Annotated in this window: 103 protein-coding genes, 5 tRNA genes, 1 other RNA gene, 2 pseudogenes and 2 riboswitches (1 of these 113 only partly in view); of the genes and pseudogenes, 42 read left to right on the top strand and 69 right to left on the bottom strand. The window is 60.1% G+C overall.

Features of this window, described 5'->3' with window-relative positions; all coding sequences use genetic code 11:
• The first annotated feature begins 45 nt into the window (after positions 1–45).
• The 3 genes from OU997_RS14955 to OU997_RS14945 all read left to right on the top strand — a co-directional run bounded on the left by OU997_RS14955 (position 46) and on the right by OU997_RS14945 (position 2,649).
• Positions 46–1,149, top strand: coding sequence for an enoyl-CoA hydratase/isomerase family protein (locus tag OU997_RS14955; RefSeq protein WP_108488468.1), 1,104 nt, complete (start codon positions 46–48; stop codon positions 1,147–1,149).
• 172 nt (positions 1,150–1,321) lie between these two features.
• Positions 1,322–2,206: a 3-hydroxyisobutyrate dehydrogenase gene (gene mmsB, locus OU997_RS14950; protein ID WP_267807311.1), complete on the top strand. Its 885-nt coding sequence runs from the start codon at positions 1,322–1,324 to the stop codon at positions 2,204–2,206.
• A gap of 104 nt (positions 2,207–2,310) precedes the next feature.
• Positions 2,311–2,649 carry a tryptophan synthase subunit beta gene (locus tag OU997_RS14945; protein ID WP_108488466.1) on the top strand — a complete coding sequence of 113 codons (339 nt, stop codon included), beginning with the start codon at positions 2,311–2,313 and terminating at the stop codon, positions 2,647–2,649.
• Between the two features lie 70 nt (positions 2,650–2,719).
• On the opposite strand, the gene OU997_RS14940 is transcribed toward OU997_RS14945, so the two are convergent.
• The 13 genes from OU997_RS14940 to OU997_RS14880 all read right to left on the bottom strand — a co-directional run bounded on the left by OU997_RS14940 (position 2,720) and on the right by OU997_RS14880 (position 22,854).
• Positions 2,720–3,880: an alginate O-acetyltransferase AlgX-related protein gene (locus OU997_RS14940; protein WP_267807309.1), complete on the bottom strand. Its 1,161-nt coding sequence runs from the start codon at positions 3,878–3,880 to the stop codon at positions 2,720–2,722.
• 11 nt (positions 3,881–3,891) lie between these two features.
• Positions 3,892–5,307: an MBOAT family O-acyltransferase gene (locus OU997_RS14935; RefSeq protein WP_267807308.1), complete on the bottom strand. Its 1,416-nt coding sequence runs from the start codon at positions 5,305–5,307 to the stop codon at positions 3,892–3,894.
• A 19-nt stretch (positions 5,308–5,326) separates the two neighbouring features.
• Positions 5,327–5,983: an alginate O-acetyltransferase AlgF gene (locus tag OU997_RS14930; protein ID WP_108488463.1), complete on the bottom strand. Its 657-nt coding sequence runs from the start codon at positions 5,981–5,983 to the stop codon at positions 5,327–5,329.
• Positions 5,983–6,642 carry an SGNH/GDSL hydrolase family protein gene (locus OU997_RS14925; protein WP_108488462.1) on the bottom strand — a complete coding sequence of 220 codons (660 nt, stop codon included), beginning with the start codon at positions 6,640–6,642 and terminating at the stop codon, positions 5,983–5,985. The genes OU997_RS14930 and OU997_RS14925 overlap by 1 nt, the downstream gene beginning before the upstream one ends.
• 49 nt (positions 6,643–6,691) lie before the next feature.
• Positions 6,692–7,348, bottom strand: a complete 657-nt coding sequence (locus OU997_RS14920) for an SGNH/GDSL hydrolase family protein (RefSeq protein ID WP_108488461.1) — start codon at positions 7,346–7,348, stop codon at positions 6,692–6,694.
• A gap of 10 nt (positions 7,349–7,358) precedes the next feature.
• Complete coding sequence (locus tag OU997_RS14915) at positions 7,359–11,330, bottom strand: cellulose biosynthesis protein BcsC (RefSeq protein ID WP_267807306.1); 3,972 nt, start codon at positions 11,328–11,330, stop codon at positions 7,359–7,361.
• Positions 11,309–12,481, bottom strand: a complete 1,173-nt coding sequence (gene bcsZ, locus OU997_RS14910) for a cellulose synthase complex periplasmic endoglucanase BcsZ (protein ID WP_267807304.1) — start codon at positions 12,479–12,481, stop codon at positions 11,309–11,311. Before bcsZ ends, OU997_RS14915 begins: the two co-directional genes overlap by 22 nt.
• 8 nt (positions 12,482–12,489) lie before the next feature.
• The gene (gene bcsB, locus OU997_RS14905) at positions 12,490–14,781 is read right to left on the bottom strand and encodes a cellulose biosynthesis cyclic di-GMP-binding regulatory protein BcsB (protein ID WP_267807303.1); all 2,292 of its coding nucleotides are present in this window, start codon (positions 14,779–14,781) and stop codon (positions 12,490–12,492) included.
• Entirely contained in the window at positions 14,778–16,898 is a 2,121-nt protein-coding gene (gene bcsA, locus OU997_RS14900) for a UDP-forming cellulose synthase catalytic subunit (RefSeq protein ID WP_256583066.1), read from the bottom strand. Before bcsA ends, bcsB begins: the two co-directional genes overlap by 4 nt.
• A gap of 59 nt (positions 16,899–16,957) precedes the next feature.
• Positions 16,958–18,157 (bottom strand): cellulose biosynthesis protein BcsQ, encoded by a 1,200-nt coding sequence (gene bcsQ / locus OU997_RS14895; protein WP_218276631.1) that lies wholly within the window; start codon positions 18,155–18,157, stop codon positions 16,958–16,960.
• Between the two features lie 616 nt (positions 18,158–18,773).
• Positions 18,774–19,025: a DUF1145 domain-containing protein gene (locus tag OU997_RS14890; protein ID WP_108488458.1), complete on the bottom strand. Its 252-nt coding sequence runs from the start codon at positions 19,023–19,025 to the stop codon at positions 18,774–18,776.
• A 97-nt stretch (positions 19,026–19,122) separates the two neighbouring features.
• Positions 19,123–20,910, bottom strand: a complete 1,788-nt coding sequence (locus tag OU997_RS14885) for an alkyl/aryl-sulfatase (RefSeq protein ID WP_108488457.1) — start codon at positions 20,908–20,910, stop codon at positions 19,123–19,125.
• A gap of 237 nt (positions 20,911–21,147) precedes the next feature.
• Positions 21,148–22,854, bottom strand: coding sequence for a sulfatase-like hydrolase/transferase (locus OU997_RS14880; RefSeq protein WP_108488456.1), 1,707 nt, complete (start codon positions 22,852–22,854; stop codon positions 21,148–21,150).
• A 189-nt stretch (positions 22,855–23,043) separates the two neighbouring features.
• Between OU997_RS14880 and OU997_RS14875 the strand changes: the two genes are divergently transcribed.
• The 8 genes from OU997_RS14875 to uca all read left to right on the top strand — a co-directional run bounded on the left by OU997_RS14875 (position 23,044) and on the right by uca (position 33,832).
• Positions 23,044–23,949: a LysR family transcriptional regulator gene (locus OU997_RS14875; RefSeq protein WP_267807299.1), complete on the top strand. Its 906-nt coding sequence runs from the start codon at positions 23,044–23,046 to the stop codon at positions 23,947–23,949.
• A 116-nt stretch (positions 23,950–24,065) separates the two neighbouring features.
• Positions 24,066–24,190, top strand: a riboswitch (guanidine-I (ykkC/yxkD leader).
• 54 nt (positions 24,191–24,244) lie between these two features.
• A complete protein-coding gene (locus tag OU997_RS14870) occupies positions 24,245–25,321 on the top strand; it encodes a putative urea ABC transporter substrate-binding protein (protein WP_267807297.1) in 1,077 nt (358 codons plus the stop codon).
• A gap of 179 nt (positions 25,322–25,500) precedes the next feature.
• Positions 25,501–25,609: riboswitch (guanidine-I (ykkC/yxkD leader) on the top strand.
• A 63-nt stretch (positions 25,610–25,672) separates the two neighbouring features.
• A complete protein-coding gene (locus OU997_RS14865; RefSeq protein ID WP_267807295.1) occupies positions 25,673–26,740 on the top strand; it encodes a putative urea ABC transporter substrate-binding protein in 1,068 nt (355 codons plus the stop codon).
• 103 nt (positions 26,741–26,843) lie between these two features.
• Positions 26,844–27,659 carry an ABC transporter permease gene (locus tag OU997_RS14860; protein WP_267807294.1) on the top strand — a complete coding sequence of 272 codons (816 nt, stop codon included), beginning with the start codon at positions 26,844–26,846 and terminating at the stop codon, positions 27,657–27,659.
• Positions 27,656–28,579, top strand: coding sequence for an ABC transporter ATP-binding protein (locus tag OU997_RS14855; protein ID WP_108490565.1), 924 nt, complete (start codon positions 27,656–27,658; stop codon positions 28,577–28,579). Before OU997_RS14860 ends, OU997_RS14855 begins: the two co-directional genes overlap by 4 nt.
• Before the next feature lie 9 nt (positions 28,580–28,588).
• Positions 28,589–29,317, top strand: a complete 729-nt coding sequence (locus tag OU997_RS14850; RefSeq protein WP_108490564.1) for an urea amidolyase associated protein UAAP1 — start codon at positions 28,589–28,591, stop codon at positions 29,315–29,317.
• A gap of 11 nt (positions 29,318–29,328) precedes the next feature.
• A complete protein-coding gene (locus tag OU997_RS14845; RefSeq protein WP_267807292.1) occupies positions 29,329–29,964 on the top strand; it encodes an urea amidolyase associated protein UAAP2 in 636 nt (211 codons plus the stop codon).
• A gap of 208 nt (positions 29,965–30,172) precedes the next feature.
• A complete protein-coding gene (gene uca / locus OU997_RS14840; protein WP_267807290.1) occupies positions 30,173–33,832 on the top strand; it encodes an urea carboxylase in 3,660 nt (1,219 codons plus the stop codon).
• 92 nt (positions 33,833–33,924) lie between these two features.
• Here the strand turns inward: uca and OU997_RS14835 are convergent, their stop codons facing one another.
• A complete protein-coding gene (locus OU997_RS14835; protein ID WP_108538082.1) occupies positions 33,925–34,587 on the bottom strand; it encodes a class I SAM-dependent methyltransferase in 663 nt (220 codons plus the stop codon).
• Between the two features lie 227 nt (positions 34,588–34,814).
• Here OU997_RS14835 and OU997_RS14830 point away from each other — a divergent pair, with 227 nt between their 5' ends.
• From OU997_RS14830 to OU997_RS14800, 6 genes are all read left to right on the top strand, one after another.
• Complete coding sequence (locus OU997_RS14830) at positions 34,815–36,287, top strand: sensor domain-containing diguanylate cyclase (protein ID WP_267807289.1); 1,473 nt, start codon at positions 34,815–34,817, stop codon at positions 36,285–36,287.
• A complete protein-coding gene (locus OU997_RS14825; RefSeq protein WP_108487791.1) occupies positions 36,284–36,490 on the top strand; it encodes a cysteine-rich CWC family protein in 207 nt (68 codons plus the stop codon). Before OU997_RS14830 ends, OU997_RS14825 begins: the two co-directional genes overlap by 4 nt.
• A 2-nt stretch (positions 36,491–36,492) precedes the next feature.
• Positions 36,493–37,185: a pseudouridine synthase gene (locus tag OU997_RS14820; RefSeq protein ID WP_108487790.1), complete on the top strand. Its 693-nt coding sequence runs from the start codon at positions 36,493–36,495 to the stop codon at positions 37,183–37,185.
• Between the two features lie 400 nt (positions 37,186–37,585).
• Positions 37,586–38,470, top strand: coding sequence for an alpha/beta fold hydrolase (locus OU997_RS14815; protein ID WP_267807287.1), 885 nt, complete (start codon positions 37,586–37,588; stop codon positions 38,468–38,470).
• A gap of 95 nt (positions 38,471–38,565) precedes the next feature.
• A tRNA-Gly gene (locus tag OU997_RS14810) sits at positions 38,566–38,639 on the top strand.
• A gap of 585 nt (positions 38,640–39,224) precedes the next feature.
• Positions 39,225–39,428, top strand: a complete 204-nt coding sequence (locus OU997_RS14800) for a hypothetical protein (RefSeq protein ID WP_267807285.1) — start codon at positions 39,225–39,227, stop codon at positions 39,426–39,428.
• Between the two features lie 19 nt (positions 39,429–39,447).
• Here OU997_RS14800 and OU997_RS20885 read toward each other — a convergent pair.
• Positions 39,448–39,849 (bottom strand): annotated as a pseudogene (locus tag OU997_RS20885) (tyrosine-type recombinase/integrase); the annotation flags it as partial.
• On the opposite strand from OU997_RS20885, the gene OU997_RS14795 reads away from it, so the two are divergent.
• Complete coding sequence (locus OU997_RS14795; RefSeq protein WP_256583050.1) at positions 39,769–39,990, top strand: DNA-binding protein; 222 nt, start codon at positions 39,769–39,771, stop codon at positions 39,988–39,990. The pseudogene OU997_RS20885 and the gene OU997_RS14795 sit on opposite strands and share 81 nt — an antisense overlap.
• A 96-nt stretch (positions 39,991–40,086) precedes the next feature.
• On the opposite strand, the gene OU997_RS14790 is transcribed toward OU997_RS14795, so the two are convergent.
• The 5 genes from OU997_RS14790 to OU997_RS14770 form a co-directional block, all read right to left on the bottom strand.
• A complete protein-coding gene (locus OU997_RS14790; RefSeq protein ID WP_146189410.1) occupies positions 40,087–40,389 on the bottom strand; it encodes a hypothetical protein in 303 nt (100 codons plus the stop codon).
• Between the two features lie 99 nt (positions 40,390–40,488).
• Positions 40,489–40,905, bottom strand: a complete 417-nt coding sequence (locus tag OU997_RS14785; RefSeq protein WP_146180702.1) for a hypothetical protein — start codon at positions 40,903–40,905, stop codon at positions 40,489–40,491.
• Positions 40,906–41,156: 251 nt separating this feature from the next.
• The gene (locus OU997_RS14780; protein ID WP_267807282.1) at positions 41,157–41,582 is read right to left on the bottom strand and encodes a hypothetical protein; all 426 of its coding nucleotides are present in this window, start codon (positions 41,580–41,582) and stop codon (positions 41,157–41,159) included.
• Positions 41,583–42,651: 1,069 nt separating this feature from the next.
• Positions 42,652–43,113, bottom strand: a complete 462-nt coding sequence (locus OU997_RS14775; protein ID WP_267807281.1) for a DUF4304 domain-containing protein — start codon at positions 43,111–43,113, stop codon at positions 42,652–42,654.
• A gap of 953 nt (positions 43,114–44,066) precedes the next feature.
• Positions 44,067–44,141 (bottom strand) — tRNA-Arg (locus OU997_RS14770).
• A gap of 117 nt (positions 44,142–44,258) precedes the next feature.
• On the opposite strand from OU997_RS14770, the gene OU997_RS14765 reads away from it, so the two are divergent.
• The gene (locus tag OU997_RS14765; protein WP_108487784.1) at positions 44,259–44,738 is read left to right on the top strand and encodes a GNAT family N-acetyltransferase; all 480 of its coding nucleotides are present in this window, start codon (positions 44,259–44,261) and stop codon (positions 44,736–44,738) included.
• A 40-nt stretch (positions 44,739–44,778) separates the two neighbouring features.
• Here the strand turns inward: OU997_RS14765 and OU997_RS14760 are convergent, their stop codons facing one another.
• Positions 44,779–48,246 carry an indolepyruvate ferredoxin oxidoreductase family protein gene (locus OU997_RS14760; RefSeq protein ID WP_267807274.1) on the bottom strand — a complete coding sequence of 1,156 codons (3,468 nt, stop codon included), beginning with the start codon at positions 48,244–48,246 and terminating at the stop codon, positions 44,779–44,781.
• Between the two features lie 200 nt (positions 48,247–48,446).
• Here OU997_RS14760 and OU997_RS14755 point away from each other — a divergent pair, with 200 nt between their 5' ends.
• A complete protein-coding gene (locus OU997_RS14755; protein ID WP_108488093.1) occupies positions 48,447–48,914 on the top strand; it encodes an Lrp/AsnC family transcriptional regulator in 468 nt (155 codons plus the stop codon).
• A 246-nt stretch (positions 48,915–49,160) separates the two neighbouring features.
• Here the strand turns inward: OU997_RS14755 and phnP are convergent, their stop codons facing one another.
• From phnP to OU997_RS14725, 6 genes are all read right to left on the bottom strand, one after another.
• Entirely contained in the window at positions 49,161–49,910 is a 750-nt protein-coding gene (gene phnP / locus OU997_RS14750) for a phosphonate metabolism protein PhnP (protein WP_267807272.1), read from the bottom strand.
• The gene (gene phnN / locus OU997_RS14745) at positions 49,901–50,464 is read right to left on the bottom strand and encodes a phosphonate metabolism protein/1,5-bisphosphokinase (PRPP-forming) PhnN (protein ID WP_267807270.1); all 564 of its coding nucleotides are present in this window, start codon (positions 50,462–50,464) and stop codon (positions 49,901–49,903) included. Before phnN ends, phnP begins: the two co-directional genes overlap by 10 nt.
• Positions 50,464–51,609, bottom strand: coding sequence for an alpha-D-ribose 1-methylphosphonate 5-triphosphate diphosphatase (locus OU997_RS14740; protein WP_267807269.1), 1,146 nt, complete (start codon positions 51,607–51,609; stop codon positions 50,464–50,466). The genes phnN and OU997_RS14740 overlap by 1 nt, the downstream gene beginning before the upstream one ends.
• Positions 51,599–52,312: a phosphonate C-P lyase system protein PhnL gene (gene phnL / locus OU997_RS14735; protein WP_108488097.1), complete on the bottom strand. Its 714-nt coding sequence runs from the start codon at positions 52,310–52,312 to the stop codon at positions 51,599–51,601. The genes OU997_RS14740 and phnL overlap by 11 nt, the downstream gene beginning before the upstream one ends.
• An 83-nt stretch (positions 52,313–52,395) precedes the next feature.
• Positions 52,396–53,205, bottom strand: a complete 810-nt coding sequence (phnK, locus tag OU997_RS14730) for a phosphonate C-P lyase system protein PhnK (protein WP_267807268.1) — start codon at positions 53,203–53,205, stop codon at positions 52,396–52,398.
• Positions 53,202–54,044 carry an alpha-D-ribose 1-methylphosphonate 5-phosphate C-P-lyase PhnJ gene (locus OU997_RS14725; protein ID WP_108488128.1) on the bottom strand — a complete coding sequence of 281 codons (843 nt, stop codon included), beginning with the start codon at positions 54,042–54,044 and terminating at the stop codon, positions 53,202–53,204. The genes phnK and OU997_RS14725 overlap by 4 nt, the downstream gene beginning before the upstream one ends.
• A 54-nt stretch (positions 54,045–54,098) precedes the next feature.
• On the opposite strand from OU997_RS14725, the gene OU997_RS14720 reads away from it, so the two are divergent.
• Positions 54,099–54,180, top strand: a non-coding RNA gene (locus tag OU997_RS14720) — sX9 sRNA.
• 4 nt (positions 54,181–54,184) lie between these two features.
• Here OU997_RS14720 and OU997_RS14715 read toward each other — a convergent pair.
• The 7 genes from OU997_RS14715 to phnC form a co-directional block, all read right to left on the bottom strand.
• Positions 54,185–55,276 (bottom strand): carbon-phosphorus lyase complex subunit PhnI, encoded by a 1,092-nt coding sequence (locus tag OU997_RS14715; protein WP_267807263.1) that lies wholly within the window; start codon positions 55,274–55,276, stop codon positions 54,185–54,187.
• A complete protein-coding gene (gene phnH, locus OU997_RS14710; protein WP_267807262.1) occupies positions 55,276–55,887 on the bottom strand; it encodes a phosphonate C-P lyase system protein PhnH in 612 nt (203 codons plus the stop codon). The genes OU997_RS14715 and phnH overlap by 1 nt, the downstream gene beginning before the upstream one ends.
• Positions 55,887–56,333, bottom strand: coding sequence for a phosphonate C-P lyase system protein PhnG (gene phnG, locus OU997_RS14705; RefSeq protein ID WP_256583064.1), 447 nt, complete (start codon positions 56,331–56,333; stop codon positions 55,887–55,889). Before phnG ends, phnH begins: the two co-directional genes overlap by 1 nt.
• Positions 56,334–56,361: 28 nt before the next feature.
• On the bottom strand, positions 56,362–57,066 hold the full coding sequence (gene phnF, locus OU997_RS14700) for a phosphonate metabolism transcriptional regulator PhnF (RefSeq protein WP_108488102.1): 705 nt from the start codon (positions 57,064–57,066) through the stop codon (positions 56,362–56,364).
• 36 nt (positions 57,067–57,102) lie between these two features.
• Positions 57,103–57,897: a phosphonate ABC transporter, permease protein PhnE gene (gene phnE, locus OU997_RS14695; RefSeq protein WP_108488103.1), complete on the bottom strand. Its 795-nt coding sequence runs from the start codon at positions 57,895–57,897 to the stop codon at positions 57,103–57,105.
• A 66-nt stretch (positions 57,898–57,963) separates the two neighbouring features.
• Positions 57,964–58,968: a phosphonate ABC transporter substrate-binding protein gene (phnD, locus tag OU997_RS14690; protein WP_108488104.1), complete on the bottom strand. Its 1,005-nt coding sequence runs from the start codon at positions 58,966–58,968 to the stop codon at positions 57,964–57,966.
• A 54-nt stretch (positions 58,969–59,022) separates the two neighbouring features.
• Positions 59,023–59,859: a phosphonate ABC transporter ATP-binding protein gene (gene phnC, locus OU997_RS14685; protein ID WP_267807261.1), complete on the bottom strand. Its 837-nt coding sequence runs from the start codon at positions 59,857–59,859 to the stop codon at positions 59,023–59,025.
• A gap of 394 nt (positions 59,860–60,253) precedes the next feature.
• Here phnC and OU997_RS14680 point away from each other — a divergent pair, with 394 nt between their 5' ends.
• Positions 60,254–60,574 (top strand): Arc family DNA-binding protein, encoded by a 321-nt coding sequence (locus OU997_RS14680; protein WP_108488106.1) that lies wholly within the window; start codon positions 60,254–60,256, stop codon positions 60,572–60,574.
• A gap of 214 nt (positions 60,575–60,788) precedes the next feature.
• Here OU997_RS14680 and OU997_RS14675 read toward each other — a convergent pair.
• The 3 genes and pseudogenes from OU997_RS14675 to mgtE form a co-directional block, all read right to left on the bottom strand.
• Positions 60,789–61,076, bottom strand: a pseudogene (locus OU997_RS14675) (oxaloacetate decarboxylase); the annotation flags it as partial.
• Positions 61,077–61,080: 4 nt separating this feature from the next.
• On the bottom strand, positions 61,081–61,293 hold the full coding sequence (locus OU997_RS21055; protein WP_420713278.1) for an OadG family transporter subunit: 213 nt from the start codon (positions 61,291–61,293) through the stop codon (positions 61,081–61,083).
• 177 nt (positions 61,294–61,470) lie between these two features.
• Positions 61,471–62,913: a magnesium transporter gene (gene mgtE, locus OU997_RS14665; protein ID WP_108488108.1), complete on the bottom strand. Its 1,443-nt coding sequence runs from the start codon at positions 62,911–62,913 to the stop codon at positions 61,471–61,473.
• Positions 62,914–63,237: 324 nt separating this feature from the next.
• On the opposite strand from mgtE, the gene OU997_RS14660 reads away from it, so the two are divergent.
• Positions 63,238–63,735, top strand: coding sequence for a DUF4124 domain-containing protein (locus tag OU997_RS14660; protein ID WP_267807260.1), 498 nt, complete (start codon positions 63,238–63,240; stop codon positions 63,733–63,735).
• 119 nt (positions 63,736–63,854) lie between these two features.
• Here OU997_RS14660 and OU997_RS14655 read toward each other — a convergent pair.
• The 16 genes from OU997_RS14655 to OU997_RS14580 form a co-directional block, all read right to left on the bottom strand.
• Positions 63,855–63,931 (bottom strand) — tRNA-Arg (locus OU997_RS14655).
• Between the two features lie 68 nt (positions 63,932–63,999).
• Positions 64,000–64,076, bottom strand: a tRNA-Arg gene (locus OU997_RS14650).
• Positions 64,077–64,181: 105 nt separating this feature from the next.
• Positions 64,182–64,272: transfer RNA gene (locus tag OU997_RS14645), tRNA-Ser, on the bottom strand.
• A gap of 61 nt (positions 64,273–64,333) precedes the next feature.
• Positions 64,334–64,519, bottom strand: coding sequence for a carbon storage regulator CsrA (csrA, locus tag OU997_RS14640; RefSeq protein ID WP_025165378.1), 186 nt, complete (start codon positions 64,517–64,519; stop codon positions 64,334–64,336).
• Positions 64,520–64,707: 188 nt separating this feature from the next.
• Positions 64,708–65,946 (bottom strand): aspartate kinase, encoded by a 1,239-nt coding sequence (locus OU997_RS14635; protein ID WP_108488110.1) that lies wholly within the window; start codon positions 65,944–65,946, stop codon positions 64,708–64,710.
• Between the two features lie 114 nt (positions 65,947–66,060).
• Positions 66,061–68,685: an alanine--tRNA ligase gene (alaS, locus tag OU997_RS14630; protein WP_267807256.1), complete on the bottom strand. Its 2,625-nt coding sequence runs from the start codon at positions 68,683–68,685 to the stop codon at positions 66,061–66,063.
• Positions 68,686–68,806: 121 nt separating this feature from the next.
• Positions 68,807–69,811: a low-specificity L-threonine aldolase gene (gene ltaE / locus OU997_RS14625; protein ID WP_267807254.1), complete on the bottom strand. Its 1,005-nt coding sequence runs from the start codon at positions 69,809–69,811 to the stop codon at positions 68,807–68,809.
• 114 nt (positions 69,812–69,925) lie between these two features.
• Positions 69,926–70,936 (bottom strand): succinylglutamate desuccinylase, encoded by a 1,011-nt coding sequence (astE, locus tag OU997_RS14620; protein ID WP_108488113.1) that lies wholly within the window; start codon positions 70,934–70,936, stop codon positions 69,926–69,928.
• Between the two features lie 153 nt (positions 70,937–71,089).
• Positions 71,090–71,374 carry a topoisomerase II gene (locus OU997_RS14615; RefSeq protein WP_108488114.1) on the bottom strand — a complete coding sequence of 95 codons (285 nt, stop codon included), beginning with the start codon at positions 71,372–71,374 and terminating at the stop codon, positions 71,090–71,092.
• An 80-nt stretch (positions 71,375–71,454) separates the two neighbouring features.
• Positions 71,455–72,804, bottom strand: a complete 1,350-nt coding sequence (gene astB / locus OU997_RS14610; protein WP_267807252.1) for an N-succinylarginine dihydrolase — start codon at positions 72,802–72,804, stop codon at positions 71,455–71,457.
• Positions 72,801–74,264 (bottom strand): succinylglutamate-semialdehyde dehydrogenase, encoded by a 1,464-nt coding sequence (gene astD / locus OU997_RS14605; protein ID WP_267807250.1) that lies wholly within the window; start codon positions 74,262–74,264, stop codon positions 72,801–72,803. Before astD ends, astB begins: the two co-directional genes overlap by 4 nt.
• Before the next feature lie 75 nt (positions 74,265–74,339).
• Positions 74,340–75,356, bottom strand: a complete 1,017-nt coding sequence (gene astA, locus OU997_RS14600) for an arginine N-succinyltransferase (RefSeq protein ID WP_108488117.1) — start codon at positions 75,354–75,356, stop codon at positions 74,340–74,342.
• 11 nt (positions 75,357–75,367) lie between these two features.
• Positions 75,368–76,396: an arginine/ornithine succinyltransferase subunit alpha gene (aruF, locus tag OU997_RS14595; protein WP_108488118.1), complete on the bottom strand. Its 1,029-nt coding sequence runs from the start codon at positions 76,394–76,396 to the stop codon at positions 75,368–75,370.
• 173 nt (positions 76,397–76,569) lie between these two features.
• The gene (locus OU997_RS14590; RefSeq protein WP_267807249.1) at positions 76,570–77,805 is read right to left on the bottom strand and encodes an aspartate aminotransferase family protein; all 1,236 of its coding nucleotides are present in this window, start codon (positions 77,803–77,805) and stop codon (positions 76,570–76,572) included.
• 438 nt (positions 77,806–78,243) lie between these two features.
• Positions 78,244–79,449 carry a patatin-like phospholipase family protein gene (locus tag OU997_RS14585; RefSeq protein WP_108488120.1) on the bottom strand — a complete coding sequence of 402 codons (1,206 nt, stop codon included), beginning with the start codon at positions 79,447–79,449 and terminating at the stop codon, positions 78,244–78,246.
• 351 nt (positions 79,450–79,800) lie between these two features.
• A complete protein-coding gene (locus tag OU997_RS14580) occupies positions 79,801–80,727 on the bottom strand; it encodes a lipid A biosynthesis lauroyl acyltransferase (RefSeq protein ID WP_108488121.1) in 927 nt (308 codons plus the stop codon).
• Positions 80,728–80,885: 158 nt separating this feature from the next.
• Between OU997_RS14580 and minC the strand changes: the two genes are divergently transcribed.
• From minC to OU997_RS14560, 4 genes are all read left to right on the top strand, one after another.
• Positions 80,886–81,611, top strand: coding sequence for a septum site-determining protein MinC (minC, locus tag OU997_RS14575; protein WP_108488122.1), 726 nt, complete (start codon positions 80,886–80,888; stop codon positions 81,609–81,611).
• 91 nt (positions 81,612–81,702) lie between these two features.
• A complete protein-coding gene (gene minD, locus OU997_RS14570; protein WP_090251774.1) occupies positions 81,703–82,518 on the top strand; it encodes a septum site-determining protein MinD in 816 nt (271 codons plus the stop codon).
• Entirely contained in the window at positions 82,515–82,769 is a 255-nt protein-coding gene (minE, locus tag OU997_RS14565; RefSeq protein WP_025165363.1) for a cell division topological specificity factor MinE, read from the top strand. The genes minD and minE overlap by 4 nt, the downstream gene beginning before the upstream one ends.
• Positions 82,770–82,947: 178 nt before the next feature.
• On the top strand, positions 82,948–83,583 hold the full coding sequence (locus OU997_RS14560) for an RluA family pseudouridine synthase (protein ID WP_267807242.1): 636 nt from the start codon (positions 82,948–82,950) through the stop codon (positions 83,581–83,583).
• 192 nt (positions 83,584–83,775) lie between these two features.
• Here the strand turns inward: OU997_RS14560 and OU997_RS14555 are convergent, their stop codons facing one another.
• Together OU997_RS14555 and OU997_RS14550 are read right to left on the bottom strand one after the other, a co-directional pair.
• A complete protein-coding gene (locus tag OU997_RS14555) occupies positions 83,776–85,377 on the bottom strand; it encodes an ATP-binding protein (RefSeq protein WP_267807240.1) in 1,602 nt (533 codons plus the stop codon).
• Positions 85,378–85,396: 19 nt separating this feature from the next.
• Positions 85,397–86,119, bottom strand: a complete 723-nt coding sequence (locus tag OU997_RS14550; protein ID WP_267807239.1) for a winged helix-turn-helix domain-containing protein — start codon at positions 86,117–86,119, stop codon at positions 85,397–85,399.
• A gap of 717 nt (positions 86,120–86,836) precedes the next feature.
• On the opposite strand from OU997_RS14550, the gene OU997_RS14545 reads away from it, so the two are divergent.
• The 6 genes from OU997_RS14545 (at position 86,837) to OU997_RS14520 (ending at position 95,658) form a co-directional block, all read left to right on the top strand.
• On the top strand, positions 86,837–89,743 hold the full coding sequence (locus tag OU997_RS14545; RefSeq protein ID WP_267807237.1) for a ribonucleoside-diphosphate reductase subunit alpha: 2,907 nt from the start codon (positions 86,837–86,839) through the stop codon (positions 89,741–89,743).
• 475 nt (positions 89,744–90,218) lie between these two features.
• Entirely contained in the window at positions 90,219–91,469 is a 1,251-nt protein-coding gene (locus tag OU997_RS14540; protein ID WP_108488127.1) for a ribonucleotide-diphosphate reductase subunit beta, read from the top strand.
• Between the two features lie 131 nt (positions 91,470–91,600).
• Positions 91,601–93,154, top strand: coding sequence for an SIR2 family protein (locus OU997_RS14535; RefSeq protein ID WP_267807235.1), 1,554 nt, complete (start codon positions 91,601–91,603; stop codon positions 93,152–93,154).
• A gap of 434 nt (positions 93,155–93,588) precedes the next feature.
• Positions 93,589–94,116, top strand: coding sequence for a hypothetical protein (locus OU997_RS14530; RefSeq protein ID WP_267807233.1), 528 nt, complete (start codon positions 93,589–93,591; stop codon positions 94,114–94,116).
• Between the two features lie 759 nt (positions 94,117–94,875).
• Positions 94,876–95,247, top strand: a complete 372-nt coding sequence (locus tag OU997_RS14525) for a hypothetical protein (RefSeq protein ID WP_267807232.1) — start codon at positions 94,876–94,878, stop codon at positions 95,245–95,247.
• 39 nt (positions 95,248–95,286) lie between these two features.
• On the top strand, positions 95,287–95,658 hold the full coding sequence (locus OU997_RS14520; protein ID WP_108489915.1) for a hypothetical protein: 372 nt from the start codon (positions 95,287–95,289) through the stop codon (positions 95,656–95,658).
• A 389-nt stretch (positions 95,659–96,047) separates the two neighbouring features.
• Here the strand turns inward: OU997_RS14520 and OU997_RS14515 are convergent, their stop codons facing one another.
• On the bottom strand, positions 96,048–96,794 hold the full coding sequence (locus tag OU997_RS14515; protein ID WP_108489735.1) for a class I SAM-dependent DNA methyltransferase: 747 nt from the start codon (positions 96,792–96,794) through the stop codon (positions 96,048–96,050).
• Positions 96,795–96,981: 187 nt separating this feature from the next.
• Here OU997_RS14515 and OU997_RS14510 point away from each other — a divergent pair, with 187 nt between their 5' ends.
• From OU997_RS14510 to OU997_RS14495, 4 genes are all read left to right on the top strand, one after another.
• Positions 96,982–97,668 carry a GNAT family N-acetyltransferase gene (locus tag OU997_RS14510; protein WP_108489689.1) on the top strand — a complete coding sequence of 229 codons (687 nt, stop codon included), beginning with the start codon at positions 96,982–96,984 and terminating at the stop codon, positions 97,666–97,668.
• A gap of 156 nt (positions 97,669–97,824) precedes the next feature.
• Positions 97,825–98,301, top strand: a complete 477-nt coding sequence (gene eco / locus OU997_RS14505; RefSeq protein WP_267807229.1) for a serine protease inhibitor ecotin — start codon at positions 97,825–97,827, stop codon at positions 98,299–98,301.
• Positions 98,302–98,450: 149 nt separating this feature from the next.
• Positions 98,451–98,894 (top strand): DUF2846 domain-containing protein, encoded by a 444-nt coding sequence (locus OU997_RS14500; protein WP_108489691.1) that lies wholly within the window; start codon positions 98,451–98,453, stop codon positions 98,892–98,894.
• 185 nt (positions 98,895–99,079) lie between these two features.
• Complete coding sequence (locus OU997_RS14495) at positions 99,080–99,661, top strand: NAD(P)H-dependent oxidoreductase (RefSeq protein WP_267807228.1); 582 nt, start codon at positions 99,080–99,082, stop codon at positions 99,659–99,661.
• Between the two features lie 80 nt (positions 99,662–99,741).
• Here the strand turns inward: OU997_RS14495 and OU997_RS14490 are convergent, their stop codons facing one another.
• The 5 genes from OU997_RS14490 to OU997_RS14470 form a co-directional block, all read right to left on the bottom strand.
• The gene (locus tag OU997_RS14490) at positions 99,742–100,590 is read right to left on the bottom strand and encodes a CAP domain-containing protein (RefSeq protein WP_420713198.1); all 849 of its coding nucleotides are present in this window, start codon (positions 100,588–100,590) and stop codon (positions 99,742–99,744) included.
• 107 nt (positions 100,591–100,697) lie between these two features.
• Positions 100,698–101,174: a hypothetical protein gene (locus OU997_RS14485; RefSeq protein WP_108489694.1), complete on the bottom strand. Its 477-nt coding sequence runs from the start codon at positions 101,172–101,174 to the stop codon at positions 100,698–100,700.
• A gap of 237 nt (positions 101,175–101,411) precedes the next feature.
• Positions 101,412–101,822, bottom strand: coding sequence for an HPF/RaiA family ribosome-associated protein (locus OU997_RS14480; RefSeq protein ID WP_267807227.1), 411 nt, complete (start codon positions 101,820–101,822; stop codon positions 101,412–101,414).
• A 219-nt stretch (positions 101,823–102,041) separates the two neighbouring features.
• Entirely contained in the window at positions 102,042–102,803 is a 762-nt protein-coding gene (locus OU997_RS14475) for an ABC transporter permease (RefSeq protein ID WP_108489696.1), read from the bottom strand.
• Positions 102,800–103,729 carry an ABC transporter ATP-binding protein gene (locus tag OU997_RS14470; protein ID WP_267807226.1) on the bottom strand — a complete coding sequence of 310 codons (930 nt, stop codon included), beginning with the start codon at positions 103,727–103,729 and terminating at the stop codon, positions 102,800–102,802. Before OU997_RS14470 ends, OU997_RS14475 begins: the two co-directional genes overlap by 4 nt.
• Before the next feature lie 161 nt (positions 103,730–103,890).
• Here OU997_RS14470 and OU997_RS14465 point away from each other — a divergent pair, with 161 nt between their 5' ends.
• Positions 103,891–104,190, top strand: coding sequence for an I78 family peptidase inhibitor (locus tag OU997_RS14465; RefSeq protein ID WP_108489698.1), 300 nt, complete (start codon positions 103,891–103,893; stop codon positions 104,188–104,190).
• Positions 104,191–104,232: 42 nt separating this feature from the next.
• On the opposite strand, the gene OU997_RS14460 is transcribed toward OU997_RS14465, so the two are convergent.
• The gene (locus OU997_RS14460; RefSeq protein ID WP_267807224.1) at positions 104,233–106,059 is read right to left on the bottom strand and encodes a long-chain-acyl-CoA synthetase; all 1,827 of its coding nucleotides are present in this window, start codon (positions 106,057–106,059) and stop codon (positions 104,233–104,235) included.
• Between the two features lie 158 nt (positions 106,060–106,217).
• Between OU997_RS14460 and OU997_RS14455 the strand changes: the two genes are divergently transcribed.
• Both OU997_RS14455 and OU997_RS14450 read left to right on the top strand, forming a co-directional pair.
• Positions 106,218–107,285, top strand: a complete 1,068-nt coding sequence (locus tag OU997_RS14455) for an AraC family transcriptional regulator (RefSeq protein WP_108489700.1) — start codon at positions 106,218–106,220, stop codon at positions 107,283–107,285.
• A 21-nt stretch (positions 107,286–107,306) separates the two neighbouring features.
• Positions 107,307–108,845: a sigma-54-dependent transcriptional regulator gene (locus OU997_RS14450; protein WP_108489701.1), complete on the top strand. Its 1,539-nt coding sequence runs from the start codon at positions 107,307–107,309 to the stop codon at positions 108,843–108,845.
• Between the two features lie 9 nt (positions 108,846–108,854).
• Here the strand turns inward: OU997_RS14450 and OU997_RS14445 are convergent, their stop codons facing one another.
• From OU997_RS14445 to OU997_RS14415, 7 genes are all read right to left on the bottom strand, one after another.
• On the bottom strand, positions 108,855–109,622 hold the full coding sequence (locus OU997_RS14445) for a crotonase/enoyl-CoA hydratase family protein (protein ID WP_267807222.1): 768 nt from the start codon (positions 109,620–109,622) through the stop codon (positions 108,855–108,857).
• A 108-nt stretch (positions 109,623–109,730) separates the two neighbouring features.
• A complete protein-coding gene (locus tag OU997_RS14440) occupies positions 109,731–110,642 on the bottom strand; it encodes an SDR family oxidoreductase (RefSeq protein WP_267807220.1) in 912 nt (303 codons plus the stop codon).
• 279 nt (positions 110,643–110,921) lie between these two features.
• Positions 110,922–111,458, bottom strand: a complete 537-nt coding sequence (locus tag OU997_RS14435; RefSeq protein ID WP_267807218.1) for a DUF1569 domain-containing protein — start codon at positions 111,456–111,458, stop codon at positions 110,922–110,924.
• Entirely contained in the window at positions 111,437–112,348 is a 912-nt protein-coding gene (locus tag OU997_RS14430) for an alpha/beta fold hydrolase (RefSeq protein WP_267807216.1), read from the bottom strand. Before OU997_RS14430 ends, OU997_RS14435 begins: the two co-directional genes overlap by 22 nt.
• On the bottom strand, positions 112,345–113,127 hold the full coding sequence (locus OU997_RS14425) for a class II aldolase/adducin family protein (protein ID WP_108489704.1): 783 nt from the start codon (positions 113,125–113,127) through the stop codon (positions 112,345–112,347). Before OU997_RS14425 ends, OU997_RS14430 begins: the two co-directional genes overlap by 4 nt.
• 99 nt (positions 113,128–113,226) lie before the next feature.
• Complete coding sequence (locus tag OU997_RS14420) at positions 113,227–113,694, bottom strand: cupin domain-containing protein (RefSeq protein ID WP_108489705.1); 468 nt, start codon at positions 113,692–113,694, stop codon at positions 113,227–113,229.
• Positions 113,694–114,146, bottom strand: a complete 453-nt coding sequence (locus OU997_RS14415; RefSeq protein ID WP_108489706.1) for a flavodoxin — start codon at positions 114,144–114,146, stop codon at positions 113,694–113,696. The genes OU997_RS14420 and OU997_RS14415 overlap by 1 nt, the downstream gene beginning before the upstream one ends.
• 112 nt (positions 114,147–114,258) lie before the next feature.
• On the opposite strand from OU997_RS14415, the gene OU997_RS14410 reads away from it, so the two are divergent.
• The gene (locus tag OU997_RS14410) at positions 114,259–114,720 is read left to right on the top strand and encodes a PAS domain-containing protein (protein WP_108489707.1); all 462 of its coding nucleotides are present in this window, start codon (positions 114,259–114,261) and stop codon (positions 114,718–114,720) included.
• Between the two features lie 51 nt (positions 114,721–114,771).
• Positions 114,772–115,343 carry the 5' portion of a hypothetical protein gene (locus tag OU997_RS14405; RefSeq protein WP_108489708.1) on the top strand. 40 nt of this gene lie beyond the right edge of the window, so the window shows 572 of its 612 coding nt (coding positions 1–572); its start codon is at positions 114,772–114,774; the stop codon falls past the right edge of the window.

Raw genomic sequence — 115,343 nt, 5'->3', positions numbered from 1 at the left:
AAACGCCGGCTACGCGCCCCGATCCACCCTACTCTGGAACTGCCCATGAACGTGCAATTTGAAGAACGCCCCGCCCTACATGGCTATCGCATCGGCATCGCCAGCCTGGACGCGGAGAAAAGCCTCAACGCCCTGTCGCTGCCGATGATCGAAGCGCTGGATGCCCAGCTCAAGGCCTGGGCGGACGACCCGAACATCGCCTGCGTGCTACTGCGCGGCAACGGCCCCAAGGCGTTCTGCGCCGGCGGCGACGTGGTGCAACTGGTGCAGCAGTGCCGCGAACACCCTGGCGAAATCCCGCCTCTGGCGCGACGCTTTTTTGCTGACGAATACCGCCTCGACTACCGCATCCACACCTACCCGAAACCCTTTATCTGCTGGGCCCACGGCCATGTGCTGGGCGGCGGCATGGGCCTGATGCAGGGCGCTGGCATCCGTATCGTCACCCCAGGGAGCCGCCTGGGCATGCCGGAAGTGAATATCGGCCTGTACCCGGATGTCGGCGGCAGCTGGTTCCTCGCGCGTCTGCCGGGCAAACTCGGTCTGTTTCTCGGCCTGACCGCCAGCAGCATCAACGCAAGGGATGCGCTGGATCTGGACCTGGCCGACCGCGTACTGCTCGACAGCCAGCAGGACGATTTACTTAACGGCCTGACCCAGCTCAACTGGCAGAAGCAAAGCGTGCAACAACTGCACAGCCTGCTCAAAGCCCTGGAAAACCAGGCGCTGCCTGAACTACCAGAAGCCCAATGGTTGCCGCGCCGCACGCGCATCAACGAATTGCTCGACAGTGCCGACCTGCCCCACGCCTGGCAGGCGATCAGCGCGTTGCACGCGGACAGTGATGCGCTGCTGGCCCGCGCCGCCAAGACCCTGGCCGGCGGCTGCCCGCTGACCGGGCACCTGGTGTGGGAACAGATCAAGCGGGCCCAGAAGCGTTCCCTAGCCGATGTCTTCCGCATGGAATACGCCATGAGCCTGAACTGCTGCCGTTACCCGGAATTTCCCGAGGGGGTCCGCGCACGGCTAATCGACAAAGACCATGCGCCACGCTGGCATTGGCCGGATGTGGCGAGTATTCCGCAGCAGGTAATCGACGCGCACTTCGCCCCCGCCTGGGACGGAGAACACCCACTGACGAATCTGTAGGGTGGATGACGTCTTTTCCATCCACCGATAAAACCGGAGCCGGTGGATGGGTGAAGCATCATCCACCCTACACCGCGACACACACCTCCCGGATGCAATCCGGCAGGGGTTGATTTGACAGCCTGCCCGGACCGCATCCGGGCCACACCTTTAGCGCCAAGGAAGCCTAACAATGACAACAATCGCTTTTATCGGCCTCGGCCACATGGGCCTGCCCATGGCCCGCAACCTGCTCAGGGCCGGTTTCAACCTGAGAGCCTTCGACCTGCTGCAAGCGGCCGTAGAAGGCCTGGCCAAAGACGGCGCCCAGGCTGCCAGCAGCGCTCTGGACGCGGTACAGGGCGCCGATGTGGTGGTCAGCATGCTGCCGGCCAGCCGGCATGTAGAAGGCCTGTACCTGGGTGAAAACGGCCTGCTGGCCGCGCTCAAGCCGGGCAGCCTGGTGCTGGAATGCTCAACCATCGCCCCGGAAATCGCCCGCAAGGTGCATCAGGCGGCCACCGCGCGCGGTCTTGAACTGCTGGATGCACCGGTGTCCGGCGGTACAGCGGGCGCAGCCGCGGGCACCCTGACCTTTATGATCGGCGGCGCCGCGGCCACGCTGGAAAAAGCCCGGACAATCTTCGAGGCCATGGGCAAAAACATCTTCCACGCCGGCCCCGATGGCGCTGGCCAGGTGGCCAAAGTGTGCAACAACCAGGTGCTGGCCGTGCAGATGATTGCCACCGCCGAAGCCATGGCCATGGGCGTGGCCAATGGCCTGGAACCTGCAGTACTGGCCGAAATCATGCGCCAGAGTTCGGGCGGCAACTGGACGCTGGAGAAGTACAACCCCTGGCCCGGCGTGATGGAAAACGCCCCGGCCTCCAAAGGCTACAGCGGCGGATTTATGGCCGAACTGATGGCCAAGGACCTCGGCCTGGCCCAGGAAGCCGCCCAGGCCAGCGGCAGCAGCACGCCCATGGGCGCGCTGGCGTTGCAGCTGTATCGCCTGTTGCTCAAGCAAGGCAAGGGTAAGCAGGACTTCTCGGTGGTGCAGCAGCTGTTTGTCGAGTAGGCCAGCCCAGCGCACCCCATTACCCGCGGCTGGCCCGGCACAGGGTTCAAGCTAAGCTGAGTAACGGTATCTGCCGCAGGCAGCTCATGCAGAAGGATAGGCCGATGTTCTATGTTCAGCGGGATGCACACAGCCAGCTACGACGAGTCGAAGTGGTGCCATTTGAAGGCATGTCAGACACATTGACTGCGGACTCTGAGGAAATTCGCGCCTGGTTTGCCAATCAGAACGTCGAATCGAGCCTGCTGCAGCTCAAGCAGAGCGACCTGGACATGATTCGCGTGGTAGACGACTTGGTGCACTTGCTGATCAGTAAAGGCCTCATCCGCATCACCGATCTACCGCCGGCCGCTCAGACCAAGCTGCTGACCCGCTCTCAGGCGAGGGAATCACTCAGCGGCTTGCATCGCCTGATCAATGACGAGGAGCGCGGTATCATCTGAGGCGCCTCTCACACCCGCAAAATAAAAAGGCCATGCTGCAGCATGGCCTTTTTGTTTGCTACCTAGGTCATCAACCGGACGGGCCATTGAGTAGGATGTCGTCGCGATAAGGCGGCTGCAAATCACGCTCGGGAATTTCCCAGATCAACACTTGAGGCGGCGTCTGCTTGAACGCCGGGCTGCTGAAATAGTCTTTGGCCGCGCCAGAGAACTCCCCCCCATCCTTGGCAAAGTTACCCACACGCGCACTTACTGCGCGCTCCAGGAAAGGGATGAAGTTGGAGTTACGTGAAAAGGACGTGCCAATCACGGCAAGGTTCGGTAATTGGCTGTCGCCGAACAGATCATCCTCGCCCAATGCGGCGTCATCAGCGCCACCCTGTACTTCCTCGATCTGAGTAACGGCCACCTGCTCCACAGCCGGCTGCAGGCGCTCGGGTAACCAGTCGAGCCCAGCCAAGCGCACCAGATCGCCGGGACGCGGCTGTGGCGCTGCCACACTGGCTACAAACTGTTTGGCCGGCGTTGGGCTGACGCCCAGTGCCGCTATCCGCGCGGCCACCGCTGCCGCCGCACGCTCAGCGCCGGCTTCACTCCAGTGCGTATCGGTACGCAGGAAGGCCTCACTGCCGAGTGGCTGCAGCGTCGGAGCCAGATCCAACACATCAACGCCCTGCCCCTGCAGGACATGCTGCCAATCCTGCGCGCGACTGGCCAACAGCGGCGAGCGCTCGATGGCACAAAGCTGCTGCGCGGCGATGCGACTCTTATCCGGCACCAGTACCACCAGCAAGTGAATCCCGCGCTTGCTGAGCTGCTCATGCAGGGCCGTGACTTTCTGCGCACGCGCGTCAGCATGTGCGGCGGCGTGTGGATGAATCTTCAGCTCATCCGTCAGAAACAGCCAATTGGCACAGCCTTGACGCACGCGAGTGCCGGTATCACCAATCGCCAACCAACTGGCAGCCCGTTCAAGATCGGCGGCGCGCTTGGCAAACGGCACATTGGCCAGTTCCTTGTTGATGCGATGGGTGATCTCGCCATTGCGGATTTCATCCCAACTCACCTTGTTCGGTAGCAGATCGACCTTGCCACTGACGAACATGGCCCACAGGCAAAAGGCCAGGCCAGCCAGCAGGAAGGCGAACATGACCAGCCCGGCCAACGGACTCAGGCGGATCATCATGGGGCTCGGCAGTACGGGCGCGAGGGAGTTATCTTTCTTCGACATGGTCGCAGCCCTTAAAACTGGAAGTACAGGAAGGGCACGGTTTCCCGGCTGGCGATCAGAGCGAACGACAGCAGGAAGCCCAATATCGGCCACAGTGCGCCGACCGCGCGAAACGCCCATATTTCACCGAAGCGAGCTTCGGCACGCGCCTGATACAACGGCAGCAGCAGGCAAACGATGCCGAGTGCCGTGGCAATCCCATGCGCCGGGCGCAAGGTGGCGGCCAGAGCATCGCCCAGGGCGAAGCCATGCAGGCCAAACTGCCCGGCATACATATTCAAAGCCGCATCGAAGGTTGGCGCGCGGAACAGTGTCCAGGCCAGGAAAACGAACAGCAGAGTCACGGTATGCGCCAGCCAGGCCGGCAGGTCAGGCCAGCCGGCGCGACTCCAGGCGCGGTCGATACACAGCGCAATACCGTGCGCCGCGCCCCACAACACGTAGTTCCAGCTGTCACCACCGTGCCACAGACCGCCGATGGCCATGATCAGGAACAGGTTGCGGTAGGTCTTCCAGGTACCGAAACGATTGCCGCCCAGGCCGATATACAGGTAGTCGCGCAGCCAGCTGGACAGCGAGATGTGCCAGCGCCGCCAGAAGTCCTGGATATTGCGCGCCCAGTAAGGCCGGTTGAAGTTCTCCGGGAAGTGGAAACCGAGCATCAGGCCCAGGCCGATGGCCATGGCACTGTAACCGGCGAAGTCGAAGAACAGCTGCAGCGAATAGGCCAGGCAACCGATCCAGGCATCGACAAAGGACGGATTTTCCAGGGCAAAGGCCACCGCCACCAGCGGCGACAGGCTGTCGGCCACCAGCACTTTCATGCTCAGGCCAATCATGAAGCGACGCGAACCCAGGGCAAAGTTCAACGGGTTGAAGTAGCGCTGCTGCAGCTCCTGGCGCACCCAGTCGTAGCGAATGATCGGCCCGGCAATCGAGTGGCCGAACATCGCCAGATAGGTGGCGAAGTTGGCAAAGCTGCGCTCCACCGGCACCACTTTGCGGTGCACGTCGACCAGGTAGGAAATCACCTGCAGCACAATGAACGACAGGCCCGCCGGCAACGCCACTTTCTGCCATTCGAACGACATCGCGCCGTAGCTGGTCAGCAGCTCGTTGAAGGTCGCAGCCAGGATGTTGGCGTACTTGTACCAGCACAGCACCAACACGTTGAGCACGATCAGCGCCGTCAGCAGGCGAATTCGCTGGCGCGACTGTTCGCGGGTGTGTTCCACCAGCAGACCACCGAGCCAGCCGACCACCGTCAGCACCACGTGCAGCAGCAGGAAGGTCGGACTCAGCCAGCCGTAGAACAGCCAACTGCCAAACAGCAGGACATGGTTGCGCCCACCCGGCCTGACCAGCGAATACACCAGCATGAAAGCTGGCAGGAACAGGATAAGAAACTCGAGCGAGGCGAAAACCATATCAGGGTCTGTTCCTGTTTCAGTTAGCTAGGTTGTCTTGGGCTTGGAACAGGCGCGGACCTTCAGCCGAGGGCACCAGGAACAGGGTGTAGCGCTGGCCGGCTGCCAACTCGCCAAGTGCCAGCGGCTCGCCCACCGAAGCACCGCCGCAACGCAGCTGCACCGAGAGGTTCAACGGGTTGATCGAGCGACGCTGCAAGGCTCCATGCGCAACATCCTTGAAGATGTCGACATTGCGCCCGGCCGCTTGTAGGCCGGCATTGGCACAGGACGCATCGAGGCTGTAGAAGGCCAGCGACGCCTTGAGTGCATTGAAATCATCCGGCATCTCACGCACGGTAACCAGGTTCAGGCCCTGCTCCGTGGCAATGCCAACCACGCTGGCAAACTCACCCGGCGCCACGCTGATGTCCAGCGCCTGCTGCGCCTCGCCCTGCTTGAGGCTGCCCTTGATTGGCTTGCCAGCCGGCACGGTGAGGAAGTCGGACGCGCGCACATCTCCTTCAAGGCGCAGGCTGGCACCATTCTCCGCACTCAGCTCCAGCGCGGTGTCACCGGCATTGAAGAAGCGCAGGAAGGCAGAGTCTTCACTCGGGCCTGTAGGGTACAGGGGGATCTCGGCAGCCTGCAGCAGGCTTACCGGCAGCAGGGCAAACAGGCTAAGCAGTGCGCGCATCACTTGCCTCCCTTGAGGCTGGCGGCTGGCAGCTTGGCCATCGCTTCGGCAATCGCATTGCCCCAGGCCTTGTAGCCGGCCACGGTGAAGTGCTGGCCGTCGGTGGTGATCCACTGACCCGGCTTGGACATCTTCAGCGAATCGACGTAGCTGCACGGCGCCACGTTGGCGGCGAGAAACTGCGACATCAGTTGGGTGCGCTGATCGTTCTTCTTGTACATGCCGCCCACCTTGCCCCAGGCCGGACCGACCCATACGCACTTGGTACCGGTTTCGGCAATCGCCTTGGTCAGGTTGGTCACGCTTTGCCAGGCCCAGGCCTTGGGGAATGCCGGCTTGTCATAAGAGGCCATGGTGTCGCCGATGACCAGCACCACCACATCCGGCTTTTTCTGCGCAATCAGTTGCTTGATCGGCGTGGTGGTCGCACCACTGCCCTTGAGGACCAGCTTGCCGGTGTTGTCCTGTATGGCGCCACAGTCGACCTTCTTGGTGATCAGCCAGTCGGCCGCGCTGGCACCGCAGGCACCGATGGAGTGCACCTTGGCGCCTTTGGCGACCAGCGCCGCATTGAGCGGCTCGGTCAGGTGGTTCTGCAGGCTCATATGGCTTTCGCCCAGAACCATCAGGGTCAGGCCGGCAAGTACAGAAGAAGACATCGAAGGGCTCCTCGACTAAATCATTACGAAAAAGGGACTAAGGCTTGAATTACTTTGCGGCGTTCTTGCGCACGTCTTCCAACGCGCCACTGATGGCGGTGCCCCACTTCTGGTAGCCCTGGGCATTCAGATGCTGGCCGTCGGTGGTAGCCCACTGGCCGGGCTTGGAGAACTTCAGCGAATCGACATAGCTGCACGGTGCGACATTGGTCGAGAGGAAGGCCGACATCTGCTTGACCTTGGCGTAAGTCTTGCCGTACTTGCCACCCTCGGTGCCCCAGTTCGGCCCGATCCAGGCACATTGAGTACCGGTTGCCGCGATGGCTTTGGTCAGGCTGGAGGTTTGCTGCCAGATCCAGGCTTTAGGAAATGACGGCTTGTCATACCCAGCCATGGTGTCACCGATCACGATCAACACCAGGTCGGGCTTGTCCTTGGCAATCAATTGCTGGATCGGCGTGGTAGTGGCTTTGCCACGCAGCACCACCGCGGGCTCTTTACCACGCCGCTCGGCCGCACCACATGCCCCACCTGGGGTGGCTTTGAGCCAATCACCGGCGTTGGCACCGCAGATGCCGATGGAGTGCACGTTGGCGCCCTTGCGGGTGAGGTCGTCGTGCAGGCCACCGATCAGGTAGTTGGGGGTCGCCATGTGGCTGTCGCCAATGATCAGAATGGACAGGCCGGCGAGCAATGAAGAAGCCATCGAAAAACCTTTAGTTAGCGTAAGGGGATTGATAGGGAGAAACCGGCAGCGCCATCGGGCCGGTCATGTCTTCAAACATGTAGCGCAGGTAGAGACCACCATTCCACTGGCGATAATCCTGCGCATTGTCGACGCCCACCTGGCCACCGACGAAGAAATTACTGCCCAGGCGGTACTCGGCAGCACCGCTCAGGTTGTAGCCGATACCGGTGTCGCTTGAGCCTTCATAAACTGCTTCACGCCCCAGGGCGCGGCTGGCCGCCGCTTGCAGGGCAGCCTCGCCTGGGTGGTAATCGGCATCATCCTGCTGAATGGTTTGCACGCCGACCGAGCCTTTCAGCTGAAAGGTCAGGCGGTCATAACGCCGCGCCCAGGTAACCGGGACGCCGATGGCAAAGAAGGTCTGCGGACTGAAATAACCACCATGACCGAAGGTGAAGTGCCCCTGATTCTCCTGATAACCGATGCCCAGGAGGTTCAGACCAATAGTCGACTGACTCTGTTCGTCATTCTGCAGGTACCAGTAGACGCCGGAGCCCAGTTCAAACCGGTCATTGTCCTCAACATTGTTACCCATCAAGCGGTGCATACCGACGTAGGCATAGGCACCGACTTCACGGTCATCAAAGCTCAGCTGAGCGCGTCCGCCGTTGGCGGTTACCCCGCCCCACTTCTGCCCGGTGCGCTCATCTTCGGCACCGGCAAAAGACAACAGGCTGTCCGTCACGGCGCGACGCGACAGCTTGCCACTCCAATGCAGATCCGGACTGCCGGCAACACTGCGTTCCAGGCTCACGCCACCGACCGCCGTGCTGTAAAGAAAGCCCTGTGGCGTAGTGCCCAGATCAGCTTTAAAACCTTCGCCGGGGTTCTCGAACGCCACTGCCAGACCAACACCAGAATCTTTCTGCGAACCCGGTGAAACACCGGGATTGGCCAGCGTTGCCACAGGGCCACCGCCAAAGCGATCACGAGCGCCCTCACCAACACTGCCGGCATTCAGCGAAACCGGGGTGACGCGCACAGCCAGACGGTTATCACCCAGCGGCATACTGGCTTCAAAAGGAGCCTGAATGTCAGTGATCTTGCTCAGCCCCGACTCACTGTCATTGGTGCGCGCCGTCAGGCCTTGAACCAGATAGGGACTGCGCTGTTGCATGATGTCGTCCAGCGCCCGTGCGGCCTCGCTCATGCCCGCACGCGGATCAATCTCTGCCGGGTCGTCGACCAGCACAAAGGGGTTACTGGCCGGTTGTGCATCCGCCCTGGCCCTTAATGGCGGCGGGTTGGTCGTAAGCGGCTCCGCCAAAAAAACGGGGGCTGTGCGCGCCGTCTGCCGCTCCACCGGGGCGGGGATCAGTTCCACAGGACGTGCCGCGCTGGTGCGCGGCGCCATGGCCAGGCTTTCCACCGGCGCCGGAATCGCATCCGGTACAGCGGTTGTAGCGCCAATACCGGCAAAGGGATTGGCGGGCGCCGCGGCCGGCCGGGTATTGGTCGCGTAGGTCGGGTTCTGCTCCAGTTTTTCCTGGGCAACCACTTTACCGAGCAACTCGGCAGCCGTTCCGGTGCGTCCCAAGTAACGATAAACACGGGCGGCCGTGGTAAGGACATCGACCTCATTGGGCGCCAGCTTCAACGCACGCTCCAGAGCATCTTCAGCGTAAGCGTTCTCAGCTTCCTGGGCCGCCATGTCAGCGGCACCCACCAGCAGGTTGGCATCATCCGGGTGGCGCTTGACCAGCGGCTTGAACAATTCCAGCGCCTTGCCCGTATCACCATTGGCGCCATACATGCGCGCCAGGGCCGATACCGCCAGGCGATCCTGCGGACGCTGCGCCAAGGCAGGTGCCAAGGTGTCATAAGCGGCCGCCAGTTCGCCGCGCTGACGCAATTGCTCAGCCTGGCGAACCCGGTAATAAAAGAGCAGATCGTCATACTGCTGACGCTGCTCGACGGTCATGCTGCGCCCCTGCAAATCACGCAGAATGCCGGCGACCTCAGTATCCTGCTCGGCTTCCAGCAGCACACTGGCATAACTCAACGTCAGTGACAGATCTGCCCGCGGACTGCGGGCCAACAGGTCGCGCATGATGGCAATCGCCCGCTGCGGATCATTGGCATCGGCATAGGCCGCAGCAAAAGCGGCCAGTCGCGCCGGTTTGGCATCCGCCTGCGGCTCGATACGCTGCAAGAACGCACGCGCTTCGGCCTTGCGGCCACTGCGGCTGAGCTCATTGATACGCTGCAGCTGCAGGTTGAACTCCACTTCCGCCACCAGCCGGTTGATATCGGCATTGCGTGCATTGCGCGGTATACGGGCAAGGGTGGATTGCGCTTGCTGCCATTCATTCAACTGAATCGAGAGCAGAGCACTGGTGTACAGCGCGTCGCGGTCGTTCGGTTTATTGGCCAACAGCCCGTCCATCAGGCTGCGCGCTTCGCTGATGGCACCCAGATCCACATAAAGACGGGCTAAAGCAAAACGTGCCCAGGCATTATTCGGATCATCGCGCAGGGCGGTTTCAAGCTCCTGACGCATGCCTTGGGTATCACCCCGCTTTTCTGCGGCCCGCGCACGCTGCAACGCCTGCTCGGCACGCAATTGCCCAAGCCCACCCAGCTTCTCGCGCTCAGTTTTGGGCAGACGCTCCAACAAGCGCAATGCTTCATCGGGCTTGCCCTGCTCACCCAGAACCTGGGCCAGCCCACGCAATGCACGGGCTTCCTGGCTGCGCGATGCCAATGCCTGTCGGTATCCGGCTTCAGCGGCGGCTAAATCACCCTGCTGGGCCTGCAACTCGGCAAGGGCCAGGAGTGCTTCACTGTCATTGGGCTTCAGGCGCCGCGCCTGCTCCAGCTGCTGCCGTGCATCGGCAACCTTGTCACGTGCCAGGTTGTCTCGCGCACGTTGCAACAGTGACCAGTAGCGCACGTCATCCAGCGCACGCTGCCAGGAACGACCGCCCTGCCTGACTGCTTTGGTCAACAGCACTTCGGCATCTTCAAAGCGCTCCTGACGCTGACGCAGAATACCCAGGCCACCCAACGCGTCGGCGTCATTGGGATATGATTTCAGGTAGGCCGTCAGGTCGCGCTCAGCCACGACCAGGTTGTCCTGCTCCAGCGCTTTCAATCCACTGTCCAGCACGGGATCACGACGCCAGGCCACAGCCCCGCTTCCGGCGCTGGGCTGGGTTCGTCCTTTGATCAGCAAGGCCCGGATTTCTTCATCATCCGGGTGAGTACGCAGAAACTGCTCAAAAAGTGGCTGCTGCGCCGGCTTGGGTGGGCCCATCCAGGTCAGGGCCAGGCGCCAGCTTTCATCCGCATCACCGCCAATATCCTCACGCTCGGCCAACTTGGCCAGGGCACGAATGCCCTCCTCGCGTGCGCCCTGATTACGCGCCAGGTGTTTGGCCAGGAACAGCGCGATGTAGGGATCATTGGGGAACTCACGCTGCAGACGCTCCATGCCACGCCGCGCCTCGGTCCAGTGCTGATCGACGTAACCCAGGTTGTTATAGAACTCCAGGCCGACTTGCCCCTGCCCCGGCTTCCCCCCCAACGCGCGGCGGTAGACATCCACCGCCTTGGCGCGCTCATCGGACTCCACCAGCAAGCGAGCCTCATCCAACAGCTTCTGGTTTACGGGGTCCAGCAAGCGGATATCCTGTTCCAACAAAAGCGCCTGACGCGGCAGCGGTTGTATCGCCTGCAGGCGTTGCAGATAGTGATTGGCTTCGACCGGTTTGGCCGCCTGAACCGCAATCAGGCCCAAGCCATAGAGCGCATCCGGTTGATTGGCGTCGAGCAGCAAGAGCTTGTTCCACACTTCCGCAGCACGCTTGGGCTTCTCCTGGTTTTGCCAGAAATGCCCTTGCTCAATCAGCAGGGTGTGCGTGCCCTCAGTCTCAGCCTGGAGACTGCCGTGGGCGATCGCAGCCAACAGCGCCAAAGTTAGCGGGCGGTAGCGGAACATGAATTCTCCCAACGCGGTTGCAGACGGCCATCAGCCGCAAACTGGTAATACTGATCGGCCCAGCCAAGACCAAACAGGCTGAGCATGTAGTCGTAATAGAAGGGCGCCGGGCCCGTGCCGGCAATCCACTGATCAATTGCTGCACGGGCGCGCTGGTCCTGTAACTCTTCCAACCAGGGCTGACCCTTGGCGCGGAAATAAGGCACCAGGGCACCGGAAAAACCACTCGGGCTCTGTCCTTCGGTGCTGCCATGGCGCACATTGACCTTCTCCGGCGGTAAACCACTGGATGCAGTGGCGCGGGCCATGCCATGCAGACTGGCCAGCAGCGGCTTGGCCAGTGGGTCTTTGGGATGCGTCATGCCAGCCCACAGATAGACGCGAATGGCATCATAACTGCCGCTGTCGCCTTTCATTGGGTCGCTGGCAAACAATCCGGCGGTGTCCGACACAGCGCGGTAACCAATCCAGTCAGCCGCAAAACCATGCTCGCCCGCCTCGTTCTGCAAGGTGGCGGTGTGCGCGGCAATGGCATTCCACGGTCCTTTGGGGTCGACAGCGGCAAGCCGGCGCATCAGCGGCAGAGGTTGATAACTGGGGTTGATGCGCCACAAGTGACCTATATGCGAGAAGCCTATCGGTCCCGGTAATAGCACGGCCCCAAGACCTGGCAGCTCCGTGATTTCCTGCTTCTTAATCTGCGCCAACAGGCTCAGAGCATCGTCTCGGTACTGCGGCTTTTGCCACAGACGCGCACCCTCGAGCAGCGCGTAGACAAACCACAGGTCAGCATCGGAGGCCGAGTTGGCATCCTGAACCTTCCACACCCCGTCCTTACCTTGCCCCCAGAGCCAGGCCGGCAAGGTCGTTTGTGGGGCATTACCCATCAGGTTTTCGCGACTCCAGCGCCAGATGGTCTCGAACCGCGCTTGATCATTGGCAACCAGCGCAAAGAACAGCGCATAGGACTGCCCCTCGGAAGTGCTGTGGTTCTTTTCCAGGCTCGACTCCAGCACACGGCCATCGGGCTGAATCCAGTGCTCGGCAAATCGCTGCCAGTGCGGCCACTCTATGGAGCAGGCCGCATTGGCCGTTGTACCGCCAACCAGTAAAAGCAGGCCTGCGCACAGGCTTAGAACAGGCCGGTTCATGATCGACCTCAATCGCTCAAACGTGCACGGGCACGAGCACGCAGGGTGAAGAACAGCAACAGGCTGGCCAGGCTTACCGCCACAGCGGTCAACAACAGCATCAAGAAGAGATTGTGTGCCAGCAGCCATTGCAGGTAACGCAACCAGCCCAGTTCCCCCACGTAATACTGATCTTCGGCGACCAGCGAACTGATGCGTTTGCCATTGATCACCGCCAGACTGCCCTGGATCGACTCTTCGTAATCCTCACCGCCTCGCAGGGCCGAGCTGATATCGACCAGCTTGTCCGGACTGGACGCAGCAATCACCACCACACTGCGTCCGCTGTCGAGCGGCGACTCAAAGCCAGTCAGGAAGGCACCGGCGCCCCCTGTGGCGAGCGCCAGACTGCTGCGCGCCTGACGCTGATTGGCACGGGTATCGGAGCCCACCCAGGTGCGCATGCGGTGCACCAGGTCAGACATTTCAAAGCTCGACTGACCTGTCAGACTGGCCGGTAAGTGATCCGCCCAGCGTTGCAGCAGCGGCTGATTGCTCCCGGCTGCCAGCACCAGTAAATCCTTACCTTCCAGCGGCTCATCCTGATCACCCTGGACAACGCTGACGGCACTGGCCGGCAGCCCGGTCGAATCACCGAAGCGACCCATAACATCCAGGTACAGGGAAATCTCTTCGACCCCGGCACCGGCAGGCATCACCACAGCGGTTTCGGAAAGGTCGGCCATACGCGTAAACGGAAAGCCACTGCTCTGGAACACACCCAGGTTGGGCATGGCAATGAAATGCTCGTAACCACTGAGGTCGAGGGTGGAGTCTGCCTCGATGGTGCCACGCATATTGTCGATGATGATGTCGCGGCACTCACCCTGCTTGATGTAGTCGTACATAAAGCGCAGTTGCAACGCAGACTGCAGCGGCAGGCTGTCGAGCGGCAAAAGCAGTTTGCTCTCTTGCAACAGGCTTTCATCCTGCTGCAGCTTGGCCAGCAGCGACTCGTCGTCTTTCAGGCTCTCTTGCGAAGGCAGCGGCAGTGACTTGATGAACTTGCCGCTGACACTGATCAGCAACGAAGAGTTGGTGGAGACCGGCTGCGGCGTGTAACGGTATTTAAGGTGCAGCGGCACCCCTTTCTCGCGCCAGTTGAATAGGTCCGGAGGCAAACGCATGGGCAGGTTGATGGTGCCTGGGTCGTAACCGGAAACGCTCAAACGCTTGGCGTCACTGAGCTCGCCCAGCTGTACCGGACGGTCGCTGGGCAGCCAGTTTGGCGCATCATAGGGTGTACGCGGCTGCAGGTTTTCAAACCGCTCAACCTGCGCGCTGGAACCTGCCAGCACCTTGCTGCCACTCACCAGGGACAAAGCGGCCTGCTTGAGTTGATCAGCATCACGCGCCGCAATTACCAGCAGCTTACCGAACGGATCATTGGGGTTAGCAAGCATGCTCAGCGTTGGCAGGCCGCTCGGCGGCAGCTCAATGCCGGCCATGGTGGCACTGCCCACCATCAAAACAATCGCGTGCCCCTTCTCAGGCAACTGGCCCAGGCTGACCGGAAACCGCGCACCACGATAACTGGCCAACGCACCAAACCAGGACGCTACCGCACCAGCGGCTTCCAGGGTGCGATTGTCAGGGCTGCTGGCAAATACAAAAGGCAATTCCAGCGCACGTGAATCACGTCCGTCAAAGAATGGCAAAGGCAACCGGGCCAAATCGTCCGGCAAGGCAATCTGCGTGGTCTCCAGTTCGAGCTGACTGGTGTTGCTGACTTTGGCCCACAGGCTTGAATGCAGCGGATCCTCACACATCATGGTGTAGTGACCGATCAGCTGCAGCGTCAGGCGGTTGAACTCGGTAACCAGGTGTGCCGGGATGTCCACCACCTGCTGTTGCAAGGTACCTGCGGTCTCCTTGGGAACCGGCAGGCTAGCGGCCACCTGATCGTTGACCATCACGTTGATCTGCGAGAGATCACTGAGCAGTGACGGCGAATAACTGTATTCAAGATTGACCCGGGCTTTGGTCACCACTTGATCGGATCGCACATCGAAGCTGACGCTGTCACTGCCTTCGATACCGCGCAAGTGCATGGGGTAATTGGCCCCCAATTGCTTGAGCGTGGCGCTGTAAGTCGGCACAAACTCCGGCACAACCACCTCTTCGACCAACGCACCGTCTTCAGCGGCAGGCTCCTGGGTTTCAACAACTTCTTCAGCCCAGGCCGTCGGCAGGCTCGAAGCGAGCAATGGAATCGACAAGGCGAACCAGAGGGATAGCATGCCTTTGCGTTTCTGACTCATGGATTCCTCGGAGTGGATCTAGGGGTAAAAGACAGGGCGCGTAAATGACGTACGGACTCATCAAACGTGGCACGCGAGAGCAGACATATCCCGCGCCAACCAATCCCGGTTACTTCAGCAAGCGCACCGAGCGGGGTATCCACCACACCCGTGCCCCAGCTCTTGGCCCAGGTATCAGCGCGCGAGAACGTCAGGCGGGCCAGTTCACTTTGTTGTTGCAAGCTCAGATTGGCGAAATTCAGGCCCAGGGTCTGGCCATGACTAAACACTACACTGGCCGGAAAAACGCCCTCTTCGCCATCGCGAAACAGGGAGACATGCACCTGTTCACCACAGGCAACCTGAACACCTTCGGGCAAATGAATGCCGACGCCGCGCTGCGAAAAATCGTTGGTTTGGCAGGCAATTGTCTTGCCATTGGCCAGCCCCAGCATGGCCGGCAAGGTGGCGAAAACACGCGGCTCGGCGCGGATCTGCCGCGCCTCACTGGCTACAGCAACGGCGGCGGCACTGATAATGATGTTGTAGAGCGTCCAGACCAGGTTGATCAGCAAGGTCACGGCGCTGGCATCCGGATCAAACCCGAGTTTGGCCACACCCACCAACATGCCGATAAGATTCAGCGCCAGGACAACGATGTAGGGTCTAGCCATTTTCCAATCGAAATAGCTTTCATCAATCACCCCGCCCTTGGCCGTCACGTTGAACTTGCCAAGTTTGGGGTTGATCATGGCCAGCAATACCGGGCGCATGATGTACCAGGCCAATACCGACTCATACACCTCGTTCCAGAACGAGTGACGAAAGCGTCCCTGAATGGTGGAGTTGGTGACGCTGGCCAGCAGGATATGCGGCAACGCATAGGCCACAATCAGCAGGGCCGGTGCCTGGAAAATCTGCGCCTCGAAGATCAGGTAGGCCAGCGGCGCGGTGAGAAACACCAGACGCGGCAAGCCATAGAAGAAGTGCAGCATGGCATTCAGGTAACAGAACCGCTGCCCGAGGCTGAGGCCTTTGCCAAGCAGCGGGTTGTCGGTGCGGAAGATTTGCGCCATCCCACGCGCCCAGCGAATGCGCTGCCCGATATGACCAGACAGACTCTCCGTGGCCAAACCGGCTGCCTGAGGTATTGCCAGGTACGCCGTGTTGTAACCCAGCCGATTGAGTTTCAGGGCGGTGTGCGCATCTTCGGTCACCGTTTCAACGGCGATTCCACCCACCTCTTCCAGCGGGCCACGCTTGATAATGGCGCACGAGCCGCAGAAAAACGTGGCGTTCCACAGGTCATTGCCGTCCTGAACCAGCCCATAAAACAACTCGCCTTCGTTGGGTACAGAGCGGAACGTGTCGAGGTTCTTTTCAAACGGATCAGGGGAGAAAAAGAAGTGCGGCGTTTGCAGCATCGCCAGCTTCGGGTCTTTGAGAAACCAGCCCATGCCCACTTGCAAAAAGGAACGCGTCGGCACGTGATCCGCATCGAAGATGGCAATGTACTCGCCTGAAGTCTGGGTCAGGGCAAAGTTGAGATTGCCGGCTTTGGCATGGTTGTTATCCGGCCGAATGATGTAGCCGATCCCCACCGACTCACAAAATTCCCGGAACTCGTCGCGGCGACCGTCATCGAGCACATACACACGCAGCTTGTCTTTGGGCCAATCGATCGCCTGCGCCGCAAAAGCGGTCAGTTTAATGATATCCAGCGGCTCGTTATAAGTCGGAATGAATACATCGACTGTAGGCCAGACGCTGCTGTCAGCCGGGAGCGGGTATGGCTTGCGCTGCAGCGGCCAGGCCGTCTGCAAATAACCAAACAGCAGTACCAGCAGGGCATAGAGCTCGGCCAGTACCAACCCATAACCAAACAGCATGTTGAGCCAGTTGTCGAACCCCAGAGACGAGGTCAGACGCCAATACATGTAGCGCAACGAGGCCACAACTGAGAGCACGATCATGGCCAGAATAGCCACGCGATTCGCGGTTCTGCGCAGTACCAGCGCAGCGATCATGCACGCCGCAGAGAACAGCATTTGCTGCTCTACGTCCATCGGTACGATGACCATCAACGCCAGTAAAGCGCCGACCACCAACAGCAAAGCGGCAGAGGTCGGCCGGTCCATCACATATGGCGAAGCACTTCCCTGAGCAGCACGTCGGGCACGAAACATGCCGGTTAAATTCATGCCAACTGCTCACTCCGCTGAGTCGCAAAGAGCTTGGCAAGAACGTTCAGGGCGATGGCTTGCAGATCGTGGCAGCCTTGGCCACTCGGGTCGTAATCCAGCACGCTCTGGCTGTAGGCGAGCGCTTCGGCAATGGACTGATCACGATGAATGATGCCCGCCACACGACTGCCCAAGATACCGCGCATGATCTGGGTGATGTCTTTGCTCAGTTTGCGCGATTGATCGACCTGATTGATGACATACGTAGCGCCATAAAAATCTTCACGCTCAGCCGTATAAGTGGCAAGCAGGCGATCAATCATTGGCAGCGTCGCATAGGAGGCCGCATCAGCGAGACTCACCACCACAGCCACATTGGCAACCGACAAGGCCTGTTGCAGATAGACAGAGGGGCCTGGCGGCGTATCAAGCACCACCACCGAGCCATCTGCCAACTGCAATTCAGAGAGCTGCTGCGCGAGCCAGTCAGGTTCGTCCTCCAGCTGACGCTCAAAGGCTCGACGCTGATCTTCATCGACAATGCCATACGGCAGCACAAAGACCCCACTGGGGGTGGGCTGACAAAAATCCCGCATCTGCACATCGGCGACACAATGAGCCAAACCTTCGGCCGCAACCTGCATCGGATCGATGGCAACGCCCAGGTGGTTACTCAGTGCGCTCTGGGGATCGAGATCAATAGCCAACACCGCACGTCCTTGGCGCTGCATGACGGAGGACAAACCAGCAGCCAGTGTGCTCTTGCCGACCCCGCCCTTGGCGGAAATCACGGCTACAACCTTGATATTGTCCAGATGCGGGCGTGGACGTGCCGCACGGACCGGCGTGCTGACAACCTCCCGGCGATCTTCCTGTGCCAACTTACCCAGCAGGCTCTGCAGGCTTTCTGCAGCCCAGTCCGGCCCAGCGGCAGCACCGGCAACAGGCATCGACGGCTCAGGGGCAGGCTCTGGCGCCAGCACGGGAGGTGGTTGAACAATTGCTCCGGCAAAGAGTGCCGGACGCACCACTGCAGCCACCTGAGGTGAAGCAGCAGGTTCGGCAGCGGGTACGCTAGAAAGCTCGACCTTGGCCACACCTGGCCACCGTTCCTTGGAGGATTGCTTCTCGTCTTCCTGAGAGATTTCCTGATAGTGGGCCGAGCGCCCACCAAACAGCTTGAACAAACTTGAAATGTCGCTGGAAGTACTCATGGACTGATCATTTCCGAATAGGTTGTAGCAGTAAAATAGAGAGGCGCCAATTTTACGCCGTCAATAAAAAGACACTTAACTTCTTATTGTTCTAATACCGTCAAATTTATACCAATCATGGAATTTAATAGCAATATGCCACCAAATTCATTTCAGAATTCTCCCCGACAGACCGAGATCATTTTCACACTGGTGATAGATGAAATTGAAATAAAAGATTTAGCTAAATATTAAACAAGCGCCTATTAACTAGCGATACAGGCGCAAAAACCACACACCGAGGCCTCGTTAAAAGCAGCCACTTGCAAGCAAGAATCGCACAAACTGATGACATCCTTGCGCTGTAGACCGATAGACGGACACTCGGCACGCTCGCATGCGATGACAACGTTTAAACCCACCAGAGCAAGCCGCCTTCTGCACACAGAAAACGGCAGCACAACTGGGCGCGTTGATCACCAGAAAGAAAGACAGGGCACATGAACGAGTGCCTGCAGCGGAGCCACCAGAACTGGCGGCACGCGTGAGATGACTTAAAGGGATGCAGCCATTACCGTGATTGCACCCCGCTCGATTTCAACAACCTGCGATTAACAGCCAGCCGCCTTTTAGCCCCCTAAGCGCGGGGCAGACTGCGCAGGTGAATAAAGCCGAACAGCAGCACCTGCAGACGCTGCAACCAGAGTTGCGGCTGGCCGACCAGACGGGCCTTGAACAGCAGCATCTCGCCGAGATGCGCCAGCAGCATGCCACCAGCAATCAAGTTGATCGTGAGGTACCAGCCCTCGCCCATGGGATAGAGCAGATTGAGCAGCGCCAGCAACCAGAACATGGCCAGCGCACCTTTGGCGAATATCAGAACAGGCATGAAGCACTCCTTAATCAGATGAAAAACCAGAGCAGTCTGCCCTGATAAAGCCCCGAGTACGTCCGCACTTTGGTCGGGTCGCACAGCGCCGCCACACTCAACGCAGGGTCAGGGCAATCGGCGTATCGCTGAAGTCAAAACAGCCAAGGAAGGTCTTGATCTCCAGCAGGCTGCCATCAACCTTTACATCGCCCAGCAAGGCGCCCTTGAGCAAACCATTCTCGCCGCTCATCACGGTGTCCAGATACGCCTTGTCGAGGGTCAGTTTGAGCGTGGTACCCTCGGGAATGCCCTGGTGCAACTGCACTACACCGCGGCGGACTTCCAGCGCCCACTGCTCGCCGATATCCGGAAAGCTGAAACCCAGGGTCAACTCGACATCATTGGCCTTGTCCGGATCGACCCGGGTAATCCAGTTTTGCAGGAAGATCCGCGCCGGAAAGGTTTTCAGCATGTCAGCGGAGAGAAACGCACTGCGCATGCTCTGGGCCATCTGCTGCACCTGCTCGCCGGCCAGCTTGCCTTCCAGTTCCATGGCACTCATCAGGTACCAGTTACGCCAGTTGATGTTCATGCTGGCATAGCCCAGCTTGCGGAAACTGCGGGCCTTGATATCGCGGGCCAGCGTGTCCTCGTTGTCCACCTGAATGGCGTAGCTGGAAAGCTCGGCGGCCCACTGGTAATCACCCTTGAGGTAGGCCTCGCCGGCGGCCAGCAACAGTTTTTCCCGACCACCCATCAAGGCAATCAGGCGCTCCGCCTTGTCTTTTGGTGGCAACGGATCGAGCGCCACCGGGTCACCCTGGAACCAGCCCAGGTAACCGTTGTAGATCTGCCGCACGCTGTGTTTGACCGTGCCGTAGTACTCACGCAGGTAAGGGGTGTAACCGGCCAGGTGCGGCGGCAGTTTGACCTTCTCGACCAGCTCATCCGGGGTCAGGCCCTTGTTCATCCAGCGCACGGTCTGATCATGGATATAGGCGATACCGTCGCGGGTCATGCGCAGCACTTCCTCGACCTGATCCTGGCCACTGACCGGCCGACCATGCAGCGGCACCATATGCTCGGCCTGGTAGGCGCGCAACTTATCCAGGCTCTCGACCCACACCACCGGGTCGCGGAACTTGGTGCCGCGCAGGGTGTGGATATTCGGCAGCGTGGGCCCCTGCTCCACCTCGGCGCTGATCAGCACGCGGTTATCCGGCAGGTAGACGATGATTTCGTCCGGTGCTTCGCTGGGCACGTGCAAAAACTGCAGGTCCAAGCCGGCGATGCGCGTGTCGAGCTTGTCCTTGAAGGTCAGGGTCGGCGCGATAAAGGTCGAGGCTTCGGCCTTGGCCAGTGGGCCGATCCCGGCGTTCATCTGTTCATGGTCACTGGCCGGCAGCGCCGCACCGAAGCTATAGCCGGAACGTACCGAGAGAATCGGCCCAACCAATGCCCCCTGCGCCACCACATTGGCCAGCAGGGTGTCGTGGGCAATGATCTGCACCTCGCCGCTGCGCACCTGTTCTTCCGTGACAAAGGCTTTTACACCGTTGATGTGATCCGGGTGAAAGTGGGTGTAGACCACCGCCTTGACCGGCTTATCGGTGATCTTGCGGAACTCGGCCATGATCTTGCGCGACTCGCTGACCGACTCACCGGTGTCGATGATGATCAGCCCTTCCGGTGCCTCAATCATTGCCACGTTGCCCAACTGCCAGCCGACGGCGGAATACACGTTGCCGGCTACCTGGTAGACCTTCTGCGCGAAGTGCTTGGTGTGCTCGGCCAGCTCAGGGTTGATTGACGGACGGATCTGTTCTTCGGGCAGCGCGGCCTGGCTGGCCAAGGGCAATGCCAGGCTCAGCAGGACGGCAGCAGTTCGATTCAGTAAAAACATGCGAGTCGCTCATTGTTATTGGCTGTGTTGGAAGAGTGGCTAAGCAACAGCAATAATTCCAATGCATTCCAAATCAACAAATGATGCAATCAGCGCATGAAAGACCGCCGCCAACGCCTTCACTTCGGCCCCCTAGCCGGACAGAACATTGTCACTCACACACTCAAGAGCATGACGCGCAAAGACTTCAGCCCGACAACCGCCCGAACAGACTTGGCAATAATCAACGAGCAGCCCCTAGCTGTATAAAAAGCTGGGCCCCGGATGCTCACGACCATCGTCAACACCCACCTCACGCTCAATCAGCGTATTGAGTCGGGTATTCAAGCGCTCGATTAGCGCACGGTGTGCCGTGGGCTCATTGGCCAGGTTGTGCAATTCGTCCGGGTCACTCTGGGTGTCGTACAACTCCAGATCATTACGTGCCAACAGGGTGGCGAAATCCTCGGGCTGATGATGATCGGAAGCAGCAAAATAGCGGGCGAACTTATAGCGCCCGTCATGGATGCCACGCAGCAGTGCGCGGTTGTCCAGAGACGGCCCAGGCTGCAGACGCTGCAAAGATTCCTTGATGATGGTCCAAGGCGTAACCTGATCGTGATCGCGCATCAGGGCCTCATTGAACTCAGGGTCGAGGTACATCGTCACGCCATAGTCAAACAGGTGACCGCGCTCATCACGCTTCGAACGCCGCGAGGCACCACCCAGGCTTTCGGCCAGGCTCACCCCAGCCAGTTGCGGATGGCGTATAGCCTGGGCGGCAGGTTCCAGACCTGCCAGTTCGAGAATCGTCGGCACGATGTCAACGGTCGAACCCAGCGCCTCACTGCTGAAGCCCTGAGCAATATCCGGGTGACGGACGATGAAGTTAACCCGCGTGTTCTCCTTATACATATGCGGGCCTTTCTGCCGTAATTGATGCGCGCCGGCCATCTCACCGTGGTCAGCGGTCAGCATGACGATGGTGTGATCGGCCAGGCCGCTGGCTTCAAGCCCCAGCAACACCTGCTCGATGCTTTGGTCAACGTCGCGCACGCAGTTCAGGTAGTAACTCTGCAAGCCCTGCCAGGCAGCCTCGTCACCCGGGTCGAGGTGGCCATAGATGTGGTTGCATAACTCGACATCGGCGCGCTGCGCCCAAGGTTTGCGCGACAGATCCTCGGCGTAGAAGCTTTTCGGCAACGGCAGGTCCCAGTGCTGCTCGTACACTCCAATGCGCGGCCCCGGCGAGAGGGGGCCGAGAAAATTGCGGCGCAGGCGCGACTGTTCCTGATGGATGCCGGAGCTGTAGAACATGATGTCGTGCGGGTTGACGAAATTGACGGCGAGAAACCAGGGCTGCGCATCGTCGCGGTGGCGCTGCAGCCAATCGACCGTGTCGCTGGCCGTCACCTTGTCGTAGATAAAGCCGGTCATCAGCGAGCCATGTGGGTCACCATTGAGGTTGAAGTCGGAGAAACCATAGGGCTGTAACGCCTCGGTGGTCGGCTCGACCACGCCATAGGTGAGGTTGCTCGACTGCTCGATATGCGACAGGTGCCACTTGCCCTTATACGCCGTCAGATAGCCTTGCTCACGCAGCATATGCCCCAGCGTGGGAATGCTCGGCTCCAGCTCTCGAAAAGGCGGCAGACCCAGGTTGGCGGTGATGTGGGTGTGCTGGGTGTGCTGCCCGGTGAACAACACCGAACGTGACGGTGAACAGGGCGTGGTATTGACGTGAAAATTGCCCACACTCACGCCTCGTTTGAGCAAGCGCTCATGCCCGGGCAGCGGCACGGCGCTGGGCAAATCGCGATGGGCGCGCTGCTGATCAGTGACAATCAGCAGGATATTCGGCTTACGTCCGGCCGGACGCTGCACAGCGGGTGCCCCGAGCAACGGAGCGGCCAAACCAGCGACACTGACCGTCCCTGCCAGTTTGATTAAATCGCGACGCTTCATAAGTATCTCCCGGACACGCTCAAACAGTGGGGGCCAAGCAGCCCGAACGGCAGCGTGACGGCCAGCAGCGGACTGTCGAAACAATGCCAGGCTGGCATCACAAAATGCTTGTGAGGGGCCTGGGCAGACTGGCAAGGTCAGCGCAATAGTTCCAATGCAATCTAAAACCAATAGCGATGCACACCACGCATGAACGATCTCCGCCAACTCCGTCACTTCGTCGCCCTGGCCGAGCATGGGCACTTCGCCCGCGCGGCCGAGGCCATTCACCTCAGTCAACCGGCGCTGAGCCGCAGCATTCAAGCGCTTGAAGCCAGCCTCGAGTGCCAACTGATTGACCGCCACAGCCGCGGCATCAGCCTGACCACCCACGGTCAACTGGTGCTCGAGCATGCCCAACGCCTGCTGGCGGGCAGCCGTGCGTTGAAAAATGCGGTGAGCCAGTTGGGCAATTTGCAAACCGGTGATTTGCGCCTGGGCGCGGGTCCTTACCCCGCCGCGCGCTTGGTGCCGCGGGCGGTTGGCCGTATGACGCAGCGTTACCCACGGGTGCGCATCCACCTGCACATTGGCAACTGGCTGGAATTACGCGAACGCCTGCTGGATGACGACTTAGAGGTGTTTGTGGCTGACAGCCGTGAACTGCTGGACGACCCACACCTGTGCATCGAACCTTTGCAACGGCACGACGGTGTGCTGTTCTGCCGCCCGGACCACCCCCTCTTGCAACACAACGGGTTGCGCCTGCACGACCTGCTCGATTACCCGCTGGCGGGCACGCAATTACCCCAGGCCGTGGAGCAAAACCTGCGCGCACTCAGCAGCCGCGAACAACCGCTGAGCATTCAGTGCGACAACTTTATGGTGCTTAAAGCGCTGGTGGCCGACAGCGATGTGCTGAGCGTCGCGCCTTGGGATGTGGTGGCCGACGACATTCAGGCAGGGCGACTGGCGCAATTGCCACTGCAGGCTGATACGCTCACTGAACAGTCGGCTTACGCCCTGATCAGCCGCGCCGGTCACAGCCTGTCACCGGCAGCCGAAGCTATGCGCGAGGCGATCCTGAACGAAGATCAGCTGTTTAGCCAGGCCTGAACCACACTCAAAACTATTGAATACGCATGTTTTCACCATTTGGCACAGTCCTCGCTTTGCGTTCTGCGTATAAAGGAAATGCGTACGGCGGCAAGCAGCTTGCAGCCAGACAATCAGCAATGGTCGACTAGGGTTCCGATTCGCCGCAGCGTACTGCGGAGAGTGTCCGGTCCGAGAGTCGACGACCTCACGCAATGGCCACGGCCATGGGGTTACACGGCGGGATAAAAGCCCGGGAGAACGCACAGCACCGCTGTCCGCTTTCCTGTTCCCGCTGACTGACCCGAGGTTACCCATGCCCCTACGTACCCTGCTCGCCCGCCTCACCTGCAGCTGCCTGCTGACCTGCCTGCTGCTGCAACCGGCACATGCCGCCACTGAACCGAAAACCTTCAAGCTGTGCTGGTCGATCTTTGCCGGCTGGATGCCCTGGGGCTATGCCGCCAGCGAAGGGATCATGCAGAAATGGGCTGACCAGTACGGTATCCGCGTGGACATCAGCGAGGTGCCGGACTATGTCGGCTCGATTGAACGCTACAGCGCGGGCGAGTTCGATGCCTGTTCGATGACCAATATGGATGCCTTGACCATCCCGGCTGCGGCGGGCGTGGACTCCACCGCGCTGATCATCGGCGACTTCTCCAACGGTGCGGATGCCATTCTGCTGCGTGGTCCGGGCCTGACCCTCAAGGACCTCAGGGGCAAGACCGTGCTGCTGGTGGAAAACTCGGTGTCGCACTACCTGCTCAGTCGCGCCCTGGAATGGGCGCTGCTCAAGCCTGAGGATGTGACCATCCAGCACGTGTCAGACACGCAGATTGCCGAGGCGTTTCTCTCCGGCCAAGGCGACGCGGTGATCACCTGGAACCCGATCCTGGCCAAGATCAAACAGCAGACCCAGGTCAGTCAGGTGTTCAGCTCCAACCTGATTCCCGGCGAGATCGTCGACCTTACAGTGGTCAACAGCAAGGTCCTCGCGGCTCACCCGGAGCTGGGCAAGGCGCTGACCGGTGCCTGGTTCGAAACCCAGCGGCTGATGGGCATGCCCACCGATGCCGGGCGCGCAGCACGGGCCAAGATGGCCAGCGCCGCCGGCACCAGCCCAGAGGATTTCAGCCAGCAACTGGACACCCTGCGCTCGTTCTACTCGCCGCGTTACGCCCTGGCCTTTGCCCGCGCCAACAAGATGCCCGAGCTGATGCAGCGGGTTGCTCAGTTCGCCGACCAGCAGAAGCTGCTCGGCCACGACGGCAAAGGCCTGGACAGACTCGGCATCGCCTTCAGCGGTGAGCGCAGCCTAGGCAATGCCGACAACATCCTGCTGCGTTTCGATGGCAGCTATATGCAAATGGCCGCTGAGAAAGACCTGTAACGCGCAGCGCCCCGCAATGCAGCACAACCGCTGCATTGCGCACCGCCAGGACGCACGACCCTGGCCTGGCATCAGCAGAGATCAAGTGCCAGCGGGGGCAGGTTGAGCTGGCACGATGTTCGCAATACCTACCTTGTGCAGGAACAACCCGCTGCGGCGGGATCGCGGCACCACAATTTGCAATAGCCGACTAGGGTTCCGATCCGCGATCAACAGATCTGTGGATGACTGGTCCGAGAGTTGGCGACCTCCTTCGAGGTTACACGGCGGGATAAAAGCCCGGGAGAACGCGTCCCACCGTGGGATCCGCCGCGAACTCCTGCCCGTATTTCTCGAACTGGAGGCTTCACCATGCGTAAGACCCGTCTGTGTTCAGTACTCGCCGCCGTCCTGGCCGCTGCCATCAGCGTCAATAGCCACGCCGCGCCGAAAACCGATTTCAGCGTTTGCTGGACCATCTACGCCGGCTGGATGCCCTGGGAATACGGCGCGGCCTCCGGCATCGTCGACAAGTGGGCGAAAAAGTACGGCATCAACATCGATGTGGTGCAGATCAACGATTACGTCGAGTCGATCAACCAGTACAGCGCCAGCCAGTTCGATGGCTGCACCATGACCAACATGGACGCCCTGACCATTCCGGCAGCGGGCGGCGTGGACAGCACTGCGCTGATCATCGGTGACTTCTCCAACGGCAACGATGGCGTGGTGCTCAAGGGCGAGAAGAAGACCTTGGGCGACCTCAAGGGCCAGAACGTCAACCTGGTCGAGCTGTCCGTTTCCCACTACCTGCTGGCACGTGGCCTGGAAAAATCCGGCCTCAGCGAGAAAGACCTGAACGTGGTCAACACCTCCGACGCCGACCTGGTCGCCGCCTTTGCCACCAGCGATGTCACCGCCGTAACCACCTGGAACCCGCTGCTGGCCGAAATTGAAGCCACGCCGGGCGTGACCAAGGTGTTCGACTCCAGCCAGATCCCCGGTGAGATCATCGACCTGATGGTGGTCAACAGCGACACCCTCAAAGACAACCCGGCCTTTGGCAAAGCGCTGACCGGCGCCTGGTACGAAATCATGGCCACCATGAGTGCCGACACCCCAGCCGGCATCGCGGCCCGCGAGCACATGGCCAAAGCGTCCGGCACGGACCTCGCCGGTTACGAAGCGCAGTTGGCTGCGACCAAGATGTTCTATTCCGCCAAAGACGCCGTGGACTTCGCCAACAGCACGAAATTGCCAGCGACCATGAACAAGGTGGCCGAGTTCTCCTTCAGTCATGGCCTGCTCGGTGAAGGCGCGAAAAGTAGCGACGCCATCGGCATGGGCTTCGCCAAAGGCATCACCACCGGCGACCAGGGCAACCTGAAACTGCGCTTCGATCCGAGCTATATGCAGATGGCGGCTGACGGCACGCTGTAACGCCATGACGTAGGTAGGGTTGAGCCTGCGAAGCCCAACACCGCCATTCGTTGGGCTTCGCAGGCTCAACCCGACCTACGCCCACTTGCTTCGAGAGCTTGCCATGCGCCTGATCAACCGCCACCCGGATCGCAGCGGTCGCCTGCTGCTGATCCTGCTGCCCTTCGCCCTGCTGCTGTTCGCCTACTTTGCAGGCTCGGTTCAGCGACTGGCCGACAACCCCAACGACAAGCTGCTGCCCAGCGCCACGCAGATGATCGCGGCGGTGGACCGGCTGGCCTTTACCGAAGACAAACGCAGCGGCCATTACCTGTTCTGGCAAGACACCGCCGCCAGCCTTAAACGACTGGCCATGGGCGTGGCCATCGCCGCACTGGTTGGCTTGTGCTTGGGGATAGCCGCCGGGATTATTCCGCTGTTCGGTGCGCCGCTGTCGCCGCTGCTGACGGTGCTGTCGATGGTGCCGCCGCTGGCCGTTTTGCCGATCCTGTTTATCGTCTTTGGCTTGGGAGAGCTGTCCAAGGTCATGCTCATCGTCATCGGCATTACGCCGATCTTGGCCCGCGATCTGGAGCAACGCGCCCGGGAAATTCCTCAAGAGATTCTGATCAAGGCGCAAACCCTCGGGGCCAGCACCTGGACCCTGATCCTGCGCGTGGTGCTGCCGCAACTGCTGCCGCGCCTGTTGATCGCCCTGCGCCTGGTGCTCGGCTCGGCCTGGTTATTTCTGATTGCCGCCGAAGCCATCGCCTCAACCGACGGTCTGGGCTACCGCATCTTTCTGGTACGCCGCTACATGGCCATGGACGTGATCCTGCCCTACGTGGTGTGGATCACCCTGCTCGCCTGGCTGATGGACCTGGGCCTGCGCCAGTTGGCCCGTGTGTGTTTCCCCTGGTTTGAGGGGGCTAAGTCATGAAAACCATAAAGAGCGGCACCGTAGCGAGCGAGTCGCTGGCAAGAAGCCCGGAGCGCAGCAACCGGAGTGGACATCTCGTCCATGAGGATTGCGAGCACCGCGCGACGCAGCCAGCGGCTCGCGCAGTAGGTGCCTTTATCGAAGTGAAGAATGTCTGGCAGGCGTATGGGGATCAGGTTGTCTTGGAGCGCCTGAACCTGAGCATCAACGAAGGCGAGTTCTGCACCTTGGTTGGCGCATCCGGCTGCGGCAAGTCGACCTTCCTGCGCCTATTGCTCGGTCAGGAGCGCGCCAGCCGGGGCGAGATTTTGCTCGGCGGCCAGCCCTTGGCAGCTGAGCCCGACGCCAGCCGGGGCGTGGTGTTCCAGCGCTATTCGGTATTCCCGCACCTGAGCGTGCTGGATAATGTCGCCATCGGCCTGGAGTTACCGCGTTCAAAACTACTCGGCCGGCTGTTCGGCAGCGCCAAACGCGACGCCCGCGAACAGGCGGCCGTGATGCTGAAAAAAGTCGGCCTCGGCCATGCGCTGGACAAATACCCCAGCGCCTTGTCCGGCGGTATGCAGCAGCGTTTGGCGATTGCCCAGGCGCTGATCATGCAACCGCGCGTACTGCTGCTCGATGAACCGTTTGGCGCGCTCGACCCCGGCATCCGCAAAGACATGCACAGCCTGCTGCTGGAGTTGTGGCACGAAACCCAGCTCACGGTGTTTATGGTCACCCATGACCTGAGCGAAGGCTTCAGCCTCGGCACCCGCCTGCTGGTGTTCGACAAAACCCGCATTGACCCGCACGCACCGAATGCCTTCGGCGCGCGCATCACCTACGACATCCCCCTCAACAGTGACCGCCGCGCCACCCGCGCCGCCGTCGAAGCGTTGCCCGCGCATATCAGCGGCAACCTGCAACCGGCCCTGTAGGAGCACCCGATGACTGCCTCATTAAGCCTGCGCCCCACCCTCTACGAGGAACTCGTCCCCGGCGGCGGCCACACCTCCTTTGTTCTCAAACGCGGCCAGTTGCTGCGCATCACCGACCTGCAAGGCGGTGCCAATGCCAGCCTGCTGCTGCTCAACGCAGCCGAGAAAAGCGAACGGCTGAACCTGCCCGACAGCCTCAAGTGTCAGCACACCGCCAAACTCACCGCCGGCCACTGCCTGTATTCGGACATGGGCCGCGTGCTGGCCGCCATCACCGCCGACACCTGCGGCTGGCACGACAGCTTCGGCGGCGTGTTGAATGCCGAAGAGGTGCAGGAGAAGTACGGCAGCGGCAACTATCAACAACTGCGCAACGGTTTCTTCCGCAACGGCGTGGACAACCTGCTGGTGGAAATGGGCAAGTGGAACCTCAATCTGCAAGACCTGCTGATGTGCCTCAACCTGTTCAGCAAGGTCACGGTCGACAGCGACGGCTGCTTCCACTTCGCCGCCAACAACGCCAAGGCTGGCGACTACATCGAGCTGTACGCGCCGATGGACACGCTGGTGGTGCTCACCGCCCTGCAGCACCCCATGGACCCCAACCCCGAGTACGCGCCCAAGCCGCTGCAACTGAGCTGGCACAAGGTGGAAAGCGACGGCATCAGCGTGCTGTGCCGCACCTCACGCCCGGAAAACGCGCGGGGCTTCCATAACACCGAACGTCTGTATATCTGAGGCCGGCGCACATGACCCTTACCGCAAGCAACAAGCACCCCGAAGCCGCCGTGTACCGCGCCACCATCGGCGCGGGCGAACCCTTTCTCTGTGAAGTCAAAGCCGGGCAAACCCTGCGCCTGCTCGATCTGGAAGGCAATCAAGCGGTCGATACGCTGTTCTACAGCGCCGCCAACCCGCGCGAGCGCTACGACGTGCAACGCACCCTGCGCAAACAGAACCGCGTCTACCTGACCACCGGCAGCGTGCTGTATTCCAACCTGGGTAAGCCGATGCTGACCATCAGCGCCGACACCTGCGGACGCCACGACACCCTCGGCGGTGCCTGCGCCCAGGAAAGCAACACCGTGCGCTACGCCCTCGACAAGCGCTACATGCACAGCTGCCGCGACAACTTTTTACGCGCCAGCCTGCACGACGGTCGCCTGAGCAAAGCCGACATCAGCGCCAACATCAACTTCTTTATGAACGTACCCGTGACGCCCGAAGGCGGCCTGACCTTTGAAGACGGCATCTCCGCCGCCGGCAAATACGTTGAACTGATCGCACACATGGACGTGATCGTGCTGATCTCCAACTGCCCGCAACTGAACAACCCATGCAACGGCTACAACCCAACTCCGGCTGAAGTGCTGGTGTGGGATTGAAAAGCAGCGACAAGCTGCAAGTAAGAGCACCGTAGGGTGGATGTCGCTTTTCACATCCACCGACGCTTAGCAGCTGCCCCGTGGAGGATGGCCGCCCCGTGGAAAACGCTTCGCGGTTTTACACCCTACGAACTGAATGCCCACCCCGGACGACCGGGGTGCAGACCGAATACCGCGGGACGGCCCGCCCCTTTCGAGGACACCTCGAATGTTCGACAAACTGCTGATCGCCAACCGTGGTGCCATTGCCTGCCGCATCCTGCGCACCCTGCGTCAACTCGACGTGAAAGGCGTGGCCGTCTACTCCGAGGCTGACGTCGCCAGCCTGCACCTGCAGCAAGCCGATGAGGCGCATAGCCTCGGCGAAGGCCCGGCGGCCAACACCTATCTGGTCGTCGAGAAAATCCTCGCCATCGCCAAGCAAACCGGAGCCCGCGCGATCCACCCCGGCTACGGCTTCCTCTCGGAAAACGCCGCCTTTGCCGAAGCCTGCGAAGCCGCTGGTATCGCCTTTGTCGGCCCCACGCCCGAGCAACTGCGCGTCTTCGGCCTCAAGCACACCGCCCGCGCCCTGGCCAAACAGCATGGCGTGCCGATGCTCGAAGGCACCGAGTTGCTGGAAAACCTCGACGCCGCGCGGGTCGCAGGCGAGCAAGTCGGCTATCCGGTGATGCTGAAAAGCACTGCCGGTGGTGGCGGCATCGGCATGCGCGTGTGCCACAGCGCGGCGGAACTCGCCGACGCCTTCGAAGCCGTCAAACGCCTGGGGCAAAACAACTTCAGCGACAGCGGCGTGTTCATCGAGAAGTACATCCAGCGCGCCCGCCATCTGGAAGTGCAGGTGTTTGGCGACGGTCGCGGCGAAGTACTCGCCCTTGGCGTGCGCGACTGCTCGGTGCAGCGGCGTAACCAGAAAGTGCTGGAAGAAACCCCGGCACCCAACCTGCCGGTCGGCATGGCTGATGAGCTGTGCGCGGCGGCGATCAAGCTGGCCAAGGCGGTCAATTACCGCAGCGCCGGCACCGTGGAGTTCGTCTACGACAGCGAAGCAGGGCGCTTCTATTTCCTCGAAGTGAACACCCGCCTGCAAGTCGAGCATGGCGTCACTGAACAGGTGTGGGGCGTTGATCTGGTGCGCTGGATGATCGAGTTGGCGGCAGGCGATCTGCCCCCGCTCAGCGAATTGGCAACCACCTTGAAACCCAGCGGCCACGCCATTCAAGCGCGCCTGTACGCCGAAGACCCGGGCCGCGACTTTCAACCCAGCCCCGGCCTGCTCACCGCGGTGGACTTCCCCAAGGCTGACGGTAAAGCCCTGCGCATCGACACCTGGGTCGAAGCCGGCTGCGAGATCCCGCCCTACTTCGATCCGATGATTGCCAAGCTCATCACTTGGGCCGATAGCCGCGATGCGGCCAGCGCCGCTCTCAGCCAAGCACTGGCTGACACCGTGCTGTATGGCGTGGAGTCCAACCGCGATTACCTGCGGCAGATTCTGGTCGACGCACCGTTCGCCAGTGGCGAGCCGTGGACGCGCTGCCTGGAAGGCCTGACCTACAACGCCACGACCTTCGAGGTGCTAAGCGCAGGCACGCAAACCACCGTGCAGGATTATCCAGGCCGCCTCGGCTATTGGGCGGTTGGCGTGCCGCCGTCCGGGCCGATGGACAACCGCGCCCTGCGCCTGGGCAATCGCCTGCTGGGCAACGCCGAAGACGCGGCCGGTTTGGAAATCACCATGAGCGGCCCGACCCTGCGCTTTAACACCGATGCGCAAGTGGCAGTCACCGGTGCGGTCATTCCCTTGCAGGTGGATGGCATCGAACAGCCGCTCAATACCACGCTGCTGATCAAAGCCGGCAGCACCCTGAGCCTGGGCACTATTCAGGGGGCCGGCGCACGCAGCTACCTGTGCCTGCAGGGCGGCATTCAGGTGCCCGACTATTTAGGCAGTAAAAGCACCTTTACCCTCGGCCAGTTCGGCGGTCACGCGGGCCGCGCACTGCGAGCCGGCGATGTGTTGCATATCCCCGTTCTGAACCACGGCGAAGCCGGTGCGCAACTGCCCGTCGAGTTGTGCACCGCCCTGCCCGCCGTGCGCGAAATCCGCGTGATCTATGGCCCGCACGGCGCACCGGAATACTTCACCCCGGCCTATATCGAGACGTTTTTTGCCACCGACTGGGAAGTGCACTTCAACTCCAGCCGCACCGGCGTGCGCCTGATCGGCCCAAAACCGGAGTGGGTGCGCGACAGCGGCGGCGAAGCGGGTTTGCACCCCTCCAACATCCACGACAACCCCTACGCCATCGGCGCGGTGGACTTTACCGGCGATATGCCGGTGATCCTCGGCCCGGACGGCCCGAGCTTGGGTGGTTTCGTCTGCCCGGTAACCATCATCGAGGCCGATCTGTGGCAGCTCGGCCAGCTCAAGGCCGGTGACAAGGTGCGTTTTCTGCCGGTGGATATCGCTACTGCACGGCATTTGGCAAAAACCAACAACCTCGAGTGCACAGATCTCTGTAGGAGCCAGCTTGCTGGCGATCCTTCGATATCGCTGATCGCGGGCAAGGGCTATGACGCCCCCCTCGCTCCTACAACAGCCCATACCCTCAACTCCCCCATCGTCCTCGACATCGGCGAAGCCGATAAACGCCTGGTCGCACGCCTGTCTGGTGACACTCACCTGCTGCTGGAAATCGGTGCGCCTGAGTTGGATCTGGTGCTGCGTTTCCGTGGCCATGCCCTGATGCAGGCGCTGGAAGCCAAGCAACTGCATGGCGTGATCGACCTCACACCCGGCATCCGCTCACTGCAGGTGCATTACCAGCCGGAAACCCTCGCCCTTAACGATTTACTCGGCATTGTCGCTGGCGAGTGGGACGCGGTGTGCGCCGCACAAGACCTCAAAGTACCGTCACGCATCGTTCACCTGCCGCTGTCCTGGGATGACCCGGCCTGCCAGTTGGCCATCGACAAATACATGACCACGGTGCGCAAGGACGCCCCCTGGTGCCCGAGCAACCTGGAATTTATCCGCCGCATCAACGACCTGCCGAATCTGGATGAGGTGTACAAAACGGTCTTTGATGCCCGCTATTTGGTGATGGGCTTGGGCGACGTCTACCTCGGCGCGCCGGTGGCCACTCCGCTCGACCCGCGCCATCGCCTGGTCACCACCAAATACAACCCGGCGCGCACCTGGACCGCGGAGAACTCCGTGGGCATCGGCGGCGCCTATATGTGCGTGTATGGCATGGAAGGCCCCGGCGGTTACCAGTTTGTTGGCCGCACCCTGCAGATGTGGAACCGCTACCGCGAAGTGGCGGCGTTCGACGGCAAGCCCTGGTTGCTGCGCTTCTTTGACCAGATTCGCTTCTACCCGGTCTCGGCCGATGAGCTATTACGCATCCGCCGAGACTTCCCGCTGGGGCGTTATGAGCTGCGCACCGAGCACAGCGAACTGGCCCTGGCCGATTACCAGACCTTTCTCGACCGCGAGGCTGAGGGCATCGACGCCTTCCGTACCCAGCAGCGTGCCGCCTTCGACGCCGAACGCCAGCGCTGGATCGCCTCCGGTCAAGCGCACTACGAGAGCGAGGAAGTGGCCGCCGACCTCGACGAAGACGCCCCACTCGGCGCGGGCCTGCACAGCATCGACAGCCCTATCGCCGGCAACCTCTGGCAAGTTCAGGTGAGTGAAGGCGATCTGGTTAAAACTGGCGATGTGCTGGTGATACTGGAGTCGATGAAGATGGAAATACCCCTCCTCGCCCCGCGTGACGGCGTGGTGCGCGAGGTGCGTGTGCAACCCGGCTCGCCAGTGCGGGCGGGCCAGCGTGTGGTGGTGCTGCAAGAGGTTCAGTAGCGGTAAGATGGAGACGCCTCGCCCATCCACCAACTGCGGTCTCACCGCGGATGGAAAAAGCGTCAGCTACGCGCCCCGATCCACCCAACGCGCTAACGCCGATAACTGAGGATGCGCCCTTTAAACGGCGCATCCGTGTTATCCAGCAGGTTCAGGCCATCAGCCAACTGCAGATAGCCGTGTTCCAGCATATGCCGGGAAAACCGCGCGCTATTGCCACGCCCAGGGTCGACAATCAGCACCGCTGCATGGTGATTGCAATGGCGGGCGATAAACCCGGCCAGCAGCCTGGGGTGGTCGCGCTCGTAGAGCAGATCGCTGCCGATCACCAGATCGAACAGACCCAGTTGCTGATAGTCCTCGGCCCAGTCGCAGCGCTGATAAGGCACCGGCTCCAGTTGATTAAGCGCGGCATTGCGCAGTAGAAACTCCCCCGCCAGCGGGTGGTAATCACTGGCGGTGATATCCGCCCCCAGGCGCTGCAACACCAGACTGGTCAGCCCCAGGCCGCAGCCCAGTTCCAGGATGCGCAGCCCCTCAACCGCCATACCGCTCAGGGTTTGCGCCAGCACCTCGCCGGCCGGCCACAATTGGCCAAACAACGGCCAGGTGGCCGAGGAGATACCGGCCTGTTCGGCGAGGCCATCGTCATCGGCAAATTGCTGTTTATCGCGTAGAGAGCACAAGTGGAAATCCTCCACACCGATGCTCAGGGTGAAATAGCGAATGCGGTAGGGTACAGGCTGGCGGGGCATGGCGGCTCGATTGCTGGAGGGGCTGCAAACAGGGGCAGCTCAGCAAGGCGCAATGCAAACAACACAGAACGGGTCACCAAGGAGACTCTCATGGAGCCCCACCTTAGTCCGCCAGGGCCTGTGGCAGCAAGTAGCATGCTGGCCAACAAAGAAGCCCTTATGTTTCAGCAGCGCAGCGGCGTGCCGGAGGCTACAATGCGGCGATAAATTAACCAGCAGAGTTTTGCATGTCACAGCCCGCTCCCCTGAAGCATCAACGCTCCTTGATCGTGCTTCTGCTGGTTCTGCTCGGTTGCGGCTTCCTTGCCACGTCGCTGGCCAGTTATTACACCGCCCTCAACTCGATCCGTGCCGGGATCATCAATACTGAACTGCCGCTGACCTCGGACAACGTTTACTCGGAAATCCAGAAGGACTTGGTTCGACCCATCCTGATTTCCTCGATGATGTCCCGCGACACCTATGTGCGCGACTGGGTGCTGAGCGGCGAACAGGATTCCGAGCAGATCACCCGTTACCTGCGCGAGGTGCAAGAGCACTACGCCACGGTCACCAGCTTTTTCGTTTCCGACAAAACCCACACCTACTACCAGGCCAAGGGGGTTCTCAAGCAGGTCAAGAAAACCGAACCGCGCGACGACTGGTATTTCCGCGTGCGTGACATGCAGGCGCCCTACGAGATCAATGTCGACGTCGACATGGCCAACGACGACCGCCTGACTGTGTTTATCAACTACAAGGTATTCGACTACAACCAGCGCTTTATCGGCGCCACCGGTGTCGGCCTGACGGTGGATGCGGTGGTCAAGCTGATCGACACCTACCAGCAGCGCTATGAACGCAGCGTGTTCTTTGTCGACACCAGTGGTCGGTTGGTACTGACCGGTGCCAACGGTGGGCCGATGGGTGCCCGAGTTGGCCTGTCACTCAAAGAAATTCCCGGCCTTGAGGCGCTTCTGGAAAAACTGCCACACCCGCAAAGTGGGGATTTCGAGTACCAGGAGCATGGTCGCGACCACTTCCTCAATGTGCGCTTTATTCCTGAGCTGAACTGGTATCTGTTTGTCGACAAGCATGAAGACGGTGCAATCGCCGGTATCCGCAAGTCGCTGTACCTGAACCTGCTGATCTGTTTAGTGATCACCAGCATCGTCATCACCCTGGTCAGCCTGGCAATGGGCCGTTATCAACGCCGCATCAGCGCGCTGGCCACTACCGATCAGTTGACTGAGCTGCCCAACCGCCGCGGCTTTGATCTGCTGGCCAACCAGGCGGTACAGGAAGCCCGACGCAATCCCAACCCGCTGTGCGCGCTGATGCTTGACCTGGACAACTTCAAGCAACTCAACGACAGCCAGGGCCATATGGCCGGTGATGAAGTGCTGCGCCGCTTTGCCAGCGACCTGCGCAGCACCCTGCGCCAGTCCGACATCATCTGCCGCTGGGGTGGCGAGGAATTTATCCTGCTACTCAAGGACACCACACCCGAGCAGGCACGCGAGCTGGGCGAAAAAATCCGCCAGCAAACCGAGCAAAGCAGCATCAGCTTCAACGGCGCGCAGCTGCGCATCACCACCAGCATCGGCCTGGCGCAATTGCATGCCGATGAATCCCTGGAGCAGCTGATCACCCGCGCCGACCGCGCCCTGTACCGGGCCAAACAGGGCGGCCGCAACCGCCTGTGTGAAGAAATCGCGTGAGTGATGACACCCACCGCTGCCCCTGCTGCGGGCAGTTCAACCAATGCGCCCAGGCTGGCGCAGACGCACCGGTGAGCGAGTGCTGGTGTTTTAACGTACCGGTCGATGCCGCGCAGCTGGCCAAGCTGCCGCCCGAGCAGCGCAACCGCAGCTGCCTGTGCCCACGCTGCGCTCAGGGCTTGCCCGAACCCTCGGCTGACTAGCCATGCGCCTCGACCGTTTTCTTAGCAACCAGCCCCAACTCAATCGCCAAGCGGCCCGCCAACTGCTGGCCAACGGCTGCGTACGAGTGGACGGCGCGGTGGTTTGCGATGGCCTGTGCGAAGTCAGCCAGTTCAGCCGTATCGAGGTTGAAACCGAGCTGATGCAGGCCGGCAAAGCCGCACGCTATTTCATGCTGCACAAACCCATCGGCGTGGTCAGCGCCACCGAACATGAACAGCACCGCACGGTGCTGGACTTGCTCGATGAGCCCGACAAAAACGACCTGCACCTGGCAGGCCGCCTGGACCTGAATACCAGCGGCCTGCTGCTGATCACCAACGACGGCCAATGGTCACGCCGCCTGACCGAGCCGCGCAGCCGCCTGGGCAAGGTCTACCGGGTTGAGACCGAACAGCCGATCACTCCTGAGTACATTGCGGTGTTCGCCCGCGGCCTGTACTTCGCCTATGAAGACCTCACCACCCTCCCCGCCGAGCTGGTCATTCTGGATAGCCACAGCGCCCTGCTGACCCTGCACGAAGGCCGTTACCACCAGGTCAAGCGCATGTTTGGCCACTTCCAGAACAAGGTCATCGGCCTGCATCGCCTGAGCATGGGCGCCATCCAACTTGACCCGCAGTTAGCCCCCGGCCAGTACCGCGCCTTGACAGCAGCGGAAATCGCCTGCTTCTAAGACTGTCCGCACTCAAGTCACATACTTAGCTAGCTAACCGACAGACGGTTGTTCGATATTCCAATATTCACTTGCGTCAGCCCGAACGCGGCTGCTTAAATTGAACCATAAAGTCTTATAGTGACTTAATAGTCACATAAGCCATCTAAACGTTTCATCGGTTACTTGCGCACTGCGCGAAATGGGTTCCTGCCTGGTCAAAGACGCCACTCCACACCTGCTAAAGGGTGTGGACGGATGCTCTATTTCAGCCCTAACTAATTGAAAATAAATAACTTATAAAATCCTCCAGCCTGACATCCTGCTGTCACGTCCAGGCGCTTTCCTGACTGTCCTGCTTAGCCCGGTTCAACGGCACCGCCGTTTTGCCATGCCCATTTTTGCGCCAGGAGGAAACGACATGAAGCCAGCCACCGCTGTCGTCGATATACACAGGACGTTCAAGGTACACACGGAGTTCTATGCCAACCCCAGCGCGCGCAAGACCATCATCCTGATCAACGGCTCGCTGGCCACCACCGCCGCCTTTGCGCAAACCCTCAAATACCTGCAACCACAGTTCAATGTGGTGCTTTACGATCAGCCCTACGCCGGCCAGTCCAAGCCACACAACAGCCATATCCGACCGATCAGCAAGGAAGATGAAGCCAGCATTCTGCTGGAGCTGATTGAGCAGTTTCAGGTTGACTACCTGTTGTCGTTCTCATGGGGTGGCGTAGCCGCCATGCTGGCCCTGGCGCAACGCCCCGAACGCATCGAAAAGGCGGTCATCACCTCCTTTTCGCCACTGCTCAACGCACCAATGCTCGACTACCTGGAAAAAGGCATGACCTACCTGCAGGCCATCGACGGCGAGAATGTCGGGCGGTTGGTAAACAGCACCATCGGCAAATACTTGCCCTCTCTATTCAAACGCTACAACCAGCGCCATATCAGCAGCCTGGAAAGCCACGAGTACCTGCAAATGCATGCGCATATCAACCAGGTGGTGCACATGGACAACCACTGCCAGATGGAATGCCTGTCGGCCATCGACATCCCGCTGCTATTTATCAACGGCGAGCACGACGAATACACCGCTCCGGATGACGTGCGCCTGTTTGCTGAGTACCTGAGTGACTGCCAGTTCGCCACTATCGACAACACCGGGCACTTTCTCGACATGGAGCACAAGAAGGCCTGGCTGCAGAGTCAGTCCGTCATGCTCAAGTTCCTGCAGGCCCCGGCACGCACCAACTCCAGCTACCGTCCACAGCACGGCTTGCACCACGCGATAGCCGTATGAACCACCGCTACGCCCCAAGCCTGCAGCGCCCAGCCACAGATAGCCGCGCTGCAGGCTTCATTTCGGCCAAGACTTCCGGTATAAAGGCACCCGCTGCGGGTGTCGTATAATGGTAATACCCTAGCTTCCCAAGCTAGAGCCGTGGGTTCGATTCCCATCACCCGCTCCAAATAGCAGTTTCTAAAGCCCTGAATTCTCTACAGACTTCGGGGCTTTTTGCTTTTCGGCGTCAGGCAGTGTCGAAGAAGTGTCGAAGGTTGATTACAGACCTGGAAAGAGTCTGGCCAATGCGGCAAGACGGTCAAGCAAGCTTGCGTACGGATGACTGAGCATCATCGCGAAGGGAGCGCAAGTCGATTGCATCTTGGTTAAGGCGGTGGATGACACGAAGCATTTGATGCCTAAGGACTTCATCGCCTGTACGCTCTGCAGCGCGCATCAGCGCAATAGCAGCATCTTCGTTGTGGTCAGCAATGGCGGTGAGTGTCTTGCGTGTGTTGCGATTCAAAATCTTGCCCTCAAAGTGAAGACGGCAAGCTATTGGAAAAATATTTCGAAAAAGTTTCAGTTAGCAGCGACCAGACAAACGGATAGCTGGACTTGTAAGCAGTCATATATATGCAACAATTCTGGATCAGCATAGGCTCATCTGATTGTCATCAGGTGCTGCTCGTACCTTAAGTTAAGGCCAACGCTGTTGGTCTTTTTTTTGCTTAAAAATCGCTGTTCGATTCAATTCGCTGAAGGAGCTGGCATGAATATTTCGATTTCGAAGGTGATGGCAAAAGACGGAGAGCAATGGTCTGTAAATGCTGGAACCATTCAGCTCATGTTTAGAGATCAAGAGTCTGCTGTTGAGTTCTCAGAGAAGTTGAAAGATCGTATTGAGGCACCACATGACCTACCTGTAGCTCAGTTAGAAAAAATAGTTGAGGCGTTGGAAAGTGAGACTGCCTAATTACTGAAAACAACATCAGCTAAACTTTAAAAGCCCTGATTTCTAAAAAATTTCGGGGCTTTTTGCTTTCTGGCTTAGGTCGGTGTCGAAAAGTGTCGAAGATGGGATTACGGCGCAAAGCGTCCTGCTGGTGATCCGGGGCCAGGTGTGCATAGCGCATGGTTATGGTGACAGAGGAGTGACCAAGCACCTTGTGCAGGGTAAGGATGTTGCCGCCCGTAATGACGAAATGACTGGCGAATGTGTGTCAAAGCACATGGGTTGCCTGACCTGCAGGTAACTTGATCAATGTCGATTCCTGGACGCGGCTGAAATGCCGAATACAGTTCGGAAACGGGCCATGGGCCTTGAAGTAGTCAAGCAACGCCCTTTCAAGGTCTGGTTGGATCGGGATAGTACGAGTCCGCTGAGACTTGGTATTGAAGAGATCGATGTGCTGGTGAAAATCTATCCGCAGTACGTCCTATGGCTGGCAAGCGGTCAGATCGCCCCAGAGTCGGGCCAAACCAGCCCGGACTACGACGAAGCCAATCGAAACTTGAACCAACCCAACGCGGGATAGCGATCACCAAGGTAGCAACTAGACGCTGGTATGCCCGAGCACATGGAGCCAGGTGCGATTAGCCGGAAATACCCTCTAGATGGCAGGGCTAAGGCTTTAAGGTGAATAGTTCCAGCCAAGAACAAGTAGAGAAAAGCCGGAGACAAGAAAAAGGATTTCAAATCTTGTTCGATAGCGAGAGGAAATGGTTGAGAACTCTCGCATCCAGACCCCTGCTCCCAAGAAGGTTACAAAAGCGGTAAAGCACCAAGCTGGCACTCCGTGCAAGTGAGCGCCACGGCCACTTTTACCTACAAAATAAAGATCACCGACGATCAAGCCGTATACGCAATAAGCGAGTGCGCCACCGAATACAAGCCAAAAAATCGCCTGATAACTTCTTGAAGGGTATGGACGCACTATTGCTGTCCTAGCGTGGATGTAAGAGACGCCGCACGAGACGGCATGATCGGAGAGCCGAAGCTTGACAGGCCTCCAACTTGACTGGTGGGTTGGGCATCACGGCTTAGGCTCACTTGCAATAGAGGCTGCTAAATCCGCTACCGAGCGTGCCCGCTTCAATGATGATTGCACAGCACCTTGCGATCTTCGTTGCGTATACAAATGCGGTCGCTGTGCCAATGCTTTGAGGAGAATATTGCGGGTCTCGTCAAGGGCGATAGGTTGGATTTGAGTGTGCGTCAGCCTGATACGCGCTGGAATGTTGCCAAAAGACAGGAGCGCTGAAACAACCTGGATGAAGAGACCGATCTCCATGACGCGCTGCCAATCAACCCCTGCCAGCGTAACCTTCTCCACTGCTCTTGCAGAGCCGTCCGCGCAGATCAAAGAGTGCTTTGCGTTCCTTGTTCTCAAGTACTCATGAAAGGGGCAGGTTTCCAGATCTCGTTCACTCCATGCCGCGTAGGCGCTCACGCTTGAGCCTCGTTCGATAACTCCGACAATCGGAAATTGGAAATTACTCGATGAATTCATAATGCCCAACCATAGGTTATGGGGCCCGCTTTAGCCGGTCCTGAGTAAGCGAAGCGAGCGATTTGAACCGCCATAAATATTGGATGAAACGCATGTTGTTTTGGAATCTGATTTCTGCGGACTTCCATGCGCGTACATGCCTTTGTTTTCATGCCTAACGGTTGAGATGAGAGGCGGCGCCTTTTGCACCGCTAGCCAGCCTTGCTCTCGCGCTTGGCAACCAGCGCCATGGCCTCGCCATAACTCTGTGCTTGAAGCAAGGTTTTCTTGAATGACTTTCCGAAGCGGGCTCCAAGCACGTTGGATAGCGTGTTGATGAATTCGGCGAGCGACGGTTGGGTAACCTCGCCGAGAACTGGAGCTGCATAGACTGACCGCAGTACCAGGTGAGGCAGGCGCATGAGGCCTCCGAATGGCGGGACTTGCTCATACTCTTTGACCTTGTAAATGCGACCAGCTGAATCGGCGACGGTGAACTCCCCGGCCGCAGCCAACTTCTGTGTTTCAACGACCAGGCTTCTCGGGTGCGTACAGAGCTCAAGAGGCGACGAAGCAACAAACGAGTAACCTTTTCGCCAGAGCAAAACAGGGAACTGCAATTCAGACACAGCGCTCATGATGGGACTCGGTACGCGCATTCGCGACTCCTAATGCCTGAAATAAGCAGAGCCGCGAAGTGGCTCCGGCTTGAATGAATTGTTAGCTATGCTGCCAGTGGCAGATAAACCATACGAGCGCTCTAAAAGGTTGAGTAGATGGACATGGCTGCGTAGCGGGTCCGAAGGGTCGCAAGTGGCAAGGGAATCAAGGAGGCACACTGCCCTTTCGCTGTGATCCGAATCCAAATCTCTTTGGTGAGGCTCAATGATTTCCCGAAATCTTTCTACCGATATGCCCGGTTCTTTTGTATAGGTGTAGTAGTCGTACGAAATGTTCCAGACGACTGCGCTAAAAAACTTTCTTATACCGAAATAATTAGTGCGCACAAAAGTGAACAACCAAAGAGCTCCATTCGAGTCAACCATGTAACGGACCTTGTTATTAATAATATTGTGACGAGTCCGTACACTGGCTCCGGTGAAAACGCCATCAAACCCAGTAATTACGACGAGTTTTGCTGTCTAAACTCAATTATCGTGTTCTTCATTGCAGGCCTAACGCTTGGTTAAGCCGGCTTTAGCACGTCCCGAGTGAGCGAAGCGAACGGTTTGAAACCGTTGTTAGGTTCTCCGCGCGGTTGCCGACAATATTGACCCCATAGTTGCACGCATAAGGTAAAGTGATAATAAATAACCCAGCAACCAGAGTGGATTGATAAGCGAAAATACTAGCGGTCTGGAGATCCAATCGGAGACTGTCTTTCGAGCCAAGTCCTCAGGAAAACAGTAGTCCGGCAAGGCCATTCCAGCTGTGGCAAATACGGTGGTAGAGAACGTGGCGAATGCACCACACACCTCCCAGTAGGCAATGCGAGTCAGTTCACGGCGGGACAACCCGGTCTCAGCCAGCCTTTTTGCAAAAGCAACTTTCTCCACTTCGTCGTATGAAGTATCTGCCCAGGTCTGCGCAAAGACTTCCCATGCTATCTCACGCCCTGTTGGAGTTTTCATTACGAACCCAAAGTTTGGTTAAGGGGCAGGTTTTAGCCCGTCCCAAGTGAGCGCAGCGAACGGCGTTAATCTCTTGTTATAGCCCAATAGTATTGAGCCAGCTAAGCCCATGTGCAGTGATCTTATCTACAGCATCTGACAGCACTGCATCGGTGTCGGAGGAGTCATCTGAGAAAACCCACCATTTGTCTGGGCCGCCAAAAAGGAAGCCAATCCACGGAAGGCTGGCAAGCTTGGGGAACTGAAGGGGAATAAGTGCTCCGATACGCGTCCGTCGCTCGAAGCGGCAGTCATACGCGTTGGCTCGGCTGGTGCTTATGCCGGGATTGTCTCCTTCGGCAAAGACGCCAAGATTGATGGTGAATTTGCCGGCCATAGAGCGTTGTCCGAGCTGGAAATTGATGATCAGGCAGGTACGGCGGCCTTCTGAGAAGCGTCGGAACGTGCGACTACCATCAAATTTGAAGCCATGCGATGTGAGTGCCGGAACGGCAATCTCTCGAAGAGCGTTGTCGAAGGCAGAGGCTCTGGCGGACATCGGTATGGGCCCTCACATTTGGTTAAGGGGCGGGCCTTAGCACGTCCCAGCGAGCGATTTCAACCTATTGTTATACGTTTCACATGAACTCGCCTTGGCGCGTATTAAAAGTCCAAACCCACCAAGTTGCTCGGCACACTGAATTATAAAGAGAAAGTCGTTGAAGTAATTCATTTTTGGATCTTTTGCGCCTGAGATTTCAAGGCGACACGTAGATTTTGCGATTCCTTCGCAGTCTGACATTGCAACCCTAGAAAGCTCTTTAGACTCAAGTGCCACCTATGGCTGACAGTTTCTATTGATTGAAAACTGAATTCCTTCGAATACAGCTACAATGGTCTGACTGTTTACTTTCAGCATGGGTTTCTCGCCAGTGAAATTTTCATAGAATGATTGGATTTCTTGTGCATATCTTTCTATCGAAGTGTTATTGGCTTGGCTTAAAATTATGAATACTTCGTAGATAAACGGCCTACGTATAACTATTAACTAGGCGACATTGCTGTCGCATAACACAGTTTGAGATGTCTGATAACGTCCGTTGTCATGCAGTAAACCCTTGATTTACATAGGCGCGAAAATGGCAAACGCGACTAGCCCAGGTGAAAAAGCGACATGAAAGGCCACAGTTACCAAACCAGCCAAGGCACCGTAATAGCTAGACGCTACTGATCGGCCTCAAGGCTGTCTAGCTGACGTGTCGAAATCACAGCGAAGAAAAGCGGATTTATGCGAGTTTGAGTTATCTAGAGCCCAGGAATAGCAAGACTTAGCGGGATAACGCAGACAGAAACAGGGGGTTCGACCCCCATCACCCGCTCCAAATTGCAGTATCTAAAACCCTGATTTCTCTAGATATTTCGGGACTTTTTGTTTTCTGCGCGCCACTAAACCTGCCTAGCACACATAAAAGCGGCCACGGCTTTGATCGTCAAAAGGGGCGATTCGTTAGATGGCGTTCCCAACTGGATTCGAACCAGTATCTAGCCCTTAGGAGGGGCTTGTTCTATCCATTGAACTATGGGAACGCAACGGGATAGGCAGGATGACTTGCGGGCGGCATCTTAGCGAGGCCGAGGCGTTTTGTCATGCCGCTGCCATTAAGCGGGCGCGATACTGTGTACTCATCGCTCAAGGAGAATGCCATGCGCCCTGCTGCTTCGCTGAACCTGCCGGATTCGCCCTTTGCCGATTTCCACCTGCGTGCTGCCAGCGTAACCGATGCACCCGCGCTGGCGGCTTTGCTGCAACAGCTGGCACCCGATGAGCCGCGCTGCGATACCAAGTTACTGGCCTTACGTTTGAGTGAACTGCCGGTAAGCCGCGTGGTGTTGGTGGCTGAGCGCGAAGGCAAACTGCTCGGCACCTGCGCCCTGCACCTGATCGAGCACCTGGCGCATAACTTCGCCCGTTCGGCGATTGTGGAAGATGTGGTGGTGGATGAGGACGCGCGTGGCTTAGGCGTTGGCCAGGCGTTGATGGGCAAAGCCATCGAGCGCGCCCGCGCCTGGGGCTGTTACAAGGTGGCGCTGTCCAGCAGCCAGAGCCGTGAAATAGCCCATGCGTTTTACGCCAACCTGGGCTTCAAACCCCACGGCATCAGCCTGGCGCTGCAACTGGAGTAGGCCGGCGCCCTCACCGCCGGCAACTCCTTGCTGATCGCCCTCAGGCTGCGGGCTCAAACAAGCGCACGGCCTGAATCTCACTGACGAGCATCCGCGCCCTGAGTTGCTGACTGCTTTCGCGTACTTTCGCCACAGCAGTTTCTTTGACATGACCGTAACCGCGAATCTGCTCCGGCAGCTCGGCCAGGGCCAGCGCGGTGCGGTAGTTGTCGGCGTTGAGTTCCTTGAGCAGGTAGTCGAGGTCTTGCTCGTAGTCGTCGATCAGCTGCAGCTCCAGCTTGCGTTCGGCGCTGTAGCCGAACACATCCAGCGGCGTGCCACGCAGGAACTTGAACGCGGCCAGTACGCTGAAGGCCTTGAGCATCCAGGGCCCGAACTGACGCTTGCGCGGCTCGCCGGTGCTGGCATCCGGCTTGCTCAGCCAGCTAGGTGCCAGGTGGAACTCCAGACGGTAATCGCCACTGAACTGCGCTTCCAGCTGGCGGATGAAACTGCCGTCGCTGTACAGCCGCGCCACTTCGTACTCGTCCTTGTAGGCCAGCAACTTGAAGTAGTAACGCGCCACGGCCTTGCTCAGCGCTTGGTCTGCCCTCGTGTCGACCTGCTGCACCCGCGCCACCTGCTCGCGGTAGCGTTCGGCGTAGGCGGCGTTCTGGTAGGCAGTCAGACGCACCACGCGATCGGCGATGATGTCTTCCAGGCTCTGGCAATGCGGCGCTTCGATCACTTCCGGCTTGGCCAGACGTTCCACGGCAACCGCATCATGGGCGGCGCGACGGCCCCACAGGAAGGCCTGCTGATTGAGCTGCACGGCCACGCCGTTAAGCTCGATGGCCTTGTTGATGGCTTCGGCAGACACCGGCACCAGGCCCTTCTGATACGCAAAACCGAGCATAAACAGGTTAGTGGCGATGCTGTCGCCGAGCAGGCGCGTGGCCAAACGGCTGGCATCGACAAAGTGGGTTTTGCTCGCACCCACCGCCTCAATCAGCGCCTCGCGCATGGCCGCGCCAGGCACCTGAGCATCGGGGTTGCGGGTAAATTCGGCGGTGGCCGCTTCATGGCTGTTGACCACCGCATGGGCGATCTTGTCATTCAGCTTGGCCAAGGCCTCTTCACTGGCCGACACCACCAGATCGCAGCCCAGCAGCAGGTCGGTTTCACCGGCGGCAATACGCACGGCAAAGATGTCGTCCTGCTTGGCGGCGACGCGGATATGGGTGATTACAGGGCCGAATTTCTGCGCCAGGCCAGCCTGGTCGAGCACGCTGCAGCCCTTGCCTTCGATATGCGCAGCCATGCCGAGCAATGCGCCGACAGTGGTGACGCCGCTGCCGCCCACACCGGGCAGGAGGATATTCCAAGGTCGCAGCAAGGTCGGCAGGCGCGGCTCAGGTAACGCAATAAACAGCGCGCCCAGCCCCACCGCTTCAGGTTTGCGCAGGCTGCCGCCGTGCACAGTGACAAAGCTGGGGCAGAAGCCTTCAACGCAGCTGAAATCCTTGTTGCAGGCGTTCTGGTCGATCTCGCGTTTGCGCCCCAGTTCGGTTTCCAGCGGCAGCACGGAGAGGCAGTTGGACTTCACGCTGCAATCGCCGCAGCCCTCGCACACGGCCGGGTTGATAAACGCGCGTTTCTGCGGATCAACCAGCTTGCCGCGCTTGCGCCGACGGCGTTTCTCGGTGGCGCAGGTCTGGTCGTAGATGATCACCGAACAGCCCTGAAACTCGCGCAGCTCGCGCTGCACAGCGTCCAGATCACGGCGATGGTGGAACGTCACAATAGGCGCGAAGGTGGCGCGGGTCGGGTACTTTTCTGGCTCGTCGGTAACCAGGGCGATGCGTTTGACCCCTTCGGCGTACACCTGCTGGCTCAATTGATCGACACGCAACTCGCCGTCGATGGGCTGGCCGCCGGTCATGGCCACGGCATCGTTGTAGAGAATCTTGTAGGTGATATTGACCCCGGCAGCCACGGATGCGCGCAGGGCCAGTTGGCCGGAGTGGAAGTAGGTGCCGTCACCGAGGTTCTGGAAGATATGCGGGGTGTCAGTAAACGGCGCCTGGCCGATCCAGGTCGCGCCCTCGCCGCCCATCTGGGTAAAGGTGTCGGTGTTGCGGTCCATCCACTGGGTCATGTAGTGGCAACCGATACCGCCCTGGGCGCGGCTGCCTTCCGGCAGTTTGGTCGAGGTGTTGTGCGGGCAGCCAGAGCAGAAATGCGGGGTGCGCGTGGTATGGTGTTTGGGCGCAGCCAACGAGGCTTCCTTGGCCGCGAGAAAGGCCAGGCGCTCGTCGATCTTCGCGCTGCTGTAGATCGGTGCGAGGCGTTTGGCGATGGCGCGGGCGATCATCGCCGGGGTCAGTTCGGACAGATTCGGCAGCAGCGAATGGCCGGTTTCGTCGAACTCGCCGACCACGACTGGGCGCTTGCCCACGGGCCAGTTGTAGAGCTGACCGGTGAGCTGGTCTTCGATGATGCTGCGTTTTTCCTCGACCACCAGAATCTCGTCCAGACCCTCGGCGAATTCATGCACTGATACCGGTTCCAGCGGCCAGCTCATGCCGACCTTGAGCACGCGCAGGCCGACCTGGGCGCACAGCGCTTCATCCAGGCCGAGGTCATCCAGAGCCTGGCGCACATCCAGGTAGGACTTGCCGGTGGTGATAATACCTAAGCGCGGGTTGGGCGAATCGAGCTTGATCTGGTTGAGGTTGTTGGCCAGCGCGAAGGCGCGGGCGGCGTAGATTTTGTAGGTGTTGAGGCGCGCTTCCTGGGCCAGGGGTGGGTCCGGCCAGCGGATGTACACGCCGTCTTCCGGCAGCTGGAAGTCCTCGGGAATCTTCACCTGCATGCGCAGCGGATCGACATCTACCACGGCGGAGGAATCGACGTTTTCCGCGATGGTTTTCAGCGCCACCCAGCACCCGCTGTAGCGCGACAGCTCCCAGCCGATGATGCCGTAATCGAGAATTTCCTGAACGTTGGCCGGGTTGAGCACCGGGATCGAAGCGGCGATAAACGCATGCTCGCTCTGGTTGGCGATGCTGGAGGATTTGCAGCCATGGTCGTCACCAGCCAGCAGCAGCACACCACCATGCTCGGAGACACCCGCCGAGTTGCCATGCTTGAACACATCGCCACAGCGGTCCACACCCGGGCCCTTGCCGTACCACATGGCAAACACGCCGTCGTAGCGTGCACCGGGGAACAGGCTGGTCTGCTGGCTGCCCCACACAGCTGTGGCGGCCAACTCTTCGTTGACCCCCGGCTGGAAGTGGATGTGGTTGTCCTTGAGGTACTGCTTGGCGTCCCACAGGCTTTTGTCGAGGTTGCCCAGCGGCGAGCCCCGGTAGCCGGAAATAAAGCACGCAGTATTCAGGCCATGGGCGGCATCACGCTGCTTTTGCAGCATGGGCAGGCGGGTCAGTGCCTGGGTGCCGGTCAGGTAGAGGTGACCGGTCGCAAGGCGGTACTTGTCATCCAGGCGGATCTCGGCCAGAGACATTGGGGCGCTCCTTTTATTATTTTGGCGAGCTGGGCGGCAACGGTGGGTGCCACCCTTGTTAAGCCTAGTGCGGGATCGCCACACAAGGCACATGGCCAAGAATATGACTGAGCAGTACGGAGATTTTCTTTCTATTTTCGGGATGAAAAGCCAATACTGCGCATGACCTATCCAATAAATACAAGAACTCAGGAATAATCATGCAAGACTTGCTCAGCCCCATTGATCGGAAAATTCTCCGCCTGCTGCAGCACAACGCCGACCTCTCCGCCGCCGAGATCGCCGAAAAGGTGGAATTGTCACAATCGCCCTGCTGGCGGCGGATTCACCGCATGCAGGAAGACGGCATTATCGAGCGCAAGGTGGCCCTGCTCAGCCACAAGCAGCTGGGCTTCAGCATCACCGTATTTGTTGATATCAAGCTCTCGGCACACGGACGCAGCAACCTGGAAGAGTTTGAAAAAGCCGTGGTGGGTTACCCCGAAGTACTGGAGTGCTACACCATGGCCGGCGGCTCGGACTACCTGCTCAAAGTGGTGGCCAAAGACATCGCCAGCTACGAACGCTTTCTGCGCGACCACCTGCTGCAACGCCCGCATGTGCACGAAGCGCACTCGCACATCGCCATGAGCGAGGTGAAACGCACCACTGAGTTGCCGCTGGATTAAGAGCAGTGTTCAGCCCGGATGACGTGTCGCGGCTAAAGCCCCTCCCATAGGTATTGGCAGATAACTCGTAGGGTGGGTCAGCGACGCCGAATACCGCTCGATAATCCAACGTAGATAGCAACGCGGCGCGTAACCCACCAAGCGATAGAGCGCGTTGCGCTGATGATGGGTTACGCCGCACCCCATATCGGGTAAAGCCCGGCACCCGCGTAGGGCGGCTAACCCACCCTACGAACGGGGCATTGGTCATAGCACTCGACCATCAAAGGCCAGGCTCACGCCCGCAGGTAAGGCGTCGGCATTCGCTAGCAACCAGGCGTCGAAGCTATGGCCGATATGGGTCAGCACGGTTTCCCTCGGCTGCAGTTGATCAACCACCTCCAGCGCGCGGGTCAGGTCGTTGTGGTTGCGTGGGGCGATGGGTTGCGGCGCGGTGGAGCAATCCAGCACCAGCAAATCCAGCGGCTGTTGGCGCAGTACCTCGGCGCTGGCGTCGGGCACGCCGAGGGTGTCGGTCAGATAGGCGATACGCCGGCCGTCGCCCTCCAGCAAGTAGCCAAAGGTCAGCTTGGAGTGATTCAGCGGCAGCGCCGTGACGCTTAACTCACCCAACTGCCGCTGCTCGAAGGGCACAAACGGCTGGCTGAAATCGAGAATACCGGGGTGTTTGTACAGGTCGGCGAGGCCTTCCGGATCATCCGGGCCGTGCACCGGAATAATCAGCCCCTGGCCCCAGCGCAAATGCAGCAAACCCTGAGCATGGTCGGCGTGGTAATGGGTTTGCAGAATGCCGCTCAGGCTATGGGGCGGGAAGCGCTCGCACAGATCGGTCAGGCCCGAGTCGATCAGCCAGCGCTGCGCGCCGCATTCGATCAAGGCGCAACAGGGGCCACGACGCAGCGCCGGGGTCAGTCGTGCACTGGCGCAGGCCGCACAGCTGCAGTTGTACACCGGCACCTGACGCGCATCGCCGGTGCCGAGCAGGGTCAGGCGCATGCGCGGCTGGCCCCGATCAGCGCCAGCAGGTTGTCCCCTGCACGCTCAATCGACGCGGAGTTATCCAGCAGGTGCAGGCCATCACGCTCGGCGCTGGCGGCATCAAACTGAGCATTACGCGCCAGGCGCTGCTCAATCTGCTCAATGCTTTCACGGCCGCGCCTGAGCAAGCGTTCACGCAACACCGCCGGTTCGACCGAGAGCAACACGCCGATCAGATCGGGATAGCGCTGCAAAGCGTGTGGTAAATAAGCCCGTGACCCGTTGACCAGCACGTCCTGCCCCGCCGTCAGCCAGTCATCGATCTGCCGGGGAATGCCATAGGCCAGGCCGTTGGCGCGCCAGCTCAGGGCAAAAGCACCAGCGGCTTCCTGCTGGTCGAACTCGGCCGGCGACACGCCGATGGCGTCCTCACCCACCGCTTCCGCCGAGCGGGTGATGATCCGCCGGGCGATCACACAACCCCGTTCGGCCAAGCGCTCACGCGCGGCATTCAGCAGGCTGTCCTTGCCCGAGCCCGAAGGCCCCATCAGGTAGATCAACCGGCCACTCATCAGAACACCCTTTTCGCTTGTCGCCAGACTTGCTGGATCACCGCCTGGCCCGCATGCACCTGCGCCTGCACCAGGTCGGCACGCAGGCCGACGCGGATTTCGCCACGATCATGCAGCCCCGCCGCCTGTGCCGGCACGCGGCTGACGGTGGCAATCGCGCGCGGCAGATCATAGCCATTGTCCTGCCCGGCCAGCAGCAAAGCAGCCTGCAGCAGGCTGGCCGGGTAGTAATCGCTGGAGAGGATATCCAGCACACCCTGCTGAGCCAGTTCCGCGGCGGCGATATTGCCCGAGTGCGAACCACCGCGCACGATATTCGGCGCCCCCATCAGCACCTTCAGGCCCAGCTCGTGGCTGGCCTTGGCGGCTTCCAGGGTGGTGGGAAATTCGGCGATAGACATGCCGAAACCCGCCGACTCCTGCACATGGCCCAGGGTCGCGTCATCGTGGCTGGCCACGGAAATACCACGGGCCTGGCAATCGGCAACAATGCTGCGGCGCTGACGGTCGCTGTACTGCCGCGAGTTACCCACCTGCTCGACGATAAAGGCGTCCATCTCCGCTGCGCTGAGGTGGTACTTGCCCATGTAGTACTCGCGGTATTTGTCTTCCTTGGCGAACTGGCGCTGGCCCGGCGCATGGTCCATCACCGAGACCAGTTGTACCAGCGGGTGCTCGACCAGATCGCGAAACACCGCCAGGGTCTCCGGATGGCAGACCTCGCAGCGCAGGTGCAGGCGGTGGTCAGCGCGCATGTGGCCCGCTTCGGCGGCGGCGGCAATGGCTTCGAGCATCGCCGGCAGCTGCTGCATGCGTTTGCCACGCGGGTTCACATCGCCAATCGCCAGGGCGTCAAACACCGTGGTAATGCCAGCTGAGACAATCTGCGCATCGTGGGTCAGCACCGCCGAGGCCGAGGGCCAATCCACCCCAGGCCGTGGGCTCATGTATTTTTCCAGGTTGTCGGTGTGCAGCTCGACCAGGCCAGGCAGCAGGTAATCACCGTTCAAATTCTGCGCCTGAGGCAAACCGCTGACGCCCTCTTCTACCTGGGCAATCAGGCCGTTACGCAGCACCAGGGTGCCGACAAACTCCTGCTCGGCGGTGATGACCCGCGCGTTGGTAAGAATCTGCTCAACCGGCATACACATACTCCTGCTGCGCCGCAGCGCTCATATCAAGGTAACGATCGGCCACCGCTTCACGGGCGGCACGGTCGTGGAAGATGCCAATCAGCGCGCTACCGGCGGCCTTGGCTTCATCGATCAGTTCCAGCACCACCTGGCGGTTGGCGTCGTCCAGGGACGCTGTGGGTTCATCCAGCAGCATCAGTGGCCAGGCGACCATAAAACCACGGGCGATATTCACCCGCTGCTGCTCGCCGCCGGAGAAGGTGCCGGGGGCCAGTTGCCACAAGGCTTGCGGGATATTCAGGCGGCTGAGCAGGCTCTTGGCCCGTGCCTCGGCGTCCGCCTTGCTCCAGCCACGGGCCAGGGCCGGTTCCATCACCACATCCAGAGTGGCGACCCGGGGAATCACCCGCAGAAACTGGCTGACATAACCCAGGGTCTGCCGCCGCACCGCCAGCACCTGGCGCGGTTCTGCGCCAACCAGCTCAACCCAGGCGCCGTTGTGCAGCACGCGAATGCTGCCGCCCGCGGCCAGGTAGTTGCCGTACAGGGTGCGCAGCAAGGTCGATTTGCCGGCGCCAGACTGCCCGTGCAGCACCAGGCATTCGCCGGCGCGCACGCTGAAATGCAGCCCGCTCAACACATTCAGCACCACGCCGTGCTGTTGATGCAGGGTAAAGGTCTTGCTGAGGCCAGAGACCTCGATAAGCGTATTCATGACTTACCTCTTTTATCCCTGTAGAAGCGGCCTTGGCCGCGAAAAGCTGATCGCGACCAAGGCCGCTCCTACAAAAGGTCTCGTTAAGGCTGCAGGACAGACGACACCAGCAACTGCGAATAGGGATGCTGCGGGTCATCGAGAATCTGATCGGTGAGTCCGGCCTCGACCACATGGGAGCGGCGCATCACCATCAGCCGGTCCGCCAGCAAGCGCGCCACCGCCAGGTCGTGGGTGACAATCACCACCGCCAGATCCAGCTCGCGCACCAGGCCGCGCAACAGGTCGAGCAGGCGCGCCTGCACCGACACATCCAGGCCGCCGGTGGGCTCATCCATAAAAATCAACCGTGGGCTGGACACCAGATTGCGGGCGATCTGCAAGCGCTGCTGCATGCCACCGGAGAAGGTGCGCGGCAGGTCGTCGATACGCAGCGGGTCGATTTCCACCTGTTGCAGCCAGTCGATGCCGGCCGCGCGCAGTTCGCCGTAATGGCGCACGCCCTGAGCCATCAGCCGCTCGCCGATATTGGCCCCGGCCGACACGCCCATGCGCAGCCCATCACGCGGGTTTTGCTCGACAAAGCCCCACTCGGTGCGCAGCAGCGTGCGCCGCTGTGCTTCGCTGGCGCTGTACAGATCAACCCAGTTGCCGGTTGTGTCGCGATAACTGACCGTGCCGCGATCCGGCGGGCAGCGCCCGGAGAGCAGGCTAAGCAGAGTCGACTTGCCCGAACCGGACTCGCCAACGATGCCCAGCACCTCGCCTGGGTACAGGTCGAACGACACGCCCTGGCAGCCTTTTTCCGGGCCGTACAGACGCGTCAGGTCGCGCACGCTGAACAGCGGCTGCGCCGTGTCGGTGTGCAGATGCATGTTCTCGGCAGCACTCATTGCGCGCCCTCCTCTTCAAGGTCACGGCGTTGCATGCAGTAATCGGTGTCGGAGCAGACGAAGCGCTTGGTCCCGGCGTCGTCGACAATCAGCTCATCAAGGTAGGAATCGTGGCTGCCACAGAAGGCGCAGCATTCGTCCCAACGCTGGATTTCGAAGGGGTGATCTTCGAAGTCCAGACTGACCACCCGAGTAAACGGCGGCACGGCATACAGGCGCTTTTCGCGGCCCGCGCCGAACAGCATCAGCGCCGGGCTCATGTGCAGCTTGGGGTTGTCGAATTTGGGGATCGGTGACGGGTCCATCACGTAGCGCTCATCGACCGTCACCGGGTAGGCGTAGCTGGTGGCGATATGGCCGAAAGTGGCGATGTCCTCGTACAGCTTCACATGCATCACGCCGTAATCTTCCAGCGCGTGCATGGTGCGGGTCTCGGTTTCCGAGGGCTCGATAAAGCGCAGCGGCTCGGGAATCGGCACCTGGTAGACCATGATCTGATCGCCGCTCAACGCGGTTTCCGGAATGCGGTGACGGGTCTGAATCACCGTCGCCTCCGGCGTGCGCGTGGTGGTTTTAACCCCGGCAGTGCGGGCGAAGAAGCGGCGGATCGACACCGCGTTGGTGGTGTCATCCGCGCCCTGATCGATCACTTTGAGCACATCATCGGCACCGAGAATCGCCGCCGTCAGCTGCATGCCACCAGTGCCCCAGCCATAGGGCAGCGGCATCTCGCGGCCACCGAACGGCACCTGATAACCGGGAACCGCAACAGCCTTGAGCAGGCCACGGCGGATCATACGTTTCGTCTGTTCGTCCAGATAAGCAAAGTTGTACCCCACCTCACACGCTACTGCGCCAGCTTGATTCGCGTGCGGGCGGTGCTCGGCATCCTCATGTACAACGTCGTACATTCCGGTGCCTGCGCTCCGGCCGCCCACGACTGAAGCAGGCTCGCTACGCGTGTAGATTTCATTCGTATTCATGCGCGTTGCTCCTCGGCGGCGGGCTGTTCGCTGGCCTGCTTGCGCAGTTTGCGGATCAGTTCCAGCTCGGATTGGAAGTCGACGTAGTGCGGCAATTTCAGGTGCGAGACGAAGCCGGCGGCCTCGACGTTGTCGCAGTGCATCAGCACGAATTCTTCCTGCTGCGCCGGGCCTTCAACCTCCTCGCTGTACTCCGCCGCACGCAGCGAACGGTCGACCAGGGCCATGCCCATGGCCTTACGCTCGGCATAGCCAAAGGCCAGGCCGTAACCACGGGTGAACTGCGCCTGCTCGGCACTCTCACCAACGAACTGGTTGACCATCTCGCACTCGGTGACTTCGATATCGCCCAGCGGCACGGCAAAGCCGAGCTCTTCCGGCTCCAGCCAGACCTCGACCTCGCCGATGCGAATCTCCCCGGCAAAGGGGTGATTGCGCCCGTAACCGCGCTGGGTGGAATAACCCAGCGCCAGCAGGAAACCTTCATCGCCTCGGGCCAGTGCCTGCAGGCGCTGAGCGCGACTGGCAGGAAAATCCAGCGGTTCGCGGGTGATATCCGGCACGGCAGCACCTTCATCGACTTCGCGGGCCATCAGCCCTTCGTCGGCAAGAAAATCCAGCACCCGTGGGCACGGCGACAGTTCAGCCTGCGGATCAACCTGCGGCCCCGGTTGTTCGCCCTCGGCCAGCAGGGCGAAATCCAGCAGGCGGTGGCTGTAGTCGAAGGTCGGGCCGAGCAATTGGCCGCCGGGTAGGTCTTTGAAGGTCGCTGAGATGCGCCGGCTCAGCTGCATCTGCGTGGTCTCCAGCGCGGCGCTGGCACCGAAGCGCGGCAGCGTGGTGCGGTAGGCGCGCAGCAGGAAGATGGCTTCCATCAGGTCACCGGCGGCTTGTTTGATCGCCAGTGCGGCCAGCTGCGGGTCGTACAGCGAGCCTTCGCTCATCACCCGCGCCACCGCCAGTGGCATTTGCTCGCGCACTTGCGCCACGCTCAGCTCAGGGATGGCGGTATCACCACGGCGCTTTTTTGCCAGCAGCAAGTGGGCATTGTCGATGGCGCGTTCGCCACCTTTAACGGCTACGTACATCAGGCAGCCTCCTCGGCATTGAGCAGCACACGGGTGCTGCGCGGCAGACCGATGACCTGCTCGCCAGCGGCGAAGAAGGCATCCAGGCCACGGGGAAACGCGCTGCGCGCCTGACGCTGCTGCCAAAACACCGCTGGCAGCGGCAGCTCAACGCAGCGCACGTCCTTGATGCCTGGCCCACGCCAACGCAATGCGGCACCGCCGCTTAGCGCATCCAGTTGAATCAGCAAGGTGCAGGACTGATCGGGGTAGCGTTCGCTGCCGTTGTCGAACGCCGACAGGTCGCTCAGTTCGCGCTCATCAAGCAGGGCAAACAGCGCCAGCTCGCGCTCGGCGACAATCGGACAGCCGCAGTGAAAGGCCAGGTTGGCGCGGATCGCCGGGGTGTCGAAGCACGGCGCCAGCCACAACGGCGTATCCGCATCGAGAAACGCCAGACACAGGGCATACGTGGCCGGCTGCAGGCTCTCCAGGGCCAGTGCGCGGTTCAAGGGTTGCTGCAAACCCGGCTCGGCCAGCGCCTTGAGGGCACTGCGAAAGCTGGTTTGCGCGTCCAGCACCGGGTCATTGAAGGCCGGTTGCAGCCATTGCGAGCTATTCGCCGCGTTCATCAGTCTTCTCCTCTGACCAGGGTGAAAAACTCCACCTGCGTGGTGGCAGTTTCAGCGGCTTTGGCCGCCTGTTGGGCATGCTGGGCTGCGGCCAGGGGTTCGATCAGGCGTGCGTGCCAGTGCGCCTGCTCTTGGCCTTGCAGGTGGGCATCGGCCAGAGCCGCCAATTCGGCATGCTGCTTGTCACGCCCCGCCACATAGCTGTAACCGGTGCGGCCATCGGCCAGTCGCACCACGCAGCGGGTGACGCTCATCTCGCCCAGGTTGAACGGGCTGCCCGTGCCCCCCATGCGTCCACGCACCAGCGTCATGCCGATTTCTGGGGCGCGGATCAGGCGGTAATCGACTTCTTTGAGCATCACTTCATAAGCCGCCAAGCGCGTGCCAGCCCGGGCCAGCACGCCCATCCAGTGCTGACGGGTGGCGATCTGCGGGTCGTTGTGCAACAGGTTGCGGTTCATCAACAAGCCTCCATCAAAGGGCGAGCTGGTACTGGAAACGGTCGGCGCGGCTGGTCGATAACGACAGCTCCACCGGCCGTCCGGCCAGATCGCGGGAAAGGGTTTGCACACTCAACAGCGGTGCATGCTTGGGCATCAACAACCGCGCGGCCTCGTCGCGGCTGGGCAGGCGCGCGCCGATCAGGCTGAAGGTGCGGGTCAGTGGCAGCCCGCGCTGGCTGAGGTACTGGCGCAGCGAGCCACCCTGGTAGTCGGCCAGCAACTCGGCGTATTCGGTGCTGAAGGCATGCCGAATCAGGCTGACGGGCTGGCCTTCAATCAGGCGCAAAGTGCTCAGCTCCAGCAGTTGCGCAGCACTGGGCAGTTGCAGGTACTCGCGCTCCTCGCAGCTGGCCGGGCGCAGGCGGCTTTCCAGCAATTGCGCCTCGACCTTGTGGCCAAGCGCCGAGAGCGAAGCGCTGTAGGCACTGCCGGCCTGCATCGGATAGACCATGGGTTTAGCCAACACCCGCGTGCCCTTGCCCTGCTGGCGCAGCAGGCGGCCTTCGAGCACCAGCTCATCCACCGCCCGGCGCAGGGTATGGCGGTTGACGGCAAAACGCGCGGCCAGCTGCACCTCGGCCGGCAGGTAATCGCCAGGGCTCATGCGCTGCAGTTCATCGCGCAGCACGGCAGCCAGTTCGCGGTACAGCGGCTCAGGTTGTCTAGACAAGTGCATGGCTAATAAAGGGCATCCGCAGATGCCCGCTCTCCGTCAGATGAATTGTTTGCGCAGGCGCTGCGAAATGATGTCCAGCAGGCTGACCACCACGATGATCACGATCAGCAGGGCGCAGGTCTGACCGAACTGGAAGCCGCGAATCGCTTCCCAAAGCATCACCCCGATGCCGCCGGCACCGACCATGCCGACCACCGTGGCCGAGCGCACGTTGGATTCGAAGCGGTACAGCGAATAGGAAATCCACAGCGGCAGCACTTGCGGAATCACCCCGTAGATAACTTCCTGCAACGCGCTGGCGCCGGTGGCGCGCACGCCTTCAACCGGGCCCGGATCGATGGCCTCAACGGCCTCGGCAAACAGTTTGGCCAACACCCCGGTGGTGCCGATAAACAGCGCCAATACACCGGCGAATGGCCCCAGGCCAACCGCCACCACGAAGAGCATGGCGAAGACCATTTCATTGATCGAACGGCAGGCGTCCATCACCCGGCGAATCGGCTGGTAGACCCACCACGGGACAATGTTTTCCGAGCAGAGAATGCCCAGCGGGATCGCGCAGACAATCGCCAACACCGTGCCCCACAGGGCGATCTGCACGGTGACAATCATCTCCTTGAGGTACAGCTCCCAGTTGCTGAAATCAGGCGGAAAAAAGTCCGCGGCAAAGGTCGCCATGTTGCTGGAGTCGCGGATCAGCGCCAGCGGATTCATCTCCGCGCCCTGCCAGGACCAGGCCAACACAACAAAGAACAACCCCCAGCCGATCAGTTGCAGCCAGGAACGCTTGGCAATCAGGTCAGGCGCGGGAGCGGTGGTCAAAGTGGTCATAACAACATCTCGAATCAGGCGGCAGAAGAAAACGACCCGCCGTAGACGGCGGGTCGAGCACTGCGATTAACCAGCGCTGGCAGGGCTTTGCTTGGCGATTTCAGCCATGCGTTTTTCCAGCTTGGCCAACTCGGCATCCAACTCCTTGAGTTGAGCCTGCTTGTCGGCTTCCTTGAGCTTGTCGTTGTTAGCCACTTCGGTGCGCTTTTTGAACAGTTCCAGCTGACGAATCGGCAGCAGTTGATCGTCATCAGACGCCTTGAACTTGGCCCACTGCAGACCGACCAGGACTTTCTGCTCGGCCGGCTCATCACCGTAGGTCATGAAGAATTCACGCAGCTTGTTCTTACTCGCGTCATCCAGGTTCTTGCGCCATACCATTGGGTCGGACGGGATCAGCGGCGAGGTCCAGATCACTTTCAGCTGGGCAGCTTTGTCAGGGGCAGTCACTTGCAGACGCTCCATGCCTTCGCTGTTGAAGGTGCCGACATCGACCTGCTTGTTGGCTACCGACAGGGCGTTGACTTCATGGCTGCCGTTGAGAGCACGCTTGAAGATCTTGTTGGCGTCGGCATTGTTCTGCGCGAACACGTAGTAGCCCGGTACCAGGTAACCCGAGGTGGAGTTCGGGTCGCCGTTGGCGAAAGTCAGGGTCTTGGCGTTTTTCAGCATGTCTTCGATCGAGTTGATCGCGCTGTCCTTGTGCGCCACCATCAGGCTGTAATAGCCCTGGGTACCATTGGCAGCAACGGTCTGGGCGAAGATCTGCCCACCGGCGCGGTCAACCGCTTCCATTGCGGCCTTGTTGCCATACCAGGCCACATCAACCTTGTCGAAGCGCATACCCTGAATGATCCCCGCGTAGTCAGGCGCGAAGAAAGCATTGATCTTCAACCCGGTTTGCTTGCCCATGTCGGCCAGGAAGGGGTCCCACATGCTTTTCAGGTTCTGCGAAGACTCGGTAGAGATGATGCCGAAATTGATTTCCTGCTCAGCGGCCTGGGCGGCGCCCAGAACCGAACCAGCCAGCAGCGTGGACGCGGCGAGAACGCGACTGATACGTTTGAACATGCAAAGCACTCCTAGTGCAGATGGACATACAGGGGTTGGAGAAACAGGAAGCACTCAGGCTTTAGCCAGAGTCAGTGGGGCTTTGGCCTTGCGCGAACGCTTCGACTTTTCAGCGACTTGCGACTCGGCGATCAACTCGGCCCCGTACAGATCGTTAAGGAAGTTGGCATGCAACTCGCCGGCGGCACCGTCGTAATGAATACGCCCCGCCTTCAACGCCACGGCGCGCTGGCAGTAGCGCATGGCGTAATCAACCTGATGCAGGGTGACCACCACCGTAGTGCCGTCTTCACGGTTGATGTCGGCCAGAATCTGCATGACCTTGCGCGCGGACTCAGGGTCCAGCGAGGCAATCGGCTCATCGGCCAGAATTACCTTGGCGCGCTGACACAGAGCGCGGGCAATCGCTACACGCTGCTGCTGACCACCGGACAAGGTTGAGGCGCGCTGCTGCGCCAGGTCAGCCAGCCCAACGCGGGCCAGCGCCTGCAGCGCACGCTGTTTCTCTTCGGCATTGAACAAACCGAAACTGCCGCGCCAGCGCGGCATACGCCCTAAACAGCCGAGCAGCACGTTCTGCAGCACGCTGAGGCGGCCGACCAGATTGAACTGCTGGAAGATGTAGCCAATATCGGCGCGCAAACGACGGACTTCGCCATTCAGCCGGCCGGCGGCCTGTACCTCACGCCCCAACACTTGGATGCTGCCGCCACCTGTACGGTCGCAACAGGCCAGGCCGGCAACATGACGCAGCAAGGTCGACTTACCAGAACCCGAGGCTCCGATCAGCGCCACCATTTCACCGGGCTCGACGGACAGCGCCAGATCGAACAGCGCCTGCTTGCGACCGAACGTCTTATTCAGGTTTTCAACCCGGATCACCGCGCTCATCGAATGCCTCCTTTTTATTAGCGTTTACACCGCGACCGTAAGCCGCTTTCTGGTGTAGACCAAGGTAGGCAAATCCTGTGTCAGAGCGATTAATGAGCCGTGACACTTGAGTGACCATTGCTTGAAGCTTTTCCTGCAAAAAAATTAGCGTGTGTTTTTTTGCAGGGTGCAGCGCATTTCTGATAGCCGGTGCTGGCAAAACGCCTTTACTCGACGCAAAATTACGGCACGTTATTGACGCCAAAATAACGACTCATAGACTGATAAGTCACTTCGCGATTCAAATGGCTTTCTGGCTGAACGGTTAGTGCTAAAGATGGTCAAACCGGTGACAATCCTATAGCCCATTGCCAGTATCGCTTTCCTGAACTAACCGGTTTAATGTACGCGCCCTATGAAACCAGCACTCTATTCCAGCCGTACCGCTGACAAGTTCGTAGTTCGTCTGCCTGATGGCATGCGCGAACGTATTGCGGATGTCGCACGTAACCATCACCGCAGCATGAATTCGGAGATCATTGCTCGCCTTGAGCAGAGCATGCTCCAGGAAAGCACACTGGGTGACGAACTCAACATGCGCCTGGACAGCCCCGAGCTGTCGCTGCATGAACGCGAGTTGCTGCAACGTTTCCGCCAGCTGTCGCGGCGCCAGCAAAATGCCCTGGTGGCATTGATTGCTCACGACGCAGAGATGGCCAACGAAGAAGACGCCTGATGCGCTGTACAGTAAAAAACCGGCTTAGGCCGGTTTTTTACTGCAACTAAAACGGCATTCGCCCTATTCCGGCTGTGGTACACCTCAGAGAGGTCACACCCAGGACGGCAAGCCAATAAAAAACCGCCTCTAGGGCGGTTTTTTATTGGCTATTCCTATCAACCGACAAAGCTGAGTAATACCCCTGCGGCCACCGCAGCAGCCTATTGGTACCGCCACCAACAGCCTTGAACCCTTCGATGTCGTCGTTGACTTGCACCACATAGGACCTGCCAACCACTTCAACGGTGTAGACCTCAGGCTTGCCGGCCTCACGAGCGGGCACTTCCTTGCCTGCCGGCACCGGCTCGAGCACCGCCGGATTACCACGGTTTTACAGAAATTCCAGGCCGATCTGCGGGAACAGGGCGTAGGTCAGAACATCGTCGATTTCATCGGCAGCAAGCTTGATGCCCCTCTCTTTGGCAATACCTTCGAGCTCAGCAGCCAGCTTTTCCATTCCGGTATCAAGCATATAGGCTGGTAACAGCTTCAGCGCCATCGAACAGCCTGGCCAACGGTGACGAAGACTGCACAACTGGCGTCGGCACAGCAAACTGCGCAATAACCCACGACATCACGCGGGTCATCAACACCAACAGCACTAAGAAGAGAAACACAAAACTCATACCGAATAGCATGAGCTCGACACCCTCGAACAGGAGTTCACTGAGAGTGATATGGGCTCCATTATCAGCATCGAATGATGCTGATTTAATTATTAGAAAAGGGGCGCTCTGGAAACCATAGTCGAACAAAGGTGACGAGCCTTAGCCTGATATGGGCGCGTGAAGCAAACCTGCCTGGCTGGATGGAACATTGCTATCAAGAATGCACCACTCCAGCCAGTGATCGAATCAGAGCAGAAACAAACTGGCCAGCCCCAGGAAGATAAAGAAGCCGCCGCTGTCGGTGACCGCCGTGATCATCACACTGGCACCCATGGCCGGATCCCGCCCCATACGTACCAGCGTCATGGGAATCAGCACCCCCATCAACGCCGCCAACAACAGGTTGAGGGTCATCGCAGCAGTCATCACCACCCCCAGCGACCAGCTGTCATACAACAGAAATGCCACAACACCGATCACCCCACCCCAGATCAAGCCGTTGATCAGCCCCACACCCAGCTCCTTGCGAATCAGACGTCCGGTATTGCCAGTACTGACCTGATCCAGCGCCATGGCGCGAACGATCATGGTGATGGTCTGGTTACCGGAGTTACCGCCAATGCCCGCAACAATCGGCATCAGCGCCGCCAGCGCCACCAGTTTCTCAATAGAGCCTTCAAACAGACCAATCACCCGCGACGCCATAAAGGCTGTAACCAGGTTGATGGCCAGCCAGGCCCAGCGGTTGCGTAGGGATTTCCACACCGAGGCGAAAATGTCTTCCTCCTCGCGCAGACCGGCCATGTTGAGGACTTCGCTTTCGCTTTCCTCACGAATCAGGTCGACCATCTCGTCAATGGTCAGACGGCCGATCAACTTGCCGTTCTTGTCCACCACGGGAGAGGAAATCAGGTCATAGCGTTCGAATGCCTGCGCCGCATCATAGGCGTCTTCGTCTGGATGGAAACTCACCGGATCAGTGGCCATGACTTCACTGACCAGCTTGTCCGGATCATTGACCAGCAGTCGCTTGACCGGCAGCACACCCTTGAGCACCCCGTCGTAATCAACTACGAACAGCTTGTCGGTATGCCCCGGCAGCTCCTTGAGACGACGCAGGTAGCGCAGCACCACTTCCAGGCTGACATCCTCCCGGATGGTGACCATCTCGAAGTCCATTAGTGCGCCGACCTGATCGTCATCGTAGGACAGCGCCGAACGCACACGCTCACGCTGCTGGGCGTCGAGGGTTTCCATCAGCTCATGGACAACATCACGCGGCAGCTCGGAGGCCAGGTCAGCCAGCTCGTCGGCGTCCATTTCCTTGGCCGCCGCGAGAATTTCATGGTCATCCATGTCGGCGAGCAGGGTTTCGCGCACCGCATCGGACACTTCAAGAAGAATGTCGCCGTCGCGCTCAACCTTGACCAACTGCCAGACAGTCAGGCGATCGCCCAAGGGCAAGGCTTCGAGAATATGAGCAACGTCAGCGGAGTGCAGCTCATCAAGCTTGCGCTGCAATTCGGCGAGATTTTGCCGGTGCACCAGGTTTTCCACCCGGTCGTGGTGTAAGCCTTCCTGACGATGAGTCAGGTCTTCCACCACTTTGTGGCGATGCAACAGTTCGACCACCTGAGCCAGGCGGACCTGCAGACTTTCTTGCGGTTTTTTTGCTTCTACTTCAGTCATGGCATGCTCCACCCCCAGCGGCAGCGCACGCCACAGAGGGTCAATCAGTCAACACGTGATTGCACAATCGAGATTCAGAGTAACTACTGGGTAAGTCCATGGTGGTTTTCCACAAGCCCCGGCGGGGCTGACACGCAAATGATACCACCGCCAAAGCGCTTTGCATGTGACAAAAACAATCCTAGAACAAGCGCTTGCAAGACAAACTTGAGTACGCGTGTACATATCTGTAGCTGCGACGAGCCGCACATTGCACAAGGCACGCCTGGCGATCACAAAGGTATCGGCTACCCTTCTGAACTGAACCGTCATGGAGGACGTACGATGCGAGGACTGCATTACGCAGCTTGCTGCGCCATTCTGCTTTGCCCATTGAGCACGCTCGGCTCAACTGTATACCGCTGCGAAGATGCCAAGGGGCATATCACTTTCACCCGCCAGGGTTGCCCTGCTAGCCACCAGCAAAGCCTGCAGCAGGCTTATAACCCCACACCCGGCAGCGGCAAACCGGTACCACTGGCCAAACCACAAAAAAGCAACCACAACAGCAAGAAGACCGATAAGCAGGAGCTGGCGGTGGTCGGCGTCAAGGAGGACGCTTGCGGCAACCAACTAAGCAGCAGTGAGCGCCGCGCCGCGATCATCAAACAGCAGATCCGCACGGGCATGAGTCGCGCCGATGTGGAAAGCAGCCTGGGCAGACCCGACAAGGTCAACGAACACAACGGTCAGACGCGTTATATCTATCAGGGCAAGAAAGGGAACAAGCGCAATGTCAGTTTCGATGAAGCCGGCTGCGTCAAAGGCAAAACCAAACGCTGAAGCCTGCAGAGCACATGGCCGGAAAACACACTCATCACCGCGTCACACAACCTGACAAATAGCCCGGTAAAAACCTGGGCAATAAAAAAGGGCCTGCATCACTGCAGGCCCTTCTTGTGTGGCGGACTCAGGAGGATTCGAACCTCCGACCGCTCGGTTCGTAGCCGAGTACTCTATCCAGCTGAGCTATGAGTCCAGTTGGCGTTTTTTATACCAGATCACCACTGGTTGCCCGAATCATCCGCAGTGCAGATGTTTCGTATATGGCGGACTCAGGAGGATTCGAACCTCCGACCGCTCGGTTCGTAGCCGAGTACTCTATCCAGCTGAGCTATGAGTCCGTAGAGCGTGCGCATTATAAGGAGTCGATTTTCATAATCAAGCATTAAATCGAATAGTTTCAATAACTTATCGCTTTAACGCAACACCACCTACAACACTAAATATGGCGGAGAAGGGGGGATTCGAACCCCCGACACCCTTTTGAGGTGTACTCCCTTAGCAGGGGAGCGCCTTCGGCCACTCGGCCACCTCTCCGCAACACGGGGCGCATGATAACCATGTTTTCCCCGTTTGCAAAGCCAAAATTTCAATAAAATTAGTGGCTTGGTTCCTCACCCTTCTCTTTCTGGATGCGCTGGTAAATTTCCTCACGGTGCACAGCGACTTCTTTAGGCGCGTTAACGCCTATGCGCACCTGATTACCTTTAACGCCCAACACGGTGACAGTGACTTCGTCACCCACCATCAGGGTCTCTCCGACCCGGCGAGTCAGAATCAGCATTCCTTTCTCCTTACGGATATCAGTTCAATACAGCAGCAGTCTGCAAAAAAGAAAATGGTGGCAGCCCCGAATATCTCAAGCAGAGCCTTCACCCAAGTATTGACCAGTGTGAGCAGAAAGAAAGTTCCTGCTCATGCCAACCAAAAAGACAAAAGGCGCGGGATAAACCGCGCCTTTCGGATAATGCCTCAGTCGCCCTGACGGGCCGGGGCATCCAGTTCAAAAGCAGTGTGCAGGGCGCGCACCGCCAACTCCAGATATTTCTCCTCGATTACCACGGAGACTTTGATTTCCGAGGTCGAGATCATCTGGATATTGATATTTTCCTTGGCCAGCGCTTCGAACATGCGGCTGGCGACGCCGGCGTGGGAACGCATGCCGACACCCACAATGGACACCTTGGCGATCTTGGTGTCGCCAATCACTTCGCGCGCACCCAGTTCGCGAGCGGTGTTTTCCAACACTTCGAACGCCGCGGTGTAGTCATTGCGGTGTACGGTGAAGGTGAAATCGGTGGTGTTATCGTGCGAAACGTTCTGCACGATCATGTCGACTTCGATGTTCGCGGCACTGATCGGGCCGAGGATCTTGAACGCCACGCCCGGGATGTCCGGTACGCCACGGACAGTCAGCTTGGCTTCGTCGCGGTTAAAAGCGATGCCGGAGATAATCGGCTGTTCCATGGATGCCTCTTCATCAAGGGTAATGAGGGTGCCCGGCCCCTCTTGGAAGCTGTGCAGCACGCGCAGCGGGACGTTGTACTTGCCGGCGAATTCCACCGAACGAATCTGCAGCACCTTGGAGCCGAGGCTGGCCATTTCCAGCATCTCTTCAAAGGTGATCTTTTCCAGGCGCTGAGCCTGCGGTACCACACGCGGGTCGGTGGTGTACACACCGTCCACATCGGTATAAATCTGGCACTCATCGGCCTTCAGCGCAGCAGCCAGCGCCACACCGGTGGTGTCTGAACCACCACGACCCAGCGTGGTGATATTGCCGTGCTCGTCGACACCCTGGAAACCGGCGACCACCACCACACGACCGGCCTTGAGGTCGGCACGCAGTTTCTGGTCATCGATCTGCAGGATGCGCGCCTTGTTGTGCGCACTATCGGTCAGGATGCGCACCTGGTTGCCGGTATAGGACACCGCCGGCACGCCAATCTTGATCAGCGCCATGGCCAGCAGGGCAATCGTCACCTGCTCGCCGGTAGAGACCATCACGTCAAGTTCACGCGGTACCGGCTGACCATCACTGACCTGTTTGGCCAGATCGATCAGGCGATTGGTTTCACCGCTCATGGCGGAAACCACAACCACAATATCATCGCCGTTTTCGCGGAATTTCTTCACCTTCGCGGCCACCTGCTGAATACGCTCAACAGTGCCGACGGAGGTGCCGCCAAATTTCTGTACGATCAAAGCCATTTCAAAGCCGCCTCAGCCCGTGAAGGGCGCCCATTAAACAGATAACTCAAAACCCTGCCAAGGCCCGCCGGGCGTATGCCGGACCTTGCTCTGTACACTCAAGCAATCCGCTACTTACAGACCTTGCTCAGCAAAAGTAACAGCCAGCGCCAACGCACCATCCAGTGCAGCCGCATCGACACCACCGCCTTGAGCCATGTCCGGACGACCGCCGCCCTTGCCGCCGACAGCAGCAGCAGCCTGCTTCATCAGCTCGCCGGCCTTCAGCTTGGCGGTCAGATCCTGCGTTACACCAGCCACCAGCACGACCTTATCCTCCTGCACGCCGCCGAGCAGGATCACCGCGCTGCCGAGCTTGTTCTTCAGCTGATCGACCATCGCCAGCAGCGCCTTGCCGTCAAGGCCGTCGATACGCGCAGTCAGCACCTTGATGCCTTTGACGTCGACAGCCGAACCCGCCAGGTCATTACCCGCCGCGCTGGCGGCCTTGGCCTTGAGCTGCTCCAGTTCTTTCTCCAGCTGACGGTTGCGCTCCAGCACACCGGCGAGCTTGTCCAGCAGGTTGTCACGGCTGCCCTTAACCAGCGCCGCCGCTTCTTTCAGCTGTTCTTCCGCACCATTGAGGTAGGCAAAAGCGGCTGCGCCGGTGACCGCTTCAATTCGGCGCACGCCAGCCGCCACACCGCTTTCGCTGATGATTTTGAACACGCCGATATCGCCTGTGCGCTTGGCGTGGGTACCGCCGCAGAGTTCAACGGAGAAGTCGCCGCCCATGCTCAGCACGCGCACCTGATCACCGTACTTCTCACCGAACAGCGCCATGGCCCCCTTGGCCTTGGCCGTTTCGATGTCGGTCTCCAGGGTTTCAACTTCGCTGTTGCCGCGCACTTCACGGTTGACGATGCTCTCCAGTTCTTTCAGCTGCGCTGGAGTGATCGCCTCAAAGTGGCTGAAGTCAAAACGCAGACGCTGGCTGTCGACCAGCGAGCCCTTCTGGGTCACGTGCTCACCGAGCACCTGACGCAGGGCCGCGTGCAGCAAGTGAGTCGCAGAGTGATTGAGCGCAGTGGCCTGACGCACGCTGGCGTCGACTTCGGCCTTGACCGAGGTGCCGACACTCAAGCCGCCTTTGAGCGCAACCCCGTGGTGCAGGAACGCGCCGCCAGCCTTGGTGGTATCGCGCACATCGAAACGCACGCCTGCACCTTCAAGAAAGCCGCAGTCACCGACCTGACCACCGGATTCGGCATAGAACGGCGTCTGATCGAGGACCACAACGCCCTCCTCGCCCTCACTCAGACTGTCGACGGCCTGACCGGCCTTGAACAGCGCAATGATCTTGCCGCTGCCACTGGTGCCCTGGTAACCAAGGAACGCGGTGTCGCTATCAACCTTGACCAGGCTGTTGTAGTCCATGCCGAAGGCGCTGGCAGAGCGGGCGCGCTTGCGCTGCTCTTCCATTTCGCGCTCGAAGCCTTCTTCATCCAGGGTCAACTCACGCTCACGGGCGATGTCGCCGGTGAGGTCCATCGGGAAGCCGAAGGTGTCGTACAACTTGAAGATCACTTCACCCGGAATCACCGTGCCTTTCAACTCGGCCAAGTCTTGTTCAAGAATCTTCAAGCCCTGCTCCAGGGTCTTGGCGAACTGCTCTTCTTCGGTTTTCAGCACGCGCTCGATATGCGCCTGCTGCTGTTTCAGCTCAGGGAAGGCATCGCCCATCTCGGCCACCAGCGCGGCAACGATCTGATAGAAGAAGCTGCCCTTGGCGCCCAGTTTGTTACCGTGACGGCAGGCGCGACGGATAATACGGCGCAGCACGTAGCCACGCCCCTCATTGGACGGCGTCACGCCATCCGCGATCAGGAAGCCGCACGAGCGGATATGGTCAGCGACCACTTTCAGCGACGCCTGGCCTTCGTTGGCGCAACCGATGGCCTTGGCCGCCGCGTTCAGCAGGCTCTGGAACAGGTCAATCTCGTAGTTCGAATTGACGTGTTGCAGCACGGCGCTGATGCGCTCCAGGCCCATGCCGGTGTCCACGCTCGGTGCCGGCAGCGGGTGCAGCACGCCATCGGCAGTACGGTTGAACTGCATGAACACGTTGTTCCAGATTTCGATGTAGCGATCACCGTCCTCTTCCGGGCTGCCGGGTGGACCGCCCCAGATGTGATCGCCGTGATCGAAGAAAATCTCGGTGCACGGGCCGCACGGGCCTGTGTCGCCCATGGTCCAGAAGTTGTCGGACGCGTACGGCGCACCTTTGTTGTCGCCGATGCGGATCATGCGCTCGACCGGAACGCCGATTTCCTTGTTCCAGATATCAAAGGCTTCATCGTCGGTGGCGTAGACGGTGACCCAGAGTTTTTCCTTGGGCAGGTTCAGCCAGTTTTCGCCAGTGAGGAACTCCCAGGCGAAGTGAATGGCGTCGCGCTTGAAATAGTCGCCAAAGCTGAAGTTGCCGAGCATTTCGAAGAAGGTGTGGTGACGTGCGGTGTAACCGACGTTTTCCAGGTCGTTGTGCTTGCCGCCGGCACGCACGCACTTCTGGCTGGTGGCGGCGCGGGTGTAGGCGCGCTTTTCCAGGCCGAGGAAGCAATCCTTGAACTGGTTCATCCCTGCGTTGGTGAACAGCAGGGTCGGGTCATTGCCCGGAATCAGGGAGCTGGAGGCGACACGGGTGTGTCCCTTCTGTTCGAAGAAGCTGAGGAAGGCTTCACGGATTTCTGCGCTTTTCATAGGAATCTTCCAAAAACCAGCGGCCACGACAAAGCCGGCAAAGGGCCGCATTATATCGGGCCTGCGCTAGGGGGCTAGTGCCTTTATTGATAGAGGGCGACTATTCATCGCCCCAAGACAATCAATTCCGGCGAAATTCGGCGAAGGCTGCGACCACCTGATCGATATCCGCCGCAGCAATATCCAGGTGAGTGACCATGCGCAGCCGTGGTGCGGCGGTGAGTTTGATCCCGCGCGCGGCGCAGAAGGCCTTCAGCGCGCCAGCCTGCTCGCCGACCTGGGCGTAGACCATATTGGTCTGCACCGGCTCCACTGCATAACCCAGCTCGCGCAAGCCGGCAGCCAATCGCTCGGCGTTGGCGTGATCCTCGGCCAGGCGCGCCACCTGATGTTGCAAGGCATACAAACCGGCGGCTGCGAGCATACCGGCCTGACGCATACCACCGCCGACCATCTTGCGCAGCCGTCGCGCCTTGCCGATCAGCTCGGCTGAGCCGCACAGCACAGAGCCAATCGGCGCGCCGAGACCTTTGGACAAGCACACCGACACTGAATCGAAGTACTGCGTGATGTCACGCGCTGGCACGCCCAACTTGACCGCCGCGTTGTACAACCGCGCGCCATCCAGGTGCAGGGCCAGCCCGCGCCGTTTGGTCAGCTCGCGCGCCGCCTGCAGATAGGCCTGCGGCAGCACCTTGCCCTGCATGGTGTTTTCCAGTGCCAGCAGGCGGGTACGGGCGAAGTGGAAGTCATCCTGCTTGATGGCGGCTTCGACCTTGGCCAAATCCAACGAGCCATCCGCTTCGCCGTCAATCGGCTGCGGCTGGATCGAACCGAGCACCGCCGCGCCGCCACCTTCGTACTTATAGGTATGCGCCTGCTGGCCGACGATGTATTCGTCACCGCGCGCGCAATGGGCCATCAATCCGAGCAAATTACTCATGGTGCCAGTGGGCACGAACAGCGCCGCCTCGAAGCCCAGCTCAGCCGCCAGATAATGCTCCAGGTGATTGACCGTAGGGTCTTCGCCATACACGTCATCGCCCAGCGCGGCGGCTTGCATGGCCTCGCGCATACCTGGAGTCGGCTGGGTGACGGTGTCGCTGCGCAGGTCGATAACGGGCATGGCGGGCAGTCCTTAAATGAGGCTAAAGCCCGATGCTAAAGCGCGCCCACAAGGCAAACAAGGTACAGATCAGGCGATAAACCGCAGGACAGATTACGAGCCAGCCGAGTTAACTCAGGCCAACTGCACGTCTTCGGCGGGAACGATCAGGATGCCGGCGCGCAGTCCGTTCTTGACCTTGGGGTTGGGGAAGATGATGCGTGCACCCGGCTCATCTACCACCCAGCGGGTATCGGCCAGATCCTCGGCCAGCAAGTAGCCCTGCGGCAGTTCGCTGAAGTTCTCGATGTCGGCCGGCAAGTGCAGTTTGAAGGCGTCGCTGTGCTTGATCACTTCGCGCGCTACGGCAAATAACTTCAGCTCGCCCAGATCATCAGTGACACCTTCGGGCTCGCGGCCTTCGATCAGGGCCCGCAGATGCTGTTCAAGCAGATCGAGGTTAACCAACTCGTTCTGCCCAAACGGCCGCGCCTTACCCAGTTCCAGGGTGAAGGCTTCCGCCCCAAGCTGGGTATAGGTGTAGGCGCTGAAGGTAATCGAGCTTTTATTGTGCAACAGCACCGCCTCAATCCCGGCAGCGCTCAGGCGCGCCAGTTCGCGCTGACTGCGTGGGCGGCCTTCCTGAAACGGGTAGAGGGCGAACTGCTCGATTTTTGACCCGCGAATCGCCGTGTGCAGGTCGTAATGCAGACGGGTGCGCTCCGGCTTGCTGAAGAAGGCTGCAGCCATATGTTCCAGATCGCAAGCACGCAACGCTTCAGCACCGGTGTGCTGATCGTGGCGGCCGTTGAACAGGCGGTTGATGTCCTGCTCGATATAGCGCTCACCGCTGCGCATGGCGGCGGGGTTACCGAACAGAAAGAGAATCCGCGCGCGAGGCTTCAACTGGCTGCGGGCAATGCCTTGCAGCAGGCGGTCAAGCAATTCAATCGGCGCGGTTTCATTGCCATGGAGACCGGCAGACAGCAGCAGATCCAGGCCATTGTCGCTGGCCACCGGCGGCGTTATTTCCAACGCGCCTTCGGCCAGCCAACGCAAACGCGTGCCCTCGGGGGTCAGCTGAATCTTCGCTGCCGGTTCGTGGCCAGCCAGGGTCAGTTCAAGCAGTTTACCGAGGGCAAGCATGGGCGTTTCCTCTGAACGTGTTTACGACCTCGCGAGCTAGAGCCATACAAGGCAAGATCAGGCGAAGAAGCGAAGTTTACGAGCTGTAAATGAGCATTCCGAGCCTGCTTTTAACGCAGCAGGGCTGACGCGCAGCAGACCGTAAACAGGTTCTCAGTGGTTGCAGTCTGGGCCATGCACGTGGCCGTCTTCGTCAGTCAGATCAGCCGCTTCCATTTCCAGCTCCAGGCTGACCAGATTGGTGGCCAACGGACGCAGCAGCAGGTTGGCGTACTCGGTGTCGCCCTCCTCCACGTCCACACCAATCATCAGTTGGCCATTACCGACCTGCTGAATCCAGATTTCCTTACCCTGCCAGACCACGGCAAACCGTGTGCAGGAAGTTTCCAGCTGGGTGCCGTCAGTGTCCTCGAGTATCAGTTGCAGGGCGTCGCTCATAAAATCTCCACAATGTTTTACGTAGGGTGGATGTCGCTTTTACATCCACCGGTGGATCGATAAGACGTGATCCACCCTACTCAAGCTAATTGGAATGGATAAACCGCGCCCAGTTTAAGGATCTGCGTCAGTTCGTCCAAGGCCGCGCGGCATTCGTTAAGCAATTGTGGGTCAGCCAGATCGTTTTCGCTCAAGCGATCACGGTAGTGCTTGTCGACCCAGACGTTGAGGCTGTCGTGCAGCGTCGGGGTCATGATCACACCCTGATTGACCGCCGCCAGTTCGTGCTCCTTGAGCGCCACGCGCAGGCGCAGGCAAGCCGGGCCACCGCCGTTCTGCATGCTCTGCTTGAGGTCGAAGACCTTGACCTCGCGAATCGGCCCATTACCGCTGGTCAGTTGCTCCAGGTAGCGCCAAACATTGCCGTTGTTGCGGCACTCTTCCGGCACGATCAGCAGCATGCCGCCCTCGGCGCGGTTGAGCAGCTGGCTGTTGAACAGGTAGGACTTGACCGCATCCTCCACTGTCACCGCATCACGCGGCACGCACACCGCCTGGAAGTTGCCGCCACGGCGGGCGAGCTTATCGCTCAGCTCAGCCAGCACCTTGTCGGTGTCGAGGAAGGCGTCCTGGTGATAGAACAGCACCTCGCCATTGCCCACGGCGATCACGTCGTTGTGGAACACGCCCTGATCAATCACCGCTGGCGTTTGCTGGGCGTAGACCACACCGTCATCGTTCAGGCCATGCAGACGGGCCACCGCCTGCGAGGCTTCCAGGGTCTGCCGCGCCGGGTAACGCTGCGGTGCCGGGAAGCGACTGTCGAAGGCACTGCGGCCAAAGACGAAGAACTCCACACCGGCATCGCCGTAGCCTTTGCAGAAGCGTGTGTGGTTGGCCGCGCCTTCATCGCCGAACTGAGCGACAGCCGGCAATGCGGCGTGGTGAGCAAAGTGCTGCTCATTGGCGAACATCGCGCTGAGCACCCGACTGGTGGTCGGGTGCTCGATCGAGCGGTGGAATTTGCAATTGAGGTTGGCGGCGGTGAAATGCACGCGACCATCGGCCGTATCCGCACTCGGGCTGACAGTGCAGGCGTTGGCCGTCCACATGCTCGACGCCGAGCAGCTGGCCACCAGCAGTGGCATGGCGTCTTTCGCGGCGTTCTGGATCACCTGCGCGTCGGTGCCGGTAAAACCCAGGCTGCGCAGCACGGCGATATTCGGACGCTCCTGCGGGGCCAGTACACCCTGCTTGAAGCCCATTTCCATCAGGGCCTTCATCTTGGCCAGGCCCTGCTTGGCGGCTTCTTTCGGATTGGACGCGGCCTGGCTGTTGCTCTGCGAGGCGACGTTGCCGTAGGACAGCCCGCCGTAGTTGTGAGTCGGCCCGACCAGTCCGTCGAAATTCACTTCATATGAGTTGCTCACAGACTTACTCCGGGTGTCAGGGTGGCGGGCAGGCTCAGGCTGTCGGATTCCAGCGAGGCCACCGGGTAGGCACAATAGTCGGCTGCGTAATAGGCACTGGCGCGGTGGTTGCCAGAAGCCCCCACACCGCCGAAGGGCGCGGTGCTGGCGGCACCGGTCAGCTGCTTATTCCAGTTGACGATACCGGCACGACTGTGCAGCCAGAACTCTTCGTAGCGCGCCTTGGAGTCGGACAACAGGCCAGCGGCCAGACCGTACTGGGTGTTGTTGGCCTCAACGATGGCCGCATCGAAATCGGCGTAGCGAATCACCTGCAACAACGGGCCAAAGAACTCTTCATCCGGACGATTGGCGACCTCGGTCACATCGATAATCCCAGGCGTGAGCAGGGCGGCACCGGCCAACGGCTGAGTCATTTCCAACAGTGGATTGGCGCCCTGAGCCAGCAAGTGCTGCTGCGCCTTGAGCAGGTGCTGTGCGGCGGCCAGGGAAATCACCGCGCCCATAAAGGGCGCAGGCTGAGCATCGAAGCTACCGACCTTGATACTGGCGGCAACCTCCACCAGGCGCTCCAGCAGGCTATCGCCCCACGCGCCTTGCGGCACCAGCAGGCGGCGTGCGCAGGTGCAGCGCTGGCCGGCGGAAATAAACGCCGATTGGATAATGGTGTACACCGCCGCATTGAGGTCAGCAACCTGATCCACCAGCAGCGGGTTATTGCCGCCCATTTCCAGGGCGAGGATCTTGTCCGGGCGACCGGCGAACTGGTTATGCAGCAGGTTGCCGGTGCGGCTGGAGCCGGTGAAGAACAAGCCGTCGATACCGTCATGCGCGGCCAGCGCCACGCCAGTTTCGCGCGCACCCTGCACCAGGTTGAGCACGCCCGCCGGCAGACCGGCTTCGATCCAGCACTTGACGGTCAGCTCGGCGACTTTCGGCGTCAGCTCGCTGGGTTTGAACACCACGCAATTACCTGCCAGCAGCGCCGGCACGATATGCCCGTTAGGCAGGTGACCCGGGAAGTTGTAAGGGCCGAAGACTGCGACCACGCCATGCGGCTTGTGCCGTAGCACAGCAGTGGCATCAGCCAGCGGGCCGCTCTTCTCACCGGTACGTTCGCGGTAGCTCTGAATCGAGATGGCAACCTTGTTGACCATGCTGGTGACTTCGGTGGCGGTTTCCCACAGCGGTTTGCCGGTTTCCTCGCCAATGCAGTGGCCAAGCGCCTCAGCATGCTGTTTGAGGGTGGCAGCAAACTGTTCGAGCACAACGATACGCTCATCCAGCGAGCGCGTAGCCCAGACCGGGAAGGCCGCGCGGGCAGCCTGCACGGCTGCATCCACCTGTTCTGACGTGGCAGCGCGTCCATGCCAGATGACTTCCTGGCTGACCGGATTGAGTGATTCCAGGGCTTCACCCTGACCCGCGATCCAACCACCGGCGATGTAATGAGTGCTCATCTTGTTTTATCACTCCCAGCAAGGTGTAGACCCGGCCTGCACCGGATCAGCAAATAGAGACAGCGGCGCCAAGGTCTAACCGCGAGCGGTAACCGCAACCGCACGTACCTGATCGCCCGCCGACAGCTGCAAGCGCTTGGCAGTCGGGGCATCGACCACCAGGGTGCCGGCGGCCAAACGCGCTGACGCTGCGGTAATCCGGCAGTCGTCGCGCTTGCGGTTGTGGATCAGGAATTGCGGGGCATCGTCGCCCGGGGTGCCAATCGCCAGGACCAGCACCTGGCTGTCCTGCACCGCGCGAATCTTCGCGGTTTCGGCTTCGATGGCCGGGCCGGCATCGAAGATATCGACATAGCCCTGGTAGCTGAAACCTTCGCCCTTGAGCATCGCCAGCGCCGGCTCGGTATCCGGGTGCACACGGCCGATGATGTTGCGCGCATCCTCCGAGAGGAAGCAGGTGTAGAGCGGAAACTTGGGCATCAGCTCGGCGATGAAGGCCTTATTACCGACCCCAGTGAGGTAGTCAGCCTGGCTGAATTCCATCTTGAAGAAGTGTCGCCCCAGGCTTTCCCAGAACGGTGAACGGCCCTGCTCATCGGACATGCCGCGCATCTCGGCAATCACCTTGTCGCCGAACAGCTCACGGAATTCGGCGATAAACAGAAAGCGCGCCTTGGACAGCAAGCGACCATTCAGGCCGCTGCGCTGGTCGCTGCGCAGAAACAGCGAGCACAGCTCGGAGTTGCCGGTCAGGTCGTTGGCCAGGAACAGAGTGGGGATCTGCCGATGGATATTCAGCTCCTGCGAAGCGCTGACGGTCAGGCCAACCCGGTAGTTGTACCAGGGCTCACGCAGGCCCACGGCACCCGCGACGGCCGAGATACCCACCACTTCGCCGTTATCGTCTTCGAGCACGAACAGGTAATCGGCATCGGCCCGCGCGGCTTCGCCACGGAAGGTTTTCTCGGCCCAGCCCACGCGGTGCGCCAGGCGTTCCTCGTTGGCCGGTAAGGTGGTCAGGCCTGCGCCAGTACTGCGCGCCAGTTGCAACAGGGCCGGCAGATCAGTGCTGCGGACGGGACGAACGATCATGCGCTAACTCCTTAAACCGCAACCAGGCGTACGCTGACGCCATCGCCGACACCCAGGGCTTCGGCAACCGCCACACTGAGGGCCACTGGCTTACCCGGCACCCAATCCAGCTCCACCACCACCGCGCGAAAGTCCTGCAACTGGCCATTACAGACCAGGTACGGCCGCCCGCCTTTGATGGGCTCGTCTTTGTCGGCCGACAAACGCACAGGCACCACACGGCTTTGAGCAATCGAGCGAATACCCGAGGTGCGCGCGTGCAGGGTCGGGCCGCCGTCGAAAATATCGATGTAGTGGTCAGTTTCAAAGCCTTCGCGCATGAGGATGTCGAAGCTGATCTGCGCCCGCGGATGCACCTGACCCATGGCTTCCTGCGCCTCATCCGGCAGCAGCGGCACGTAGATCGGATAATGCGGCATCAACTCGGCCAGGAAGGTGCGGCTCTTCAACCCACACAGCCGTTCGGCCTCGGTGTAGTTCATGTCGAAGAAGTTGCGCCCCACCGCATCCCAGAACGGCGAATCGCCGGCCTCGTCGCTGTAACCCACGATCTCCACCACCAGCGCATCGGCAAAGCGCTCTGGGTGATTGGCGAGAAACAACAAACGGCCACGGGAATTGAGTTCCGACCAGGCGGTGTTCACCAAGGGCCGCTCGACGTAGAAACTGGTCAACAGGCTGTTGCCGGTCAGGTCGTGGCACAGCGAAAGCACGTGGATCTTGTTATGGATCTTCAGCTCGCGGGAGTTGTGCACAAAGGTTTCGTTACGGAAGCTGTAGAACGGCTCGGAGTAGCCGGCCGAGGCGACGATGCCGGAGCAACCTACCAGGCGACCGCTCTCAGTGTCCTCAAGAACGAAGAAGTAGCTTTCTTCACCGTTGAAGCTGACTTCGGCGGCAAACGAAGCCTCCGAGGCAGCAATTTTTTCACGCAGACGATCAGCGTCGTCCGGCAGTGAAGTCACACCAACCGGGCTGTCCGCGGCGAGACGCTGCACTTCAGTGAGGTCGGCCATTTGCGCGGGGCGCATCACCAGCATGGTGCCACTCCTTTTGATAAAAGCTCCAAGCAGCCCAAGCAGGGCGGCCTAGAGAAAACCGCAACAAACGCCGCGGCACACACAGAGACAGGCTTCCTTACTGTTAGCTCAACCCGTCCGTGGGTCGAGCAGGCGCGGCCTGAAACGCCGTAAACGGCAGGCCAGGCCGGCAATCAGGCTTGGACCAGCTTGGCGACAGCACGCTCAAAACGCGCCAGGCCCTCATCGATATCGGCATCTTCCACCACCAGGCTCGGAGCGAAACGCACCACGTCCGGGCTGGCCTGCAGCACCATCACGCCTTCCACGGCCGCCGCGTCGAGAATTACCTTGGCCTTGCCTTTCCAGGCATCGGAGAGCACCGCACCGATCAGCAGACCGAGACCGCGTACTTCGCTGAACACGCCATACTGCTGGCCAATCTGCTCCAGCTTGGTTTTGAAACGCAGGTGCTTGGCCTTCACCCCGTTGAGTACCTGCGGAGTGTTGATGGTGTCGATCACCGCCTCGCCGACCGCACAGGCCAGCGGATTACCGCCGTAGGTGGTGCCGTGAGTGCCAACGGCCAAGTGTTTGGCCAGTGCTTCGGTGGTCAGCATCGCGCCAATCGGGAAACCACCGCCCAAGCTCTTGGCGCTGGAAAGGATGTCCGGGGTCACGCCGTAATGCTGATAGGCGAACAACGCACCACTGCGACCCATGCCGCTCTGCACTTCGTCAAACACCAGCAGCGCATTGTGCTGATCGCACAACTCGCGAGCCGCTTGCAGGTAAGCCAGATCCGCCGGCAGCACACCGCCTTCACCCTGAATCGGCTCCAGCACCACGGCGCAGGTTTTGTCCGATACAGCCGCTTTCAGCGCGTCGATATCGTTATACGGAATGTGGCTGATGCCCTGAATCTTCGGGCCGAAACCATCGGAATACTTCGGCTGACCGCCGACGCTCACGGTAAACAGGGTGCGCCCGTGGAAGCTGTTGGTCGCGGCGATGATTTCGCACTTGTCTTCGCCGAACTTATCGAACGCCACGCGACGGGCCAGCTTGAACGCGGCCTCGTTGGCTTCGGCGCCGGAGTTACAGAAGAACACGCGCTCGGCGAAGGTGGCGTCGATTAGCTTCTTGGCCAGGCGCAGGGCCGGCTCGTTGGTGAACACGTTGGATACATGCCAGAGGTTGCCCGCCTGCTCGGTGAGCGCCTTGACCAGCGCCGGATGAGCGTGACCCAGCACGTTGACGGCAATACCGCCGGCAAAGTCGATCAGCTCACGACCGCTTTGATCCCATACGCGCGAACCGGCGCCACGTACTGGAATAAAGGCAGCGGGTGCGTAGTTGGGCACCATCACCTGGTCGAAATCGGCGCGTTGTACCGGGTGACGATTCACCGGGTCGTGCTGAACGGACATCTGAGCTCTCCTGACGAGGAACACCTGCATTCAATAGCAGGCGATGTGAAGGATTGTAGGGACTGATCCGGGGCCGGCATTGCCGCCATGCGACAACTTCTTATAGCGCCAACCCGAGGAAATTCGCTGCTTTCGCAAATGCGACAGAAAGCATCGGGAAGGCGCAGTTTAAATGCAGCTAGCCGCCTTGGCGCGGTTTTATCGGCCACGCAGAAAAGGAATTTGGCCGCCACAACGGCCAAGATCAAACCGGACACTAGGGCGTGGCTAAACAGGGCGTTGAAAAATGTAGCCGAGGCAGGCAAGACAAGGCACTACGTTAGTAACAGCCTCTGGCTGGTCAAAACGGCGAGAAAGCGGAGTTTACTGCTGTAAACATGCATTCAGAGCCTGCTTTTAACGCCGTATTACCAACGCAGGTAGTTTTCCAACGACCTGTTAGACGGTGACCGGAATCACCGCCGGCACTGGCGGGCTGTCCAGGCTGAGAAATTCAATCAGGCGGGCTTTCTGCGCCATAGCATCCTGATACCCCAGCTCAATCAACTCGTTGCAATAACCCGGCTCGAACAGCAGATAACTCAGCACCCCGGCCCCGCTGGCCCTGGTCGCCCCAGGGCCGCGCAGGAATAGGCGCAGGGCTTTGGGCAGTTCGTGACGATGACGCGCGGCGATCAGGTCCAACGGCTGACTCGGTGAAATCACCAGCACATCCACCGGCTTGAGGCCCAGGCCCCGCGGGTGGCGCTCAGCAGGAATCAACCGGCCCATCTGGTTAAGCCGCTCAAGCAGCTCGATGTCGCTTTCCAGGCTGTCGATAAAGGTGCTGTTGAGCATGTGACCACTGATCTGCGCCAGGCTCGGCGGCCGACTCTGCTGCGGCCGCACCACAGGCACCTGAGCCTGCGGCCCGGCAGCCGGGTTGCCGCTGACACCGACCACCAACACCCGCGTCGCCCCCAGGTGCAAGGCCGGGCTGATCGGCGCGGACTGACGCACCGCACCGTCGCCGAAGTATTCGCGATTGATTTTCACCGGCGGAAAAATCAGCGGAATCGAGGCACTGGCCAGCAAGTGCTCAAGCGCCAGACGAGTCGGTACACCGACACGGCGATGACGGAACCAGGGGTCGATGGCAGCGCGCCCTTGATAGAAGGTCACCGCCTGGCCAGTTTCGTAACCGAAAGCCGTCACCGCCACGGCGCGCAGCTGACGGTGGCGTACAGCAGCGGCAATCCCGCTGAAATCCAGCTCACGGCCAAGCAGATCAGCCAGCGGCGAGCTGTCAAGCAGCGCCACTGGCACCTGGCCACCCACCCCCAGCAGGCTGTGACCGATAAAGCGGCTGGCCTGGCGCAGCACCCCCGACCAGTCACTGCGGTACACCTGATGGGTATGAAAGCCCTGCCAGACACCGGTCAGCCGGCGTACCGCCTCGGTGAAATGCAGCGCCCCACAGGCCAGGCCCACGGCATTGATCGCCCCGGCAGAAGTGCCAACGATCACCGGAAAGGGATTGTGCGCGGCGTTGGGCAGCAAGTCGGCAATCGCCGACAACACGCCAACCTGATAGGCCGCCCGCGCGCCACCGCCGGAGAGAATCAGCCCGGTAACCGGCTGACTGGTTGAAGCGGTGTGTGGCATAGACTACTTCCACTGTTTTTTAACCAGTATAGGAGCCCGTCAGGCGCACACGGAACCATCAGGTGCCAAGAAAACCAACTGTAACCCAACAACCCGCCAATTGGATGGCGGGCCAAGCCAGAAACTCGAACCTGCTTTCGGGTCTCGCGAGCTAGAACGAAACAAGGCGCTACGTCAGTAACAGCCTTCGGCTGGTCAAAATGGCCGAGGAAGCGGAGTTTACGGCCGTAAATAAGCATTACTCGTCCCACTCGCCCTTCGGGTCGCGCTCAAGCGCGTTAGCCGCAAGCGGCTGACCGAGGCCATTTTCAACGCCATATCGTCGACGCACTGCAGATCTGAAACAGGTTCTTAGCGCTTCATTTTATACAGCTTCGGCTCACCCTCAGGCCGCGTCTTGAAGCGCCGGTGTGCCCACAGGTATTGCTCGGGGCACACGCTGATCGCCTGCTCGATCCACTGATTGACGCGCAGGCAGTCGGCCTCTTCGCTGTCGGTTGGGAAATCCGCCAACGGCGGATGAATCACCAGGCGATAGCCTTGGCCATCGGGCAAACGCTGCTGGGTAAAAGGAATCACCTGAGCGCGCCCCATACGGGCGAACTTGCTGGTGGCAGTGACGGTGGCCGCCGGCACACCGAACAGCGGCACAAACACACTGCGCTGGGCACCGTAATCCTGATCCGGCGCGTACCAGACCACCCCGCCAGCACGCAGCAACTTGAGCATGCCGCGCACATCGTCACGACCAATCACCCCGAGCAGGCGCTGCTCGCGGCCGCGACGCTGCACGTAGTCAAACAGCGGATTCTTGTGCGGACGGTACATGCCGTACATGTTCTGAGCCATGCCAAGCAGGCCACCGCCCATTTCCAGGGTGGTGAAATGCAGCGCCATGAGGATCACACCCTGGCCGTCGGCCTCGGCCTGACGCAGATGCTCCAGGCCTTCGATGCTACCCAGGCGGCGCAACCGCTCAGCCGGCCACCACCAGGCCATGGCCATTTCAAAAAAGGTAATGCCGGTGGATGCGAAGTTTTCCTTTAACAGCGCCTCGCGCTCGACAGCGGGCATCTGCGGGAAACACAGTTGCAGATTGCGCGCGGCGATCTTGCGCCGCGAACTGGCCAGGCGATACATCACGCGGCCCAGACAGCGGCCCAGCCTCAGTAGCACCTTATAAGGCAGCAGGGCGATCAGCCACAGCAGGCCCAGGCCCAGCCACAACAGCCAGAAACGGGGATGCAGGAAATAAGCGCGAAATACTGGGCGATCCATAACACAGGTCCGAGGCACGCAATAAAGCGCGGCATTCTATCAGGAGTTTGTCCGCCGCCTGGTTTCGCGGCGCGCAACTTGCGAGCGCGCGGCGTTCTCGCTATAAGTCCGACTTACTTTCCCCCAGTTTCTAAAACAAGGGCCGTATCAGGCAGACCATGAGCCAAGCTGATCTCCTCGAGCAAGACCCCGTATTCCAGCTTAAAGGCAGCATGCTGGCCATCACCGTGATGGAGCTGGCGCACAACGACCTCGCCCGCCTCGACCAGCAGCTCAGCGAAAAAGTCGCCCAGGCCCCGGCCTTCTTCAGCAACACCCCGCTGGTGCTGGCCCTGGACAAGCTGCCGGAAGGCGAAGGCGTGCTCGACCTGGCCGAGCTGATGACGGTTTGCCGCAAGCATGGCCTGCGCACCCTGGCAATCCGCGCCAACCGCGAAGCCGATATCGCCGCCGCCGAAGCCCTGGATCTGCCCGTGCTGCCGCCATCCGGCGCCCGCGAGCGCCCCATCGACCTGACTCCGCCAAAACCGGAAAAGCCCGCCGAACCCGAGCTCAAGCCAAGCAAGATCATCACCAGCCCAGTACGCGGCGGCCAACAGGTGTATGCCCAGGGCGGCGACCTGATCGTCATGGCCCCCGTCAGCGCCGGCGCGGAACTTCTCGCTGACGGCAACATCCATGTGTACGCGCCCATGCGCGGCCGGGCACTGGCCGGCATCAAGGGCAATCTCAAGGCGCGAATTTTCTGCCAGCAAATGGGCGCGGAGCTGCTCTCCATCGCCGGCCAGTACAAGGTGGCCGAAGACTTGCGCCGCGACCCACTCTGGGGCGAAGCGGTGCATGTCAGCCTGTCGGGTGACGTGTTGAACATCACCCGCCTTTAACGGATACTGCCGCCACTTTTCAAACAGGGCAGCCGGACGCCTGAATAGGCCACGGAACCTGCGTTTTCTCTACATTTTGGGGTGAATCACCTTGGCCAAGATCCTCGTTGTTACGTCCGGCAAAGGTGGCGTCGGTAAAACCACCACCAGCGCTGCCATCGGTACCGGCCTTGCCCTGCGCGGGCACAAGACAGTCATCGTCGACTTCGACGTCGGCCTGCGTAACCTTGATCTGATCATGGGCTGCGAGCGCCGCGTGGTGTACGACTTCGTCAACGTGGTCAACGGCGAAGCGACCCTCACCCAAGCTTTGATCAAAGACAAGCGCCTGGAAAATCTCTACGTGCTGGCCGCCAGCCAGACCCGTGACAAGGACGCCCTGACTCAGGAAGGCGTTGAGAAAATCATCAACGAGCTGCGTGAAAACTTCGAATACGTGGTCTGCGACTCGCCGGCCGGTATCGAAAAAGGCGCGCACCTGGCCATGTACTTCGCCGATGAAGCGATTGTTGTGACCAACCCGGAAGTCTCCTCGGTGCGTGACTCCGACCGCATGCTCGGCCTGCTGGCGAGCAAATCGCGCCGCGCCGAGAAAGGCGAAGAGCCAATCAAGGAACACCTGCTGCTGACCCGCTACAACCCTGAGCGCGTGGTCAAAGGCGAAATGCTTGGCGTAGAAGACGTCGAAGAAATCCTCGCCATCCGCCTGCTCGGCGTGATTCCGGAGTCGCAAGCCGTACTCAAGGCGTCCAACCAGGGCGTGCCGGTGATCCTCGATGACCAGAGCGATGCAGGCCAGGCCTACAGCGACGCGGTTGACCGCCTGCTGGGCAAGGAAGTGGCACACCGATTCCTCGATGTGCAGAAGAAGGGATTCATGCAACGCCTGTTTGGAGGTCGTGAATGAACATTTTTGACTTCTTTCGTGAGCGCAAGAAAGAAACCACCGCGTCCATTGCGAAAGAGCGTCTGCAGATCATCGTCGCCCACGAGCGCGGCCAGCGCAGCCAGCCGGACTACCTGCCGGCCCTGCAGCAAGAGCTGGTCGAGGTGATCCGCAAGTACGTCAATATCGACTCGGATCAAGTACAGGTTGCACTGGAAAATCAGGGCAGCTGCTCCATTCTGGAACTCAACATCACGCTGCCGGATCGCTAATCGCGGTTGCCGCACTTCAGCCTGTACAAATGGCGGCCTAAATGGCCGCCATTTTATTGCACAAGCCAGCACGCTTTGTGGGAGGGGCTTTAGCCGCGACAGGTTGACTCAAGAGCCTTCACAGCTAAAGCGGAACGCCGCCCGAGCCTCCCACCACTAGCCTTACTCAAGAATTCCCATGCCGCTCAGCCAAATCAAAATTCTCCATCAGGACGCCGCCCTGCTGGTGATCAACAAACCCACCCTGCTGCTCTCGGTGCCCGGCCGCGCCGAAGACAACCGCGATTGCCTGGTCACGCGCCTGCAGGAAAATGGCTACCCGGAAGCGCGCATCGTCCATCGCCTGGACTGGGAAACCTCGGGAATCATCGTGCTGGCCCGCGATGCCGACAGTCACCGCGAACTGTCGCGGCAGTTTCATGACCGCGAAACCGAAAAAGCCTACACCGCCCTGTGTTGGGGCCAGCCGGAACTGGACAGCGGCAGCATCGACCTGCCGCTGCGCTACGACCCGCCGACCAAACCGCGCCACGTGGTTGACCACGAACTGGGCAAACACGCCCTGACCTACTGGAAGATGCTGGAACGCCACACTGAACATTGCCGCGTCGAACTCACGCCCATCACCGGCCGCTCACACCAACTGCGCGTGCACATGCTGTCCATCGGCCACCCACTGCTCGGCGACGGCCTGTATGCCCACGAACAAGCCCTCAACGCCTACCCGCGCCTGTGCCTGCACGCCAGCATGCTCAGCCTGAGCCACCCGCAAACGGGCGAGCGCATGCGCTTCGAGTGCCCGGCACCGTTCTAAGAGTCTGCTTACGATCTGCTGCGCGTCAGCCCTGCTGCGTTAAAAACAGGCTCGGAAGGCTCATCTACAAAAGTACACTCCGCTTCCTCGCCGCTTTGACCAGCCGGAGGCTGTTACTTCGTAGCGCCTTGCATGGCTCTGGCTCGCAAGATCGAAAAAGCATCTAAGCAGGCCTCATATTGAGAAGAACGTTTAACCCTGCTTACGCGGCCAGATCAGGCTAAAGCAGGCACCGCCCAGCGCTTCGCTGCGGCTGATTTGTGCGCGTCCGCCGTGCCAGTAGGTAATGCGGCGCACGATGGACAAGCCCAAGCCGTGTCCGCCCGAGGCGCGGGTGCGGCTGTCGTCCAGGCGCAGAAAGGGGGTAAAAATATGCTCCCAAGCCTCTTCCGGTACGCCGGGGCCGTCGTCTTCGACATCCAGCCGGCAACGCTGCTGGCCGACCTGATAGCTGACGCGCACCCGTGATTCGGCATGGCGCATGGCGTTACTCACCAGGTTTTGCAGGGCGCGGTGCAGGTAACGCAACTCGGCTTCCACCCACGCGCCGCTGCCGTCTAGCGCATCACGCGAGGGACCATGTTCGACCCGTACGCTCGCGCGCAGCGGGGCCAGTTCAGTAATCACCTGATCGATCAACTCATCCAGATCGACTTGCTGGAAGTTCAGCGCCGGCGCGCCCTGTTCCAGACGGGCGTAAGTCAGCATCTCGTCGACCAGCTTGTCGAGATCCTGAATATCACTGTCCATGCCGTCCATGTATTTGCGCCGCGCCGCTTCGGTTTGCGCATCGCCGATCATTTCCAGACCGAAACGCAAACGCGCCACTGGCGTGCGCAATTCATGAGACACCGCGCGGACCATTTCACGCTGAATACTCAGGGAGCGCTGCAGGTGCTCGGCCATGGCATTGAAAGCTGCCGCCAGACGCCCCACCGAATCACTGCCACGGGTTGGCACGCGGGCATCCAACCGACCACTGGCAATGCGTGTGGCCGCCCCCTCCAGGTCACTCAGGCGCTGCTCCAACGGCCTGACCAGCAGATACACCATCAGACCGATCAGGCTCAGGCTAAGCGCGCCGATCAGTACCAGCCACTGCACCGGATACGGATTCATCTGATACAACGGACCGATTTCCAGCACCCAGGGCGTATCGACGATACCGGAGAACACGTGGATGCTGTCGCCGCCGCGCCCCAGGGCCATCACCGTGTCACCCTCATCCACCCGGCGACGCTGATCCGGGTCAAGGTCGGCCTGATCAAGACGCCCCAGGCGCAGGTCGAAACCAAACTGCTTGTCCTGCTTCAACGCCGCCAACCGGCGTGGCTGTTCATCCCAGGGATAGCGCACCAGTTCATCGATCAACAGAAAGCTGGTGGCACGCGCCAGTTGCTCACTGACCTGCTGCACATCCGCCACCAGCACCAGCGGCTGCTGCGCCAACTGACTATAAATGCGCGCTTCATGCGGCCCGGTCTGCTGCACCGACACCAAACCACGCCGCAGGCTGTTGCGCACACCACTGTCGAGACGGGCTTCATCCAGCACCTCGATGCGCAATGGAATACCGAGCAAGCGCCCCCATACTGTGACGGCACGCCGCCGCTCAATCGCCGACATCGGCGCGAGGTTATCGGCCATCAGGCGGAACGTGCCCTGCGCCAGGCGCTCGCTGTACTGGTCCACGCGCACTTCGTTGAGCAGCTGCAAGGCGCCGACACCGAGCAGCGCCACCAGCACCAACACAGCCAACATGCCGCCATAGATGCGCAGAAAGATCGAATTCATCGGCCGACTACAACGCAGTTCATGCCATGGCCTCGGCCGCTTCGGCGACAAACAGGTAGCCCTTGCTGCGCACGGTCTTGATCAGCCGTGGGTGCATTGGGTCGTCACCGATCTTCGGGCGGATGCGCGAAATGCGCACGTCGATTGAGCGGTCCTGACCGTCGTACTCGATACCACGCAGGGCGTTGAAGATCTCTTCACGCGAAAGAATCCGCCCGGCATTGGACGTCAGTAGCCACAGCAAATCGAACTCGGCGCTGGTCAGCTCGATGCTCTGCTCGCCCAGCCAGGCTTCGCGCATGGCACTGTCGATCACCAGTTGGCCGAATTGCAGCCGGCGTCGCTCGCCTGATGCCTGTGTTTCACTGCCTTCATGGCGACGCAGCAGCGCCCGGATGCGCGCCAGCAGCACACGCGGACGCACCGGCTTGCACACGTAGTCATCGGCGCCCATCTCCAGACCCAGCACCTGGTCCATGTCATCCGTACGCGCGGTGAGCATCAGAATCGGTCCGTCGTACTGACCACGAACCTTGCGGCAGATCGACAGACCGTCTTCGCCGGGCAGCATCAGGTCGAGGATCACCAGGTCCGGCTGTTCCTGCAGAATCCGCGCGGCGGCCAACCCACCGTCCATTTCGATGGACACATTCAGGCCATTACCCTGCAGGTAGTCACGGGTCAGCTCGGCCAGACGCTGGTCGTCCTCGACAATAAGAATGTGCCACGACTGCTGCTCCACTACCGACTCCCCGACAAGACCAAAAACGCTCGGCATTGTATCAATGCCCCGGACAGTGCATAGCGCATGCCAAAAACTTGCAAAAACACTAGATGTAGTATCCGTCTGTGAGCCACGCCACGTGTGTACAACCCGTGGAAAAACCCCGCTCAACACCGACGAACGGTACACCCCAGCCAATACGCGGGCTTGCCGTCATTTGGCCAGTTTAACCCACAAACCACCCACAACTTATCCACAGGATGTTAGCCATCGATTGCCTTGCAATACCCCACACAGCGCATTATCTTGTATGCCAATCGCGCGACACCCACCACATGTTGGGTTTAGCCTGGCAACCGGACACAAGAAGAATGACTCGCACACGGCCTGGTCCCAGACCGTCACCGGTGGCCTGAAACGCTTTATGCAGTACACCTGCGCTACCTCGGCAGGTTTAGCTCCAGCGTCGCGCAGTGCGCGCCTGAGCACGAATAAACGGTCAACCGCATACGCGGTTGCACCACTAGATGTAGTAGTTGAGGCGTAAAAATGCCTTGACGCGTGACTCTTGAGCCAGGAAGGCGCTTTAGTCGTTCCTTACCTGCCCAATTTGCAAGTCCCCGTGTACCCAGCTCTTGGCTGTGCCCACGGTATTGTTGAAATGGAATGAATGCAGTAGCCGCAGTGATCGACGACCAAGCGTCTAACTAATAAATACAGAACATGGAGACCTTCATGCATACCGACACCTCTCGCGAGAACCCGCAGGCCAATGTGCCGCAGGCTACCGATGACAACCAGAGCCTGAGCGCCACCGCGCCCGGTCAACTGCGGGTGATCAAGCGTAACGGCACCGTGGTGCCGTACACCGATGACAAGATCACCGTTGCCATTACCAAAGCCTTTCTCGCGGTAGAGGGCGGCACCGCTGCTGCCTCGTCGCGCATCCATGACACCGTCGCGCGCCTGACCGAGCAGGTCACCGCCACCTTCAAGCGCCGCATGCCGTCCGGCGGCACCATCCACATCGAAGAAATTCAGGATCAGGTTGAACTGGCCCTGATGCGCGCCGGCGAGCAGAAAGTCGCCCGCGACTACGTGATCTACCGCGAAGCCCAGGCCACCAAGCGCAAGAACGCCAGCGCCGGTGAAGTTGCCCAGCCGCACCCGAGCATCCGCGTCACCCACGCCGACGGCAGCGTAGCGCCGCTGGACATGGGCCGCCTCGACACCATCATCCGTGAAGCCTGTGAAGGCCTGGCGGAAGTGGACGGCGAGCTGATCCAGAAAGAAACCCTGAAAAACCTTTACGACGGCGTGGCACAAAGCGATGTCAGCACCGCTCTGGTGATGACCGCGCGCACCCTGGTTGAGCGCGAGCCGAACTACAGCTACGTCACCGCACGCCTGCTGATGGACAACATCCGCGCCGAAGGCCTGGGCTTCCTCGGTGTCGCCACCAGCGCCACCCACCACGAGATGAGCGAGCTGTACGCCAAGGCTCTGCCGGCTTACATCGCCAAAGGTATTGAGTTCGAACTGCTCAACCCGGTGCTGGCCAGCTTCGACCTGGAAAAACTCGGCAAAGCCATCAACCACGAGCGCGACCAGCAGTTCACCTACCTGGGCCTGCAGACCCTCTACGACCGTTACTTCATCCACAAGGATGGCGTGCGCTTTGAACTGCCACAGGTGTTCTTCATGCGCGTGGCCATGGGCCTGGCGATTGAAGAGAAACAGAAAGAAGAGCGCGCCATCGAGTTCTACAACCTGTTGTCGTCCTTCGACTACATGGCCTCGACGCCGACCCTGTTCAACGCCGGCACCCTGCGCCCGCAGCTGTCGTCGTGCTACCTGACCACCGTGCCGGACGACCTGGGCGGCATCTACGACGCCATCCGCGACAACGCCCTGCTGTCCAAGTTTGCCGGCGGCCTGGGTAACGACTGGACCCCTGTGCGCGCCCTGGGTGCCTACATCAAAGGCACCAACGGCAAATCGCAAGGCGTGGTGCCGTTCCTCAAAGTGGTCAACGACACCGCAGTAGCAGTTAACCAGGGCGGCAAGCGCAAAGGCGCGGTGTGTGCCTACCTGGAAACCTGGCACATGGACATCGAAGAGTTCATCGAGCTGCGTAAGAACACCGGTGACGACCGCCGCCGCACGCACGACATGAACACCGCCAACTGGATCCCGGACCTGTTCATGAAGCGCGTCTTCGACGACGGCAAGTGGACCCTGTTCAGCCCGTCCGAAGTGCCAGACCTGCACGACCTGACCGGCAAAGCCTTCGAAGAGCGCTACGAGTACTACGAAGCCCTGATCGAGTACGGCAAGATCAAGCTGTACAAGACCATTCAGGCCAAAGACCTGTGGCGCAAAATGCTCTCCATGCTGTTTGAAACCGGCCACCCCTGGCTGACCTTCAAAGACCCATGCAACCTGCGCAGCCCGCAGCAGCACGTGGGCGTGGTGCACAGCTCCAACCTGTGCACCGAGATCACCCTGAACACCAACGCCGACGAAATCGCCGTGTGTAACCTGGGTTCCGTGAACCTGCCGAACCACATCGTCAACGGCAAGCTCGACACCGCCAAGCTGGAAAAGACCATCAAGGTCGCCGTGCGCATGCTCGATAACGTCATCGACATCAACTACTACTCGGTGCCGCAAGCGCGTAACTCCAACTTCAAGCACCGCCCGGTGGGCCTGGGCATCATGGGCTTCCAGGACGCGCTGTACCTGCAGCACATCCCGTACGGTTCGGACGCTGCCATCGAGTTCGCCGACAAGTCCATGGAAGCGGTCAGCTACTACGCCATCCAGGCCTCCTGTGACCTGGCCGACGAGCGCGGCGCGTACTCCACCTTCGACGGCTCGCTGTGGAGCAAAGGCATCCTGCCGCTGGATTCGCAGCAGATCCTCATTGAGCAGCGCGGCCAGAAGTACATCGACGTCGACCTGACCGAGTCGCTGGACTGGGCGCCGATCCGTGCCCGCGTGCAGAAAGGCATCCGTAACTCGAACATCATGGCCATCGCACCGACCGCCACCATCGCCAACATCACCGGCGTGTCGCAGTCGATCGAACCGACCTACCAGAACCTCTACGTGAAATCGAACCTGTCGGGCGAATTCACCGTGATCAACCCGTACCTGGTGCGCGACCTCAAAGCCCGCGGCCTGTGGGACTCGGTGATGATCAACGACCTGAAGTACTACGACGGTTCCGTGCAGCAGATCGAGCGCATCCCGCAAGAGCTGAAAGACCTCTACGCCACCGCGTTTGAAGTCGACACCAAGTGGATCGTGGACGCCGCCAGCCGTCGCCAGAAGTGGATCGACCAGGCGCAGTCGCTGAACCTCTACATCGCCGGCGCTTCGGGCAAGAAGCTCGACGTGACCTACCGCATGGCGTGGTACCGTGGCCTGAAAACCACCTACTACCTCCGTGCCCTGGCCGCGACCAGCACCGAGAAGTCCACCATCAACACCGGCAAGCTGAATGCCGTGTCCAGTGGTGGCGACGATGGCCTGAGCGCCGCACCGGCCAAGGCTCCGCAGGTGGAAATGAGTGCAGGCCCGGCGCCAGTTCCAAAGGCCTGTGCCATCGACGAACCAGACTGCGAGGCTTGCCAGTAAGTGTTCGGCAGCGCGCGGATCTGAGCGGCATTCGCGGCGTTACCTGCCGGAGCGGCCCCCATCACGTACAGGCGTACGCTCAGGGGCTCCACTCCAGCAGGTGCCTAGCGACTACTCGCTCAGCTACACGCTCGAACGTCGGGCAAAAGCAAAAGCGCTAAAGCAACACTCGGGAGAGGGCTAAGCAACACCGCCCTCCCCACTTATTACCTGCTGTGCTTCTCGTGAAGAAGGACGGCCAAGAGCCTGCTTACGAGCTCGCGAGCTGGAGATAAACGGCTGCTTTCAACGCTGTTTAGCCAACATGCAGCGGCTCGTAAGTCGGTTCTGAGGGGCAACGGCCAGCCACTAGAGCCACCCCGACCAGCGGCACCCGTTTTACCCTTGCGCGCAGTACGCAACGGAACATAATCAGAACTATCTGTATATCCATACAGGCCGGTTATCTCACCGGCCCGCAAGCAGGAGCCAAGCCATGCTGAGCTGGGATGAATTCGACAAGGAAGACGGTGCAGACGCCGTCGTAGCAAGCAAAGCCACTGCCCAACTGGCAGACATGAACATCGACAAACTCGACCAGGCCGGCGGTGCCGCCGCCGTCGAAGCCCGCGCCGTGGTGGCCAGCGACAGCGATGCCGTGGCCCGCGCCAAAGCGGCCCTCGACCAGCTCGACATCCAGGAAGGCCTGGACGAACTGGAAGGTTCGGCGGCCCGCGTACAAGTCGGCGACAAGCAGATGATCAACGCCCGTGCCGACCTCAACCAGCTCGTACCCTTCAAGTACGACTGGGCTTGGCAGAAGTACCTGGACGGCTGCGCCAACCACTGGATGCCGCAAGAAGTGAACATGAACGCGGACATCGCGTTGTGGAAAAGCACCGACGGCCTGACCGACGACGAGCGCCGCATCGTTATGCGCAACCTCGGCTTCTTCTCCACCGCCGACAGCCTGGTCGCCAACAACCTGGCCCTGGCCGTGTACCGCCTGATCACCAACCCCGAATGCCGCCAGTACATCCTGCGTCAGGCCTTCGAAGAGGCGATCCACACCCACGCCTACCAGTACTGCATCGAATCGCTGGGCATGGATGAAGGCGAGATCTTCAACATGTACCACGAGATCCCAAGCGTCGCGAAAAAAGCCAGCTGGGGCCTCAAGTACACCCGCGCTATCTCTGACCCGCAGTTCAATACCGGCACGGTTGAAACCGACAAAGAACTGCTGCGCAACCTGATCGCCTACTACTGCGTACTGGAAGGCATCTTCTTCTATTGCGGCTTCACCCAGATCCTCTCCATGGGTCGCCGCAACAAAATGACCGGCGTGGCCGAGCAGTTCCAGTACATCCTGCGTGACGAGTCCATGCACCTGAACTTCGGCATCGACGTGATCAACCAGATCAAGATCGAAAACCCGCACCTGTGGGATGCCCAGCTCAAAGACGAAGCCACCCAGATGATTCTCCAGGGCACCCAACTGGAAATCGAATACGCACGCGACACCATGCCGCGCGGCGTACTGGGCATGAACGCGGCGATGATGGAGGACTACCTCAAATTTATCGCCAACCGTCGGTTGACCCAGATTGGTTTGAAGGAAGAGTACCCGGGTACCACTAACCCGTTCCCATGGATGTCGGAAATCATGGACCTTAAGAAGGAGAAGAACTTCTTCGAGACGCGGGTTATTGAGTATCAGACTGGTGGGGCGTTGAGCTGGGATTGATTGCCAGCTACTCACTGAAGAGTTAAGAGCGCTTTACCTGAAATGGATGTTTGGGGTGGCGAGTTAAATTAAGAGCCCCGCCTAGTGCGGGGCTTTTTTATAGCTATCAAATTACGTCGCGGGAAATAGAGATGGAAATAAAAGAAAAACTAGTAGAAATATTCAAATCGCGACCTGCAGGCCCGTTCCTATTTGTAGGCTCTGGCTTTTCCAGACGATATCTAGAGCTTGAAGACTGGCGTGGTCTTTTAGAGCGCTTCTGCGTGACTGGAAAACCATTCGAATACTATCTTTCGCTAGCAAATGGCTCATATCCAAAAGTGGCGCAACTACTAGCAGAGGACTTCAACAAGCACTGGTGGTCAGCTCCTGAGTACGCCGCAAGCACTGAAAGAAACAAGGCAAAAATAAATAGCGAAACATCTGCACTTAGAATCGAAATAGCGAATTACCTCTCTACCCTTGACCAGTCAAAGGCAAAAAGCTCTGAGTTCTCGAAAGAAGTCTCACTGCTTTCAAAGCTTAATGTTGACGGAGTAATAACCACAAACTGGGATCTTTTTCTTGAGCAAATTTTCCCAGATTATAAAACCTATATCGGCCAGGAAGAGCTACTATTCTCGAACCCACAAGAGATTGGCGAAATTTACAAGATACACGGATGCTCCACACGACCCAACTCACTTGTTTTAACAAGTGACGACTACGAGCAATTCCATGACAAAAATGCTTATTTAGCGGCAAAATTAATAACTCTATTCGTAGAACACCCAATTGTATTTATCGGATATTCTATATCTGATGAAAATATATGCAGCCTCCTCCGAGCAATATCGCTGTGCATAGGAAAGGAAAACATTGAACAGCTTAGGCGAAACCTGATATTCGTCCAAAGACTTTCAAAGGATGAAAGCCCAAATATTTCCGATACCTACTTAACAATTGACGGAGTGCAAATCCCTCTAATCCTTGTCAAAACCAACGACTTCATACCAATCTATGAAGCAATTGATGCCACCAAAAGAAAAATCCCGGCCAGAGTTCTTAGATACTGCAAAGAACAGCTTTACGAGCTAGTAAAATCAGCGGAGCCTGAGAAAAAAATCTGCGTAGTAGATATTGATGAAATAGATAAAAAAGAAGATATCGAATTCCTAGTAGGGGTCGGTGTAGCCGCAAACGCGGCACAGGCTATTGCAGAAGTAGGGTATCAACCAATTGGTGCTCTCGACCTGTTCAACGATCTTCTACACAACAGCAGAGGATACAATCCAGAGCAAATTCTAATAAACTCAATCAAGGCTGCCGGAAAAAACTCAAAAAACATCCCCATATTTAAGTATCTGCGTGAGCATGGCATAAATTCACAAAAAGAATATGTAGAACTCGACATACCTCTTGATAAATGGGTTGTACGTGACACAAAGGAATTTAGATCAAAAACTTATGCAGGTGCCTATTTCCGAAAGCACCGCCACAGCACAATTGATGAAATAATTAACAACTGCACCCCAGAGAATGCAGCTGCATACATCCCATTCATGTCAAGGGAAAAAATAGACCTAGATCGACTTCTGGCATTTTTAATCGAACATGAAGAAAAACTTGAATATCAAAACTCACAGTACGCTAGTAGCTTCCGAAAGCTTGCAGCATTGTATGACCGCTACCGCTGGGGCTGGTAAAGCTCTGACATAACATCAGAGCTAATCGAGGGCAGACCTCGTTTTATTGAGGAAATACCCAAAAAATAAAAGGGACAAATAAAAGAAATAAAAGGGGACAGATTTATTTTCTAAATAAAAGGGGACAGATTTATTTTCTATGCTGCCCTCTTCTACTGATTTCGGCTTTACGCCGAGTCACTTTCTCTTTGCCCGCGCAAAGAGAAAGTAACCAAAGAGAAAGCGCGCCCGGCATCCGGGTTTCGCTGCGCTCAACTCCCCTCGCTCCGGTGCTGTTCCGAGGGTCGTCACGAAGGGCCATCCCTGGCCCATCGTTCCTCGTTTGGCATCCATGCCAAACGCCCCTCTCTGCACGAAAAGGGGACAGATTTATTTTTCACGTAAAAAAGCAGTCTTTAAAAACTAACGAAATGGATTGATTAGAGGAAATTTTGATGATGGACCTTCGCTGGCTAGCCATTGCAGTACTGCTTACTTTCGCCTCAGGCTGCTCTAACTATCAGTACAAAACATATATGGGTAACGTCGATGATCCGGCGATCAAAATCCTCGATTTGTCCGGCGGTAGCGCCGATGCGCCAGTGATCCATTTTGACACCATGCAATACCGCGACTTAGGGGTTCCCTTTCACCGCTTGCTGCTGGCAGTTCAAGTTGACGGCAAACGTTTACCCCATGCCGGCCGGCACTCTTTGCTGAATTTTTCAGGCTATCAGGCCGTTCGCCTAGCGCCTGGTAAGCACACGATTGAGTGGTGCTGGATATCCATGAATAAGCTGGGCACCGGTGGCGGCATGTGTGGCCTCGGCGCTACCGGCATTGAACTGGAGGCAGGTAAGCGCTATCTCGCGACATGGTCTGCGGCTACCAGCATCAAGGGGCCACCTCAGAGGGAACAGATGGAAATCAAGGTCTCATCCTTTGTACTCGACCGTGACAGCGGGCTGCAGGTATACCCCTAGCTGCAGGAAAAAGCGGAAAAAAAGAAAAAAAGGAAAAGACGGAAAAGGGGACAGATTTATTTTCTACGTCGCCCTCGTCTACTGGTTTCGGCTTTACGCCGAGTCACTTGACTCGCTGCGCTCGTCCTGCGGGCCAGCCTACGGCTGTTACTACGCTTCGCTCCGTATCTCTTTACTCGCGCAGAAAGTAACCAAAGAGAAAGCGCGCCCGACATCCGGGTTTCGCTCCGGTGCTGTTCCGAGGGTCGGCGTGACGGGCCATCCATGGCCCGACACGCCTCGTTTGGCATCCATGCCAAACGCCCCTCTCCACACCACCTCCACTCGGCCTCCTGACTGGATTCGGGGAGCGCGTTGTTTGGACGATGTGTGGACGGCAGAGCAAAAAGCAAAAGCGTCACGGCTAAAGCCCCTCCCACGAATTCGATAAAAATTCACTGGATGTAGCCAGTAGCCCGAACAACCGCCCCCAAGGTCGGGCAATGTGACGGCCCACTGATTGTCACTGCAATGCCGTTGAATATTTCTAACGGCCTAGTTAGATTCGATCTCGCTGCAAAAGTGTTGCAAAGGATTGCAAATACAAAACGACGCCGGAATGCGCTCGCGAGTACCTGCAAACCCTCCCGAATATCGCCACACCTGCCACCCATCCGTGGCTTTTGTTGTGAACTGAGTTCAGCGTCTGTTTAACACGAGCGGCCTGTTTCTGAACGCTCCTGGCTACTCGCCCCCCCAATGCACAAGGACAACTGCATTATGACGGCCCTCATCGCTCGGAAATATCGCGCCACCACTGCCAATCTGCTTCGCTGCACCATCGTGCTAGGCCTCGCCAGCGCCATCAGCGCCTGTAACTCCGCTGAGTCCGAAGTCCAGAAGGTCGTCATCGACAACCTGCTGGTGAGGGACGTCTACAAGTTTGGCGAATTCACCGAAGTCAATGGTCTCGGTGCCTGCCAGACCGTCAATAGCGTGACAGCAGACGGCCGGGATACCGGCGACATGCAGGCCTTCGTCATCAAGAAAGATGGCGCCTGGCACTTTGGGCGGTTCGTCAGCTCCACGCACGAAGAATGTGTCACGGCAGTCGAGGAATTAACCGACGAGATTCTCGCCAATCAAGGCTGAGCCAACGCCTGAACCCACAGCAAATCTCTGGAGAATAAAATGCGTACCCATTTTCTAAAGTTAAGCCTGATCGCAGCCATGGGCCTGCTGGCTGCGTGCGGCGCCTCGCCGCGCACACCGCAACAACAGATCACCAGCCAAATCCCGCAGAGCAGCCCCCTAGCCAAGATCCAACCGGGCATGTCCATGCGACAGGTACACGACTTGATTGGACAACCCACCGACAGCTACAACAGCATGACCGGCAAAATGTTCATCCCGTTCTATTTCGGCAATGACGCCGTGCGCATGGAGGAGCTGTACAAAGGTCAGGGCCGCATTACTTACACCGGCGTCGGCGCGATGGGGGCGAGTTATAACGTCTACCAGATCACCTATGATGCAAATGAAGATGGCTACAACAACCGCTGATCCAGCGCTCCCGTAAAGCCAAAGCGCCCGGGGTAATCGGGGACAGAGCACGATTCATAACGGCCCCGTATTACCCTTTTCGCCCTTACGGCGAAGCGAATCAACCCGACGAAGTCGGGCTGGATGCAAGGGGCAAGACCTCTTGGTTACTTTTGGCGGGGCCGGCTCTCCGGGCGTCTGCCAGAAGTGACCCGCCGTAAGGACGGAACCGTTACCCGAGAACAACACTGCGGCGGCGGTCAACTGCACACCTGTCGTATCTCGCGGCTAAAGCCCCTCCCACGAATTCGATAAAAACGCACTGGATGTAGCAACTCGCCCGGACAACCGCCTCAACGGTGGATGGATAAAGCGTCACCCAGCCGACGGATCTGGGGGGCTTGAAATGCTTACCCCTTCTTCACACAAGCAAACAACGCATTGCCCGACGCGCCATCCCACGGGATGAGCTTTTGGTAGTCATGCTCCAGCACATGCACCTCAAAATACGGCTGCAACAGTGCCTGTAACTGCACAAAGCTCACCGCCACCATCGGGTGTTCGTCGTGCCACACCTCGGTTTGCCCAGCCGTCGACTTTTCAATGCGCAAGCACAACGCCTGCTGCTCGCCCTCGCCCGCATAGCGCCAACCGGAGCTGAACGTGAACTGGCTGTCGTCATAAGCGGCGTTGTGCGCGGCAAACAGACGGTTGTCGATCCGCTCTTTATCGACGGCGTTAAAGCAGAACAGACCACCGGTATCGAGTGCAGCATGAGCGCTGGCGATGCAGGCTTTCAGCCGGTCGAGGCCGCCGCTGTAGTGAATGGAATAGAGAAAGCAGGTGATCAGGTCCAGCGGCTCGCTGACGGTAAAACCGCACATGTCCTGCAAGGCGAAGTGCGCTTGCGGGCAACGCAGCGCGGCCTTGTCCAGCATCGGCTGGTTAATGTCGAGGCCGCTGCTGGTGTAGCCGGCCGCGATAAAGTGCTGCACATGCGGCCCTGTTCCGCAGGCCAGATCGAGGTGGCGGCTGCCGGCGTTGCCAAACAACTGCTGCACGCGGTGAATGCAGTGGCTTTGCGCCGGATAGTCGATATCGGCGCACATCAGGTCGTAGTAATCAGACAGGTCGGTGTAGAGGGCATTAACGGACATGGAGACCTGGTGATCAGCGGGCGGCTTGCGCGGGCGCGCATCATAGCCCAAGCCTGGACCGTGCCGTTGAGCGTCTGCCCGCTGAGCACCGCAGCCCGCACGACGATGCCTGCACGCCCTGCCGAGGGCGGTACAATGCCGCCCTTACCGACCGCGCACTCGCGCACGCCCCGGAGCCAGACTGACGATGTTCACCCTTGTACACCTGGATAGCCCGCCCCCCGAATCGCTGAACAGCCAGGTGCTGCAGATGGTGGTGGACTACCTCAGCGACATCAGCCCGGTGTCACTGACGCCCAGCAACCCGCTGTATCAGCTGTACCAGTACGTGATGGGCTACGAGATGCACCTGTACCTGCGCGCCATGCACAGCGAGCAACCAAGCAGCGCGCGGTTGATCCTCGCCCTGAGTGATCAGGACCCGTCCCAGGTGCTGGGCTTTGCCCTGTATTTACCGGCTCAGGATGCTCCCGAGGCCTGCACCCTGGCCTATATGGCCGTGCAGGCCAGCCAGCGTCGCCACGGAATTGCCCGCGCCCTGCTGCAGCAGATGATCAGCCGCCACCCGCACGCTGAACTGGCCTGCGTGGCCGGCAAGGTCGCCACCTTCGAGGCCATGGGCTTTCAGGTGCTGGCCGCGCGCGGGCCGCAGGTGCTGATGAGCACCCGTAACTACAGCGCGAACGGTATGTTGGCGGTGCAGGACCTGGCGCCGATATTCCAGTCCACCGAAGTCCGGCAGATTCACACCTACCTGCTCAAGCAACACGGCAAGCGAGCCATGAGCGACGCCGAGAAGCAGCGCGACCGCCTGCTCGACCAGATGGCCCAACACGCGCAGGCGCTGGTGCGTGAGCGCCTGACCGTGCATTGAAGGCTCAGGTATCGGGGCGATCCGCCGGGGTTCGGCTTGCCAAGGCCAGGAACTTCACCTATCCACAGGGTGTCAGTGGGTACTCATCCACTCTGGCTGCTCACCCCATTCATGTCTCAACAGACGGCCCACAAGCCTCATGACCAAGGATTTTGTATGACCTCGCCGAAACGCTCCCTGCTCGTTCTCGCCTTCGCCCTGCCACTGGCCGCCTGCGCGGCTACGCCCGAGGCGCTCAAACCTTACCCTGCGGCCAGCGCAGGCTTTAATCGCCACGTGATTATGCTGCCGGCGCAAGCCAATGAGGACGAGTACAAGGTCGAACTGATTGCCGGCAAAACCCTGGACGTGGATTGCAACCAGCAGCGCCTGGGCGGCCAGTGGCAGGAGAACAGCGTCGAAGGCTGGGGCTACACCTATTACCAACTGAGCCAGGTCGGCCCGGCGATGAGCACCCTGATGGCCTGCCCCGACAACAGCCGCAAGCAGGCCTTTGTGCCCGTGGGCGGCGAACCGCATCTGGTGCGCTACAACAGCAAACTGCCTGTGGTGATTTATGCCCCGGCCGATGTGCAGGTGCGCTATCGCATCTGGTCGGCGGCAGCCAATAGCACGGCAGCGCCACAGCAATAAGCGGCTGACACCCCGCCATTACCGGTGCGGCGACTCGCACCGGTAGCTAACCGCTGATATGCATTTGCATTTACTCGACTCTGCGAATAGGGTGCGCGGCGGCATAGCAAAATGCCACCCCATAGACACCACTCAGGAACGAGTAACCCATGTCCAAGAAAATCATGATGTGTTTTGCAGTGCTCGCGATGGCGCTGCTTTCAGGCTGTGCATCGGTTCCCATGGAATCTGCCGAGCAGAACCAGGCGCTCAAAGCGTTTCCGGCACCGGCGCAGGATAAAGCGGGCTTGTATATCTTCCGCGATTCGATGCTGGGTTCGGGCTTGAAAAAAACCGTCAAGATCAACGATCAGGTGATTGGCGAAACAGCCATCAACACCTACTTCTACCGCGAAATCGCACCCGGCACCCATGTGCTGTCGACCGAATCGGAATTCGGCGATAACACCCTGACGCTCAATGCCGTGGCCGGCAAAACCTACTACATCCGTCAATACATCAAGATGGGGCTCTTCGTCGGAGGCGCCAACCTGGAACAGGTCTCTGAGGCAGAAGGCCGCAAGGGCGTCGCAGAAACCGACCTGGCTCGCTAAACAGCTGCCTTGCGCAGTGCTCGGCATCACCGCGAGCACTGCGCAGCGGCCTTTTGCAGCACCGTCTGCAAAGCTGCGCATGGCGTCACTCATGCGCGGCACTCACAAATCTTTTGCCTACTCGCGGCTGTTTCGCAACGACCGCGCGCCCTAGCATGCCGCCATCATTTACCGAGGCGCATGCCATGAAAAACATCCTGCTGCTCAACGGCGGTAAACAGTTCGCCCATTCTGCCGGCCGCTACAACACCACCCTGCACGACACTGCGCTGGCCTTTCTCGACCGCGCCGGTTTCGACCTCAAGCACACCCATATCGACAGCGGCTACGACGTCACCGAGGAAGTGCAGAAATTTCTCTGGGCCGACGTGATCATTTATCAAATGCCCGGCTGGTGGATGGGGGCACCCTGGACGGTGAAAAAGTACCTCGACGAGGTGTTTACCGCAGGCCACGGCAGCCTCTACGCCAGCGACGGTCGCACCCGCTCGGACGCCTCACAGAAATACGGCAGTGGCGGCCTGATCCAGGGCAAGCAGTACATGCTGTCGCTGACCTGGAACGCGCCGCAGCAAGCGTTCGACGACCCGACTGACTTCTTTGCAGGCAAAGGCGTGGATGCCGTCTACCTGCCCTTCCACAAGGCCAACCAGTTTCTCGGCATGCGCGCCCTGCCGACCTTCCTTTGCGTCGACGTGATGAAACGCCCCGCCATCGAGGCCGATATCGCCCGCTACGAACAACACCTGGCGCGGGTGCTGGGCTAAGGGGCCAGGCCGTGCGCACCACAGCCAGGAGCCGGGTTTACCCGCCGATCAAGTAAGGCGCTCGATCGCCCTTAGCGCCATTACGGCGCGCCAAACAGCGCTGTCCAGTAAATCCCCGCATCGCTCTTCGGGTCGTTGGCATAGGCGGCGCCCAGTTCACTGAATTGCGGGTTCATCAGGTTGGCGCAGTGGCCGGGGCTGGCCAGCCAGCCGTCGACCACTTTGCTCGCGCTATCCAGGCCAGCGGCGATGTTCTCGCCGATACGCTGGCCGCTATAGCCGGCTAACTCTGCACGGTCGCCGGGGGTGCGACCGTCAGGGTCTTGATGATCAAAGAAATTGCCGTTGGCCATACTCCGGCTGTGGCTGTACGCCGTGCTGCCGAGCACATCGTTCCAACTCAACGCCGGTACCGGCGCAAAGCTCTGACGGCCGCACTGGCGGGCTGTCGTACGCGCCTGGTTGATCTGCGCCAACAGCTTGCGCCCTTCAGCCTGCCAATCGCCCAGACGGCTGGCCAGCAATGGCCGCGCCAGCAGAATGCGCCAGTCGCGATCCTGGCGACTGACACCGATATCGACAAACTGCGGGTCAAGCACGATCTGGCAGAAGCTTTCCTTGAGCACCTGCAAGGCAGAAGCGGCATCACGCGGGCCGGACAGGCTGATGGCCTGCACGTTGACCATCGGGTAACCGCTGCTGGCCATAACGGCCTGTAAATCCGCGCGCCCCGTGGCCGGCAGCAATAACCGCGGGTCGGCACTCAGGGGCGGCAGCTCGGCAGAAGCCTGACTGCCGCAGCGCTGCACCTCGCTGCGGTAATGGTTGATCAAGCCAATCAGTTGCGTTTCTTCGGCGGCCTGCACGCCGCCATGCAACAGCCCCAGCACCAGGGCGACGAACGCCCGAGTCATGCATCTGCTACCCATAGAATTCCTCGATCTGGCCATGCCCATACGGCTGGGCTTGCTGATCTTGGCGCACCTGGCGTGGCGATACCAGTGCGGCACCACCTCAAGCGGCCAGCGCGGGCGACTCAGACGTAGATGCTGACGCCGCCCTTGGCCTGCAGCCAATCGCGGTAGGTGGTCAGCGAATGGGTCTGCTGTTCGCCGTTGTAGCCCACAAAGTTGTCGAGCTTGTCCAGGCCGGCATCAACCAGCTTGTTGACCTGCGCCAGCAGCTTGGCGGCGTCATCACGGTCCAGCTTGGCAACATCGGGCAGGGCGATCTTCGATTTTGCACTGTCCTGCTCGGCCGCCGGACGCAAACGATCGCTGGCCAGCGCGCTGCTGGCAGGATTGCCGCCGCCCTGTATGGCGCGCAACAAACCACCGCGACTATTGGCCACCAGGTTATCGGCAAAACGGCGAATCTCTGCCAGTGGATCAGCCGGTGGCGCGCTGGGTTTATCACTGGCAGTCGCCGCCCCACCCGCGGTGCTGGCTGTGCTCGGTTTGCTGCTGTTGGCAAAGTAACTCGCCAGTGGCGAGTTGTTGGAAATACTGGTCATGACAAAGCCCCGCAACGGTCAGTTGAACAGGCTTTTGCAGAAAATGGGCCAGTTCTCTGAAACCCAGCAATGGCAAGGGGTGAGTGCCTTGCTGCGGACGTTGAGGCGGAAGTGCCTTGCCGCCTCGGGCAGTGACTTGCCGCTACCGGCCGCTGAAACGACTGCGCCCCCGCAGAAACCTGCGGGGGCGCGAGCAAAGGTGGATGGGCCGTCTGTCAAACGCCGGCCCGTAACTGATCAGACCGCGCGCAGCTGTTCCTCGGCGAGGAAGTCCTCACGCAGCAGTGCGTCCTGGCCCACATCAACCGCTTGGTTGGCCGGCAATGGCGTAGCGCGTTTGCTGCGCAATTTGCCGAACTGATGGTCGAGGGCGTGGTGCAGTTTTTCGATGGAGCCTTCGATGGCCTGCTCCAGGGATTCGGCCTTGTGGGTCACGCTGAGCGGTTGCAGGCCTTTTGGCCGCGCTTCGATCTGGCAGCGTTTGTCATGTGCACCGGCTTTGGCGCCATTGTCATCATGCAGGTGAACGACGATACGGGTCAGCTCGTCGTCGAAACGTTCCAGCTTGCTGGCGACACTGGCACTCACCCACTCCACCAGCCGTGCGCTGCTTTCAATGTGGTTATCGCTGTGAACTTGGATTTGCATAACGCTTTCCTTCTTCAACTGTTCGCGAGTAGCGTCGCCAGGTAAGGCGACGACTTCAGCCTACGCCACTAAGCCCCCCATTAGGCAAGCTGAAAAACGTATCGCGGCCGTACATCACCGCGCAGATGAACATAAAAATCAGTGCCAAGCCCCGTGTTTACTGGCGTGTAACCTGATGAATGCAAATCAGACAAAAGTTGTCCGCCGCGTCAAAATGCCTCAACTTTTGAGGCGATAACCCGTTTTGAAGATCAGCCCCACCACCAGGATGCACAGCAGCAGAAAGCCGAAAATCATCGCCAGGCTCAGGCCGACGTTCACGTCAGAAACGCCGTAGAAGCTCCAGCGAAAGGCGCTGATCAGGTACACCACCGGGTTGAACAAGGTCACGGTCTGCCAGGCCGGCGGCAACATGCTGATCGAGTAAAACGCGCCACCGAGGAAGGTCAGCGGCGTGACGATCAGCGCCGGCACCACCTGCAATTTCTCCCAGCCATCGGCCCACACGCCGATGATGAAACCGAACAGGCTGAAGGTCAGCGCGGTGAGCACCAGAAACGCCAGCATCCACAGCGGGTGAAGAATCTCGAAATCGACAAACAGCCGCGCGGTCACCAGGATCACCAAACCGAGAATGATCGACTTGGTGGCCGCCGCACCGACATAGCCAATCAGGATTTCCAGGTAGGACACCGGCGCCGAGAGCAGCTCGTAGATGCTCCCCGAATACTTGGGCATGTAGATGCCGAACGAAGCGTTGGAAATGCTCTCGGTGAGCAGCGCCAGCATGATCAGCCCCGGCACGATAAACGCCCCATAACTGACGCCCTGCACCTGGGTCATGCTCGAACCGATGGCCGAACCGAACACCACGAAATACAGCGAGGTGCTGATCACCGGGGTGGCGATGCTCTGCAGCAGGGTGCGCCAGGTGCGCGCCAGCTCGAACAGGTAGATGGCCTTGATGGCATACAGATTCATGCACGTGCCCCTTTTACCAATTCGACAAAAATCTCCTCCAGTGAACTCTGGCTGGACTGCAGATCCTTGAAGTCGATGCCGTGCTGGGCCAGGTCCTTGAGCAGTTCGGCGATGCCGGTGTGCTCACTCTGAGTGTCGAAGGTGAACACCAGCACGCGGCCCTCGTCGTTCAGTTCCAGCGGGTAGCGCGCCAACTCCGCAGGGATGCTCGCCAGAGGCTGTTGCAATTGCAGAGTCAGCTGCTTCTTGCCGAGCTTGTGCATCAGCGCCTGCTTGTCTTCCACCAGAATGATCCGGCCCTTGCTGATCACCCCAATGCGATCGGCCATTTCCTCGGCCTCCTCGATGTAGTGGGTGGTGAGGATGATGGTCACGCCACGCTCACGCAGACGGCGCACCATGTTCCACATATCGCGGCGCAGCTCGACGTCGACGCCGGCGGTGGGCTCATCGAGAAACAGAATCTGTGGCTCATGGCTCAGCGCCTTGGCGATCATCACCCGGCGCTTCATGCCGCCGGACAGCTCGAAAATCTTTGCGTCGCGCTTTTCCCACAGAGACAGGTCCTTGAGCAGTTGCTCCAGATAAGCCGGATCGGGCTTCTTGCCGAACAGACCACGGCTGAACTTCACCGTCGCCCAGACGGTTTCGAACACATCGCTGACCAGCTCCTGTGGCACCAGGCCGATCTGCGAGCGCGATGCGCGGTAGTCCTTGATGATGTCCTGGCCGCCCACCAGCACCCGCCCACCGCCCGGATTGACGATGCCGCAGATGATGCTGATCAGCGTGGTCTTACCCGCGCCGTTGGGACCGAGCAAGGCAAAGATTTCGCCGGGGCGAATATCCAGATTGATGTCCTGCAGGGCCGGATGGCCGCTGGCGTAGGTTTTGTTCAGCTGTTGAATCGAGATCACCGCGTGCACAGAACCTCCTGCTCTGGGGAAAAGCGCAATTGTAGGGAAGTTGGCCGGGCTTGCGGAAATGCTGATGCAGTAACCTGAGCAGATTGACCAGCCCAACGTTGAGCTACAACGGATACGGCTGCTAGGCTGCCACGAGTTTTATGCAGACAAGGAAATAGACCATGGCTCTTCGTCACGCCCTCGCCAGCCTTAGCTTTCTCGCCCTGCTGGCCGGTTGCAGCTCACCGCCGCCCGCCCAGCCAACCGCCGAAATCAGCGGCGACTGCGATGTCGAGCAGGTGCACGGCGTACTTGGCAAGACCGCCAGCGCCGAACTGATCGAGCAAGTGCAGCAGCACGCCAACGCCAAAACCCTGCGCGTGCTCGCCCCTGGCGACGCCGCGACCATGGATTACAACCCGCAGCGTCTGAATATCGATATCGATGAAAGCGAAGTGATCATCCGCCTGACCTGCGGTTGAGTGCACCCTGACACGCGAAAGCGCGTGCCAGGGTATTGAGCCTCAGTAACGGTAGTTCCCGGCGCTGATGGCCACTTGCAGCTCGCGGGTCAGTGGCACGTAGCGATCAGATCCGGGCAGCCAGGCATACAGCGGATCGCTGCAGCGGTCGAGGTCGTAGGCCTGCTCCTTCAGCGGCGCTTTCTTGTGTTTGAAGGTGCCAGTGGTTTCCATTGCCGCGCTCAGCCTTAAGAACAGCGGCACGGCGTAGGCCGGCAGCTCCTGGCGCACGTGCGTGAGCAGGGCCTGGAAATCAAAATCCTCTGGCGCACAGGCCAGACGGATGCAGGCCATGCCAGCACGGCCATTGGTGTTGGGCACCTCGACGCCATAGACCACGGCCTCGCTGACCTCGGCCACGCCATCAAGCACCGCCTCGACCTGAGTGGTGGAGACGTTCTCACCCTTCCAGCGAAAGGTATCGCCCAAGCGGTCGACAAACTGCGCATGGCGAAAGCCCATGTCGCGCATCAGGTCGCCGGTGTTGAACCAGGCGTCACCCGGTTCGAACACATCACGCAGGATGCAACGCTCGGTGTCGCGCGCGTTGGTGTAACCATGGAACGGCGACTTGTCGGTGATCTTGCCCAACAGCAAGCCCGCCTCGCCTTTGGCTACACGCTGCAGATGGCCGTTCTCACGCAGCGGCGCCTCGCGCTCCTGGTCGTAGCGGACGATGGCATAGGGATAAGGCGAGAAGCCCACGGTGTTGTCGAGATTGAGCAGGTTGGTGAAACCGATGTTGCCTTCACTGGAGGCATACAGCTCGACCACCCGCTCGACCGCAAAGCGCTGTTTGAACGCCTGCCAGATGCTCGGGCGCAGGCCGTTGCCGACCATCACGCGGATCGGATTGGCGGCGTCGCTGGCGCGCGCGGGCTGGTCGAGCAGGTAGCGGCACAGCTCGCCGACATAGCCGAAGGCGGTCGCCCGATGCCGCTCCACGTCATCCCAGAAACGGCTGGCGCTGAACTTGCGCACCATGATCAGCGCCGCCTGACCGGCCAATACCGAACCCCAGCACACCACCATGGCGGTGCCGTGATAGAACGGCAGGCTGACGTACATGCGGTCCTCGCGGCCCAGGCGCACAGCCGCGAAACCGAAGGCACCATAGCCCTTCATAAAGCGCCCGTGGTTGAACACCACGGCTTTCGGCAGGCCGGTGGTGCCAGAGGTGTAGATATAGAAACAGGGGTCATCAGCGCGTACTGCGCGTTCCAGCCACGGCGCATCGACGGGATAGCCCTGCAGCGCGGCGGCCGGGTGCTGCCAGCCTGCGGGGGCCTCGCCGGGATCACGCCAGGTTGGGCGATCGGCAAAGTAGTGGCAGGCATCGGCAGGCAGTGCCACCTGCGCCGCGATTTCCGTGAAAGCCTCCAGCAGTTCCTCACCCACCAGCACCATGCGCGGCGATGCCAGGCTGATGCTGTGGGCCAGCACGCGGCCGCGCTGGCTGCTGTTGATCAGCGCGCTGACCGCACCGAGCTTGGCACAGGCGACCACCCCGGCGAGCAGCTCGAAGCGGTTCTCGAACATCAGCGCCACGCTGTCGCCCTGGCGTAACCCCTGGGCACGCAGATAGTGCGCCAGCTGGTTGGCCCAGCGGTCGAACTCGGCGTAACTGAGCTGCTCGTCGCCCTGAATCAGCGCCACGCCGTGTGGATTGTCGCGGGCCGCCGCCTCAATGCAACTGGCCAGGCTGACGGGGTAGTCGCCACGGCTGCGATTGCCAATATGCAGTCCCTTGACGATCGCGGGCAGGTCGACCAGCAGACGGGGCAAGCGAGACAGCAGGCGGGGCAAGGTGATCAGGTCAGCATGACTCATGGCGCAGGACTCCAGGCGGTGCGAAGCACTCGATGTTGTTTGCCGGCCAATCTAGCCGCTCGCTGCTGTGCGTTTAATAGCCAGCGGTTGCATCACTGTGGCAATTTGTCTCACCGGCGACGCACAATCGCCTGACCCTGGTTGGAAAAGGACGCCCCATGCCACTGACCCACACACCTAGCGCAACCGCTTCACAGTTGCTCGATCTGTACCTGTCGCTGCAGGGGTTCGACCTGGCCGGCCCGGATGACCTGGACGAATTGGGCGTCGAGCTGGAGCAGTTGAAAAACCTGGAAATGCGCGTGCCGGTGCGTTGGGCCTTGCACCTCTGGCAGCGCGCCGCCAGTCGGGGGGCACGCGCGGAGATTGGCCTGCTGGTTGGCCAGCAGCGCGGCCTGCACACCCGCGGACCGGTTGCCCACCTGGCCGCGCAGAGCGCCACGCTGGGCGAGGCCATTGAGCTGTTTCGCCGCTTTATCCCGGTGATGAGCGAGGGCGAAAACCTGCGCGTTGAATCACTTGCCGGGCGGGTGCGTATCCACTTCCTGTTCAATGCGCCGCTACTCGGCCACCCCGTCGTCAGCGAGCACAGCCTCAGCTCCGCACTGTGCTGGGCGCGTCAGCTCACGGGAGTGCGACTGATGCCGCAAGCGGTCGGTTTTCGTCATACACCACTGGCGCCCCCAGCGATCTATCGACAGGTGTTCGGGGTGCCACCACGCTTTGCCGAGACCTTCGATTACCTCGACCTGCTGGAGAGCGATCTACAGCTGGCCGTGCTGGGGGCCAATGCCTATCTCAAGGACCTGATGCAGCAACGCGTGAGTGCCATCCAGGCCCAGTTACCCACACAGCACAGCACCCGCCTGCAGGTGCTGCAGTTGATCGAGCAGAACCTGCTCAGCGGTGATCTATCGGCAGACGGGATAGCACGGCACCTGGCCATCAGCCGGCAAACCCTGCACCGGCACCTGCGCACAGAAGACTGCTGCTTCTCAGACCTGTTGACCCTGGTGCGCCGCCAACACGCACTGCAACGTCTGCAGCAACCCGGTTGTAGAGTCGAGGCGCTCAGCCGTGAACTGGGTTTCAGCGAGCCAAGCGCCTTCTACAAAGCCTTCAAGGGCTGGTTTGGCCTGTCGCCGAAAGCCTACCAACAACAGGTCGCTGGCGAGTCGACAGATTTAACTAAGCCCCGCAGACCGGGCATACTGGCGCACCTGTAAACCAGTCGGCCGCCCGTTTCCATGCGTATTCACGTCACCTTTATCGACCGCGTTGGCATCACCCAGGAAGTGCTGGCCCTGCTCGGCGGGCGCAACCTCAACCTGGATGCGGTGGAGATGGTGCCGCCCAACGTTTATATCGACGCCCCAACCTTAAGCCCCGAGGTGCTTGATGAACTGCGCGAGGCGTTGTTCAAGGTACGTGGCGTGCAGGCCGTGACCATTGTCGACATCCTCCCCGGCCAGCGCCGTCACCTGCAGCTCGATGCCCTGCTCGCGGCCATGACCGACCCGGTGCTGGCGGTCGACAGCCAGGGCCGTGTGCTGCTGGCCAACCCGGCGCTGATTGAGCTGTGCGGCCAACAGCCCGAGGGGCTGGGCATCAGTGAGCTGTTCGCTGACAACCCGCTGGAAGTGGAACTGCTCGACCAGGGCTTCCGTCTGCCGATGCGTGAAGTCACCCTCAAAGGCCAAGCGTTGCTGCTGGATGCGCAACCAATCACCGAAGGTGTCGACGGCAGCGCGCGGCACCTGGCCGGCGGCCTGCTCAGCCTGTACGCGCCGAGCCGCATGGGCGAACGCCTGGCGGCGCTGCACCATGATCACGCCGAGGGTTTCGACTCGCTGTTGGGTGACTCCGCACCGATTCGCAACCTGAAAACCCGCGCCCAGCGCGTCGCTACCCTCGATGCACCGCTACTGATTCAGGGCGAAACCGGCACCGGCAAGGAGCTGGTAGCGCGCGCCTGTCACGCTATCAGCATGCGGCGCACCGCGCCGTTTCTGGCGCTGAACTGCGCGGCATTGCCGGAGAACCTCGCCGAAAGCGAGCTGTTCGGCTACGCCCCCGGTGCCTTTACCGGCGCCCAGCGCGGCGGCAAGCCAGGGCTGCTGGAGCTGGCCAACCAGGGCACGGTGTTCCTCGATGAAATCGGCGAAATGTCGCCCTATTTGCAGGCCAAGCTGCTGCGCTTTTTAAGCGATGGCACCTTCCGCCGGGTCGGCGGCGAGCGTGAGGTCAAGGTCAATGTGCGCATCCTCAGCGCCACCCACCGCGATCTGGAAAAAATGGTCGGCGAAGGCGCGTTCCGTGAGGATCTGTTCTACCGCCTTAACGTACTCAAGCTGGAAGTGCCCCCCCTGCGCGAGCGCGGCCAGGACATCCTGTTGCTGGCGCGGCACTTTATGCAGCAGGCCTGCGCACAGATCCAGCGCCTGCCCTGCCGCCTGACGCCGGACACCTACCCGGCGCTTCTAGGTAATCGCTGGCCGGGCAATGTGCGCCAGCTGCAGAACGTGATCTTCCGCGCGGCGGCGATCTGCGAAAGCAATCTGGTGCAGATCGATGATCTGGATATCGCCGGTACCGCCGTGGCCGCGCAACAGGCCGAGGGCGAAGTCAGCAGCCTGGAAGCGGCAGTGGCCGAGTTTGAAAAGAATCTGCTGGAAAAGCTCTACCCCAGCCACCCCTCCACCCGGCAACTGGCAACCCGCCTGCACACCTCGCACAGCGCGATTGCCATGCGCCTGCGCAAATACGGGATTCCAGGCAAGCCGTAAACACGCGGCTCAGAAGGTGCCGTGCCGACCACTGCCATCCTTGAAGCGCTGCGCACCGGCCTGGGTTTCACCGCTGGCAATCACCGCCATGCCGCCCGCAAACTCGTTGGCCATGGCCTGAGCGAACGGCAGGTTCCATTGCGCATAGGCACTGGCGCGGTCAGCGAGCATGCAGCGCTGCGGGAAGCCGGCAATCTCCAGCGCCAGTTGCTGCGCGGCAGCCAACGCGCTACCGGCTGCCACCACCCGGTTGACCAGGCCCATGCTCAGCGCCTCTTCAGCCAACACCGGGCGACCGGTAAGGATCAGATCCAGCGCGCGGCCCTGGCCGATAATCCGTGGCAACCGCACGGTGCCGCCATCGATCAGCGGCACGCCAAAGCGCCGGCAAAACACCCCGAGCACCGCGTTATCGGCCATCACCCGCAGGTCGGCAAACAGCGCCAACTCCAGGCCGCCGGCCACCGCGTGACCTTCGATGGCGGCGATCAGCGGTTTGCTCAGCTGCATGCGACTCGGTCCCATCGGCCCGTCGCCCTCGGTTTCCAGGCGATTGGCACGCTCAGCGCCTGCGGCCACCGCACCCAGATCAGCCCCAGCGCAGAAGGTGCCGCCCACGCCAGCCAACACCGCCACCCGCGCCTGTTCATCCGCTTCAAAAGCCCGCAATGCCGCGGCCAGTGCCTCAGCCGTCGGCCGGTCGACTGCATTGCGCACCTCGGCGCGGTTGATGATCAAGATGGTGACCGGGCCGTTCTTTTCGATGATGACGCACATGACCTGCTCCCTAAAATGCCGAAGGCCGGCATTTAGCCGGCCTTCACCTTAAAGCCCTGGGCGGTGGAAATCAGCCTGCTGACCGATCTCCCCGTCAGAGTGGCGCAATCAGAGGGCGAACTTCTGCAGGTTGGCCATCATCTCTTTCATCGCTTCGATATTGTCCTTCGGATGGGCGGCGCCTTCGAAGTCGCAGATCTGCGCGAAATTGGCCGCCACATCTTCCGGGCTATAGCCTTCGCGCGGGTCGAAGCCGGCACCCAGGCTGCGTTCCCAACGCACTTTGCCCATCCAGCCGCCACCCACTTCGAACAGGCCGGAGGTTTCTTCGCAGGCATTGCTCGCCAGGTACACCACCAGCGGGCTGACCAGTTCAGGCTTGAGCTGCTCAAACACCTGCGGCGGAATCAGGCCTTCAGTCATGCGCGTACCGCCGGTAGGCGCGATGGCGTTGACCAGGATGTTGTTCTTGCGCCCTTCGAGGGCCAGGGTGCGGGTCAGGCCGTACAGGCCGAGCTTGGCCATGCCGTAGTTGGACTGGCCAAAGTTGCCGTAGATGCCCGAGGTGGACGCGGTGAAAATCACCCGGCCAGAACCCTGCTCCCGCATGTGCGGCCAGGCGGCGCGGGTGACCTTGTAGGCCCCCTCGACGTGCACTTTGTAAACCAGGTCCCAGTCGGCGTCTTCCATCTTGTGGAAAGTCTTGTCACGCAGGATGCCGGCGTTGTTGACCACCACATCGATGCGACCGAAGGTATCCAGGGCGCATTGCACGATCTTCTCGCCGTCGGTCACCGAGTCGTGGTTGGCCACAGCGGTGCCGCCCGCTGCGCGGATTTCCTCAACCACCTTATCCGCCGCCGAGGCATTGGCGCCTTCACCGTGGGTGCTGCCGCCCAAGTCATTCACCACCACCTTGGCACCGTGCTTGGCGAACAGCAGCGCGTGAGCACGGCCCAGGCCGCCGCCGGCCCCGGTGACGATTACAACCTGATCTTGAAAACGGATGGCGTCGCTCATGCAGCATTCCTCGGCAGATTAACAATGCGCCGAGTGTCCAGCAGACGTGCCCTGGTCACAATAGACACGAGCAGCGCTGAATGGTGCGCAATAAAGCAGCGGGATAGTCCGCTAAGGCAACCGCATAAAAGTGGCCTGTTTGTCGCGGCTACGACTGCATGGATGCAGGAGGTAGAGCGAAGCAGGATGCCAGAGCCGAAAGCCCCTCCCACGATTTATCGTCAGCAGACAGCAGGTCGTGGGCGGCGCTTCAGCGGCGAATGCTCAGGGGCTTCTGTTTCAGGCAGTGGCGATACGGATCAGACTCATGTGGTTGTACAGGTGCAGCACATGCGCTTGCGCGTAGTCGGCATGGCTGAGCGCGCCATAGGCGAAATGCGGTTGCAGTTCGCCTTGGTATGCGGCGAAATCGCTGAAGGCTTGCTGTAAACGCTGCAGCGCCTGGGCCAATGTGGCCGGCGAATTGAGCGCTGTGGCACCGGGGATGGCCTCATTCAGCGGATGGCGCATCGCTCCGCGCGCAGCAAACACGCTAAAGGCCAGCGGGCCGACGCTGCTGCGGAACCAACCGGGCTTGAGCTCGGGATAACCGCTGATGGAGTACTCGATGCTCTGCGCACAATGGTTGAACACCTCAGCCGGGCTCCAGCCTTTTACGCTCGACAGCGGTTTATCAACCAGCCCGGCCAACACCTGCTGCGCGCCTTCCAGGCTCAGGGCAGCGGGTGCCTCGCCACTGGGTAATGCCCAAAAGCCTGCGCCCAGAGCCGCCACACCGCCGAGGGCGGCACCTTTCAGAACTGTGCGTCGTTGCATCGTTTGGCCTCCAGCCGTTCACGGAATTGCAGGTAATGCGCCAGCACCTGATCCGGTGCTTCGGTCTGCGGGTAATGGCCGATCTGCTCCAGCAGCACAGTGTCCGGCTTGGCAATCAGCTCACGGTAACGCGCCACCATATGCGCCCCGGAAATCGGGTCGACTGCGCCATCGATCACCCGCATCGGCACCACCGTGGCCTGCATCGCGGCTAGCCAACGATCACGGTTGACGCGGCGCTCGGGCATGTAGCGGATCAAGCGGTGCATCACCGCAGGACCATTATGGGCGGCAATCAGGCTCCAGAAATCATCCAGCTCGCGGGCGCTTGGCTGGGTCTGCGGGCCGAATACCTTGGCAAAACTCTGCGCCAGTTTCTGACGACTGAACAGCCGGCCGATCAGCGGGCCGATGGGGCTGAGCAGCAGCTTCTGCACCAGCACCGGATGATGAGTTTCCGGAAACAGCCCGCCATTGAGAAACACACAGCTGGCCAGCGCGATACGCCCATCCTGATGCCGTGCCAGCAGTTCTTGCGCCACACTGTCGCCGTAGTCGTGGGCCAGCACATGCACTGGCTGACCAATCCCCAGATGCACCAGCAGCGCCTGTTGCAGATCAGCCTGTTCCAGCAGGCTGTAGGCATGTCCACGGGGTTTGGCCGAGTCGCCAAAGCCGAGCATGTCGCAAGCAATCAGCCGGTAACGCGCGGCCAGCGGCGCCCACAGGTAATGCCAGTCCCAACTGGCGGTGGGAAAGCCATGGATCAGCAGCAACGGCTCGGCAGCGGGGTCGCCCGCCATCCAGTAGCGAATAGGCTGACCGTTAAAGCTGAAGTCACGCCCCTGAGCGCGCCAGGCTTCAAGGGCGATACCAGGCAGCGCACTCATGCGGCGTAACCTGGCATCTGTTGATCCAGCTTGCGCAGCAGCGCCGGCCACGGCAAAGCGCCGCCCATGCCCTGCGGACTTTTCATCACGCCGGCAATCATCGCCCGGGCACCGTCGAGGACCTGTTGCGGGATATGGATCAGCTCCGCCCCGCCACTCTGCGCCATCACCTGAATCTCACAGGCGCGCTGCAGGGTGAACATGCCGAGGAAGGCATCGGCAATGCTGCCGAAAGCGGTGAGCAAGCCATGGTTGGGCAGGATCATAAAGTTCTTATCGCCCAGGTCCGCCTGCAGCCGCGACTTCTCGTCATGGTTCAGTGCCACACCTTCATAGCCGTGATAGGCCAGGCTGGCGAGAACGAACAGCGACTGCTGCGACAGTGGCAGCAAACCCTGCTTCTGCGCCGAAACGGCAATCCCCTGCGGGGTGTGGATATGCAGCACGCAACCAACATCGTGGCGCACCTCGTGCACGGCGCTGTGGATGGTGTAGCCGGCGGGGTTGATGTCGAACGGGCTGTCCATCAGCTTGTTGCCGGCCAGGTCGATCTTCACCAGGCTGGAGGCAGTGATCTCATGGAACATCAACCCGTAGGGGTTGATCAGGAAATCTTCGCTGCCAGGAATCTTCGCCGAGATGTGGGTGAAGATCAGATCATCCCAGCCATACAGGGCAATCAGCCGGTAGCAGGCGGCCAGGTCTACGCGGGTCTGCCACTCGGCTGCGGAAACCTGATCCTTGAGGCTGACAACAGGCAGTGCGTGGGCAACGGTCATGATGAATTCCTCGGCTTTTGTTATTGAAGTGCCCAGGAGTCTAGCGAGGGATGCCGCAAAGGTGAGTCGCTCTGGCGGCCAGCGTGGTGGCCTTGCAGGTCAAACCAGTTCGGGATGCAGCTGCGCGAGCAGGGGCCAGTCGCGCCGGGCCTGTGGGTCATCGCTGAGCAGCTGAAAGCCGGTAAAGTCGAAACCCGGCGTCACCGTGCAGCCCACCAGGGTAAACGCCCCGGTGCTGCGCGCCGCCTGCCAGGCATGCGCCGGCACCAGGCGCTGCGGCAATTGGCCAATGGCCACCGGCCCCAGGCGCGCGCACCGCACGGCATCGGGCTGCGCGGCCAGCAGCAGCTCCAGCGGCGCACCTTCATAGAAATGCCAGAGCTCGTCGGCATCCACCCGGTGCCAGCGGCTAACCGCGCCGGCGGGCAACAGAAAGATAATCGCCGTGGCGCACAGACGGCCGCCGTCCAGCTGCGCAGACGACTCGTACAGGCGGCGGTAATAACCACCCTCCGGATGCGCCTGCAGCTGCAGCGCCGTGATCAGTTCCTGCGCGCGCGGGTGCATCAGCCTTGCAACGCCACGATAAAGTCCGCCAGCCAAGGCTCGGCGTCGGCTTCCGGGGTCACGCTTTCGCTGCTGTCCAGGCGCAGCATCGGCTGCACCTCACGAATGCCCAGCTCGGCATACAGCTCGCGCACCCGCTCGCCGCCGCCGCAGAAGGTATCGCCATAGCTGGAGTCGCCGAGGGCAATCACCCCACCCGGCAGGCCGCTCCACGCCGGCAGATGATCACGGATGGCGTAGTACAACGGCTGCAGGTTATCCGGCAATTCGCCCATGCCGGTAGTCGAGGTCACAGCCAGAAAGGCTTCAGGAGCAAACGCCTGAAAATCCGCCAGACTGGCGCGCGGGTTGTGCCAGGCCTCATGGCCGGCGGCCTTGAGCAGACGCTCGGCGTGGCGGGCAACTTCCTCGGCAGTGCCGTACACCGAGCCGGAAAGAATGGCGATTTTCATGCAGAACTCCGAAACAGTCAGAACCAAATCGATAAGACCGGCATTATGCCGCAAGTAGACAGCCCGCCCGGATGTTTTAGAATGCAGCCGACATAGACTGGGAAATCGCCTCATGATCAACGCCAAACTGCTGCAACTGGTGATCAACGCCTCCAACGACGGCATCGTGGTGGCCGAACAGGAAGGTGATGACAACATCCTGATCTATGCCAACCCCGCCTTCGAAAAGCTCACCGGCTACGCCAGCGAAGACATTCTCTATCAGGATTGCCGTTTCCTGCAGGCCGGCGACCGCGATCAGGCCGGACTGGATGCCATCCGTGAGGCGGTCAAAGCCCACCGCCCCTGCCGGCAGATCATCCGCAACTACCGCAAGGACGGCAGCGTGTTCTGGAACGAGCTGTCGATCACCCCGGTGGTCAATGAGGCTGATCAGCTGACCTACTACATCGGCATCCAGAAGAACGTCACCGAGCAGGTCGAAGCGCAGGAGCGGGTCAAGCAACTGGAGGCTGAGATGGCCGTCCTCAAGGCCGAACTGGCACGCCTGCAGGCGACGACCGGCAGTAACTAATCCCCAGAGCAGCGGTCACAACAGCTTCAGAGCTTGATACAGACCGCCCCCATGCAAGAACAGGCACTCCTGACCCAGGCAGAACTGGCGTTTATCCGCCAGCTGCATCAACCCGGCACCACCGAGCAGCGCAGCCAACCGCGCCTGCCAGTAGACCTCGGCAAACAACTCAGCGAACTGCTGTCGCACTGCGCAGCCAATGAACAGCTGAGCCTGCATGCGCATATCGCCAATCAGCACCTGACCTTTGACCTGCGCCTCAGCCAGGACGAACAAAACGCGCCCTGCCTGCAACTCAGCGCCCCGCAGATTTTCGATGAAGGTGAAATCAACCGCGCCTGGCGCTCGCCCCTGCCCGAACCGATACCGCTGCATACGCCAAGTACACAACCGAGCGATCTATGGATTCACCAGCTGTCGATGAATGGCGCGCTGGTTGAACACCGTGGCACCGGCCAGCCACCTAGGCGTTTTCGGCGCATCCTGCCGGTAGGCGAACACCGCCCGGTTGCCGTGACCGGAACCTTCGTACGCGCCACCGAAGACGGCCTGCTGGCCTACCAGCTGCATACCCTCGACCGGCATAGCGACGAGCAGTTACGCCAGTTCATCTATCAGCAGCA

Source organism: Pseudomonas sp. SL4(2022) (assembly GCF_026625725.1).
Lineage (GTDB): Bacteria > Pseudomonadota > Gammaproteobacteria > Pseudomonadales > Pseudomonadaceae > Aquipseudomonas.
This window is presented reverse-complemented; position numbering and strand designations above follow the sequence as displayed.

Coding starts and splice junctions, on each gene's coding strand:
- OU997_RS14955 (WP_108488468.1), top strand. CDS start 46: ATGAACGTGCAATTTGAAGAACGCCCCGCCCTACATGGCTATCGCATC.
- mmsB (WP_267807311.1), top strand. CDS start 1,322: ATGACAACAATCGCTTTTATCGGCCTCGGCCACATGGGCCTGCCCATG.
- OU997_RS14945 (WP_108488466.1), top strand. CDS start 2,311: ATGTTCTATGTTCAGCGGGATGCACACAGCCAGCTACGACGAGTCGAA.
- OU997_RS14940 (WP_267807309.1), bottom strand. CDS start 3,880: ATGTCGAAGAAAGATAACTCCCTCGCGCCCGTACTGCCGAGCCCCATG.
- OU997_RS14935 (WP_267807308.1), bottom strand. CDS start 5,307: ATGGTTTTCGCCTCGCTCGAGTTTCTTATCCTGTTCCTGCCAGCTTTC.
- OU997_RS14930 (WP_108488463.1), bottom strand. CDS start 5,983: ATGCGCGCACTGCTTAGCCTGTTTGCCCTGCTGCCGGTAAGCCTGCTG.
- OU997_RS14925 (WP_108488462.1), bottom strand. CDS start 6,642: ATGTCTTCTTCTGTACTTGCCGGCCTGACCCTGATGGTTCTGGGCGAA.
- OU997_RS14920 (WP_108488461.1), bottom strand. CDS start 7,348: ATGGCTTCTTCATTGCTCGCCGGCCTGTCCATTCTGATCATTGGCGAC.
- OU997_RS14915 (WP_267807306.1), bottom strand. CDS start 11,330: ATGTTCCGCTACCGCCCGCTAACTTTGGCGCTGTTGGCTGCGATCGCC.
- bcsZ (WP_267807304.1), bottom strand. CDS start 12,481: ATGAACCGGCCTGTTCTAAGCCTGTGCGCAGGCCTGCTTTTACTGGTT.
- bcsB (WP_267807303.1), bottom strand. CDS start 14,781: ATGAGTCAGAAACGCAAAGGCATGCTATCCCTCTGGTTCGCCTTGTCG.
- bcsA (WP_256583066.1), bottom strand. CDS start 16,898: ATGGACCGGCCGACCTCTGCCGCTTTGCTGTTGGTGGTCGGCGCTTTA.
- bcsQ (WP_218276631.1), bottom strand. CDS start 18,157: ATGAGTACTTCCAGCGACATTTCAAGTTTGTTCAAGCTGTTTGGTGGG.
- OU997_RS14890 (WP_108488458.1), bottom strand. CDS start 19,025: ATGCCTGTTCTGATATTCGCCAAAGGTGCGCTGGCCATGTTCTGGTTG.
- OU997_RS14885 (WP_108488457.1), bottom strand. CDS start 20,910: ATGTTTTTACTGAATCGAACTGCTGCCGTCCTGCTGAGCCTGGCATTG.
- OU997_RS14880 (WP_108488456.1), bottom strand. CDS start 22,854: ATGAAGCGTCGCGATTTAATCAAACTGGCAGGGACGGTCAGTGTCGCT.
- OU997_RS14875 (WP_267807299.1), top strand. CDS start 23,044: ATGAACGATCTCCGCCAACTCCGTCACTTCGTCGCCCTGGCCGAGCAT.
- OU997_RS14870 (WP_267807297.1), top strand. CDS start 24,245: ATGCCCCTACGTACCCTGCTCGCCCGCCTCACCTGCAGCTGCCTGCTG.
- OU997_RS14865 (WP_267807295.1), top strand. CDS start 25,673: ATGCGTAAGACCCGTCTGTGTTCAGTACTCGCCGCCGTCCTGGCCGCT.
- OU997_RS14860 (WP_267807294.1), top strand. CDS start 26,844: ATGCGCCTGATCAACCGCCACCCGGATCGCAGCGGTCGCCTGCTGCTG.
- OU997_RS14855 (WP_108490565.1), top strand. CDS start 27,656: ATGAAAACCATAAAGAGCGGCACCGTAGCGAGCGAGTCGCTGGCAAGA.
- OU997_RS14850 (WP_108490564.1), top strand. CDS start 28,589: ATGACTGCCTCATTAAGCCTGCGCCCCACCCTCTACGAGGAACTCGTC.
- OU997_RS14845 (WP_267807292.1), top strand. CDS start 29,329: ATGACCCTTACCGCAAGCAACAAGCACCCCGAAGCCGCCGTGTACCGC.
- uca (WP_267807290.1), top strand. CDS start 30,173: ATGTTCGACAAACTGCTGATCGCCAACCGTGGTGCCATTGCCTGCCGC.
- OU997_RS14835 (WP_108538082.1), bottom strand. CDS start 34,587: ATGCCCCGCCAGCCTGTACCCTACCGCATTCGCTATTTCACCCTGAGC.
- OU997_RS14830 (WP_267807289.1), top strand. CDS start 34,815: ATGTCACAGCCCGCTCCCCTGAAGCATCAACGCTCCTTGATCGTGCTT.
- OU997_RS14820 (WP_108487790.1), top strand. CDS start 36,493: ATGCGCCTCGACCGTTTTCTTAGCAACCAGCCCCAACTCAATCGCCAA.
- OU997_RS14815 (WP_267807287.1), top strand. CDS start 37,586: ATGAAGCCAGCCACCGCTGTCGTCGATATACACAGGACGTTCAAGGTA.
- OU997_RS14800 (WP_267807285.1), top strand. CDS start 39,225: ATGAATATTTCGATTTCGAAGGTGATGGCAAAAGACGGAGAGCAATGG.
- OU997_RS14795 (WP_256583050.1), top strand. CDS start 39,769: ATGGGCCTTGAAGTAGTCAAGCAACGCCCTTTCAAGGTCTGGTTGGAT.
- OU997_RS14780 (WP_267807282.1), bottom strand. CDS start 41,582: ATGAGCGCTGTGTCTGAATTGCAGTTCCCTGTTTTGCTCTGGCGAAAA.
- OU997_RS14775 (WP_267807281.1), bottom strand. CDS start 43,113: ATGTCCGCCAGAGCCTCTGCCTTCGACAACGCTCTTCGAGAGATTGCC.
- OU997_RS14765 (WP_108487784.1), top strand. CDS start 44,259: ATGCGCCCTGCTGCTTCGCTGAACCTGCCGGATTCGCCCTTTGCCGAT.
- OU997_RS14760 (WP_267807274.1), bottom strand. CDS start 48,246: ATGTCTCTGGCCGAGATCCGCCTGGATGACAAGTACCGCCTTGCGACC.
- OU997_RS14755 (WP_108488093.1), top strand. CDS start 48,447: ATGCAAGACTTGCTCAGCCCCATTGATCGGAAAATTCTCCGCCTGCTG.
- phnP (WP_267807272.1), bottom strand. CDS start 49,910: ATGCGCCTGACCCTGCTCGGCACCGGCGATGCGCGTCAGGTGCCGGTG.
- phnN (WP_267807270.1), bottom strand. CDS start 50,464: ATGAGTGGCCGGTTGATCTACCTGATGGGGCCTTCGGGCTCGGGCAAG.
- OU997_RS14740 (WP_267807269.1), bottom strand. CDS start 51,609: ATGCCGGTTGAGCAGATTCTTACCAACGCGCGGGTCATCACCGCCGAG.
- phnL (WP_108488097.1), bottom strand. CDS start 52,312: ATGAATACGCTTATCGAGGTCTCTGGCCTCAGCAAGACCTTTACCCTG.
- phnK (WP_267807268.1), bottom strand. CDS start 53,205: ATGAGTGCTGCCGAGAACATGCATCTGCACACCGACACGGCGCAGCCG.
- OU997_RS14715 (WP_267807263.1), bottom strand. CDS start 55,276: ATGTACGTAGCCGTTAAAGGTGGCGAACGCGCCATCGACAATGCCCAC.
- phnH (WP_267807262.1), bottom strand. CDS start 55,887: ATGAACGCGGCGAATAGCTCGCAATGGCTGCAACCGGCCTTCAATGAC.
- phnF (WP_108488102.1), bottom strand. CDS start 57,066: ATGCACTTGTCTAGACAACCTGAGCCGCTGTACCGCGAACTGGCTGCC.
- phnE (WP_108488103.1), bottom strand. CDS start 57,897: ATGACCACTTTGACCACCGCTCCCGCGCCTGACCTGATTGCCAAGCGT.
- phnD (WP_108488104.1), bottom strand. CDS start 58,968: ATGTTCAAACGTATCAGTCGCGTTCTCGCCGCGTCCACGCTGCTGGCT.
- phnC (WP_267807261.1), bottom strand. CDS start 59,859: ATGAGCGCGGTGATCCGGGTTGAAAACCTGAATAAGACGTTCGGTCGC.
- OU997_RS14680 (WP_108488106.1), top strand. CDS start 60,254: ATGAAACCAGCACTCTATTCCAGCCGTACCGCTGACAAGTTCGTAGTT.
- mgtE (WP_108488108.1), bottom strand. CDS start 62,913: ATGACTGAAGTAGAAGCAAAAAAACCGCAAGAAAGTCTGCAGGTCCGC.
- OU997_RS14660 (WP_267807260.1), top strand. CDS start 63,238: ATGCGAGGACTGCATTACGCAGCTTGCTGCGCCATTCTGCTTTGCCCA.
- csrA (WP_025165378.1), bottom strand. CDS start 64,519: ATGCTGATTCTGACTCGCCGGGTCGGAGAGACCCTGATGGTGGGTGAC.
- OU997_RS14635 (WP_108488110.1), bottom strand. CDS start 65,946: ATGGCTTTGATCGTACAGAAATTTGGCGGCACCTCCGTCGGCACTGTT.
- alaS (WP_267807256.1), bottom strand. CDS start 68,685: ATGAAAAGCGCAGAAATCCGTGAAGCCTTCCTCAGCTTCTTCGAACAG.
- ltaE (WP_267807254.1), bottom strand. CDS start 69,811: ATGCCCGTTATCGACCTGCGCAGCGACACCGTCACCCAGCCGACTCCA.
- astE (WP_108488113.1), bottom strand. CDS start 70,936: ATGCTTGCCCTCGGTAAACTGCTTGAACTGACCCTGGCTGGCCACGAA.
- OU997_RS14615 (WP_108488114.1), bottom strand. CDS start 71,374: ATGAGCGACGCCCTGCAACTGATACTCGAGGACACTGACGGCACCCAG.
- astD (WP_267807250.1), bottom strand. CDS start 74,264: ATGAGCACTCATTACATCGCCGGTGGTTGGATCGCGGGTCAGGGTGAA.
- astA (WP_108488117.1), bottom strand. CDS start 75,356: ATGATCGTTCGTCCCGTCCGCAGCACTGATCTGCCGGCCCTGTTGCAA.
- aruF (WP_108488118.1), bottom strand. CDS start 76,396: ATGCTGGTGATGCGCCCCGCGCAAATGGCCGACCTCACTGAAGTGCAG.
- OU997_RS14590 (WP_267807249.1), bottom strand. CDS start 77,805: ATGTCCGTTCAGCACGACCCGGTGAATCGTCACCCGGTACAACGCGCC.
- OU997_RS14585 (WP_108488120.1), bottom strand. CDS start 79,449: ATGCCACACACCGCTTCAACCAGTCAGCCGGTTACCGGGCTGATTCTC.
- OU997_RS14580 (WP_108488121.1), bottom strand. CDS start 80,727: ATGGATCGCCCAGTATTTCGCGCTTATTTCCTGCATCCCCGTTTCTGG.
- minC (WP_108488122.1), top strand. CDS start 80,886: ATGAGCCAAGCTGATCTCCTCGAGCAAGACCCCGTATTCCAGCTTAAA.
- minE (WP_025165363.1), top strand. CDS start 82,515: ATGAACATTTTTGACTTCTTTCGTGAGCGCAAGAAAGAAACCACCGCG.
- OU997_RS14560 (WP_267807242.1), top strand. CDS start 82,948: ATGCCGCTCAGCCAAATCAAAATTCTCCATCAGGACGCCGCCCTGCTG.
- OU997_RS14555 (WP_267807240.1), bottom strand. CDS start 85,377: ATGAATTCGATCTTTCTGCGCATCTATGGCGGCATGTTGGCTGTGTTG.
- OU997_RS14545 (WP_267807237.1), top strand. CDS start 86,837: ATGCATACCGACACCTCTCGCGAGAACCCGCAGGCCAATGTGCCGCAG.
- OU997_RS14540 (WP_108488127.1), top strand. CDS start 90,219: ATGCTGAGCTGGGATGAATTCGACAAGGAAGACGGTGCAGACGCCGTC.
- OU997_RS14535 (WP_267807235.1), top strand. CDS start 91,601: ATGGAAATAAAAGAAAAACTAGTAGAAATATTCAAATCGCGACCTGCA.
- OU997_RS14530 (WP_267807233.1), top strand. CDS start 93,589: ATGATGGACCTTCGCTGGCTAGCCATTGCAGTACTGCTTACTTTCGCC.
- OU997_RS14525 (WP_267807232.1), top strand. CDS start 94,876: ATGACGGCCCTCATCGCTCGGAAATATCGCGCCACCACTGCCAATCTG.
- OU997_RS14520 (WP_108489915.1), top strand. CDS start 95,287: ATGCGTACCCATTTTCTAAAGTTAAGCCTGATCGCAGCCATGGGCCTG.
- OU997_RS14515 (WP_108489735.1), bottom strand. CDS start 96,794: ATGTCCGTTAATGCCCTCTACACCGACCTGTCTGATTACTACGACCTG.
- OU997_RS14510 (WP_108489689.1), top strand. CDS start 96,982: ATGTTCACCCTTGTACACCTGGATAGCCCGCCCCCCGAATCGCTGAAC.
- eco (WP_267807229.1), top strand. CDS start 97,825: ATGACCTCGCCGAAACGCTCCCTGCTCGTTCTCGCCTTCGCCCTGCCA.
- OU997_RS14500 (WP_108489691.1), top strand. CDS start 98,451: ATGTCCAAGAAAATCATGATGTGTTTTGCAGTGCTCGCGATGGCGCTG.
- OU997_RS14495 (WP_267807228.1), top strand. CDS start 99,080: ATGAAAAACATCCTGCTGCTCAACGGCGGTAAACAGTTCGCCCATTCT.
- OU997_RS14490 (WP_420713198.1), bottom strand. CDS start 100,590: ATGGGTAGCAGATGCATGACTCGGGCGTTCGTCGCCCTGGTGCTGGGG.
- OU997_RS14485 (WP_108489694.1), bottom strand. CDS start 101,174: ATGACCAGTATTTCCAACAACTCGCCACTGGCGAGTTACTTTGCCAAC.
- OU997_RS14480 (WP_267807227.1), bottom strand. CDS start 101,822: ATGCAAATCCAAGTTCACAGCGATAACCACATTGAAAGCAGCGCACGG.
- OU997_RS14475 (WP_108489696.1), bottom strand. CDS start 102,803: ATGAATCTGTATGCCATCAAGGCCATCTACCTGTTCGAGCTGGCGCGC.
- OU997_RS14465 (WP_108489698.1), top strand. CDS start 103,891: ATGGCTCTTCGTCACGCCCTCGCCAGCCTTAGCTTTCTCGCCCTGCTG.
- OU997_RS14460 (WP_267807224.1), bottom strand. CDS start 106,059: ATGAGTCATGCTGACCTGATCACCTTGCCCCGCCTGCTGTCTCGCTTG.
- OU997_RS14455 (WP_108489700.1), top strand. CDS start 106,218: ATGCCACTGACCCACACACCTAGCGCAACCGCTTCACAGTTGCTCGAT.
- OU997_RS14450 (WP_108489701.1), top strand. CDS start 107,307: ATGCGTATTCACGTCACCTTTATCGACCGCGTTGGCATCACCCAGGAA.
- OU997_RS14445 (WP_267807222.1), bottom strand. CDS start 109,622: ATGTGCGTCATCATCGAAAAGAACGGCCCGGTCACCATCTTGATCATC.
- OU997_RS14440 (WP_267807220.1), bottom strand. CDS start 110,642: ATGAGCGACGCCATCCGTTTTCAAGATCAGGTTGTAATCGTCACCGGG.
- OU997_RS14435 (WP_267807218.1), bottom strand. CDS start 111,458: ATGCAACGACGCACAGTTCTGAAAGGTGCCGCCCTCGGCGGTGTGGCG.
- OU997_RS14430 (WP_267807216.1), bottom strand. CDS start 112,348: ATGAGTGCGCTGCCTGGTATCGCCCTTGAAGCCTGGCGCGCTCAGGGG.
- OU997_RS14425 (WP_108489704.1), bottom strand. CDS start 113,127: ATGACCGTTGCCCACGCACTGCCTGTTGTCAGCCTCAAGGATCAGGTT.
- OU997_RS14420 (WP_108489705.1), bottom strand. CDS start 113,694: ATGCACCCGCGCGCGCAGGAACTGATCACGGCGCTGCAGCTGCAGGCG.
- OU997_RS14415 (WP_108489706.1), bottom strand. CDS start 114,146: ATGAAAATCGCCATTCTTTCCGGCTCGGTGTACGGCACTGCCGAGGAA.
- OU997_RS14410 (WP_108489707.1), top strand. CDS start 114,259: ATGATCAACGCCAAACTGCTGCAACTGGTGATCAACGCCTCCAACGAC.